This is a genomic window from Paraburkholderia sp. GAS38 (genome assembly GCF_050434965.1).
Lineage (GTDB): Bacteria > Pseudomonadota > Gammaproteobacteria > Burkholderiales > Burkholderiaceae > Paraburkholderia > Paraburkholderia phenazinium_A.
In genome coordinates this window covers 1-111956 of the sequence record NZ_JBNDJO010000008.1, presented here as the reverse complement: position 1 = coordinate 111956, position 111956 = coordinate 1, and the positions used below count along the sequence as shown (strand labels likewise).

Sequence of the window (111956 nt, the reverse complement as noted above, 5' to 3'; positions counted from 1 at the left end):
GGCATTCACGTCTATCCGCGTCTGGTGGCGGCCGAACATCATGCGGAGTTCGATTCGCAGCCGCGCAGCACGGGTACGGCGCGCCTCGATGCGCTCCTCGGCGGCGGGCTGATTCCGGGCACCAGCGCGCTGATGATCGGACCTTCGGGCGTCGGCAAGACCACCACGGTGGTGTCGTGCCTCCTGGCTGCGCTCAGGCGCGGCGAGCGCTGCATCTACTACCTGTTCGACGAGACGCTCAATACGCTGTTGCTGCGCTCGGTGAATCTCGGCATGGATCTGACGCCGCATATTGAAGCAGGACTGCTAACGGTGCGGCAGATCGATCCGGCGGAAATGTCGCCGGGCGAGTTCGCCAGCGACGTCCGGAATGCGGTCGAGAAGCGCGGCATGAAGTATGTCGCCATCGACAGCTTGAACGCCTACCTGCAGGCGATGCCCGGCGAACGCTATCTGCTGCTGCAAATGCACGAACTGCTGGGCTATCTGAACCAGCAGGGCGCCATCACGATGCTGGTGCTCGGTCAGCACGGCATCATCGGCGAAGTGCAGAACGATATTGACATCAGTTACCTGAGCGATGTCGTGGTGCTGTTCCGCTACTTCGAGCACGACGGCGAAGTGCTGACCGCGATTGCCACCGTCAAGAGCCGGGCAATCGCCCACGAGCGCTCGATTCGCCAGTTCCGCCTCGGCAACGACGGCGTGGAAGTGGGCGAAGCCTTGCGCGACTTCGAAGGTGTGCTAACCGGTTTGCCGTCGTACAGGGGCAGGACCGCGATGCTCTCTCCTGCGGAGGGTGTGATTGCCCGTGCAGGCTAATCGATCCATGGAGCGCCGCATTCTGGTCCTCGCGCCGTTCGGCCGCGATGCCGACGTGATTGCCGAAGTGCTCAACAAGGACGGCCGCGATTGCGAGCGCTGCGCCGATACGCACGCCTTGACCGCGGAGCTCAACAACGGGGCAGGCGCCGCGCTGATCACGGAAGAGGCGCTGGCGGCCGATCTGGCCGCACCGTTGTTCGGCTGGCTCGATGCCCAGCCCGCGTGGTCCGATTTCCCGATCATCCTGCTGGCGGGCGAGCGCGCCGCGCGGCGTTCGGCAAGCAGCCTCGAGGTACTCGAGCGGCTCGGCAACGTCGTCGTGCTCGAACGGCCGCTCAGTTCCGAAACGCTGCGCCGCGCTGTGATGTCGTCGCTGCGCGCGCGCATCCGCCAGTACGATTCGCGGCAACATCTGGACGTCTCGCGCCAGCATCTCGCGCAACGCATCGAGGCCCAGGAGGCGCTCGTGCAACTGAACGATTCGCTCGAAAGCCGGATCGCCGAGCGCACGCATGAACTCGCTTCCGCCAATGACCGCCTGATGAAAGAGATTCACGAGCGGGCCAAGGTTCAGGCGGTGCTGGTGCAGTCGCAAAAGATGGAGGCGCTCGGCCAGTTGACCGGCGGCATTGCGCACGACTTCAATAACCTGCTCAACGTCATCATGGTCAACGCGGAGCTGATTGCGCGCGTCAGCGACGACGACCGCGTGCGCACCATGGCCGCCACCGCCAAGCGCGCCACGGAGCGGGGCGCGAAACTGACCGGCCAGTTGCTGACCTTCTCGCGCACCAGCAACTTCGATCTGAAAGCGGTGGACGTGGTGGCGCTGCTGCAGGGCATGCGCGACATCATCACCGTCTCGCTCGGCTCGACCATCCAGTTCATCACGAACTTCGACGCCGAAGCGCTGTGGACCGAGGCGGACGCCAACCAGCTCGAGCTTGCCGTTCTCAATCTCGCCATCAATGCGCGCGACGCGATGCCCGGCGGCGGCACGCTCACGGTTCACGTCAGCCGGCGCATGGCGCCGGATCCCACGCTCGCCGACGGTCAATACGTGGTGGCCGAATTCAGCGATACCGGTTCGGGCATTCCCGCCGACGTGATCTCGCGCGTGTTCGATCCGTTCTTCACCACCAAGCCGATCGGCAAGGGCACCGGCCTCGGCTTGAGTCAGGTGTACGGCATCGCGCGCCAGGCAGGCGGCACGGCGCGCGTCGAAAGCGAAGAGGGGCACGGCACCACGGTGCGCCTGTGGTTGCCGATGCGCGAACCTGTCGCATCGGAGTCCGAATCGGTTTCGGCGGTTGAGCAGAAGGTCGAAGGCATCAAGCGGATTCTGGTCGTCGAGGACGACAACGAAGTACGCGGCATGCTGGTCGACTCGCTCAAGATGCTCGGCTACGTGGTGACCGAAGCGCACGACGGCAAGACGGGTCTGGGACGGCTCGTGGGTGACCGGCCCGATCTTTTGATGGTCGACTTCGCGATGCCGGGCATGAACGGCATCGACGTGATTGCCGCGGCGCGCGAGGTGCGAGATGACCTGCCGGTCATCCTCGCGACAGGTTACGCCGACGTCGATATTTCACGTCTCGCGGTGCGGCGTTGCAGCATTCTGCGCAAGCCGTTCCAGCTCGACGAACTGGCGCGAACGGTACGGCTGAGTCTGATCGGATAACGAGCATGGCGCGTCATTGGGGTTTCTACGCACGGCTCGCAAGTAGGGTACGGCAGCGCGGCTTGCGATGAATGCACCGTACACAGAAAACGCTTTGCCGCCGGCGTTCGGACGACTACTCTGTGGCTACCTGAGCGAATCGCCGCTCATGCATCGATGACCCACATTGGCCCGCTTAGGGTTTCTCGTTAAGGGGAGCGTTCATGGAGATTGAGACCCGTACTCTGGCGCGTGTGACGACCCGGCTCGTCCCGTTCCTGGTTGTCTGTTATTTCGTAGCGTATCTGGACCGCGTCAACGTGGGTTTTGCCGCGTTGCAAATGAACAAGGATCTTGGGCTTTCCGCGAGCGCATTCGGCTTCGGCGCCGGGATATTTTTCATTGCGTATTTTTTCTTCGAGGTGCCGTCCAATCTGCTGCTGGAAAAATTCGGCGCGCGGCGCTGGATTGCCCGGATCATGTTCACGTGGGGACTGCTCGCCGGCGCGATGGCGTTCATTCCCGACATCGCCAGATACACCGGCATGTCGGCCGCCCATGTGTTCTACACTTTGCGGGTGCTGCTGGGCATCGCCGAGGCCGGGTTTTTCCCAGGCATCATCTTCCTGCTGACGCTCTGGTTTCCCGCCATGTATCGCGCTCGCGTGGTCGGCTATTTCATGGCCGCCATTCCGCTTTCCACGGTGATCGGCGCACCGGTCTCCGGCGCCTTGCTCGGTTTGAACGGACTGGGCGGCATGGCGGGTTGGCAGTGGGTCTATCTGCTCGAGGCAGCGCCTGCATTGTTGTTGTCGATCGCGGTGCTGTTCTATCTCACCGACCAGCCCGCCCACGCCACCTGGCTGAAGACCGACGAGCGCGAATGGCTCGTGGGCCGGCTCGCCCAGGAGCGTGCCAAGCGTGAAGCTGTGCGCAACTTCAGCGTGCGCGAGGCCTTGTTCAATCCGCGCGTGCTGGCTATCGCACTGATCTATTTTGGTGCGAACGCAACCAACTACGGGTTGAGTTTTTTCTTGCCGCAGATCGTCAAGGCCTTTGGCCTCACCAATCTGCAGACCGGTTTCGTGACTTCACTGCCCTATGTCGTGGGCGTGATCAGCATGGTGATCTGGGGGCGGCATTCGGATCGCAAGCTCGAACGCAAGTGGCATGTGGCGATTGCGCTGCTGGTCGCAGCAGGTGGGATCGGCGCGGCGGCCGGGTTGGATAACCCTGTGTTGAAGATGGCGGCGCTGTCGATTGCGGGCTTCGGTATCTTCGGCTGTCTGCCGATTATCTGGACCTTGCCGGCGGCGTTCCTGTCCGGCGCGGCGGCCGCGTGCGGCATTGCGGTGGTGAATTCGCTCGGCAATCTGGCCGGGTTCTTCGGCCCCTACGCGATGGGCTGGATCAAGGATAGTACCGGCGGTTTCGGCGCCGGCCTGCTGTGTCTCTCCGGGGCCGGGCTGGTGGGTGTCGCCGCGGTGTTGCTGCTGCATCACGACACGGCGCTGGAGAACGCACCCGATACGGTCGCGGGGCCGGCGGTGGGGCCGGGGGGCGAGGTGGGGCACCACGTTTGAGCGATTCGCTTTGGCTCAAGGGTGAATGCGTTGCGGGCGCGAACTGGAACTCGCGCTCCGCACATAGGTCAGGAAGGTGTAAGCCGGCTGGCCGCTAACCTCGGTCCGTTCGATGCATTCGAAGTCCACCGGCAGTTCTGGAAACACGGCGTCGCCCGCCGGTTCCACGTCAACCTCGGTCAAGTAGATCGTGTCCGCATAGGGCAAGAACAGCCGGTAGATCTGTTCGCCGCCTGCGATAAAAATTGCCTCGCGCGCATCGTCCGTGATGAGCTGGATCGCTTCCTCCAGCGAGCGGCATGTAGCGACACGCTCGGCGGCGACCGCCTGCGTGCCGATCACCAGCACGTCGCGGTTGGGCAGTGGCCGACCGATCGACTCATACGTGCGCCGGCCCATCACCACCAGATGTCCTTCCGTGAGTTCGCGAAAGCGCCGCTGCTCGCCAGGCGCTTTCCACGGGATATCGTTGGACGCGCCGATCACCCGGTTCCTTGCCATCGCAGCCACCATGGCAATGCGCTTGCCGTTGAGCATTTCTCTTTCTCGCGGTTTGAGTAGGCTTTATTCTAGCGGTCCCACTGTCTACTTGATCCGCCTTCATGATCGATTCCTTACCTGTCGCCCTCGTCACGGGTTCGACCAGCGGCATTGGCGCAGCGATTGCGCGACGGCTTTCGCACGAAGGCTTCGCAGTGGTCGTGCATTCGCGCAGTTCGGTGGAAGCCGGCGAGGCGCTGGCCGCCGAACTGGCCTGCGCCACCTATGTGCAAGCCGACCTCGCGCACGATGCCGAGCGCGTGGCGCTGATCCAGCAAGCCGTCGCCGCATGGGGACGGCTCGATGTACTGGTCAACAATGCCGGCATCAGCCGCGTGATCCCGCATGCGGACCTCGGCGCGGCCACGTCCGAGGTGTGGCACGAACTGCATGAGCTGAACGTCGTCGCGCCGTTCCATCTGGTCGCGCAAGCGGCGCCTGCACTGCGCGAGGCCGCACGACGCGGCCGCCCTGGTTGCGTCGTCAACGTCAGCTCGCATGCCGGCGTGCGTCCCAAGGGCGCGTCGATTCCCTACGCCGCCAGCAAGGCGGCATTGAATCATGTCACCCGCTTGCTCGCGCTATCGCTGGCGCCGGATATCCGCGTCAACGCGGTCGCGCCAGGCCTCGTCGATACGCCGCTGACCGCCGAGTGGACCCAGGCCCAGACGCTTTGGCGCGAACGCTCGCCGATGCGCCGCGCGGCGAGCCCAGAAGACATTGCTCAGGCGGTGGCGCTGCTGGTGGCCTCGGACTACCTCACGGGCGAGATACTGCTCTCCGACGGTGGACTCAACCTGACCTGACCTTGCACAAGCGCTACGTGGTGGGCCCCCGTCACATACTGAACGAACGGAGTTTCGATGGGACATCGAATCGAACTGTTGACCGAACGCCTGCATCTGCGCCGCGCTAAAAAAGGCGATGCCGCGGTGCTGTTCGAGAACTACACGGGCAGCGAGACCTGCTCGCGCTTCCTGCAGCGCCGCGCCGATCCCGACGCCACGCGCACGCAGGCCATGTTGAAGAAGTGGTGTGACACCGCCTGGGATCTGGACGACGACGCCCCCTTCGCATGGGTGATCAGCACACGCGCGGCCGGTGAGGCGATCGGCATTTTTCTTGTTATCCCGCACGGCCACAAGACCGAAATTCACTATGGCGTCGCCGAGCGCTTCTGGGGGCAAGGACTGGTCGCCGAGGCGGGGTTGGCGGCGTTGTCCGCGCTGTGGCGCAACCCTGCCACGCAACGCATCTGGACGGTGTGCGATCCCGAGAACATCGGCTCAAGACGCGTGCTGGAAAAACTCGGCTTGCAGTGCGAAGGTACCTTGAAGAAGTGGCTGGTGCTTCCCGCGTTTGGCGACGAGGCAAGGGATTGCCTCGTGTTCTCCACGACATCCCGTCCCGCGGAATAAGCCGTGCGCATCGATGCCATTGACGGCGCCAGGCAAGACGCAACACGTCGCGAGCATCGCACTCGCGGCCAAACCTAACTGAGGAGAAAGACATGGCCATTCGCATCGTGCAGCTTGGAACGAAGCGAGCAGAAGGAGAGGGGCTGCGCATCGGCACAGTGCGGCGGCCGCCGCGCGGCGTGCCGAAGGCGGAGTTCGGCACGCGCGATTACTACGATGTCTGGCTGCCCAACCTCTCGCCGAGCGCGCAGTTGGTGACGCAAGCCAAACAAGCCGTCAGCCAGGCGGAGTGGGACCGGTTCGCGCGCAGCTTCCGCGCCGAGATGAACGAGAGCGACACCAGCAAGGTGCTGGATCTGCTCGCCGCCTTGTCGCAGGGTACGGATTTCTCGGTCGGCTGCTATTGCGAAGACGAAAGCCGTTGCCATCGCAGCGTTCTGCGCCAACTGCTCAGCGAGCGCGGTGCGCTGATCAAATGACGCGCGTTTGTCGCCGGCCAATGGGCAAGCCGATTTTGTAAGCGGAGCGCGTGTTATGCTTGACTGAGCCCCCGCAAGCTAAAACGAGGCGAGCTGGATGCGTGGCGGCAACGGGGCAGGAGTTTTCTCAAGCGCTCAATCGGTCGCGTCACGACTGAAGCGTGCACAGTCCGCGATCTCTTCATATGGATTATCGTCATCTGCAACAACGCAAGAGCCTGCATGGACGTATCGTGCAGGAACTCGGCATGGATATCGTCAGCGGCAAGGTTCAGCCAGGCCAGCGCCTGCCTGCCGAAACCGATCTGTGCGAACGCTATGGCGTGAGCCGCCCGGTGCTGCGCGAAGCGACGCGCGTACTGGTCGCGAAGGGGCTGGTGGTGTCGAAGCCGCGCGTGGGCAGCGTCGTGAAGCCACGCGAAGATTGGCACATGCTCGACCCCGACGTGCTGTACTGGACGCTCAGCAGCGTGCCGGAAGGCGAATTTTTCCGCTCGCTGCTGACGGTGCGCCGCGTGATCGAGCCTGCCGCGGCCGCGCTCGCCGCGACTGCGGCGACCAGCGAAGATCTGGCTCGCATCGCCTCCGCTTACGAGCGCATGGCACACGCGCCCACCGCCAGCGCACTGCTCGAGCCGGACCTCGAGTTTCATCGCGCCATCATGGCGGCCACGCACAACGATCTGCTCGCGCATATCGGCAATATGCTGTCCCTCGCGCTGTCGGAGTCGATCAAGCTGACGAGCCGTCATCCGGACACGCATGCGCTGTCTTTACCGCGTCACAAGGCCATCCTCACGGCGATCCAGAGTCGCGACGCGCTCGGTGCGCGCCAGGCTAGCCTCGTTCAGCTCGAAAACGCGAGCGCCGACGCCGAGAGCATTCTCGAAGTCGTGCGCAGTCATCCGGCCTGAGTTGAGCGGGCGGCGGCGCCTTCGCGAAGGTGCGCGCCAGTCAGTGCGAATGACGCGGCACCTCTGCGCCGCGGCAGCCCACCAGGAAGTCGAAATCGCAGCCCTGGTCCGCCTGCAACACGTGTTCGACATACAGATTGCGATAGCCGCTCGCATCGGCCGGCACCGCTTGCCGCGTCTGCTTCCATGCGGCGAGCCGTGCGGCCAGTTCGGCTTCGCTGATGTCCAGATGCAGTCGTCCGCCGTGGCAGTCCATCTCGATCCAGTCGCCGTCGCGGACCACCGCGAGCGGACCGCCGGCGCGTGCCTCGGGCGCGATGTGCAATACCACCGTGCCGTAAGCCGTGCCGCTCATGCGCGCATCGGACAGGCGCACCATATCCGTGACGCCTTGCGCCAGCAGTTTGGGCGGCAGCCCCATGTTGCCGACTTCGGCCATGCCGGGGTAACCCTTGGGACCGCAGTTCTTTAGCACGAGGATGGAGTTGGCTGTCACGTCGAGATCCGGGTCGGCGATGCGTGCCTTGTAGTCTTCGAAGCTTTCGAACACGACGGCGCGGCCGCGATGCTTGAGCAATTCAGGCGTCGATGCGGATGGCTTGAGCACCGCGCCGTTCGGCGCGAGATTGCCGCGCAGCACGCAGAGTCCGCCGTCGGCGACGAGCGGTTTGTCGAGCGGACGAATCACTTCGTCGTTAAAGAGCGGTGCGTCCTTGCAGTTGTCCCAGAGCGTGTTGCCGTTAGCGGTCAGTGCTGCGGGGTGCGGCAGCAGCGCGGCCTCGCCGAGGCGCCGGATGACGGCCGGCAAGCCGCCCGCGTAATAGAACTCTTCCATCAGGAAGCGGCCCGACGGCTGCAGATCGACCAGCGTGGGCGTGCCGCGGCCTATGCGCGTCCAGTCGTCGAGTTCGAGGTTCACGCCAATGCGTCCGGCGATCGCCTTGAGGTGGATCGCGGCATTCGTCGAGCCGCCGATTGCCGCGTTCACACGGATCGCGTTTTCGAAGGCCTCGCGCGTCAGCAGCTTCGACAGTCGCAGGTCTTCAAGCGTCATCTCGACGATGCGCATGCCCGACATATGCGCGAGGACGTAGCGGCGCGAGTCGACCGCGGGAATCGCTGCGTTGTGCGGCAGCGTGACGCCGAGCGCTTCGGCCATGCACGCCATCGTCGAGGCGGTGCCCATGGTGTTGCAAGTACCCGCGGAGCGCGACATGCCCGCTTCGGCAGACATGAATTCATGCAGCGAGATCTTGCCCGCCTTCACCTGCTCGCTGAGCTGCCAGACAACGGTGCCCGAGCCGATGTCGCGGCCTTGATGCTTGCCGTTGAGCATGGGGCCGCCGCTCACCGCGATGGCGGGTACGTCGCAGCTCGCCGCACCCATCAGAAGCGCCGGCGTCGTCTTGTCGCAACCGACGAGCAGGACCACCGCGTCGATCGGATTGCCGCGGATCGACTCCTCCACATCCATGCTCGCGAGATTGCGCGTGAACATGGCGGTGGGGCGCAGGTTCGATTCGCCGCTGGAAAACACCGGGAATTCGACGGGGAAGCCGCCCGCTTCGAACACCCCGCGCTTGACGTGCTCCGCGATCTTGCGGAAGTGCGCATTGCACGGCGTCAGCTCCGACCAGGTATTGCAGATGCCGATGATCGGCTTGCCCTGGAACTCGTGATCAGGAATGCCCTGATTCTTCATCCAGCTGCGGTACATGAAGCCGTTCTTGTCGGCGGTGCCGAACCATTGGGCCGAGCGTAGCGGGCGTTTGGCGTCCTTCATGGGGCTGTCTCCTTAGACTTTGACGATAGTAATACTATTCGCGCCAGGTGGAGCGCCGATATAGACAAGGGAGTGCGGCAGGTTCAAGCGCTCCGCCAGCGGGCCACCCGCGCTTCGTCACTTTGTTGCATTGCAAGACGGTGGATGGTGCGCGCGAAATGCTTACGACCTGTCATGTGTTCGCCACGCGGCGCGCCCAATCTGCAAGGTCAACTGAACAATCCCGCTGACTTCAAAGTCATAGCGCAAGAAATAGTCCGACTAGTTAAGGGTATACATCGATTATTCGGCGTAGGTGCCTGATATAGCATTTTTGGTGGATTGTCATGCGGAGGCGCGTGCATGTGAGCAGGCGCCTCCGTCGACGCGGTAATGCCCGGCAACGGCGCTTTCCCGGCCTGTGCCGTCATGAGCAGTGAGTTCGAACAACTGAGCGACGGGAGAGTGACATGGCCGAGGAACGGGAAGACAAGCAGGACGAAGGACGGGGTGAAGTGCAGGGCATGCGGCGCGGTTTGCTGCAAGGCGCGGGCCTCGCTGCGGCGATGGCCATGCTAGGCGGTGTATCGACGCCGGCATTCGCAGCCGATGCAGCGCCGTTCCCCTCGCACAAGAAGTGGAAGATCGTTTTCGTCAACCACGTGACGACCAATCCCTTCTTTGTGCCGACCCAATACGGTATTGAGGATGCCTGTGCATTGCTGGGCATGGATTACCAGTGGACGGGTTCCGCGAACGCCGACGTCGGCGAGATGGTCAATGCGCTGAACGCCGCGATTGCCGCCAAGGCCGATGCGATTGCCGTGCCGATCGTCGATCCCAAGGCGTTCGATGGGCCGATCCAGAAAGCGCTGGACGCCGGCATTCCGGTGTTCGCCTATAACGCCGATGCGCCGCGCGGCAGCAGCAACCCGCGGCTCGCGTACATCGGCCAGGACCTGTACCTGTCGGGCTATCAGATGGGCGAGCGCATTGTCAGTCTGGTCGACAGCGGGACCGTCGCACTCTTTATCGCCACGCCGGGGCAGCTCAACATCCAGCCGCGGCTGGACGGCGCGTCGGATGCGATCAAGAAGTCCGGCAAGAAGATCGATATCCAGACGATTGCTACGGGCGCTACCGTCAACGAAGAGCTCTCGAAGATCAAGTCGTTCTATCTCGGGCATCAGGATGTGAAAGGCATGTTCGCGGTCGACGCGGGCAGCACGCAAGGCGTGGCCGAGGTGATGAAGGAATCGAATCTGCCGGCCAAGGGTGTGCATGGCGGCGGCTTCGACTTGTTGCCGCGCACGGTTCAATTGATTCACGACGGCTTCCTCGACTTCACGATCGATCAGCAGCCCTACGTGCAAGGCTTTTATACCGTGGTGGAAGCGTTCACGTTCCTCGCCTCGGGTGGCCTGGTGGGACCGGCCAACGTCAACTCCGGCCTGAAGTTCGTCACCAAGGGCACGGTCGATCCGTACCTGAACACCGAAACGCGTTACGAAGGCAAGAGCACGAAGTCGCAGATCGTGCCGCGTAGCGGTGGGATCAAGTCGTAATGTCATCGGTGACGGATACGACGAAATCCAGCGATCGCGTCAGGCGCTGGCCTGGCGCGATCGGACGTTCCAGTGAGATTCGCATTCTGGCGGTCGCGCTGATTCTGGCCGCCTACTTCGAAATCGCCAATCACGATTTTCTGCTGACCAGCGCCAGCCTCGAAAACCTCTCGCAGTTCATCGCACCGGTGGCGATCATCGCGTGCGGCGAAATCATGCTGATGATCGGCGGCGAGATCGATCTCTCCGCCGGCATGGTGTTCGCGTTTGCGCCGTTCATCATGCACTTTGCGAACGAGGCGGGCGCGCCGACCTGGATCGCGCTGATCGCGGGCGTGGCGGCGGCGGGCGTGGTGGGGTTGATCAATGGCGCAGTGACGGTCTACCTGCGAATTCCCTCGTTCGTGACGACGCTTGGCACGCTGTTCTTCATCAACGGTCTCACGTTGACCATCTCGCGCGGCACTCCGGTATCCACGCCGGGGGACAATGCTTTCGCCGCCTTCATGGGCGCCTGGGGGTATAGCGAGATCATCTGGACCATCGCGATCGCCGTGGTCATGCACGTGCTGTTGCGGAACACGCGTTGGGGCCTGCATACGATCGCGTCCGGGGCGAATCCTTTGGGTTCGAGCGAAGCGGGTATCAACGTGAGGCGGCTGAAGCTCGGCAACTTCATCATCGCGGCGGTGCTGGCGGGCTTTACCGGAATTCTCGAAGGCTTTCGCATTACGTCGATCGATCCGCAAGCCGGCGGCAACCAGATCATGTTTCTCGCGGTGGCGGCAGCCGTGATCGGCGGGACGCCGCTCGCGGGCGGGTCGGGCACGATCATCGGCGGCCTGATCGGCGCAGCGGTGCTGGGCATTCTGAACGACGGCTTTACGTTGATCGGCATTAACGCGTTCACCTTCAACATGATTCTCGGCGCGGCGATTCTGGCGGCGATGATCTTCAACATCCACGTCGTGCGTCTCGCGCGCAAGTAAGGGAGAGTCGTGATGTCCGAGGTGGCGTATGCGCTGCGCGGCGAAGAGATCGTCAAACGCTTCGGTGCGGTGACCGCGCTCGATGGCGTGTCGTTGACGCTCAAGCAGGGAGAAATTCTCGGCGTGCTGGGCGATAACGGCGCGGGCAAATCGACGCTGATCAAGATCCTCACCGGCTTTCATCAGCAGACCAGCGGCAAGCTCTTTATAGGCGGCGAGGAGACGCTGCTGCGCTCGGTCGATCACGCGCGCTCGCTTGGCATCGAATGCGTCTATCAGGACCTGGCGCTGGCGAATTCGCTGAGCATCTATCACAACATGTTTTTGAACCGCGAGATCATTCATCCGGGTCCGTTCCGCCTGCTGAATAACCGGGCGATGCGCGCCCGTGCTGCGGAATGCCTCGAAGAGATCGGGGTGCGAGTGCCTTCGGTCGATCTGCCGGTCGAGCAGCTTTCTGGCGGGCAGCGCCAGGCGATTGCCGTGGCGCGCGCGGTCAATTCGAATGCGAAGATCCTGCTGCTCGACGAACCGTTGGCCGCCATGGGGGCGCGCGAAGCCGGCCTGATCATCGACCTGGTGCTGCGTCTGAAAGAGAAGGGCGGTTTGTCGATCGTCATGATCATGCACAACTACGCGCAGACGCTCGATATTGCGGATCGCGTCATGCTGATGCAGCGCGGCCGCGTCACCTATGAGAAGGAAGCGGCCAGCACATCGGTGGCGGAGTTGATGGATATCGTGCGGCGCGAATACCGGGCCATGCGTACGGCGGCGAACTGAGCGGCGAACCAGGTGATGAACCGCGCGGATCACGGGCAGCGGCAAGGTGGCCGCGCACGCAGTGCGCGCCACCGAATACGCTTCGGATTCCTGATATGGATCAGTTCTCTTTCACCGTATAGAACGCGGCGGTTTCATACGGAACCGTCACTACTTCCTTGCCGTTGAGCTCGGGCGTTGCCGCAATCAAGGCGCGTACCTGTGCGTCGATTTCCGCGCGTTCCGCCTCGGGCAACGCCGCGACAAAACTGGTCGAACGCACCCGCATGACGATCACGTCCTCAGGCGAGCCGGTATGGCCGTGCGAGAAATGTTGCTCGTGCAATGGCCCCAGACCGTCGAACGGAAACGCCTTTCTCCATGCCCCCGTGTAATAGCGCGGCGTGTCGCCTTCGACGCGGTTGACGATCTGATCGAGTTGCGCAACCCAGCCCACTCGCGCATCCCGCATGTTCCAGACGAGCCCGAGCTTGCCACCCGGCTTCAGCACACGATGAATCTCGGCGAGCGCGTTCGCCGTGGCGAACCAGTGGAAGGCCTGGGCGCAGACGACGGCGTCGACGGACGCGTCGGGCAGGGGAATGGCCTCGGCCGTGCCGGCGAGTGCCCGAACCTGCGGTAAGGCGGCGGACAGCTTGGCGCGCATCTGTGCGACCGGTTCGACGGCGATCACGCTTGCGCCGGTTGCCACGAGACGCGGCGTGAACTTGCCGGTGCCCGCGCCGAGATCGAGTGCCGTGCGCCCGGCCCGCAAACCCAGCGCATCGCGCAGCCAGTCGGCGACGCCAGGCGGATAGTCGGGCCGTCCTCGCACATAGTTGTCGGCGGTGGTGGTGTAGCCTTCAGCGGCCGCGTGGTGAATGGCGCGGGTGGGATCGCTCATGAGTGTTGCCCCTGCTTGGTGATGCATTGTGTTGGGTGTGCGCTGCTGTGACCCGACGACGCCAGGCCGGCCGTCGCCGAAGCCATCGTCAGGATAAACAGGAGTTTTGCGCTTTCGCCGGAACTTTGTTACCTTAGACGCTCGTTAGCTTGACCGGTGCATCTGCAACGCATGCCGGCACGCTGATAACCGATCCGTACGTTGACTATTTTTCTCCAGACCATGTGTCGTTTTAGCCGTCTCGACCGCAATAATAATATGTCGCCTTTGGGTGACAGGAGATTATTTGTCTGTTGAAAAATAAGCACCGTCAAGCCAAAGGCACTCATCAACTGAGTGCCTTTTTTTATTTCCGCACGCTTTTCATCAAGGCAGAAAACCATGAGGACGTTAGTCGAGGACGTGAAGCAGCACATCGGTGAAGTGGTCACCCTGTATCTGACGCTGGACGTGCTGCGGGATCAGAAGAATCTCCAGTTCCTGCTTGCGCACGACGCGACCGGCAAGCTTCAACTGGTCGTCGACAAGACCTCGGTCGCGGAGCATGCGCAAGTGGGACAACTGCTCGCGGGTTCGACCTTTGCAGTCACCGGCACGGTTGTCGCCGCCGCGCAGAGCAAGACGTTCGGTGTGGAGGTTCAGGTGCGATCCGTGGAGATCTTCTCCAAGGCGCAGCCGTATCCGGTCACCGAGGCGAGCGGCGTCGATCTTCGCTTCAACTATCGCGTCGTGGACCTGAAGGCGCCCAAATGGCAACTGATGCTGCGCTTGCGGAGCGCGTTTGAATTCGCGTGCCGCGAGTTCGCGTTGGGGCGAGGCTTTACGGAACTGCACACGCCGAAGCTGATGGGCAACGCCAGCGAAAGCGGCGCCCAGGTGTTTCGAGTGAGCTACTTCGACACGCAGGCCTTCCTTGCGCAGTCGCCGCAGTTCTACAAGCAGATGGGGATTGCTTCCGGGCTGGAGGGCGTCTTCGAGATCGGCCCCGTGTTTCGCGCGGAAGAGAGCCGGAGCAGCCGGCATTTGACCGAGTTCACCGGTCTCGACGTCGAATTCGCCTGGGTCTTCGAAACCGCACAGGTCATGGCATTCGAGGAGCAGATGCTGCGTTATGCCTTTGCCGGACTCGAAGCGTTTGCGGGAGAGGTCAAGGCGCTATTCGGTGTCGACTTGCCGCTCGACCCCAGCGTCAGACACTTGAGCCTGAACGAGGCCAAGGAGATTCTGTCGGCCCACGGCATGAGTCTCGGGCCGGCGCAAGACCTGCCGGACGAGGGCGAAAGCCTGCTGTACAAGGTGCTCGGTTGCGACCTGATCTTCGTGAGCGACTACCCGATCGGCAAGCGTCCCTTTTATCACGCATGGGATCGGGAACGGGGCGTGACGAAGAGCTTCGATCTGATCTTCAAGGGCATCGAGATCACGACCGGTGCGGTGCGTGAGCATCGTTACGATGCGCTGTGTCGGCAGGCAGTCGAGAAGGGCGTCGAACTGGACTCCATCACGCACTACCTCGACAACTTCCGCTACGGCTGTCCGCCGCACGGTGGATTCGGACTGGGTGTCGAGCGGGTGATCGCGAAGTTGCTGGGGCTTTCGAACGTGAAGGAGGCGGCGTTTGTCCCACGCGACCCGGACCGCCTCGTGCCTTGACCACGCGCCGAACGATAGGCCTCGCGTGGGGCATATCGTTCATTCGGCATGCGAAGGATCGGATCGAATGCTCGCTCAAACGGAGCCGGGCTATTGTGTCTGTACCGGCAACGTGTCCTTGAAGAACGCGAGCGCCTCTTCGACGGCCTGTGCATGAACGGCATCGCGGTCGACGCCGGGGCCGTCGTTACAGGTCGCGGGAAGGCGATCGCCCATGCCGGGCAAGCAGGTATCGAGGTAGGTCTCATGCCCGGCGCCCGGAACCATCTGAACCGTGGCATTGGGCAGCAAGCCGGCTATACGGTGGATGTTGGTTTGCACGGGGGCGATCTTGTCTTCCGTGCCGGCCATCAGCGACACGGGAATGTGAACGTCAATGAAGGAGTCTTGATTGAATGCCTCGCCCAATGCGGGAGCGATGGCGAACACCGCCTTGATGCGTTCGTCGCGATAGGACTCGCTCGAGCGCGCCATCGAGGCAGTCGTCTCCGCCGACAAATGGTCCGGTACACGCGGGCCACCTGGGAGACGCTTCATCTCCGGTGGGTGGCAGATCGCGTCGGCGGCGGACGAGGCGCAGAAGTCGAGGAAGTGCTTCTGATCGGTTCGCGCGCCTGCCAGCTCAAGCACCGTATAACCGCCGAGCGAGTAGCCCACTGCACCGATACGGCTCGTGTCGATATGGGCGCCGAGCGTCGGATCGGCGAGCACGCTATCGAGCACTTCACTGACGTCGGTGGCACGCTCCCACCAGAGGATGAAGCCGTCGATGGTCACCGGTTCCAGCGCGTTATTGCCCGGATGATTCACGCCGGCCACGATATAGCCGTGCGCGGCGAGCGCGGCGCCCAACCAGTCGAGACTGGCGGCGCTGCCGCCGGTTCCATGCGACAGCAGAAGCAGCGGGTAGGTTGCGTGTGCGGGCGAGAGCGGCGCGTCGACTGCGCGCGGATGTCCTTCAAACACGGCGTGACCGGGGTCGCCGATATCATGTGCCGTCTCTGGAACAGTGGGGTCGACCGGATACCAGATGTTGGTCACGAGCGCTTTGGTCTGCGCACCGCGCCAATCGCGCGCGATGGGCGGATGAATGACGCGCATGGCGGCGCCGACGTGATAGGGCGCCACGCTGTCGCCGTCCGCGGCCAGCGCCGCGCCTGCGTAACAGCTAGCCAGGACCGCAACCGCAACGAGGTAACGACGCAGCATACTCACTCCTTTCGAATGGGAATCATGAGGTCGGTGATGCATTCGTGTTGCCCGTCGGGGGCAGGCTGGTTCCGATAAAACTCGAGTGCGGGCCGGTCGTCGGGTTCGTAGCCGCTTTGCGGCAGCCAGCCGCCGAACAGTGCCGCAAACGTGGATCCGATCAACGCGTAGGGACCGACGAGCCGGTGGACCGCGTATAGCCCGCCTTCGACCCGCACCGCCTCAAGCGAACCCGTTGTTTCGACTGGCGCATCCAGAACGACGCCGGCGAGGTAGCGGAAATCGCCCCGTTCGTCCTCGGGATCCCCTGAAACGATGCCGATCTTGCCCTGGACCTGGGTGGACTTCATACCGGAACCGAGTGTCTGCCAGAGCGTCCTGAAGGTCTGGCTGATGGTGGCGGTGGGTCCGTTGTGGCGAAGGCACAGAACGTCGTGCGGCGCGAGTTCGACGAGTTCGACGAACGGCGCGGTGAGTTGTTTCTGGCGTGTCTGGAATGCGCTTGGACTGACACCGGTAAAGCCGCGAAACGCTCTTGAGAAGGCTTGTGGACTCTCGTAGCCCACATGGCCCGCGATCGTGGTGACCGAATCGCCTGCAACCGTCAGGCGATAGGCGGCCTGGGCGAGCCGTACGCGCTGCACGGTCTCGGCAATGCTTTCGCCCGTGATGGCGCGGTAGATGCGATGAAAGTGATACGGCGAGAGATGCGCGAGCGAGGCGAGGCTATCCACCGTATGTGGCGCACCTGGGTCTGCGAGAATCGCCTCGATGACACGGGCGATCCGTCGATGGTAGTCGCGTTCGGTATTGGCTTTCATGATGGCCGTAGCATAGTCCGTCCGCCGCGCGAGGGCGGTGCAGAGCTTGCTGATTTTCTACCATCATGAGTGTGTTCAGGTCAGGCGGTTTAGCGCCGTTCGAGCAGCGCCCGCTTACTGCATGGACCGTACCATCCCGCCGTTCCGCGCTCGGAGTTGTCCACATAATTTGTTTGTAAGGCTGTGGACAACTCGCGGGCAAACACCGCAAGTGGATGAAACGATTGAATTTGTGCAGTGCGCGCGGTTCTTCAGCCTGGACAGACGATATCGCGCTCGTGCGCGACGGGCTCGGCGCTGGGTGCGCTCAAGACCACAGGCGACGTGTAGCGGGGCAGCTCCATGAATAGCGTGACCCGGCGCACGATTTGCCAGAAGACCTTTTCGAACGAACGGGTGCGCTCTTCCAGTGTCATCCCTTCGGCGAGCGGATCGGCGAAATCCCATTGGACGAACAGCGGCTTGCCCGGGAACTCCGGCGCATGGTATTCGGCGACGCGTTCATCGAGCGCGACGATCAGGTCCATATGCGGCGCCCATTGACCCGTGAATTCGAGCCAGCTTTTGGGCGCGAGCAGGCCGAGGTCGGAGATGCCGGGACGCAGTTGCGCGATGGCAAGCGCATGAACCCGTGCGGCCGGATCGGAGCCCGCGCTGAAGACGTCGAAGCGGTGGCCCGCGAGCTCGCGCAAAAGCGCCTCCGCAATGATGCTGCGTGCTGAGTTCTCTCGACAGAGAAACAGCACCTTATATTTACTGGTCACGCTCTTGCCCCGTTGCCTGTATTTTCATTGTGACCGGGATTCTGCCGAGCCAGTCTTGCACTGCCGTGACAGTACAATGTCTGGGTGCCCGGATGCGCTTCTGACCGTCGTTCAATCGAAGCGTTGTCCCGCTCTTCCGATCTTGCAGCAAGTTCGAACGTCTTCCGCGAGCGCAGTGGTTGAAGCCACGGCGCGGACAACCTGAAACGTGTTTGGTGACCCCACCATGCCCGATACCACGGCAAAGCCAGCTCGTACGCCTGAGGCAATCGACAAGGACTTCACGGACCTGATGGCCTCGCGGCTACCCGTTACCGTAGCACGCGAAAAATTCGAACGGCTCTGGGACGAGACGAATTCTTTAGCCGCGCAACTGGTCGGCACCGAACGGGGCCGGCCGTACCTCACGCTGCTCAGGCGCATGCACGAAACCTTCGAAAACCATTATCGCGGCGCGCCGCAACGCAGTGTGCCGGGCGACCGGCTTCATTGATGCGCCTGCGCCTGTACGTGCGTTTGGGTTGGCGTTGCGGTGACTTTCCATCAAACGGCACAACGGCGTGCGCTTTCTCGGGAAGCAATCGCAAGGTTGGCTAGCGTCCCCTAGTTAGGGTATCGGCAAGCCTTGCGAGACCTTTAGCTGAAAACGGCGGGTTGTTGCGTGGCATGTTGTTCGCCGTCCGGAACGAAGACGTAGCCGCGGCCACGCACAGTCTGGATCAGTCGCGGCGTGGACGGATTGACCTCGAGTACTTGCCGCAAACGCCAGACCTGCACGTCGACGCCGCGATCGGTGCGATCGCCCTCCGGGCCGTACAGGAGTTCGATCAGGCGATCGCGGGTCAATGTGCGCATCGAATGATTGATGAAGACCTTGAGCAACGCGAATTCCGTTGCGGACAGGATCAGCGTGCGGTTGTCGACGCTTAGCGTGCGCGACTGGAAGTCCAGCTTGAAGCGGCCGAACGCGAACGGCTTGCGCTGTTCCGGTGCAGCGGGCGACGGCACCGCGCGCCGGCGCCGCAGAATGGCCTCGACGCGTGCGACCAGTTCGCGCGGATTGAACGGCTTGCTGATGTAGTCGTCCGCGCCCATTTCGAGCCCGATGATCCGGTCCACGTCGTCGGAGCGGCCGGTCAGCAGAATGACGGGAATGTCGTCGCCCGAGGTGCGCAAGCGCCCCAGCGCGGTGAGTCCGTCCACGCCCGGCATCAGGACGTCGAGGACGACCACGTCCGGACGCGCTTGTTCGAGCCGCTGTTGCAGCGTGCCTGCATCATGCAACGTCGAGACCTCGATGCCCTGGCGTCCCAGATAGTCGCACAGGAGCGTGCGTAGTTCCAGGTCGTCGTCAACGAGAAGGATTCGAGTAGTCATGGCTTCCAGATTCATGCGGAGAACAGGTTGCGAATGCAGACGGGCGAGCCGGCTGGATGTCGGCGAAATGCAAGCCTCGCCGACTCGTTGAGTCGCACGCGCGCCTTTGTTGCCTTTAACGTCATCGCAGAGCGGAATCCGTCGCTCGGGGAAGAATTTTTTTAACGAGGCGTCTCAGGGTCTTGGGAAGATTTCCTGACAAAACGCTTTCCCTTGCCTGTCTGGTTAGGTACGGGAAGGCTCTCGCGCTGGCCGCAAAGCTGCGGACGTCTGCCGCTTGATGGAAGATCGGGCAGTTGCACCGCCCGACGCGATGGCACTGCATGCGCCTTCAGGTCGTATCTTTGGACTCCGAACCGTTCTTCTCCAGGATGAAGTCCACAAAGGCGCGCAGCGGGCCGGGCATATGCGTGCGGCTGGGATAGTAGAGGAACGGTCCGCTGAACGATTGCCACCATGCTTCGAGCACCGGCACGAGTTGGCCGCTGTCGATTGCGGGCCGCAGAAACTCGTCGAACGAATAGATGATGCCGAGTCCGGCGATTGCCGCGCCCCGTTCCAGTTCGATCACCGAGGCGATTAGCGGTCCGTTCGCCTCGATTCGCACCACTTCAGCGCCGCGCCTGAATTCCCATGTTGCCAGCACACCGCTGTCGAAGCGGTGTCCGATGCATGCATGGTTCACCAGTTCGCTCGGATGCCGCGGCGTGCCGCGTGTCGCCAGGTATGACGGCGCGGCCGCGGCGACGAAGCGTTGTACGCGCGGGCCGATCGGCACGGCGATCATGTCCCGCTCGAGGCGCTCGTCGTAGCGGATACCGGCGTCGAAACCCGCCGCGAGGATATCGATGAAGGTGTCGTTACTGCCGATATCCACGGTGATGCCCGGATGCGCGGCGAGGAAGCGCGAGATGAGGGCAGGCAGGATCTCGCGTGCCGCAATCGACGGCACGTTCAGTCGCAGCGTGCCGGTGGGACTCTCGCGGAACAGGTTGACTGCGTCGAGCGCGGTGGCGATTTCGCCGAACGCGGGCGCAAGTCGTTCGTAAAGCCGTTGGCCGGCTTCGGTAGGCGTGACGCTGCGCGTCGTGCGGTTGAGCAGCCTGACGCCCAGTTGCTGTTCCAGCCGGCGAATCGCTTCGCTGAGCGACGAGGCGGAGACGCCGCGGGTCGAGGCGGCATGGCGGAACCCGCGCGCCTGCGTCACGGCGACGAAGGCTTTCAGGTCGGAGAGGTCGGGTTCCTGCATTGTTCGAGTTTCCGCACAGGCCATTCGAATTGGGAGGGATTATCGCACGCCGAAAATCGGCTGATACTTCGGGTCAAGCGCCGCCCATGTGGCGCACCTACCGAGGACTAGCATGAAGCAACTTCAACTGGGTAAGACTGGCCCGCAGAGTTCGGCGCTGGGGCTGGGCTGTATGGGCATGTCGGGCATGTATGGTCCGTCCGACCGCGCCGAGAGTATCGCCACGATTCACGCCGCGCTCGAAGCGGGCGTGACGCTGCTCGATACCGGCGATTTCTACGGCTCGGGTCACAACGAAATACTGATCGGCGAGGCGCTGAAAAGCGCGCCGCCGTCGCGGCGCGACTCGGCCATCATCAGCGTGAAATTCGGCGCGATGCGCGATCCCGCCGGTGGCTGGTCGCTCAACGATGCGCGTCCGGCGGCGGTGAAAAATTTTCTGGCGTATTCGTTGCAGCGCCTGGGCGTCGATCATATCGACATCTACCGTCCCGCGCGGCTGGATCCCAACGTACCGATCGAAGACACCGTAGGCGCGATCGCCGACATGATCAAGGCCGGCTATGTGCGGCACGTGGGCCTGTCCGAGATGGGCGCGGCAACGATCCGCCGTGCGGCAGCGGTGCATCCGGTGAGCGATCTGCAGATCGAATATTCGCTGATTTCGCGAGGCATCGAAGCGGAGATCTTGCCGACGTGCCGCGAGCTGGGGATTGGTGTGACGGCGTATGGCGTGTTGTCGCGCGGTTTGATCTCGGGGCACTGGACTAAAGAGTCTGCAGGGAAGGGCGACTTCCGTTCAGTGAGCCCGCGCTTTCAGGGCGAGAACGTCGACCACAATCTCGCGCTGGTCGAGGCGCTTCGCAAGGTGGCGCAAGCGAAGGGCGTGACGGTCGCACAGATCGCGATAGCTTGGGTCGCCGCGCAAGGCAGCGATATCGTGCCGCTGGTTGGCGCGCGCCGGCGCGACCGTTTGGTGGAGGCGCTGGGTGCGGCGGATGTGCAACTGAGCAAGGATGACCTCGCTGCGATTGCTGAGGCGGTGCCGGAGGGCGCTGCGGCGGGTGAGCGCTATGCGGCTGCGCAGATGGCGCATCTGGATAGCGAGAAGGGGAGTCACGGGCACGGTGCCTAGTTGCAGCCTCTTGCCACCGCGTCTGAATATGGACATAAGTATCACAACGTGATATAGTTCGTCCGTACCCCTTTCGACGGAATCCCGATGAAGACCCTAGCTCGCGGCCTGAAAAAGGCGGACTTTGAGCAGCTATCCGAGTTTCGCTATCAGATGCGCCGTTTTGAGCGCTTCTCCGAACAGGCCGCCCAGGGTGAAGGCATTACGCCGTTGCAGTATCTGTTGCTGCTGCACATCAAGGGTTATCCGGAGCGTGATTGGGCGACCGTCGGCGAGCTTGCCGAACGGCTTCAGGCGCAGCACCACGGTGTCGTCGCACTCGTGTCCCGCTGCGAGGCGCTCGATCTCGTCGAGCGCAGGATCAGCGAGACGGATCGCCGTCAGGTTGAGGTTCATCTGTTGAAGGCGGGCGAGCAGGTGCTCTCCCGCCTCGCTGAAATGCATCGTGCCGAATTGAAATCGCTCAAGGGCACCTTCAACGTTCCCCAGATCGGTGTGGATTGATCATGACGCACGACACTCACAAGCGTGACTTCTCGTCCAACGCGCGGCTTCCCGGGATTGCCGTGCTCGCAGCCGGAATCGGCGCACTCAGCACGCTTGCGGCGTTCGTGCTGCTCGGTCTGATTCACCTGTTCACCAATCTGTTTTTCTTCGGCATCCTGTCTTTCGCGGACCGGTCGCCGGCGCAGAACACGCTCGGCGCCTGGGTGATCCTGATGCCGGTCGCGGGCGGTCTGATCGTGGGACTCATGGCGCGCTACGGTTCGGAGAAAATCCGCGGACACGGCATTCCGGAAGCGATCGAAGCCATCCTGTTCGGCAAGAGCCGCATGTCGCCGAAAGTTGCGATCCTCAAACCGCTGTCGTCCGGCATCGTGATTGGCAGTGGCGGCCCGTTCGGCGCAGAAGGCCCGATCATCATGACCGGCGGTGCGCTGGGTTCGTTGATTGCGCAGTGCGTGAAGGTGACCTCGGCTGAGCGCAAGACGCTGCTGGTCGCCGGGGCGGCAGCGGGCATGACGGCCGTGTTCGGTACGCCCGTGGCCGCCGTGCTGCTGGCCGTGGAGTTGTTGCTCTTCGAATGGCGGCCGCGCAGTTTTCTGCCGGTCGCGTTGGCCTGCGCGGTCGCCGGTTTTGCGCGTGCGGCCTTCTTCGGCACAGGCCCGCTGTTTCCGCTCGAAACGGCGCCTCCCGATGCACTGTCGCTTGTCTCCTGCGTGATTGCCGGTCTGTTGAGCGGAGCGCTCGCTTCGGGGCTGTCGGCTGCGTTGTACAAGACGGAAGATCTGTTCGGCAAACTGCCGATTCACTGGATGTGGTGGCCCGCCATTGGCGGTCTTGTCGTTGGGATTGGCGGATTTATCGAGCCGCGTGCGCTCGGAGTGGGCTACGACGGCATTGGCGACCTGCTGCACCAGCACATCGTGTTGCAGATCGCCGTCGCCATCCTGGTTGTGAAGGCCATTATCTGGGTGGTTGCGCTGGGCTCCGGGACCTCGGGCGGGGTGCTTGCGCCGTTGCTCATGCTAGGGGCCGGGCTTGGAACCGTGCTGGGCCACGTGCTGCCCGGCGGCGAACCGGCGCTGTGGCCGCTTGTCTGCATGGCCGCAACGCTTGGCGCGACCCTCGGCGCGCCGCTCACGGCCATCGTCTTTGCTTTTGGACTGACGCACGATAGCAACGCCTTGTTGCCGCTGCTTGCCGCCACGCTGGTGGCGCATGGCTTCGCGACCGTCGTCATGCGGCGCTCCATCATGACGGAGAAGATCGCACGGCGTGGATATCACATTTACCGCGAGTACGGTGTCGATCCGCTCGAGCGTCACTACGTTAACGAGGTGATGTCGTCTTCTGTGGAGACCATCGACGCTGATCTGTCTGTGCGCGATGCGCTGGCGACTTTCTTTGGCGCTACGCAGACGCATCGTGCTTATCCGGCGGTGGCGGATGGGGCGGTGGCCGGTATGGTGGACCGCGCCGCGCTCGAACGGGTTCGTAACGATGAGGGCAGCCGGTTCTCCGGCGCGCGCATTGTGGATGTGTTGCGCGGCAGCGCGCCGGTGGTGGCGTTACCCGGGGAAACGTGCCGGTTGGTCGCCACCCGGCTGGCGGTCCATGGTCTCGAACGGCTGCCGGTCGTCGCGGACCGGGAGAGCTTGCGTCTGATCGGTATCGTCTCGCGTAGCGATCTGGTCAAGCCGTCTCTCGCGCACTTTGAAGACGAGCATAAGAAGGAGCGGTTTCGGCGCGTGTCGTTTGGTCGGAGTGCGAAGCGTTTTCCACCGGTGGGGCGGGTGGGGTGAGTGGCGGCGGCGATGATCGGCTGCTGCGCGGATCTTTCTGCCAAAAAGTCTATTTATAGACTTTTTGTGTCAAATGCTCCTCGACCACCCGCGGTGCAATCAGTTGCAACGGAAGCCTTTGCCAGACTGGGTGGTCGGTCGCACGGTACGCCTTGAAATCGTCCCGGAAGATGGCATCTGACTTACAACACCGAAACGGGTCGTGGATTTTGATAGCTAAAATTGGTGTAGAAATTTAGTGTCGAAAAGTGACGCGCTGCACACAAGGTCGACAAGGACGGTAGAATACTTGCAATTGTGACTAATTTGAGGCTCAACTTTCGAGCCGCAATGCCGTCAAACACGTAGCCTCAACACCCCCAAACCCACCACCGGAGAGTCACAGTGAATACCAAAGACACAAAGAAGTCCGTGTCGGGTTCCGCTCGTCCGATGATTGTTCCGAAGAATGTCGTCCGCGTCACCACCGAAGCGGATCGTCGCACGGTTATCGCAGCCGCTCGAGCAGTCATCAGCGAGCACCGAGACGTCATCAAAGCGCTCGCCAAGCGATAACTTGTGCTGGACGCGGCTTTCGTCCTTCAAATCCACGAAGAAATCTTACGGGAAGAACCCGGTCTGGGTGGATTCGCGGGTCCGGGATTCGCTGGACTCGAAAGTGCACTCGTACGAGTCGACAACTGGGCTCTCTATGCACATTTGAACGATGTGTTCGGGACGGCTGCGATGTACGCGGTGGCCATAGCTCGCGGCCATATCTTCAATGATGCCAATAAGCGCACCGCTCTTGTCGCTGCACTGACTTATCTGAAGCTGCAGGACATCACGGTGGAGCGCAACGCCCGACTCGAAGACGATATGGTTGCCGTCGCAGAAGGCGTCCTGGACGTTCAGGCGTTTGCCGACATTCTCGCCCTAATCGCTTTGGGAGATGATCCCTCATAGCCCTGCCCCGAGCGGGGCTTTTCATTGATCAGTCACGACCGCGGAACAGGGCCGGCCATTGCGAGAGCAAGCGCAACTGCAATGGTCGACGGGCGATACATGCGAGCCGCCAACTGGTGGGTACCCGGCGTGGCACAGACCGAAAACGACCGCGGCGTGGCATAAAGTCCAGTGGCACGACCTCGACACGGTCAAATATGGACCGCTGACTGGCTGCAATGCGCTCGGCGCACCGGAGCCGAGTCTCAAGGGTGCTCATCGGGATTGCGAGATACGTCGCGATGGCGCGCTTGTCGTGATCAAAGTGGCTGAATGTGCGGAGGTAGGCGACAGCCTCGGTAAATCGCTCGATCAAGCAGAGTTCGTGCACAGCCCGCTCTTCTGCCAATTCCAAGGCAACTTCCGGCTCATAGCTCTGCGGCCCTGCCAAGCTCGCTGCGACGCTGTTCGGAAGAAACTCCCCGTCATTGCCTGGTTGCTCATGATCGAGTTGCAATGCAAATCGCATTTTTCGGTTTGCGAACTTGCCGAACGTCTTTCGTAACTTCGATAGGATGGCTTGCTGAAAACCATCGTCCTCTGGCTCGAACTCGATGCCTTCCTCGTGTTGAATGTCGTGAGCCGCTATCCATGCTTCGGCTTTTAGATCATCAATCGAGTGCTCACCACGAGTGCCACGCGCAATGCGCCGCAACTGCTCGAGCATCGGAGTAATAAGTCGTGCGAAGAAAGCATTGTCTTTGTCGTGAGCCATCATCGAATGCTAAACCGAAACGTGGCGTCTGACGATGCAAGTCTTCCAATCGTTATTTCTGGGCTCGGTGTGATCGGCGGCACAGGCGATGACTGAGATCACCCTGCCGCGATAATTAGCCAGGAGAGAATCGGAGGTATGGTAGATGCGTAAAACCTTGATGAATGAGCTTGCAGACTCACATCAGCACAATATCGTACTGCTCCTGGCTCAGATTCGACTCCACCTGCAACGACACCGGCTTGCCGATAAAATCGATCAGCATAGCCAAATGCTGCGATTCTTCCTCGAGAAACAGATCGATCACCTGCTGCGAGGCCACCACCCGGAACTCGCGCGGATTGAACTGGCGCGACTCGCGCAGAATCTCGCGCAGCACGTCGTAGCACACCGTACGCGGCGTCTTCACCTGCCCCTTGCCCTGGCACACCGGGCAAGGCTCGCACAGCACGTGCGCGAGCGACTCGCGGGTGCGCTTGCGTGTCATCTCCACCAGCCCAAGCTGCGAGAAGCCATTGACGGTGACTCGCGTGCGATCGCGCGACAGCGCCTTCTTCAACTCGCCGAGCACCTGGTCGCGATGCTCGGTGTTCTCCATGTCGATGAAGTCGATGATGATCACGCCGCCCAGATTGCGCAGCCGCAATTGCCGCGCGATCGTATGCGCGGCTTCGAGGTTGGTCTTGAAGATCGTATCGTCGAAGTTGCGTGCGCCGACGTAGCCGCCGGTGTTCACGTCGATGGTCGTCATGGCTTCGGTCTGGTCGATCACGAGATAACCGCCCGACTTCAGATCGACGCGCCGCGACAAGGCTCGCTGAATTTCCGCTTCGATGTTGTACAGGTCGAAGAGCGGTCGTTCGCCCGTATAGTGATGCAGCTTCGACGACACCGCCGGCGTGAACTCCGCCGCGAAATCGGACAGCATCTGGAAGGTCTCGCGTGAGTCGACCTGGATGCGCGAAGTCTCGTCGTTGACGAAGTCGCGCAGCACGCGCTGGGCAAGATTCAGGTCCTGATACAGCAGGCTCGTGGGCGGCATGCGCTGGCCTTGCGAGAGGATCGTCGCCCACGTCTTGCGCAGATACGCCACGTCGCCGGCCAGCTCCTCGCTGGTGGCGTCCTCGGCAATCGTGCGCACGATGTAGCCGCCTTTCTCGTCAGCGGGCAGCACGGCAGTCAGACGCGCGCGAATCGCTTCGCGCTCGGCCTCGCTTTCGATCTTTTGCGAAATGCCGATGTGCGGTTCCTGCGGCAGATAGACCAGCGTGCGGCCGGCGATGCTGACCTGGGTGGACAGGCGCGCGCCCTTGGTGCCGATCGGATCCTTGACCACCTGGACCATCAGCGTCTGGCCTTCGAAGACGATCTTCTCAATCGGCTGATGCGCGACCTGATGCTGCGGCTCGCCCGCGATGCGCGGATGCCAGATGTCGGCCACGTGCAGAAACGCCGCGCGCTCGAGGCCGATATCGATGAAAGCGGATTGCATCCCGGGCAACACGCGAACCACTTTGCCGAGATAGACGTTGCCGACGCGTCCGCGCGACAGGGTGCGTTCAACGTGAAGTTCCTGGACGGCGCCTTGCTGGACCAGCGCGACGCGCGTTTCCTGCGGCGTGACATTGATCAGGATTTCTTCATTCATGGTGTTGTTCTAGAAGTCGATGCGCGCCGCACGCAGGAGTGCAGCGGTTTCAAAAAGAGGCAAACCCATGATACCTGAATAGGACCCCTCGATACGCTCGATAAACTCCGCCGCACGCCCTTGTACGCCGTAGGCGCCCGCCTTGCCGAACGGCTCGCCGCTTGCCACGTAGCGTCGCAGCGCGTCGGCTTGCACTGCAGCAAAACGCACGCGCGAGGCCGACAAAGCCGCGGGCAGCAGCGTGCCGTCGGCGTCGACGACGGCGAGCGCGGTCAGCACCTCATGCTCGCGTCCGGCGAGACGCGCGAGCATGGCCACGGCATCGTCGGCGTCGACGGGCTTGCCGAGAATCGCGTCGTCGATCGTGACGGTTGTGTCCGCAACGAGGATCGGCGCATGCGCATGGCCGCCGGCAACGCGGCGTGCGTGCGCGGCCACGGCCTTGGCCTGACATACGCGCACCACATAGTCGTGCGCCCGTTCGCCGGGCAACTCGGCTTCGAGCGCCTCGGCGTCTTCATCCGGGCGCGGCAGCAGCAGCTCGTAACGCACGCCTAACTGCTGCAGCAGTTCCTGACGGCGCGGACTTTGGGACGCAAGGTAGACGAACGGATGCAGCGCGGCAGCGGACGTAGCCATATAGGGTCTCAGTAAGGCGTGTTGCATGAAAGGAGGCGTGCGAACGATGCGCGCGAAAAACGCACATCAAGCGCACAGCAAGGGGCACATTGGGAAAATCGCGTGCGAGCGCAACGATCGCAGACACCGTCTACGCAAGACGCGAGACGCTGAACGGAACGCGTACCCGGGTGTCGGCAGGGTGCCTGCACACGTCGCAGGCGTTGCTGCATCCAGCGGCCGCTGGCGCTTGGCCTGACCTCAGCCTCACCCTCAGCCCGGCTCGGCCTTCAGCGTCGTCGTACGCTCACACGCGGTGATAGGGGTGATTTTGCGTGATGGTCCACGCGCGGTAAAGCTGTTCGGCGAGCAGCACGCGTACCATGGCGTGCGGCAGCGTCAGGCTGGAGACGCGCAGCAGCATGTCGGCACGCGCCTTGAGATCGGGATCGAGCCCGTCCGCGCCGCCGATCAGGAACGCGACGTCGCGTCCGTCCTGTTGCCAGCCGGGCAGCGCGGCGGCGAGCTGCATCGTGGTCCAGTCCTTGCCGCGTTCGTCGAGCGCGACGATGCGCGCGTTCTTCGGCAACGCGGCTTCGATCCTCTGCCGCTCCGCTGCCATCACGCTCTCCGCCGAGCGTCCCGAGGAACGCTGCTCGGGCTTGATCTCGCGCAGCTCGATACGCAGCTCGGGCGGCATGCGTTTCGCGTACTCGTCGAAGCCGGTGGCGATCCAGTCGGGCATCTTGTGGCCGACGGCGAGGATGTGCAGCTTCATGACGGATGAAATCGCGGATGGAATCGTGAGCGTTGAGTCGGCATTGCGTACGGCAAACCTGTCACCTGCGGATCGGCGCGCTTAACGACGCGCGGATCGACCCGCTTAACGACGGCGTGCCGGTGTCTTGCGTGCGGGCTTGGCGGCCGGTTCGTCGTCCTCTTCGTCTTCGTCGAGCGGCTCGCTGGCGCGGGCGCCGCCGAACGGGCTGGAGCTCGTCAGCTTGATGCGCACCGGCTTGTCGCCCCAGATTTCTTCGAGATTGTAGTACTGGCGCAGGGCCGGTTGCAGGATGTGCACCACGGCGTCGCCGCAATCCACCAGCACCCATTCGCCGACGTCTTCACCTTCCGTGCTGATGACCTCGCCGCCGTTCTCCTTGACCTTCTCGCGCACGCTGGAAGCGAGCGCCTTGGTCTGACGGTTGGAGGTGCCCGAGGCGACGATCACGCGGTCGAACAGTCCGGTCAGGTGGCTGGTGTTGAACACCTTGATGTCTTGCGCTTTCACGTCTTCGAGGGCGTCGACGATCGCGCGTTGCAGTTTTCGAATATCCATAGGGTTACCGGTGGTACAGATGATGTTGAAGAATATAGTCCCACACCGCGGTGGGGACATGGCTCGCGGCCTCGTTCTGTTGCTGGCCGCCGGCATGCTGGACAAGACGTTCGCGCAGATGCGCGCGGATGTCGGTGGCCGAAACGTCGTAGGCCAGCGTGGTATCGATCAGCAGATGACCACAGGGTGTTGCTTGCAATACGTCCGCGCTCGCCTGACGTGCGGCGATCTCGGCGGCGACGGCCGGCGGAATCGAGGCGAGCTCGAAGCCGGGGCGGGTCGACGCGCAGATATGCGCGAACTCGAACAGACGGCGCCAGTCGCGCCACGTATCGAGCCGTACCAGCTGGTCGGCGCCGATCAACATGGCCAGCGAAGCCTGCGGCCCTTCGCGTTCGCGCCAGCGCTGCAGCGTCTCGACCGTGTACGTGGGGCCGTCGTGTTCGATCTCGTCGGTGGCGACGCTCACCTTGACCCCCGGCAGCACCAGCGAACTGGCGGCGGCGCGGGTCATGGCGAGCCGGTCGGCCGCTGACGAGACGTCCGGTTTTTGCCATGGCTGGCCGGCTGGCAGCATCACCAGTTCGGTCAGTTGCAGCACCTCGGCGAACCGTTGCGCAAGCGCGAGGTGGCCGTCGTGGATCGGATCGAAGGTGCCGCCCAGAAGGCCAATCCGGCGGGGCAGGGCAGCGGGGTGAGCGTTCGGCTTCAGGTGAGAGTCCTTTGTCGTGACGGCGCGGGCGCGTCCGGGGGCTGGCGGTTGGCCCAACCCGTCAGACCCACTCGCGCGGCACGAGGAAGTCGCTGTAAAGGCGCGCTTCCGGCGTGCCGGGTTCCGGCTGCCAGTTGTAGCGCCAGTTCACCACAGGCGGCATCGACATCAGAATCGACTCAGTGCGTCCGCCGCTCTGCAGTCCAAACAGTGTGCCACGGTCGAACACCAGGTTGAACTCGACGTAACGGCCGCGCCGGTACGCCTGGAAATCGCGTTCAGTCTCACCGTACGGCAGATTGCGGCGTTTTTCGATGATCGGCAAGTACGCATTGAGGAACGCGTCGCCGACGCTCTTGACCATCGCGAACGACTGTTCGAAGCCGGGCTCCGAGAAATCGTCGAAGAAAACCCCGCCAATGCCGCGTGCTTCGTTGCGGTGCTTGAGGAAGAAATACTCGTCGCACCAGCGCTTGAAGCGCGGATACAGGTCGGCGCCATAAGGCGCCAGCGCGTCGCGGCAGACGCGGTGGAAATGCTGCGCGTCTTCCTCGAAGCCATAGTACGGCGTCAGATCCATGCCGCCGCCGAACCAGAACACCGGGGCTTCGCCCGCCTTGGTGGCAATCAGCAGCCGCACGTTCATATGCACGGTCGGACAGTACGGATTGTGCGGGTGCAGCACGAGCGACACGCCCATTGCCTCGAAACCGCGGCCGGCGAGCTGCGGGCGCGCGGCGCTAGCCGAACCCGGCAGCGCGTCGCCGGCGACGTCCGAAAAACCGATTCCCGAGCGCTCGAAGAACTGGCCGCCTTCCAGAATCCGCGTCGTGCCGCCGCCGCGCAGCTTCTCGCCGGGCGCGCGTTGCCATGCGTCGGTGGCGAACGGCGTGCCGTCGAACGCGCCGAGCGTCTCGGCGATGCGCGTCTGCAGGCCTTGCAGCCAGCTACGTACAGCCTGTACGTCGTAGTTCGAATCGGTCATGAATGCAAGGGTAGCGGGGCGGCGCGCCGGTCGCGCCGCGGGTTGATCGGTCTGGACTGCGCTTAGCTATGCTTGCGGTTCAGCGCGCGATAGCCGATGTCGTGGCGATACTGCATGCCGTCGAATGAGATCTGGTTGATGGTCTCATACGCCACCGACTGCGCGCTGCGCACCGAATCCGCCAACCCTACCACGCACAGGACGCGGCCGCCCGAGGTGGTCAGCTTGTCGTCGGCCAGCGTGGTGCCGGCATGGAACGTCACCGAATCGACGGTCTCGGCCGGAATATCGCTGATCCGGTCGCCCTTGCGTGGGCTGTCCGGATAGTTGTGCGCGGCCAGCACCACGCCTAGCGCGGTGCGGCGGTCCCATTCCAGTTCGACCGTGTCGAGCGTGCCGGCGATGGCCTGCTCCACCACCTTCGAGTAGTCGCCCTTCAGACGCGCCATGATCGGCTGCGTTTCGGGGTCGCCCATGCGGCAGTTGAACTCGAGCGTCTTCGGGTTGCCTTGCGCGTCGATCATCAGGCCCGCATACAGGAAGCCGGTGAAGCGGATGCCTTCCTTCTCCATGCCGTGCACGGTGGGCAGGATGATTTCGCGCATCACGCGGGCATGCAGTTGCGGCGTGACGATGGGCGCGGGCGAGTAGGCGCCCATGCCGCCCGTGTTCGGGCCCTGGTCGCCGTCGAGCAGCCGCTTGTGATCCTGGCTCGAGGCGAGCGGCAGCACGTGCTTGCCGTCCACCATCACGATGAAGCTCGCTTCTTCGCCGGCGAGGAATTCTTCGATCACGACGCGCGCGCCGGCGTCGCCCAGCTTGTTGTCCGACAGCATCATGTCGACCGCGGCGTGCGCTTCTTCGAGCGACTGCGCAACCACCACGCCCTTGCCGGCGGCGAGGCCGTCGGCCTTGATCACGATCGGCGCACCCTTGGTGTCGAGGTACGCGTGGGCGGCGGCGACGTCGGAGAAGGTTTCGTATTCCGCCGTGGGGATCGCATGACGTTTCATGAACGCCTTGGCGAAGTCTTTCGAGCTTTCGAGCTGCGCGGCTTCCTTCGTGGGTCCGAAAATCTTCAGGCCACGCGAGCGGAACAGATTGACGATGCCGGCGGCGAGCGGACCCTCCGGCCCGACCAGCGTGAAGGCGATCTGTTCCTTCTCGACGAAATCGGCGAGCGCAGCCGGCTCGGTGATGTCGACGTTGCGCAGACGCTCGTCCTGGGCGGTGCCGCCGTTGCCAGGAGCCACGTAGACGAGCTGGACCCGCGGCGATTGCGCGAGCTTCCATGCGAGCGCGTGTTCGCGACCGCCGGACCCGACGACGAGTAACTTCATGTGATTCCCCGAAGACTTAAAAACCATGAACGGCTGACGCGTTGGCGCGAGCCGTGGATATCCGCAAGGTTCGCCCAAGGCGAACAGCTAACCTGGAGTGCCGACCATAGAAAACGGTGGTCAGGCACCTGGTTTGCAAAAAAGGGTTTGCAAAAAAGCGATCGCAAAAGACGACACCCCAAACCTGTGCCATCCGCCGCGAACCGCCCGCGGGCGCCGCTGCCGGCGCCCGTGCGGGGCTTATTCGTCGGCGATTGCAGCGTTTGTATAGACTTCCTGCACGTCGTCCAGATTTTCGAGTGCGTCGAGCAGCTTCTGCATCTTCACCGCGTCGTCGCCGGTGAACTCCACTTCCGTCTGAGGTTTCATCGTCACCTCGGCCAGTTCCGCCTTGAAACCGGCGGCTTCCAGCGCGGTCTTCACCTTCGGGAAATCGTTCGGCGGGCAGAGCACTTCGATACTGCCGTCCTCGTTCGTCACCACGTCGTCGGCGCCGGCTTCGAGGGCGGCTTCCATCAGCTTGTCTTCGGCCGTGCCGGGCGCGAACAGGAACTGGCCGACGTGATCGAACATGAACGCCACCGAGCCGTCCGTGCCCATGTTGCCGCCGTTCTTCGAGAACGCGTGACGCACTTCCGCCACGGTGCGGATGCGGTTGTCCGTCATGGTGTCGACGATCACCGCCGCGCCGCCGATGCCGTAGCCTTCGTAGCGGATTTCTTCGTAGCTTGCGCCATCGACGCCGCCGACGCCACGCTGGATGGCACGGTTGACGTTGTCCTTCGGCATGTTGGCGTCATACGCCTTTTCGACGGCGAGCCGCAGACGCGGGTTCGAGTCGATGTCGCCCCCGCCCATGCGGGCGGCGACCTGAATTTCCTTGATGAGCCGCGTCCAGACCTTGCCGCGCTTGGCGTCTGCCGCTGCTTTCTTATGCTTGATGTTGGCCCATTTCGAATGACCCGCCATACCTTTCTCCATCGCGCGCGCCAGCGGGGCGCACGCATAGTGCCATTGTCGTTGCGATGTCGGGCGCTTGCGAAGGCGCGCCTCGATGTCAGACCGGTCCCACTCCCCGCAAAGGCGCGATGCGCCGGGCGATTGTGCAAGTTGGGCCGCTCGATGAGCGGATCCGAATTTTATCATGCCGCGGGGCTGCGGCAGTGGGGGACAGGTCGCTAAAAGACGGGAACCGGCATGTCAATGGGCGCACCGGGGCGGCGATCCGGCGTGTCCGTCGTTCAACTGCTTCTCGCCGGAGCCGGCGTGGCCTATTGAAAATATAAACATTTATGTTTATATTGACGGTGTGTTCACGGACACGGGGGTAAGGTGAAGCAAAGCGAGTTCAAACGTTGGCTCGCTGACCAGGGAGCGACTTTCGAGCAAGGCAGTAAGCATTTGAAGGTGTATCTGAACGGTCGGCAGACCACGCTGCCGAGGCATCCGTCTCACGAGATATCGGAGCCGCTTCGAAGAGCAATTCTCAAACAATTGAACTGCAACTGAAGGCAAGCCCCAACCGGGGCTTCCTCGCTACCCCGAGTTTTTCCCGTCAAGGGACCACGGAGAGTTATCTATGTTTCGCTATCCCGCCCGCATCGAAGCAGACGAAGCCGGATTTACGGTGTCGTTTCGCGACATTCCCGAGGCGTTGACGTCCGGCGCGACGCTCGAAGAAGCGCGCGACATGGCCGCCGACGCATTGGCCACGGCGATGGATTTTTACTTTGAAGACAAACGTCCGGTGCCGTTGCCGTCCAGAGCGCGGCGCGGCGAAGCGTTGGTCGAATTACCCGCCAGCCTTGCGGCCAAGGTGCTGCTGCTCAACGAGATGCTGGCTCAGAAAGTCTCGCCTTCCGAGTTGGCAAGGCGTCTGCACACGCGTCCGCAAGAGATTCAACGTGTTATCAACCTGGGTCACGTGACCAAGATCGACACAATTGCGTCCGCCCTGGCTGCGCTGGGCAAGCGCCTCGAGCTCTCGATCGTGCCTGCCTGAGCCAAGGGTAAAGGCCGGCGGGGGACGCTGCAGGACGGCATCGTGGGGCGGGCAGCATGGACTCGCTACCCGCCCGCTCCCACCTCAGTTCTTGGTCCCAAACAGCCGGTCGCCGGCGTCGCCGAGACCGGGAACGATATACGCATGCTCGTTCAGGTGCGAATCGAGCGACGCCACGTACAGTTTCACGTCCGCATGTGCGTCCTGGAACACCTGGACGCCCTCCGGCGCTGCCACCAAGGCGAGGAACATGATGCTTTCGCCCGGTACGCCGCGGCGCTTCAACACGTCCACCGCGTGCACGGCCGAATAGCCGGTCGCCACCATCGGGTCGCAGAGGATGAAGATCCGGTCTTCCAGATCCGGCAGCCGCACCAGGTACTCGACCGGCCGGTGGTCGTCCGCCCGGTACACGCCGATATGGCCGACGCGCGCCGACGGAATCAGCTCCAGCAGGCCGTCCGACATGCCGACGCCGGCCCGCAGCACCGGCACGATCGCCAGTTTCTTGCCGGCGATCACCGGCGCGTCGAGCTCGACGAGCGGGGTGGTGACGCGGCGCGTGGTCATCGGCAGGTTGCGGGTGATCTCATAGCCCATCAGCAGCGTGATCTCGCGCAGCAGTTCGCGGAACGTGCGCGTCGAGGTATCGCGGTCGCGCATGTGCGAGAGCTTGTGCTGGATCAGCGGGTGATCGAGGATGAAAAGGTTCGGGAAACGGCTGTCCTGTGTCATGGCGAGGGCGCTAGCGGCGGCAAGAGGAATCGGTCGGCGGCCGGAATCACCGGAAGAACCGGCGGGCGGGCGCGCCACGGCTGCAAGTTTACCGAAAGTGCCGCCCGAAGATACCGGAGATTGTGGTGCGTGCGGCGGCAGTCGGGCACCGATTCTTCTAGAATCGGGGGAAACGGCCCGCGCAGGCGGGCATTCGCCATCACAGGAGGAGCAGGATATGGACATGGGAATCGCAGGACGTACCGCGCTGGTGTGCGCGGCTAGCAAGGGCCTGGGGCGCGGTTGCGCCGAAGCGCTTGCCGCCGAGGGTGTGAATCTGGTGATCCTCGCCCGTACGGTCGAGACGCTCGAGGCAACCGCCGCCGAAATCCGCGCGCAAAGCGGCGTCGAGGTCAAGACGGTCGCCTGCGACATCACCACGCCGGAAGGCCGCGCGGCGGCGCTGGCCGCCTGTCCGCAGCCGGACATCCTCGTCAACAACGCGGGCGGGCCGCCGCCAGGCGACTTCCGCAAGTTCACCCACGACGACTGGATCCGCGCCCTCGAAGCCAACATGCTGACGCCGATCGAACTGATCCGTGCCACCATCGATCACATGAGCGCGCGCGGTTTCGGCCGGATCGTCAATATCACGAGCTCCTCGGTGAAGGCGCCGATCGACGTGCTGGGCCTGTCCAACGGCGCGCGCTCCGGGCTGACCGGCTTCGTGGCGGGCGTGGCGCGCAAGGTGGCGCGTGAGGGCGTGACGATCAACAACCTGCTGCCAGGCCTGTTCGATACGGATCGCATCGCCACCACCTTCGACGCCCAGGCCAAGGCGCAACACATCTCCGTCGACGAAGCACGCAAGCAGCGCATGGCGACGATTCCGGCGGGCCGCTTCGGCACGCGCGAGGAATTCGGCCGGGCGTGTGCGTTCCTGTGCAGCGTGCATGCGGGCTATATCACCGGGCAGAACTGGCTGCTCGACGGCGGCGCCTATCCGGGCACGTTCTGAGCGGGCGTCGTTGCATCACCCGTCGCGTCACCATAACCACAACAACACAACCGGTACTGGAGTTCTTAACGTCATGACCACCCGCATCGCGCTGATCGCGCACGATCACAAGAAAGACGCCATCGTCGAACTCGCCGGCGAATATGTCGAAACGCTGCGGCGTTGCGACATCGTCGCCACCGGCACGACCGGCGCGCGGATTGCCGACGCGCACGGGCTGACCGTCGAGAGAATGCTGTCGGGCCCGCACGGCGGCGACCTGCAGATCGGCTCGCAACTCGCGGAAGGGCACGTCGATATGGTGATCTTCCTGCGCGACCCGATGACGCCGCAGCCGCACGAACCGGACATCAACGCGCTGGTGCGCGCGTGCGACGTGCATAACGTGCCGTGCGCCACCAATATTTCGACCGCACGGATGATTCTCGACGTGCTCACCTTGCGGCTCGCGGAGAAGGTCTGACAGTCAAACTACGCGAACCACCTAGCCAGCAATCCAGCAATCGCAAGTCACTTACATGAGACCGGAGACATGATGGTCAAGGCAATTCGTTTCGATAAGGCAGGCGGCCCCGAAGTCATGAAGTGGGTCGACGTCGAAGTGGGCGAGCCGGGCAACGGCGAGGTCCGCATCCGGCAGCACGCGGTCGGTCTCAACTACATCGACGTATATTTCCGCACGGGTCTCTATCCGCTGCCGTTGCCGGGCGGTCTCGGCATGGAAGCGGCCGGCGAGGTCACGGTGGTGGGCCCCGGCGTCACGGACCTGAAGGTGGGCGATCGCGTCGCGTATGTGGCGCGCCCGCCTGGCGCTTACACCCAGGAGCGCGTATTGCCGGCGCTTCAGGTGGTCAAGCTGCCGGATGCGCTGAGCTACGAGCAGGCCGCTTCGGTGATGCTGCAGGGCTTGACCGCGCAGTACCTGCTGCGCCGGACCTGGCCGGTGAAGGCGGGCGACACGATCCTGATCCAGGCGGCCGCGGGCGGTGTCGGTTTGCTCGTGTGCCAATGGGCCAAGGCGCTGGGAGCGACGGTGATCGGCACGGTCGGTTCGGACGAGAAGGCGGAGATCGCGCGAGCGCACGGTTGCGACCATGCGATCGTCTACACGCGCGAGAATTTCACCAGGCGCGTGCGCGAGATCACGAACGGCGCGGGCGTGCCGGTGGTCTACGATTCGATCGGCAAGGACACGTTTACGGCCTCGCTGGATTGCCTCGCGCCGCTCGGCATGTTCATCAGCTTCGGCAACGCATCGGGTCCGCTGCCGCCGATCGATTCCTCCGAATTCGCTGGACGCGGTTCGCTCTTCTTCACGCGGCCCACCTTGTTTACGTACATCGGCAAGCGCAGCGACTATGAAGCGATGTCGGCGGAGCTGTTCGGCGTACTGGTGTCGGGCAAGGTCAAGACCAGCGTCAACCAGCGCTACCCCTTGTCCGAAGTCGCGAAGGCGCATCTCGAACTCGAAAGCCGCCGCACCACCGGTTCGACGGTGCTGTTGCCGTAGCCGCCGTCTTTTCCCGCAACACCCGCCCCCACGGGCCTCAGGCCGTTCTGCATCGCGCAGAACGGCCTGTTTCGTTTACACGTTTTTTACACCGCCTCTGCCATCTTTGACCAGGCCTTTACGCGGATCGGCATAACGTTCTACCCATCCAAAGTCCGCTACTGGAGAACACAAATGGATGTGCTGTACGTCGGGGGGATGGTGCTTTTTGCGGCGCTGACCTTTGCTTTGATTGCCGGCTGCGAGAAGTTGATGCAGTTCCGGCGTGGCCAGGGAGCACGCTCATGACCTGGATCCTGTGGTTATCGGGAGCAGCCACTGCGCTGCTGTTCGCCTACCTCGTCTATGCGCTGCTGCGCGCGGAGGACATTGAATGAACTCCAACAATGTCCTGCAAATCGTCATTTACCTGGTCGTGCTGCTCGCGGGCGCAGTGCCCGTCGGCCGCTATCTGACCAATGTGATGGATGGCTCGTCTCGCGTGGTGCGCTTCGGTGCCCCGCTCGAACGCTTGCTGTACCGCATCGCAGGGGTCGACTCGTCGACGGAAATGAACTGGAAGCACTACGCCATCGCCGCGGTCGCCTTCAACGTGCTCGGCGTGCTGTTCCTGTATCTCCTGTTGCGTATCCAGGGCTGGCTGCCGGGCAACCCGCAGGCTTTCGGTCCGATGTCGGTCGACAGCGCCTTCAATACGGCCGTCAGCTTCGTCACCAACACGAACTGGCAGGACTACACGCCTGAGCAGACCGCCGGCTATCTGACGCAGATGCTCGGTCTGACGGTGCAGAACTTCCTGTCCGCCGCCACCGGCATTGTGGTGGTGATCGCGCTGATCCGCGGCTTTGCCCGCCACACGGCGCAGACCATCGGCAACTTCTGGGTCGACCTGACCCGTGTGACGCTGTACGTGCTGCTGCCGATGTCGGTGATCGTCGCCGGCTTGCTGATGAGCCAGGGCGTGATCCAGAACTTCAAGGCGTATCAGGACGTGCCGACCCTGCAGACCACCACCTACGCCGCACCGAAGCTCGATGCGCAAGGCAACCCGGTGAAGGATGCGAAGGGTAACGCGGTGACGGTCGACACCAAGGTGACGACGCAGACCATCGCGATGGGCCCGGTGGCGTCGCAGGAAGCGATCAAGATGCTCGGCACCAACGGTGGCGGCTTCTTCAACGCGAACTCGGCACACCCGTACGAAAACCCGACGCCGTTCAGCAACTTCCTGCAGATCTTCTCGATGCTGATCATCCCGGCCGCGCTGTGCCTGGTGTTCGGTCGGGTGATCGCGGACCGCAAGCAGGGCATCGCCGTACTGGCCGTGATGACGATTGCCTTCGCCGCTTGCGTGGTGGGCGAGGTCAGCGCCGAGCAGGCAGGTAACCCGGCCTTCACCGCGCTGCACGTCGACCAGTCCGCTAACGACCTGCAGTCGGGCGGCAACATGGAAGGCAAGGAAACGCGCTTCGGTATCGCGCAGTCGGGCATCTTCACGATCGCCACGACGGCGGCCTCGTGCGGTGCAGTCGACAACACGCACGACTCGTTGACGCCGCTCGGCGGCCTCTACCCGATGCTGCTGATCCAGTTGGGCGAAGTGATCTTCGGCGGGGTGGGCTCCGGTATGTACGGCATGCTCGTGTTCGCCATTCTCGCCGTGTTCGTGGCAGGCCTGATGATCGGTCGTACACCTGAATATGTCGGCAAGAAGATCGAAGCGTATGAGATGAAGATGGTGTCGATCGTCGTGCTGCTCACGCCGCTGCTGGTGCTCGTGGGTACCTCGATCGCGGTGCTGACGGATGCCGGTAAGGCGGGTATCGCCAACCCCGGCCCGCACGGCTTCTCGGAAATTCTCTACGCGTTCAGCTCGGCGGGGAACAACAACGGCAGCGCGTTTGCCGGCCTGACGGTGAGCACGCCGTTCTACAACTGGTTGACCGCGATTGCGATGTGGTTTGGCCGCTTCGGCTCGCTGATTCCGGTGCTGGCGATTGCCGGCTCGCTGGCGGCCAAGAAACGCCTGGCTGTCACCGGTGGCACGCTGCCCACGCATGGTCCGCTGTTTGTCGTGCTGCTGCTTGGCACCGTGCTGCTCGTCGGCGCACTGACTTACGTGCCTGCGCTCGCTCTCGGCCCCGGCGTCGAACATCTGATGATGATCGCCGGCCATTGATACCTGGTCAATGAGACGGGCACTTCGGGAAAAAGAGGATTCAATGACTGAACATAATGCAACGCGGTCCATGTTCGATCCGGCGCTAGTGCGTCCGGCGATCGTGGACTCATTCAAGAAACTTACGCCACGCACGCAGTTCCGTAACCCGGTGATGTTCTGCGTGTACGTCGGCAGCATCCTGACGACGATCCTCTGGATCGCCGCGCTGGGCGGCCAGGCCGAAGCGCCTGCGGGGTTCATCCTCGCCGTGTCGCTGTGGCTGTGGTTCACGGTGCTGTTCGCCAACTTCGCGGAAGCGCTCGCCGAAGGCCGTTCGAAGGCCCAGGCCGCGTCGCTGCGCAGCGCGAAGAAAGACGTGATGGCCAAGAAGCTCAACGAGCCGCATCCGAAGGCGCCGATCCGCATCACGACGGCCTCCGATCTGCGCAAGGGCGACGTCGTGCTGGTGGAAACCGGCGACGTGATCCCCGCTGACGGCGAAGTGATCGAAGGTGTCGCGTCGGTGGACGAGTCGGCGATTACCGGCGAATCCGCACCGGTGATCCGCGAATCGGGCGGCGACTTCTCGTCGGTGACGGGCGGCACGCGCGTGCTGTCGGACTGGATCGTCGTGCGTGTCACGGCGAATCCGGGCGAGGCCTTCCTCGACCGCATGATTGCGATGGTCGAAGGCGCGAAGCGTCAAAAGACGCCGAACGAAATCGCCCTGACGATTCTGCTGGTCGCGCTGACGATCGTGATGCTGCTCGCAACCGCGACGCTGCTGCCGTTCTCGATCTTCTCCGTGGAAGCCGCCAAGGCTGGCCAGGTGGTAAGCGTCACCGCGCTGGTGGCACTGCTGGTGTGTCTGATTCCGACCACCATCGGCGGCCTGCTGTCCGCGATTGGCGTGGCCGGTATGAGCCGCATGATGCAGGCCAACGTGATCGCCACGTCGGGCCGTGCCGTGGAAGCTGCAGGCGACGTCGACGTGCTGCTGCTCGACAAGACCGGCACGATCACGCTTGGCAACCGTCAGGCTTCGACCTTCGTGCCGGCGCCGGGCGTGACCGAAGAAATGCTCGCCGATGCGGCACAACTGTCGTCGCTGTCGGACGAAACGCCGGAAGGCCGCAGTATCGTGGTGCTCGCCAAGCAGCGCTTCAACATCCGCGCTCGCGACATGGCGTCCTTGCATGCCGTGTTCCTCGCCTTCACCGCGCAAACGCGGATGAGCGGTGTGGACCTTCCGGGCCGCGAAATCCGCAAGGGTGCAGCCGATGCCGTCAAGAACTACGTCGAGGCGAACGGCGGCCGTTATCCGGCTGAAGTGAACAACGCCGTCGCCGAAGTGGCGCGCCGCGGCAGCACGCCGCTGGTGGTGGCCGAGAAGGGCGAGCAGGGTGCCCGCGTGCTCGGCGTGATCGAGCTCAAGGACATCGTCAAGGGCGGCATCAAGGAGCGCTTTGCCGAACTGCGCAAGATGGGTATCAAGACCATCATGGTGACGGGCGACAACCGTCTTACCGCTGCCGCGATTGCGGCTGAAGCAGGCGTGGACGACTTCCTCGCGGAAGCCACCCCGGAAGCCAAGCTGACGACGATCCGTGCGCACCAGGCCGAAGGCAAGCTGGTGGCGATGACCGGCGACGGTACCAACGACGCTCCCGCGCTGGCGCAAGCCGACGTGGCCGTGGCGATGAATACCGGCACGCAGGCGGCGAAGGAAGCCGGCAACATGGTCGACCTCGACTCGAACCCGACCAAGCTGATCGAGATCGTTGAAATCGGCAAGCAGATGCTGATGACGCGCGGCTCGCTGACGACGTTCTCGATCGCCAACGACGTCTCCAAGTACTTCGCCATCATCCCGGCGGCGTTTGCGAGTACCTATCCGGCGCTGAACAAGCTGAACGTGATGCATCTGGCCACGCCGACTTCGGCGATCATGTCGGCGGTGATCTTCAACGCGCTGATTATCATCGCGCTGATTCCGCTGGCGCTGAAGGGCGTGAAGTACCGGCCGCTCGGCGCTTCGATTCTGCTGCGCCGCAATCTGCTGGTGTATGGCCTTGGCGGGATCATCGTGCCGTTTATCGGCATCAAGCTGATCGACATGGTGCTGGCCGCGTTTGGCTGGGTTTAACAGGCTGCGGCCGGCGGCGTTGGCTGCCGGCTGCGTCTAAAAGGATTGCCAATCATGAAACTTTTTCGTCCGCTTATCGTGATCTTTGTCGTGCTGTCGGCGATCACGGGACTCGCTTACCCGGCTGTGATGACGGCCATCGGCCAGACAGCGTTCCACGATCAGGCCAATGGCAGCATGATCGAACAGAACGGCAAGGTGGTCGGCTCGAAGCTGATCGGCCAGCAGTTCGATGCGCCGCAGTACTTCTGGGGCCGTCTGTCGGCCATCAGCCCGAAACCGTACGATCCGACCAGCTCGGGCGGCTCGAACCTCGGGCCGACCAACCCGGCGCTGTCGGACGAGGTCAAAGGCCGTCTCGACGCGTTGAAGGCAGCGGGCACCGACATGTCGAAGCCGGTGCCGATCGACCTCGTGACGTCCTCGGGTAGCGGCCTCGATCCGGAAATCAGCCCGGCTGCGGCGGCTTACCAGGTCGCCCGCGTCGCCGCGGCGCGCAAGATGTCGCCGAACGACGTGCAGGCGCTGGTCGAGCGCTACACGACCGGCCGCCAGTTCGGTGTGCTGGGTGAAGCACGCGTCAACGTGCTGCAACTGAATCTCGCACTCGACGCCGCGCATCAAGGCTAAGTCGCAGGGATGCCAAGGACGGCGCCCGCTGTGGCGCCGTCTTTGCGTTTGGTGGCCGCCATTTGCGGCGCAGCCGCTGCCGTGCCACCATGTACCGGATGCGGCCCTCGTGAACCCACGGCCCCTGGTACCGAACAGAACCATAAACAGAAAGCATGAACCGACCCGATCCAGACGAGTTGCTCGACAAGCTGCAACGCGACGAAGAAAAACGCCAGCGGGGCAAGCTGAAGGTATTCTTCGGCGCGTCGGCCGGGGTGGGCAAGACGTATGCAATGTTGCAGGCCGCCAAACGGCGCGGTGACGACGGTGTGGATGTGGTGGTCGGCATCGCCGAGACGCACGGCCGCGGCGAAACGGCGGCGCTGCTCGAAGGCCTCGAGGTGCTGCCGCTCGCGCATATCGAATACCGCGGCCGCAAGCTCGCCGAGTTCGATCTCGACGCGGCGCTCGCGCGCAAGCCGCAACTGATCCTCGTCGACGAACTCGCGCATTCGAATGTGCAGGGCGCGCGCCATCTGAAGCGCTGGCAGGACGTGTACGAACTGCTCGACGCGGGCATCGACGTCTACACGACGGTCAACGTTCAGCACCTCGAAAGTCTCAACGACGTGGTCGGGCAGATCACCGGCATCCGCGTGTGGGAGACGGTGCCCGACCGTGTGTTCGATCGCGCCGATGAAGTCACGCTGGTCGACTTGCCGGCCGAGGAACTGCTCGACCGCATGCGCGACGGCAAGGTCTACATGGCGCAGCAGGCCGAGCGCGCCGTGCGCAACTTCTTCCGCAAGGGCAACCTGATCGCGCTGCGCGAGCTGGCGCTGCGCCGCACGGCGGATCGCGTCGATGCGCAGATGCGCGAGTATCGCGCCGACCGTTCGATCCAGCGCATTTGGCAAGCGCGCGAGCGGTTGCTGGTCTGCGTGGGTCCAGGCCCGGAGGCGCCGCTTCTGGTGCGCGCAGCGGCGCGGCTCGCGGCGGCCCTGAAGGCCGACTGGCTCGCGGTGTATGTCGAGACGCCGAAGCTGCAACGCCTGCCGGACGCGCGCCGCGAGCGCACGCTGAACGCCTTGAAACTCGCCGCCGAACTCGGCGCGGAAACGGCCACGCTGGCGGGTACGGACGCCGTCGCGGCGCTGATCGGCTATGCGCGGGTGCGCAACGTCTCCAAGCTGGTGGCGGGCGCCTCGCCGCGCACCGGCCTCGCGCGCTGGCTGCGCCGGCCGCTGGGCGACCGCATCGCGGAGCGCGCGGGCGACCTCGACCTCACCTTGATTCGGGCCTCCTCGGAGCGCGACGGCGTGGAGCGCCGCACGACGCTCGACGAGGGCGTGAACGCGTGGCGCGAGGCACTGCAGGCCGCGCGCGAACGCCGCTCGCCGCCGGGTGCGTATGGCTGGGCGCTGACGATCTGCATCGGCATCACAGTGGTCGCCAGCCAGTTGTTCGCCCATATCGATCTGACCAACCTCGTCATGCTGTACCTGCTCGGGGTGATTTTCACCGCGGTGCGGCTGGGGCGCGGGCCGGGGGTGGTGCAGTCCTTCGTGAGCGTGGCGGCGTTCGATTACTTCTTCGTGCCGCCGCGCATGTCGTTCTCCGTGTCCGACACGCAGTACCTGTTGACCTTCTTCAGCATGCTGCTGACCTCGCTGGTGATCAGCCATCTGACGTCGAGCCTGCGCCGTGAAGCGAGCGTCGCGCGCCGCCGTGAACAACGCACCGGCGCGATGTACGCCATGGCGCGCGAGCTGGCCGCGGCGCTGACGATGGAGCAGATCGTCGGCATCGGCAGCCGGCATGTGAGCGAAGTGTTCGGCGCGCGCGTGGCGATCCTGCTGCCGGACAGCGCGGACCAGGTGAAACAGAAGATCGAAGACCCCGATGCCGCGGTGACCCTCGAAGGCGCGGCGCTCGATATCGACGTGGGCCAGTGGGTGTACGACCAGCAAAAGCCGGCCGGCCACGGCACCGACACGCTGCCCGCCGCCGCCGCGCTGTATCTGCCGCTGAAGGCGCCGATGCGCACCCGCGGCGTGCTGGCGGTGGTGATGCGCGACCAGAGCGAACTCGCCGTGCCGGAGCAGCAGCGCATGCTCGACGCGTTCGCCGCGCAGATTGCGCTCGCCGTGGAACGCGTGCACTACGTCGACATCGCTCGCGATGCGCTCGTCAACATGGAATCGGAGCGCTTGCGCAATTCGCTGCTGTCGGCCATTTCGCACGACCTGCGCACACCGCTCACGACGATCGTCGGCTTTTCGTCGATGCTCGCCCAGACCCGCGAAGGGCAGGCGGTCAAGCAACCCGGCGACGATCTCGTGGAAGCGATCCACGAAGAGGCGCTGCGCATGACCGGCATCGTCACCAACCTGCTCGACATGGCGCGCCTGCAGGCCGGCGGCTTGCAACTGAATCGCCAATGGTCGCTGCTCGAAGAGACGGTCGGCGCGGCGTTGCGCGCGTGCAGGCGCGTGCTTGCCCGGCATCCGGTGCAGGTGAAGCTGCCGGCCGATCTGCCGTTGTTGCAGCTCGACGCGGTGCTGATGGAGCGGCTGTTCTCGAACCTGTTCGAGAACGCCGCCAAGTACACGCCGGCCGACACGCCGCTCGTGATCGGCGCGGAAGAGATCGACGAGGACGGCAAGCCGGTGGTGCGCGTGACCGTGGACGATACCGGCCCGGGACTGCCGGTCGGCATGGAAGCGCGGGTGTTCGAGAAATTCACCCGCGGCGAGAAAGAATCGGCCAAGCCCGGCATCGGTCTGGGTCTGGCGATTTGCCGTGCGATTGTCGACGCCCATGGCGGTACCATAGGCGCGGTCAACCGGATAGACCGCGATGGGCACATCGAGGGCGCGCGCTTCTGGTTCACCTTGCCGGTCGAAACGCCGCCGCCCGCGCCGGAAGCGCTCGAGGACGAATCGGAGCTCGACGAGGGCGGTGAACGCTCGCCTGAGTTGTCTCCTCAACTGACCCCTGCGTTACCCTCGGAGCCGTCGCCGCACTTGACCCCTGAGCTGTCCCCCGAGTCTTACCCTAAGCAGACTTCGAAGCCCACCCATGAGTGACCCGAGCATTACCGTCGTCCTGATCGAAGACGAAAAACAGATTCGCCGCTTTGTGCGCGCCTCGCTGGAAGGCGAGGGCATCGTCGTCCACGACGCCGAGACCGGCAAGCAGGGGCTTGTCGAAGCCGCGACCCGCAAACCCGACCTCGTGATCGTCGATCTGGGCCTGCCCGACACCGACGGTCTCGACGTGATCCGCGAACTGCGCGGCTGGAGCGACCTGCCGGTGATCGTGCTGTCGGCGCGCACCCAGGAGGCCGAAAAGGTGGCCGCGCTCGACGCCGGCGCCGACGATTACCTGACCAAGCCGTTTGGCGTCTCCGAATTGCTGGCGCGGATCCGCGCTCATATGCGCCGACGCAATCAGGGCGGCGCCAACGAATCGCCGCAGGTGCATTTCGGCGCGGTGACGGTCGATCTGGCGTTGCGCCAGGTGACGCGCGAGGGCGCGGCGATCCATCTGACGCCGATCGAATACCGTCTGCTCGCCACCCTCGTGCGGCACGCCGGCCGCGTGCTGACGCACCGCCAGTTGCTGCGCGACGTGTGGGGGCCCTCGCATGTGGAAAGCCATCACTACCTGCGCATCTACATGGCGCATTTGCGGCAGAAGCTGGAGCGCGATCCGGCGCAGCCCGAGCATATCGTGACGGAGACGGGGGTCGGCTACCGGCTGGTCGGGGCGGTCTGAGCCGCCTCGAGGTCAATTTTGATATAATTACAGTTCGTAAGGACGACCTTACGCATTCGCATCGAACGGGGACGGCCCCATCTCAACAATGGAGTCGTCTCATGTCCTGGATTCTTCTGCTGATTGCCGGTTTGCTCGAAGTCGCGTGGGCAGCCGGTCTCAAGACCTCCGAAGGCTTCACCCGGCTGTGGCCCTCGGTATTCACGGTGGTGACGGCGCTCGGCAGCTTCGTGCTGCTCGCCATGGCGATGCGCCAGTTGCCGCTCGGCACCGCGTATGCCGTGTGGACCGGCATCGGCGCTGTGGGCGCGTTTATTTTTGGCATCGTCATAATGGGCGAAGCGCTGACGGCGGCCCGGGTGGCGAGCGCGGCGCTGATCGTGGTCGGCTTGATCGGGCTCAAACTCTCCTCCGGCCATTGACGTTGCGGGCAACCGATCCGCAACGGTCCGACGCCATTTGAGCCTCAAAATTGCACTCCGCTCTGCGGCCTGCGAATTAACGTGGCTATAATGAAGTCGATCTCAATTTGAACGTGTCCCGCGTCCGGCTTGGCGCGGGTCTGGCGGCTTCGGTGTAGGGGGCGTCCTCTGCAGAACGAAGCGCCCGGCACGCGCAGCGCGCCTGGAGGCGGCCATGCTTGAACCCCTTTCGCTCGCAGCGGGCCTGTCCTGGGGCAGTGGCCTGCGCCTCTATCTCACGGTGCTGCTAGCCGGCGTGTTCGCGCGCCTCGGCCTTGTCCACCTGCCCGATACCTTGTCCGCGCTGGCTTCGCCATGGGTGATCGGGGTGGCGGCGCTCCTCACGCTCACCGAGTTTCTGGCCGACAAGATCCCTGCTTTCGATTCGCTCTGGGACGCCATTCACACCTTTATCCGCATTCCGGCCGGCGCCGTGCTGGCTGCCGGCGCGCTCGGCCATGCCGATCCGGCCCTCCTGACCGTGGCCGCGCTGGCGGGCGGCACCCTGGCCGGCACCGCGCATCTGGCGAAGGCCGGCACGCGCGCGCTGATCAATCTGTCTCCTGAGCCCGTGTCCAATGTCGTGACCTCGATCGCCGAGGACGGGCTCGTGTTCGGCGGCCTGTTGCTGGCGCTGTTCGTGCCGGTGCTGTTCCTGGTGCTGATGATCGGCTTTCTGATGCTGGCGGCGTGGGCCTTGCCGCGTCTGTGGCGCGGCGTGCAGGGCGGCTTTCGCGGCATGGCGACCCATATGGTGTCGCGTCTTGCCAGGAGTCGGCACGATTGAGCGATTCGGCACGGGCTTCATCGGCGTCGGCTGCTCGAGCCGCGCATAAGGCGCCGGGGCGTCGTTTTAGCGGGGCCGATCTGTTGCGCCAGTCGGTGCGGATGGCGGCCCGCGACTGGCGTGCCGGCGAGCTGACGATGCTGCTGCTCGCGCTGGTGCTGGCCGTGGCGGCGCTGTCGAGCGTCGGTTTCCTTGCCGATCGCCTGCATCAAGGGCTTGAGCGCGATGCGCGGCGCATGATCGGCGCCGACTTCATCGTGCGGGCCGATCACCCCGTCGATCCCCAGTTCAGCAACGAGGCCAAGGCACTTGGCCTGCAGATGGCGACCACCGCCATTTTCCCCAGCATGATCAGTTCGACGAGCGCCGAGCCGGTGTCGCGGCTCGCGGCGCTCAAGGCCGTGTCGGCGGCGTATCCGCTGCGCGGCGCACTGCGCATCGCGACGGCGCCAGGCGCGCCCGACCAACCGGCGCAGGGGATTCCGGCGCCCGGCACGGTGTGGGTCGATCAGGCGCTGCTCGACGCGCTGAAACTCCATGTCGGCGATCCGGTGAAGGTCGGCAGCCGCACGTTCAAGGTCGGCGCCATCATCACGCGCGAACTGGATCGCGGCTTTGGCTTCGTCAATTTTTCACCGCGTCTGATGCTGCGCGAGGACGAAGTCGCGTCCACCGGCCTGATTGTGTTCGGCAGCCGCGTCACTTACCGCTTGCTGGTGGCGGGTCCGCGCACGCCGGTCGAGAAGTTCGCCGCGTTTGCTCACGCCCGTGTCGACGACGGCAAGATGCGCGGCGTCGCGCTCGAATCGCTGAAGGACGGCCAGCCGCAGGTCCGCGAAACGCTCGATCGCGCGGGTCATTTTCTGACTCTCGTATCGTTGCTGACGGCGATGCTGGCGGCGGTGGCGATCGCCATGGCCGCGCACCGCTACATGCGCCGCCATCTCGACGGCTGCGCGGCGATGCGTTGTCTCGGCGTCAGCCAGCGCACACTGCGCTCGCTGTTCCTGCTGGAGTTTCTTGGGCTGGGCCTGCTCGGCGGGGTGGTCGGCGTGCTGCTCGGCTATGCGGGGCATCTGGCCTTGCTGAGCTGGCTCGGCAGCCTGATCGACGTGGTGCTGCCGTATCCCACCGCATGGCCCGCGCTCGAAGGCATCGCCGCCGGTCTCGTGCTGCTGCTCGGTTTTGCGTTGCCGCCGCTGTTGCCGCTGACCCAGGTGCCACCGGTGCGCGTGCTGCGCCGCGAGTGGGGCGAGGAAGCGCGCACCGCCTGGGCCGCGTATGCGCTGGGGATCGTGCTGTTCGCTGCGTTGCTGATCGTGGCGGCGGGCGAGGTGAAGCTGGGCGGCATCGTCGCCGGCGGTTTTGCCGCCGGCTTGCTGGTGTTCGCCGCGATTGCCCGGCTTGCGCTGTGGGGCGCCGCGCGCGTCGTGCGTAGCGAGCGCTTCAATGTGGGCATTGGCTGGCGCTACGCGCTGGCCTCGCTCGAACGGCGCAGCAGCGCCAGCGCGTTGCAGATCACGGCGCTGGGGATCGGCCTGATGTGCCTGCTGCTGATTGCGATGACGCGCAACGACCTCGTGGACGGCTGGCGCAAATCGACGCCGCCCGACGCGCCGAACCAGTTCATCATCGACATCCAGCCCGATCAGCGCGCGGGCGTCACGCAGTACCTCACGAGCCACGGCGTGCCCGACGCCGTGCTCTCGCCGATGGTGCGCGGACGCCTGATTTCGATCAACGGCAAGCCGGTCAATCCGGACCAGTTCAAGAGCGACGACGCCAAGCGCCTCGTCGACCGCGAATTCAACCTGTCGTACACGACGAGCCTGCCCGACGACAACCGGATCGTCGCCGGCGACTGGTACGGCGAAACGAAGCAGCCGCAGATTTCCATCGAAGAAGGACTGGCGAAAACGATCCACGTGAAGACGGGCGACACGCTGCGCTTCGACGTGACCGGCCTGCAGATCGACGCGCCGGTGACGAGCGTGCGCAAGCTCGACTGGGGTTCGTTCAAGGTCAACTTCTTTGTGCTGATGCCGCCTGCCGCGCTGCAGGATTTCCCGGCGAGCTTCATCACGAGTTTCCATTTGCCGGCCGAGAAAAGCGCGACGATCGACGGCCTGATTGCCGCCTATCCGAGCCTGACAGTGATCGATGTCGGTCCGATTCTCGCGCAGATGCAACGCATGCTGGAGCAGGTGATCGGCGCGGTGCAGTTCCTGTTCGCCTTCACGCTGGCGGCGGGCGTGCTGGTGCTGTACGCGGCGCTCGCCGGCACGCGTGACGAGCGTATGCGAGAATCCGCGCTGCTGCGCGCGCTCGGCGCGTCGCACCAGCAGGTGCGCGCGGTGCAGGTCGCGGAGTTCGTGGCCGTGGGCGCTCTCGCCGGGCTGATGGCCGCGGTCGGGGCCCAGGTGGTGGGCTGGCAACTCGCCACGCGGGTGTTCTTCTTCTATCTGAACTTCGACCCGTGGCTGCTGCCTGCCGGCATCGTGGCCGGCATTGCCTGCGCGGGACTGGGCGGCTGGATCAGCCTGCGCCACGTGCTGTCGCGGCCGGCGTTGCAGTCGTTGCGCGACGCGTGAACTGAGCGGTCGTTCCCCTCTTTGATTCCTTTCCATTTTGCAGATTGCAGTTGACCGTATGACCGATCCAAACGACGAAGCGCCGGCCCAACCGACGGCCTTCGAACTGGTGGGCGGCGAGGCGCGCGTGCGCGAACTCATCGACCGTTTTTATGACCTGATGGACCTCGAGCCCGAATTCGCGGGCATCCGCGCGCTGCATCCGCCGACCCTCGAAGGCTCGCGGGACAAATTCTTCTGGTTCCTGTGCGGCTGGCTGGGCGGCCCGGACCATTACATCAGCCGCTTCGGCCATCCGCGTCTGCGTGCGCGGCATTTGCCGTTTACGATTGCTTCGAGCGAGCGCGACCAGTGGCTGCGCTGCATGGCGTGGGCGATGGAAGACGTCGGGCTGTCCGAGTCGCTGCGCGAACGGCTGCTGCATTCGTTCTTCGAAACGGCCGACTGGATGCGCAACCGGCCGGGTTGAAGGCGTCAACTGGCCCGGTGCTGCGGCCGATACGGTGACGCCGGCCGTCTGCTGGATTGGCCGTTCGGCCAGCTTCCTGGCGGCGGTGCGGGTCGGCATAATGAGCCTCTACAGCACTGGATAGAGGCCCTCACGATGACCACGCGCGCACTGTTTCGCGACGACGCTTACCTGACGCACTGCGAAGCCACGATTACCGCTATTGACGAGCAGGGCGTCCATCTCGATCAGACCGTGTTCTATCCGCTCGGCGGCGGCCAGGCGGGCGATGCCGGCGTGCTGACCCTGGCCGACGGCACCCGCCTTGAGATTGCGGACACCCGTAAGGCCAAATTCGAAGGCGCGACCCCCGACGACGCGGTGCATTTGCCCGCACCCGGACAGGAGACGCTGCTGGCGCGTCTTGCGCCCGGCACGCGCGTCACGGCGGAGATCGACTGGGCGCGCCGCTACCGTCATATGCGCCTGCACACGGCGAGCCACCTGATGTGCGCGGTGCTGCCGTATGCGGTCGACGGCTGCAGCATCACCAGCGACTACGCGCGTCTCGACTTCGCGACGGTGGAGCCGATCGAGCGCGAACTGGTCGACGCGCGGCTTGCGGAGCTGGTCGGCGGCGCGCACGGCGTCGTCACCGAATGGATCACGAACGAGCAGATGGCCGAGCGTCCCGAACTCGTGCGCACGATGAGCGTGAAACCGCCGATGGGCCTCGGCCGCGTGCGTCTGCTGCGGATTGAAGGCGTCGATTTGCAGCCGTGCGGCGGCACGCACGTGCGCAACACGCGGGAAATCGGCGCGGTTCGCGTCGGCAAGCTCGAGAAGAAGAGTGCGCGCACGCGGCGGCTGGTGCTTGAGTTCGCATGAGCGCTACGGCCGGACCGTCCGGTTCTCCCGACTATGACGCCGCGGCAGATTACGCCGCGCTCGCCGAACCTGCGCGAGCGGTACTCGACTGCTGGTTCGGCGAGCCGGATTCTGCGACCTTCGGACGGGACAGAAAGCTCTGGTTTGCGCGCGACGCGGCGTTTGACGCCCTGTTGCGCGAACGCTTCGGCGTGTGGCTCGAAGCGGCAGGGCAGGGGGCGCTGGATGGGTGGGCGCAGACGCCACTCGGCGCGTTGGCGCTGGTGATCCTGCTCGATCAGTTCTCGCGCAACATTCATCGCGGCACGGCGCACGCATTTGCGACCGACGGCCATGCGCTGAGGATTGCCAGGCAAATGGTGGCAAACGGCTTCGATCAGCGCTTACCCGGCCTGTTTCATCGAGCCTTCGCGTATCTGCCGTTCGAACACGACGAATCGCTCGCCAGCCAGCATGAAGCGTTGCGGTTGTTCAAACCGTTCGAAGCGCAGCCGGGTGGCGCGAGTTATTACCGCTCGGCGCTCCGGCATGCGGCGATTATCGAGCGCTTTGGGCGGTTTCCGCATCGCAATGCGCTGCTTGGGCGAACGTCTACTGAGGAAGAAGTGGTGTTCCTGCGCAAGCCGGGTTCGTCGTTCTGAGGGTGTGTGGCGCTTTAGCGCGCCGGTGCGAAATGCAGAGCGCCTGGGGCGCTCACGCCGCCTACGGCTGCATGGCGCCACGAGGTCCGGATGAAGCGCAGCGGTACCTTAGCGACCGCCGGCCACATCAAGCAACGCCCCAGTCACATACGACGCGGCATCGCTCAGCAGCCAGACAATGGTCTCAGCGACTTCATCAGCGCTACCCGGTCGCCCCAGCGGCGTCTGCGAACCGAGCACCGCAGCGCGGTCGGGACGGCCGCCGCTTGCGTGGATCTCAGTGTCGATCAACCCGGGCCGTACCGCATTCACGCGCACGCCCTGCGGGCCGAGTTCCTTGGCGAGACCAATGGTCAGCGTGTCGACGGCGCCTTTCGAACCGGCGTAGTCGACATACTCGTTCGGCGAGCCGAGGCGCGCGGCCGCCGACGACACATTGACGATCGCGCCACCATCGCCGCCGCGGTCTTTCGACATCCGGCGGGCGGCTTCGCGGGCGCACAGATAGGCGCCCAGCACGTTGACGTCGAACACGCGCTGCAGACGTGCCAGATCCATATCGGCGAGCGGCATCCCAGCGGCCACAATGCCCGCGTTGTTCACCAGCGCATCGAGCCGGCCAAACGCCTTGACGACCGCGTCGAACATGCCGATCACGTCCGCTTCGTTCGCAACGTCGCCTTTGATTACGCGCGCATGACCGCCTGCGCGGCCGACTTCAGCCGCGGTTTCCTGCGCGGCGGCTTCGTTGTGCGCGTAGTTCACGCCGACCGACCAGCCGCGTGCGCCCAGCAAACGCGCCGTCGCGCGGCCGATGCCGCGGCTCGCGCCCGTGATCAGAACGACTTTCGTCATGGCTGCCTCGTCATGCCGTTCAAACCGCTTCGCGGTTATCGGCCCACTTGTCTTGCTGCGGCGGCTGGTAAGCCTTGAGTCTTGCGATCAAGCTTGCGGGATCGGCATCGACCTGCAGGATGTCGAAGTAGGTCTGGCGCATGAAGCCTTCCTCGACCGTATGGGCGAGCATCGCAATCAGCGGATCGTAGTAGCCGTCGATATTGAGCAGCGCCACCGGCTTCTGGTGATAACCGAGCTGCGCCCACGTATAGACCTCGAACAGCTCCTCGAAGGTGCCGGCGCCGCCCGGCATCGCGACGAACGCGTCCGAGAGATCCGCCATCATCTTCTTGCGCTGATGCATGTCGGGCACCACGTGCAATTCGGTCAGGCCGTTATGGCCGACTTCCTTGTTGACGAGCAGCTCGGGAATCACGCCGATGGCACGGCCGCCGGCCGCCATCACGGCGTCGGCGATCGCGCCCATCAGGCCGACCTTGCCGCCGCCGTAGACGAGGGCGATGCCGGCCTCGACCAGCGCCTGCCCGAAGCCGCGAGCGGCTTCGGCATAAATGGGCTTGGCCCCGTAGGAGGAGCCGCAGTACACGCACACCGACTTCATGTTCAGACGTCCTTCGGTTCGTTACGCGGCGCAGCGCCTTCCTTGGGCGGCAGGTAGTCGTAGAACTCGCGCTTGGGCAGCTTGCCGGAGATCAGGTCGTCGAACAGTTCCCGCGAGCGGCCACGCAGGTACGGCGCCATCAGCGAGACGATCTGCACGCTGACCTGATGCAGTTCGGCGCGGATCGCTTCCTGCTCGTTGTACTTGCGCGGATTCATGACGAACTGGTACGACAGCCAGTAGGTGCCGATCACGCCCACGTTGGTGGCGATCACGTGCAGTTCGTCCGGCGTCGCCACCATTTCGCCGTCCGCGACGAGTTGCTCGCAGAACTGGCTGGCAAAGCGCACCTTGTGGCTGATGATCTGCTTGAAGTGCGTCTCGAGCGTGCGATTGCGCGCCAGCAGATCGTTCAGGTCGCGATACAGGAAACGGTACCGCCACGTGAAATCGACCATGTACTGCAGGTAGGACCACATTTCGTCGATCGTCGCGCGATGATCGTCCGGGAAACGCAGACGCTTTTCGATCTCCTGCTCGAACTGGCTGAAGATGCTGTTGATGATGTCGTCTTTGTTGCGGAAGTGGTAGTACAGATTGCCCGGACTGATTTCCATTTCCTCGGCGATCGTCGTCGTCGTGACGTTCGGTTCGCCGATTTCGTTGAAAAGCTTCAACGACAGTTCGAGAATCCGTTCGCGGGTGCGGCGGGGAGGTTTGGCTTCCATGTCGTCCGGCCCTGGTAACGCCGGGCTGGCCGCGCGGCTGCGTGCCGCTGCTGCGTGATCCACCCTGGCGGTTAGTATTTTTGAGAGACTATCGGACGATTATAAACCGACCGTTCTCATACCCAGGCCCGATTCAGGGTTTTCACGCCGCGACGGCGTGCAACTGTTCCGTCAGGCGGCCAGGACGGCTACAGCCAGCCTCTGACCCAATGCAGCACCAGCGGGCCGACGATCAGCCCCCACGTCATCAGGCACATCCCCAGGGCGACCATCACTGCCGCGCTGCCGAGATCCTTGGCGCGCCGCGACAATTCATGGCGTTCGAGCGAGATACGGTCGATCGCCGCTTCCACGCTCGAATTCAGCAGTTCGACGATCAACACCAGCAGCACCGAGCCGAGCAGCAGCACGCGGCTGACCGGATCGACCGGCACGATCACGCCGCAGGGCACGAGGATGGCCGCGAGCGTCAACTCCTGGCGAAACGCGCTTTCTTCGCGAATCGCGACCTGAAAGCCCGCCAGCGAATTTTTCAGCGCGTGCCAGGCGCGCGTGATGCCGCGATTGCCCTTGTAGGGATTGAACGGCAGCGGCGCGAGGGGGTCGTCGGGGCCGAGCGGCTCATGGGCGTCGGCGTGCGAGTCGGCGGCCGCACGGTGGCGCGAAGCCGGCACGGCTTGCGGCTGCCGTGCTTGCCCGGTATGCACGACCGGCGCCGGCGACGCCAGGCCGTCCGACGTACCGGCTGCCGGCTGTGCTGCACCGGATTCGTGCACGTCGTCGAACGGCTCGACGCTGCTGGCGTCCGTTTCGACCGAACGCAGCGCGCCGTGCGGTGCGCGTCGAACGCTGGAAGTTCTTGCTCGCATGGGCGGCTTGGCGGGACGCGTCACGCGGCCGCGCTTTCCTCGCTGAAGGTGGGCCGCGGCAGCGGCTTCAGATGGGCGGCGAACTGCTCGGAGGCGGCCGTCCACGAGAAGCGCTCGGCCCACGCGCGAGCGTGGTTGCGGTCGATTTTCAGCGCTTCGAGGCAGGCTTCGCGCAGGTCTTCGTGCATGGCGCCGGCGCCGCCGTCACCCAGCACGTCGATCGGTCCGGTGACCGGGTAGGCGGCGACCGGCGTGCCGCAGGCGAGCGCCTCGAGCAGCACGAGGCCGAAGGTGTCGGTGCGGCTCGGGAACACGAATACGTCAGCGGCGGCGTACACCTTGGCCAGTTCCGCTTGCGTCAGCACGCCCAGATAGTTCGCCTGCGGATAGCGCGACTTCAGCTCGGCGAGCGCCGGGCCTTCGCCGGCGACCCACTTGGAGCCGGGCAGGTCCAGCTTGAGAAAGGCTTCGACGTTCTTCTCCACCGCCACGCGTCCGACGTAGAGGAAGATGGGCCGCGCCGTGTTGAGCACCTTGGAGTCCATCTGGTGGAAGATATCAAGGTCGACGCCGCGCGTCCACAGCACCACATTCGTGAAGCCGAACTTCTCGAGATCGGTCTTGACGACCGGCGTCGGCGCCATCACGGCGAGCGAGGCCTTGTGGAACCAGTGCAGGAATTTGTAGGTGGCGGCGAGCGGAATGCCGAAGCGCGCCTGCACGTATTCCGGAAAGCGCGTGTGATAGGCGGTCGTGAACGGCAGCTTGTGCTTGATCGCGTAAGCGCGCGCGGCCATGCCGAGCGGGCCTTCGGTGGCGATGTGCAGCGCGTCCGGCGCGAAGCCGTCGATGCGCTCGTGCAGCTTGCGCTTCGGGAACAGCGACAGGCGGATCTCAGGGTAGGTCGGGCACGGAATCGTCTTGAATTCGAGCGGCGTCAACAGGTCGACACGGTGGCCAAGCGCGGTGAGTTCGCGGGTCGTGTTCTTCAGCGTGCGGACCACGCCGTTGACCTGCGGCTCCCATGCATCGGTGACGATCATGATCTTCATCGGTTTTGGCCCAATAGAAGTTAAAAGGGATGACGCGGGTATTCAATGACCGATCAGCGGCCACCAGGCGATTGTCAGGCGGTGGTCGCCCGGGCCTTTTGCGCGCTGACTTCAGGCGAGCGCATCACGGTCCAGTAGATCACCTTGAGTTCACCTTCGAAGGTTTCGACGAGCGCCGACAGGCTTTCGACCCAGTCGCCGTCGTTGCAGTACAGCACGCCGTCGATATCGCGAATCTCGGCTTTGTGGATGTGGCCGCAGACCACGCCGTCGCAACCGCGGCGGCGGGCTTCGTCGGTCATCACGCGTTCGAACGAGGAGATGAAATTCACCGCGTTCTTCACCTGATGCTTGAGGTACTGCGACAGCGACCAGTACTGGAAGCCGAGGCGGCTGCGGATCCGGTTGAACCAGCGGTTCAGCACGAGAATCAGCGTGTAGAGGCTGTCGCCGAGGTAGGCGAGCCACTTGGCATGCTGGATCACGCCGTCGAACAGGTCGCCGTGCACGATCCACAGGCGCTTGCCGGCGAGCGTGGTGTGGAAGGCCTCGCCGCGAACGTGGATGTCGCCGAAGGCGAGATCGCAGAACTGGCGCGCCGCTTCGTCGTGATTGCCGGGGATGTAGACGACCTGGGTGCCCTTGCGGGCCTTGCGCAGGATCTTCTGCACCACGTCGTTGTGCGCCTGAGGCCAGTACCAGCCCTTCTTCAACTGCCAGCCGTCGATGATGTCGCCGACCAGGTACAGATACTCCGAGTCGTTGTGGCGCAGGAAGTCGAGCAGGTACGGCGCCTGGCAGCCGCTCGAGCCGAGGTGGATGTCGGACAGCCAGATCGTGCGGTAGCGATGCGGCTCCTCGTGATCGTCGTCGTGACGGCCGGGTTGCGGGTCCGAGGAGAGCGGCGGCAGGGGCAGCGGCAGGCCGGCGCCGAAGGAGGCGGAGTCCGGCCGGAAAGCGACGGGGTCGACGCTCGGGCCAGTCTGGCGGAACAAGGAAGTCGCGGACGTGTTGGGGTCCATGGCTCACGCGTCGAGTTGCAGTGCCCGTATTGCGCCATCCGCACATGACTGTGCCGTGACAGTCACGAGAAGTTCTTATTACGGGGAGGGGGCGTGAGGACGCGTGACGGCGCCGGCGGGAGCCGGGTCAACGCGGCATGTCGTGCGGGAAGCGAAGCGGGAACGCTCCGCCACGTGGGGCGTTTCAGCCGGCTACGGCGATGATCCGGGTGCCGGCCAGCCGGTCGTGCAGGAACTGCCGGTTGGCGTCCAGTCGGCCTGTCGCGGCCCACAGCACGAACCAGGCGGCGGCAATCAGGAGCGTGTGCGGCACCGAAAGTCCAAGCAGCGGATGCAGCGCGAGCGGCGGCAGAAACCACAGCCACGCCAGCACGTAGCGCGCAATTGCGCGCGGCGTGGAGAGCGGCGTGCCGTTTGCGGCGACCACGCGCAGCCGCCAGGTTTTCATGGGCAGGGTCTGGCCACTGTGGGTCCAGAACCACACAAAATACAGGCCGACCACGAAACCGATCCATGCGGCCAGCAGATTGTGGTGGGTCAACCCATTGCGCTGCTGCGTCAGCGTGCTGAACAGGTAGCCGGCAAGGAACACCACGCCGAACAGGATCACGCCTTCGTAGAGCATCGTCGCCAGCCGGCGGCGTATCGACGGCGTGGCAGGCAGTGCATTAGCGGGAGGTTGGGGTGTGGCGAGCGGATCGGGCACGTTGGGCGCGGTGGGCACGTTCATGGGGACGGTGGGCCGGGCGCGCCGGGCTCAGGAGCCGTTGTAGATCGATTCGGTTGCCGGCGGCGCGGCCGGTGTCGGCGTGGCGGGTGCAATGCTGCCGGAGGAGGGTGTCGCCGGCCCGCCCGGCAGCGCGGCGCCGGTGCCCGACGCGTTGGCCGTGGTGACCGCGCCGCTGGCTGCGCGCTCGCGCCCACTGACGAGACGTTCGATATCCTTCAGCTCGGTTCTGCCGGACGGCGGCGCGCTGACGACCGTGGGCCGGTGCTTGCGCTCGCTCGCGGCCAGCTTCTCTTTCTGCTCTTCCGGTAGCTGCTGATAGGCTTTCCAGGCCTTCTGGCGCGCTTCGCGCGGCAGTTCCTTCGAGACCTGGTAATTCTCGCGGGCGACCCGGCGCTGATCCGGCGTCAGGCGGACCCATTCGGTCATGCGGTCGTGCAGGCCCTTTTGCTGTTCAGTCGTCAACTTCGAGTAACGTGAGGCGATCTTGATCCATTTTCGCTTACGTTCGTCGCTGAAGGTATCCCAGACGCCGGCAAACGGCGCGAGCGCGATGTGCTCCGCGTCAGTGAGGTGCGACCAGGAGAGGGGGCTGGTGCTGGGCAGGCCCGGCAGTTCGACGCCGAGCGCCGGCACGGCGGCCTTGGCAGGCGCGCCGCCGGCAGGGACCGCAACGGACGAGGCGCTCGGGTAGAAGCGCGGATACGTCGCGGCAAACGACACGAGGGCCGCGATTGCGCATCCGAAAACAACGGCGAGGCCGCGCTTGTAACTCACCCGAAGAGCCTCCCGCTCAATGCGCGCGCGAAAGATACGCGTTGAAGCCGTGATCGAGATATGCGTTGAGCGGCAGATCGTCGCTCAGCATGGCGGCGTCAATATCGGCGAGTTCGGCGGTGCGTTGCTGGTCTTCCCAGTAGGCGATCGCCACCAGGCTGATCACCAGCGCGGCCAGCGGCCAGGCGAGCGCAAAGCGGCGCAGCGGCGAACGGCGGCGGTGCGGGACCTCGGCTTGCGGCATGCCGGACAGCGCCCCGGCGGCGCCGGCAAAGGCCGGCACGAACACGGGCGCAGTCACCGGCTCGGGTTTTTTGCGGGCCAGCGCGGCGCGGCGTGCCACGGCGAGCCGGTCGACGGTGGCGGGAGAAAGACTGGCGGCATTTTCGTCGAGCGCGCGGCGGACTTGCCTCGCGAACTCGAGTTCTTTCGTATCGAGAGAGGAGCTCATAGCGTGATTCCTTTGGCCTTGAGCGCTTGCGCCAGCGTATGAGTGGCTCGCGAGCAGTGCGTCTTCACACTGCCTTCGGAGCAGCCCATTGCGGCAGCAGTCTCGGCGACATCCATATCTTCCCAATAACGCATGAGAAACGCCTCCCGTTGACGTGCCGGTAATTTTTGGATCTCGTCGTCAATCAACTGTAAGACTTGTTCGCGCTCCAGCTTCTGCTCGCTACTCTCGGCGCCTACCGAGCCTTCTTGTGCCTCGAATGTCTCCAAAGGGTCGAATTCGTCGTCGTCGGCGTTGCCGAGCGAGGAGAACAGACTAACCCAGGTATTGCGTACTTTCTGCCGACGAAAATAGTCGTGCATCGCATTCTGCAGAATACGCTGAAACAGCAGCGGCAGTTCGGCTGCTGGACGGTCGCCATATTTTTCGGCGAGCTTGATCATCGCGTCCTGCACGATGTCGAGCGAGGCGTCGTCGTCCCGCACGGCGTAGACCGTCTGCTTGAACGCGCGCCTTTCGACGCCCGCCAGAAAATCGGCGAGTTCCTTGTCTGATGCCATCCGTTGGGGGTCGGCGCAGCGAGCGTGCGCGTAATCGATCGAAATTGTCGTAAAACTGGCGGATGCTAACAAACTTTCGCCTCGCTGGGGAAAAACACGATGCCGCATCGATACTTAAGACAACTTTTCTCAGGGTTGGGTGGGGTTGTTGCGGATGGCGCGGAAATATTTTCTTGACCGTCGAGCCGACAGCAGATATCTTCGACGGTTCGCAACATAAGTGACTTGTCTCATTTGAGGTGTGGCCCAAGAAGCTCACCTGTCAAAGTGGACGCGCCGCTTGAACCCGAGCCACAAGCCCGGCAGAGAGCACCCGATCAATTTTTTGCCGAAAATTCGAAAGGTGAATGAATGAATATGCCCAGCGCGGAATTCTCCACGTCGGATACGACTTCCCATCGCGAAACTGACTCTATCGGCGCCACCGTGCTCATGCGCGCATTGGCAGACGAAGACGTCGAGTTTGTGTGGGGCTATCCCGGCGGCTCGGTACTCTACATCTACGACGAGCTGTACAAGCAGGACAAATTCCAGCACATCCTCGTGCGCCACGAACAAGCCGCAGTCCATGCCGCTGACGCCTATGCGCGCTCAACGGGCAAGGTCGGCGTGTGTCTCGTGACCTCCGGCCCCGGCGTCACCAATGCGGTGACCGGCATCGCCACCGCCTACATGGATTCGATTCCTCTGGTGGTGATCAGCGGCCAGGTGCCGACGGCCGCCATCGGCCAGGATGCGTTCCAGGAGTGCGATACGGTCGGCATCACGCGTCCCTGCGTGAAGCACAACTTCCTCGTGAAGGACGTGCGCGACCTCGCCGCTACCGTTAAAAAAGCGTTCTACATCGCCCGTACCGGCCGGCCCGGCCCAGTGCTGATCGACATTCCGAAAGACGTGTCGAAGACGCCTTGCCAGTACGAACCGCTGAAGAGCGTTTCGCTGCGTTCGTATAACCCGGTCACGAAGGGTCACTCCGGCCAGATCCGCAAGGCTGTGTCCTTGCTGCTCGGCGCGAAGCGTCCGTATATCTACACCGGCGGCGGCATCATCCTCGCAGATGCGGCGCGCGAGCTGAACCAGTTCGCCGATCTGCTCGGCTACCCCGTCACGAATACGCTGATGGGGCTGGGCGGCTATCGCGCGAGCGACAGGAAATTCCTCGGCATGCTCGGCATGCACGGTACGTACGAAGCCAACATGGCCATGCAGCACTGCGACGTGCTGATCGCCATCGGTGCGCGCTTTGACGACCGCGTGATCGGCGACCCGGCGCATTTCTCGTCGGTGCCGCGCAAGATCATCCACATCGACATCGATCCTTCCTCCATTTCCAAGCGCGTCAAGGTCGACATTCCGATCGTCGGCGACGTCAAGGAAGTGCTGAAGGAGCTGATCGAGCAGTTGCAGACGGCCGAGCATGGCCCGGACACCGCGGCGCTCGCCGACTGGTGGAAGGACATCGAAGCCTGGCGCGCCAAAGACTGCCTGAAGTTCGACCGCAAGAGCGACATCATCAAGCCGCAGTACGTGGTGGAAAAGGCGTATGAACTGACCGACGGCAATGCCTTCGTGTGTTCGGACGTCGGCCAGCACCAGATGTGGGCGGCGCAGTTCTATCGCTTCAACAAGCCGCGCCGCTGGATCAACTCCGGCGGTCTCGGCACGATGGGCTTCGGCCTGCCGGCGGCGATGGGCGTGAAGATGGCGCACCCGGACGACGACGTGCTCTGCATCACGGGCGAAGGCTCGATCCAGATGTGCATCCAGGAGCTCTCGACCTGCAAGCAGTACGAAACGCCGATCAAGATCATTTCGCTGAACAACCGCTATCTGGGCATGGTGCGCCAGTGGCAGCAGATCGAATACAGCAAGCGCTATTCGCATTCGTACATGGATGCGCTGCCGGATTTCGTGAAGCTCGCCGAGGCTTACGGCCACGTCGGCATGCGCATCGAGAAGACGGCGGATGTCGAGCCGGCGCTGAAAGAAGCGCTGCGCCTGAAGGATCGCACGGTGTTTCTCGACTTTCAGACCGATCCGACCGAAAACGTCTGGCCGATGGTTCAGGCCGGCAAGGGCATCACGGAGATGCTGCTCGGTTCGGAAGATCTATAACGACGGTTCTGCGTTGGCTTCGTCATGCGCGCTTTCAAAAAAAGCGTAGGCGGACGAAGCGGCGCCAGCCGGCTCGCATACATCACACATCTGGAAGAAGCGAAACATGAGACACATTATTTCCGTCCTGCTGGAAAACGAACCGGGCGCGCTCTCGCGCGTGGTCGGTCTGTTCTCCGCTCGCGGGTACAACATTGAAACCTTGACGGTGGCCCCGACCGAAGACCATTCGCTGTCGCGCATGACCATCGTTTCCATTGGCTCGGACGACGTGATCGAACAGATCACGAAGCATTTGAACCGCCTGATCGAGGTGGTGAAAGTGGTCGACCTTACCGAGGGCGCCCATATCGAGCGCGAGCTGATGTTGATCAAGGTAAGGGCGGTCGGCAAGGAGCGTGAGGAAATGAAACGGATGTCGGATATCTTCCGCGGCCGCATCATCGACGTCACCGAAAAGACCTATACGATCGAACTGACCGGCGCGAGCGACAAGCTCGATGCCTTCATTGAAGGGCTCGACGCCACCGCGATTCTCGAAACGGTCCGCACGGGCAGCTCGGGGATCGGCCGCGGCGAACGCATTCTGAAGGTTTGACGCCATCGATCGAGGCCGGGCAGTGCCTGCACCCACCCGGCCATGCAACACCCACGCATTATTTGAATTTCACCGATTTCATTGAATTTAGCCAAGGAACAGACATGAAAGTTTTCTACGACAAGGACGCCGACCTCTCCCTCATCAAGGGCAAGCAAGTCACCATCATCGGCTATGGCTCGCAAGGCCATGCTCACGCGCTGAACCTGAAGGAAAGCGGCGTGAACGTGACGGTCGGCCTGCGTAAGGGTGGCGCTTCGTGGAGCAAGGCTGAGAACGCCGGCCTGCAAGTCAAGGAAGTGGCTGAAGCCGTGAAGGGCGCAGACGTCGTCATGATGCTGCTGCCGGACGAGCAGATCGCCGAAGTCTATGCCAAGGAAGTGCACGCCAACGCCAAGCAAGGCGCGGCTCTCGCCTTCGCGCACGGCTTCAACGTGCACTACGGCCAGGTCATTCCGCGTGCCGACCTCGACGTCATCATGATCGCGCCGAAGGCGCCGGGCCACACGGTGCGCGGCACCTACTCGCAAGGTGGCGGCGTGCCCCACCTGATCGCCGTTGCGCAAGACAAGTCGGGCGCAGCGCGTGACATCGCCCTGTCGTACGCGGCAGCGAACGGCGGCGGCCGTGCCGGCATCATCGAAACCAACTTCCGCGAAGAAACCGAAACCGACCTGTTCGGCGAACAAGCCGTGCTGTGCGGCGGTACGGTCGACCTGATCAAGGCCGGCTTCGAAACGCTGGTGGAAGCGGGCTACGCGCCGGAAATGGCGTACTTCGAGTGCCTGCACGAACTGAAGCTGATCGTCGACCTGATCTATGAAGGCGGCATCGCCAACATGAACTACTCGATCTCGAACAACGCCGAATACGGCGAGTACGTGACGGGTCCGAAGATCGTGACGGCCGAAACGAAGAAGGCGATGAAGCAGGTGCTGACCGACATCCAGACCGGCGAGTACGCCAAGAGCTTCATCATCGAAAACAAGGCTGGTGCACCGACGCTGCAGTCGCGCCGCCGCCTGACGGCTGAACACCAGATCGAAACGGTCGGTGCGAAGCTGCGCGCGATGATGCCGTGGATCGCCAAGAACAAGCTGGTCGACCAGTCGAAGAACTAAGCGGGTTGCGTCGCTTTTGACCGTCGCGGCGCTTCGGCGCAGGCGCCGGTAATGCAAAAAGCCGCCCAAGGGTGCTGAACCCTGGGCGGCTTTTGCTATCCTACGGTTTTACAAAAATACAGAAGCTCATCCATCCATGAATTACCCTCATCCGATCATCGCGCGCGAAGGCTGGCCGTTTATCGCCATCGCGGCCGTCGTTGCGTTGTTGATCCATGCCTTCGCGGGGTTCGGCTTTGCATGGCCGTTCTGGCTGCTGCTTATCTTCGTCGTGCAGTTCTTCCGCGATCCGGCGCGTCCCATCCCCACCCAGCCCAATGCCGTGCTGTGCCCGGCCGACGGCCGCATCGTCGCCGTCGAAACCACGCACGACCCGTACGCCAACCGTGAAGCGCTGAAAATCAGCGTGTTCATGAACGTGTTCAACGTCCACTCGCAACGTTCGCCGGTGGATGGCGCGATTTCGAAGGTCGAATATTTCCCGGGCGCGTACCTGAACGCCGCCGTGGACAAGGCTTCGCTCGAAAACGAACGCAACGCGCTGGTGATCGAAACGGCCAGCGGCCATACCGTGACCTCGGTGCAGATCGCCGGTCTGATCGCGCGCCGCATTCTTTGCTACGTGCGTTCGGGCGAGCCGCTCACGCGCGGCCAGCGTTATGGCTTTATTCGCTTCGGCTCGCGCGTCGACGTGTATCTGCCGGTGGGCAGCCGTCCGCGCGTGTCGATCGGCGAGAAGGTTTCGGCGTCGTCGACCATTCTGGCTGAACTCGAACTATAAAGCGGCACAAGGGAGGTTGTTCCGATGGCCGCATTCAAGCGTCGTCCCCGTAACACCGCTGCAGCGCAGCCGCGGCCGTTTCGCCGCAACAAGCCGATGGTGCAGGAAGCGGGGCCGATCGACAGCCGCCGCGCTGCGCGCCAGCAGTTTCTGAGAAAGCGCGGCATTTATCTGCTGCCCAACGCGTTCACCACCGCCGCGCTCTTCTGCGGCTTCTTCGCGGTGGTGCAGGCCATGAACGTGCGCTTCGAGGTCGCCGCGATTGCGATTTTCGTCGCCATGGTGCTCGACGGCATGGACGGCCGCGTCGCGCGTATGACGCATACCCAAAGCGCGTTCGGCGAGCAGTTCGACAGTCTTTCTGACATGGTGTCGTTCGGTGTGGCGCCGGCGCTCGTCATGTACGAATGGGTGCTGAAGGACCTCGGCCGCTGGGGCTGGCTTGCCGCGTTCGTCTATTGCTCCGGGGCGGCGCTGCGCCTTGCGCGCTTCAATACCAACATCGGCGTGGTCGACAAGCGCTTCTTCCAGGGCATGCCGAGCCCGGCGGCGGCTGCGCTGATCGCCGGTTTCGTGTGGCTCGCCACCGACAACCGTGTGCCCGTCAAGCTCGTCTGGCTGCCGTGGGTGGCGTTCGTGCTGACCATCTATGCCGGCGTGACCATGGTGTCGAACGCTCCGTTCTACAGCGGCAAGGCGCTCGACGTGCGGCATCGCGTGCCGTTCGGCGTGATCCTGCTGGTGGTGGTGGCGTTCGTGCTGGTGTCGTCCGATCCGCCGTTGATGCTGTTCGGCCTGTTCGTCCTCTATGGCCTGTCGGGCTATGTGTTCTGGGGCTACCAGGCGCTGCGGGGCAGGGCCAATCCGGCCCGCTCGGTGCAGCGCGAGCGCTGAGCAGCTTCGCCTCGACCGTTTTGCGTGGTTCAAACGGCAGCCTGCGAGCTGCCGTTTTTCATGCTGCGCCGAGTGAAATGCTCCGTTTGGGAACCTGCTGGAAACCTGTGCGGCGGCTTACTCAGCGCCGGGCGCAGAGCCAATTGCGGGATTTTCCGAATGCCGCTATAGTCGGCGGATGGTGACTTTCCAGTGCCCCTTCCAGCCTCTTCAAGCCGGCGCGCCGCTATGCGTGCCAGCACTAGCGCGCCTAACGCGCTGATCGTTTCCGCCCTCCGTCTGCCTCGTTCGTTGTTTGGCGTCGCCTGCGGTGGCGCAAACACCCGAATTCCGTTTTTCGATCCCCGTATTTGACCGAATCCTCCCAGGAGACCCGAGATGGCAGACAAACTGATTATTTTCGACACGACGTTGCGCGATGGCGAGCAATCGCCCGGCGCGTCGATGACGAAGGAAGAGAAAATCCGCATTGCCAAACAATTGGAGCGGATGAAGGTGGACATCATCGAAGCCGGCTTTGCGGCCAGCTCGAACGGCGACTTCGACGCGATCCACACCATCGCCTCGATGATCAAGGACAGCACGGTCTGTTCGCTCGCCCGCGCCAACGACAAGGACATCCAGCGCGCCGCCGACGCGCTGAAGCCGGCCGACCACTTCCGCATCCACACGTTCATTGCAACGTCGCCGTTGCACATGGAAAAGAAGTTGCGCATGACGCCTGACCAGGTGTTCGAGCAGGCGAAGCTTGCCGTGCGCTTCGCGCGCAAGTTCACCAACGACGTGGAATTCTCGCCGGAAGACGGCAGCCGCTCGGACATGGATTTCCTGTGCCGCGTGCTGGAAGCGGTGATCGCCGAAGGCGCGACCACCATCAACATCGCGGATACGGTCGGCTACGGCGTGCCGGAACTGTACGGCCAGCTCGTCAAGACGCTGCGCGAACGGATTCCGAATTCGGACAAAGCGGTGTTCTCCGTGCACTGCCATAACGACCTCGGCATGGCAGTGGCGAATTCGCTCGCCGGCGTGCAGATTGGCGGCGCGCGTCAGGTGGAGTGCACGATCAACGGTCTCGGCGAGCGCGCGGGCAATACCTCGCTCGAAGAAATCGTGATGGCCGTGAAGACTCGCAAGGACTACTTCGGCCTCGATCTCGGCATCGACACCACGCAGATCGTGCCGGCCTCGAAGCTCGTCTCGCAGATCACCGGTTTCGTGGTGCAGCCGAACAAGGCGGTAGTCGGCGCGAACGCGTTTGCGCACGCCTCGGGCATCCATCAGGACGGCGTGCTGAAGGCGCGCGACACCTACGAAATCATGCGCGCCGAAGATGTGGGCTGGAGCGCCAACAAGATCGTGCTCGGCAAGCTCTCGGGCCGCAATGCGTTCAAGCAGCGCCTGCAGGAACTTGGCGTGTCGCTGGAAAGCGAAGCGGAGTTGAACACGGCGTTTGCCCGCTTCAAGGAACTGGCCGATCGCAAGTCGGAAATTTTCGACGAAGACATCATCGCGATCGTCACCGAAGAGTCCGCGGAAGCGCAGCAAAAGGAGCACTACCAGTTCCTGTCGCTCGCGCAGCACTCGGAAACGGGCGAACAGCCGCATGCCCGCGTGGTGTTCACGGTCGAAGGCAAGGAAGTGACCGGCGAAGCGCGCGGCAATGGCCCAGTGGATGCCACGCTGAACGCGATCGAAACGGAAGTGGGCAGCGGCTCCGAACTGCTGCTGTACTCGGTGAACGCGATTACCACCGGCACCCAGGCACAGGGCGAAGTGACCGTGCGGCTGTCGAAGAGCGGGCGCATCGTCAACGGCGTGGGCACCGATCCGGATATCGTCGCGGCCTCCGCGAAGGCGTATATCTCGGCGCTCAACAAACTGTATTCGAACGTGGAAAAGGTCAATCCGCAGCGTTCGGAAGGCGTGTAAGCCGGCGGCGCGACCCGCGCCGCGGCCCACAAAAAAGGCCCTCGCCACACCATGGCGAGGGCCTTGTCACATCTGGCCTGAACGTGCGCGATGTGCGCGCCGCGTCTAGATCTAGAAGAAGTTGCGGCGGTCCGGATCGTGCAGCGGATCAGGCGTTTTCTGGGTGGTGCGCAGCACGCCCTGATCGTCGAAATAGAAGCTGTACATCATGTACCAGACGTTGTCTTCCAGGTAGCGATAGGTCCAGACCTCGCGCTTCATCAGCGGGAAGTAGGAGGTCTCCACCGGACGGCCGAAATTGACCAGCACATCGCTCTTGGTCCACGTGCCGATTTGCGCCTTGTAGAACTCGTTGGGCTGCAGCACCTGGCGCACGTTGAGGATCTTGCCGGCGCCGTCGATATCGGCTGCCGTGGTGGTTTCGCCCATGGGCTGGGTGGGCCACATCAGACGTTTGCCGCCGTTGGGCAGATCGTAGACTTCGCGCGGGGTGCCGAGCTTCGCGACGATGGTGGACTCGTCCTCGCCCTGCTGGAACTGCTGCCACGGCTGTACGCAGCCCGCGAGCAGCAGCGCGCCGAGGCCGGCGAGCGCGGTGCGCCGCAGATTCCCGCGCCGCCGTGCCGAGGCAACGCTCGAGGCGAACGCGGATGTGAGGCGGGTGAACATGACTTCCTCCGATGGCGTTTGATGGTGGTTTTTATCATCGAGACGCAATATTTTGACACGCGGGGCGGCAAAAGATTGTGCAACCACGGTTAACTTAACGCTGCGGGCCGCTTGCTTATTCCGCGTCGTGCGTCCTATGATCCGCGCTTCAGACGATTCAGAGGAGCTGCGCATGGCGGCGAAGTGGGGGCGCGTCGTGGCGGCGGCGCTGGCGGCGATGGTGATGACGGCGGCCTATGCCGCGGGCGAGACGGGTGCGCTGTCGTCGAGTGCGGCGCCGGGCGGCAAGCCGATCCAGCTCGCGCTGATCGAGGGCATGTCGGGTCCGTTCGCGAACGCAGGCGCGGCGGTGGAGCGCAATCTGCGCTTCGGTGTGGAAGCGGTGAATGCGCATGGTGGCGTCAAGCTGGCCGACGGCGCACATCCGCTCGAACTCGTCGTGCTGGACAGCAAGGGCAGCCCCGAAGAGGCGCTGCTGCAACTGCGGGCGGCGGCGGACCGCCATATCGGCTACGTCCTGCAGGGCAATAGCTCGGCTGTGGCGGCGGCGCTGATCGGCGCGATCGACAGGCAGAACTCCCGCGAGCCGGACAACCGCGAGCTGTTCCTCAACTATTCCGCGGACGATCCCGCGCTCACCAATGCCGCGTGCAGCTTCTGGCACTTCCGCTTCGACGCGCACGCGGGCATGCGCATGGACGCGCTGGCCGATGTGATCCAGCACGATCCGTCGGTCAGGAAGGTGTATCTGCTGAATCAGGACTACAGCTTCGGTCACGACGTTAGTGCGCTTGCGCGCTCGGCGCTGGCGGCGAAGCGTCCGGACATTGCGATTGTCGGCGACGAGTTTCATCCCATTGGCCGCGTGAAGGATTTCGCACCCTACATCGCGAAGATCCGCGCCAGCGGCGCGGATGCGGTGGTGACGGGCAACTGGGGCAACGATCTGACGCTGCTGGTCAAGGCCGCGCGCGAGCAGGGCCTCGACACCAAGTTCTACACGTTCTACGGCAATAGCCTCGGTGCGCCGGCCGCACTCGGCGACGCCGGCGTCAAGCGCGTGATCGCGGTGGCCGACTGGCACCCGAACGCGGGCGGCGCCGCCTCGGACGCCTGGTACAAGGCGTTCCGCGCCCGCTACCCGGCCGCCCAGGACGACTACCCGGTGCTGCGCATGGAACTGATGGTCGAAATGCTCGCCGCGGCCATGAACAAGGCCGGCAGCGCCGAGCCGGAGGCGGTTGCGAAGGCGCTGGAGGGGATGAAGTTCGACAACGGCTTCCACCCGTCGTGGATGCGCGCCGAGGATCATCAAATGATCCAGCCCCTTTACGTGATGGAGATGGACAAGGCCGGGACGCCGGGCGTGCGCTTCGACAACGAGGGTTCCGGCTACGGCTTTCGCACGGTGCTGGCGCTGCCGCCCGAGCGCACTGTCGCGCCGACCACCTGTCGCATGACGCGGCCCTGACGTACAGGCTGTGCTACAATACGCCCCTCGTTGTAACCCACGGCACGGCCTTTCTTCCGTGACCGCCTGTCTAGTACTTAAGGAAATCGATATGACCGCAGTTGAAACAAGCAAGAAGTCCGACGTCGTTGCGCAATTTGCACGCGCTGCTAACGACACCGGCTCCCCCGAAGTTCAGGTCGCTCTGCTGACGACCCGTATCAACGAACTGACCGTTCACTTCAAGGCCCACACGAAAGATCACCACAGCCGCCGCGGTCTGCTGCGCATGGTGAGCCGTCGTCGTAAGCTGCTCGACTACCTGAAGGGTAAGGACGCGGACCGTTACCGCGCACTGATCGAGAAGCTGGGTCTGCGTAAGTAATTGGGCGCGCAGTAAGGCGCTCTCAGCAAGATGCCTGTGTCAGTTTCACTGATACAGGCATTTTGTTTTTGAACGGTGCGCTTCATGTGAGGTGCGCCGATGGTTGTCCGCAGTAGCGTGACGGTTCATGCAGCGGGCAACACCCAACACAGCCGGGCTTCAGGGCAGAGCTTTGTGTCATTCCAGCGGTTCGCGCGGCAGCGCGGTTCTCTGGAATGGCATAAATAACACTCCTCTTCCCATGGGGCACGGTCCTGGCGTTGCCGCGCCGCTTCTGGTCCGCGCGGCATAACGATGGAGTGAAAAAATGACTATGTTCAATAAAATCGTCAAAGAATTTAAGTGGGGCCAACATAACGTTCGCCTCGAAACGGGCGAAGTCGCCCGTCAGGCAAGCGGTGCTGTGATTGTCGACGTCGAAGATACCGTCGTGCTGGCTACCGTGGTCGGCGCCAAGACCGCCAAGCCGGGTCAGGATTTCTTCCCGCTGACCGTCGACTACCTCGAAAAGACCTACGCTGCCGGCAAGATCCCTGGCGGCTTCTTCCGTCGCGAAGGCCGTCCGTCGGAAGGCGAAACGCTGATCTCGCGCCTGATCGACCGTCCGCTGCGCCCGCTGTTCCCGGAAGGCTTCTACAACGAAGTGCAGGTCGTGATCCACGTCCTGTCGCTGAACCCGGAAATCCCCGCCGACATCCCCGCGCTGATCGGCGCGTCGGCGGCGCTCGCCGTGTCCGGCCTGCCGTTCAACGGCCCGGTCGGGGCAGCACGCGTGGCCTACATCAACAACGAATACGTGTTGAACCCGACGCGTCCGCAAATGAAGGAATCGGCGCTTGACCTGATCGTCGCCGGTACGGAGCGCGCGGTGCTGATGGTGGAATCGGAAGCGCAACAACTGACCGAAGAAGTGATGCTCGGCGCAGTGGTGTTCGGTCACGAGCAAATGCAGATCGCGATCGACGCGATCCATGAGCTCGTGCGCGAAGGCGGCAAGCCGGAATGGGACTGGAAGCCGGCCGCCAAGAACGAGCCGCTGATCGCCCGCGTGACGGAACTGGCGCAAGCCGACCTGCTCGCCGCGTACCAGATCCGCGACAAGCAAGCCCGTTCGACCAAGCTGAAGGAAGTCTACGCAGCGACGTCGGCGAAGCTGGAAGAAGAAGCCGCTGCCGCCGGCACGGTTGCAGCAGACAAGGCGACGGTCGGCAACGTGCTGTTCGACATCGAAGCGAAGATCGTCCGTACGCAGATCCTCGACGGCGAACCGCGTATCGACGGCCGCGACACGCGCACCGTGCGCCCGATCGAAATCCGTACCGGCGTGCTGCCGCGTACGCACGGCTCGGCACTGTTCACGCGCGGCGAAACGCAAGCGCTGGTCGTCGCCACGCTGGGCACCAAGGGCGACGAGCAGAACATCGACGCGCTCGAAGGCGAGTACCGCGAGCGCTTCATGCTCCACTACAACATGCCGCCGTTCGCGACCGGCGAAACCGGCCGCGTCGGTTCGCCGAAGCGCCGTGAAATCGGTCACGGCCGTCTGGCCAAGCGCGCACTGGCAGCTTGCCTGCCGAGCGCCGACGAATTCGGCTACTCGATTCGTGTCGTGTCGGAAATCACCGAATCGAACGGTTCGTCGTCGATGGCTTCGGTGTGCGGCGGCTGCCTCGCACTGATGGACGCCGGCGTGCCGATGAAGGCGCACGTCGCCGGTATCGCCATGGGCCTGATCCTCGAAGGCAACAAGTTTGCCGTCCTGACCGACATCCTCGGCGACGAAGATCACCTCGGCGACATGGACTTCAAGGTGGCGGGTACCGAGCAAGGCGTGACCGCGCTGCAGATGGACATCAAGATTCAGGGCATCACCAAGGAAATCATGCAGGTCGCTCTCGCGCAAGCGAAGGAAGGCCGTATGCACATCCTCGGCAAGATGACCTCGGCTGTGTCGGGCGCGAACACGCAACTGTCGGAATTCGCACCGCGCATGATCACCATCAAGATCAATCCGGAAAAGATCCGCGACGTGATCGGCAAGGGTGGCTCGGTGATCCGCGCGCTGACCGAAGAAACCGGCACGACGATCGATATTTCGGACGACGGCATCGTCACCATCGCCAGCACCAGCAGCGAAGGCATGGCCGAAGCGAAGAAGCGTATCGAGAACATCACGCTGGAAGTCGAAGTGGGCCAGGTCTACGAAGGCACCGTGCTCAAGCTGCTCGATTTCGGCGCGATCGTGAACATCCTGCCGGGCAAGGATGGTCTGCTGCACATCTCCGAGATCGCCAACGAGCGCATCAAGGACATCAACGACTACCTGAAGGATGGCCAGCAGGTGAAGGTCAAGGTCATCCAGACGGACGAGAAGGGCCGCGTGCGTTTGTCGGCGAAGGCGTTGCTGAACGACGGCGCGTCGGGCGCACCGCAAAGCGAACCGACTCCGCAGTAATGCAGTAAGGTAGGGAACGGCCGGCAGCGTGAAGGCGCGCCGGCCGTTTTTCATGCAGGGTGGATCGCACTGCCAACCGGGCCAAAGCCAGGTTTGCAGTCCAATCCAAACCTTGGAGGTGACGCAGATGAAAGCGATCGAAATTACCGAATTCGGTGCGCCGGACGTCTTGAAGCTCGCGGAGCGGCCCACGCCGCAGCCGAAAGCGGGTGAAGTGCTGATCAAGGTGGCGGCCTCGGGCGTGAATCGTCCGGACGTGTTCCAGCGCAAGGGCGGCTACGCACCGCCGCCGGGCGCGTCGGATCTGCCGGGGCTGGAAGTGGCGGGGGAGATCGTCGGCGGGACGATCGACGAGAAGCACAACCCGTTCGGATTGAAAATCGGCGATCGCGTCTGCGCATTGCTGGCAGGCGGCGGTTACGCCGAATATGCTGCCGCGCCGCTCGCGCAGTGTCTGCCGGTGCCCAAGGGGCTCTCGGATATCGAAGCGGCTTCGTTGCCGGAAACCTTCTTTACCGTCTGGAGCAACGTGTTCGAGCGCGCGCAACTGGGCGCGGGCGAGGGCGGCCCCAACGAAACCTTGCTGGTGCAGGGCGGCTCGAGCGGCATTGGCGTGACGGCCATCCAGATCGCCCATGCCCTGGGTTTTCGCGTGTTTGCCACGGCGGGGTCCGACGACAAGTGCCGCGCTTGCGAACAGTTGGGCGCCGAGCGTGCGATCAACTATAAAACTGAAGACTTCGTCGAAGTCCTCAAGTCGCTGACGAACGATCGCGGTGTCGACGTGATTCTCGACATGGTGGCGGGCAACTACGTGCCGCGCGAGTTGACCGCGCTGGCCGACGGTGGCCGGATCGTACTGATCGCGACGTTGGGCGGCGCGAAAGCGGAGCTGAACCTGCACGAGATCCTGCGCCGTCGTCTGACGATAACCGGTTCGACCTTGCGTCCGCGGCCCGTCGAATTCAAGGCGAAGATCGCGGCGCAGCTCAAGGCCCGGGTGTGGCCGCACCTCGAGGACGGCCGGATCAAGCCGGTGATCTACAAGGTGTTCCCGGCTGCGCAAGCCGCCGAAGCGCACGCGCTGATGGAAAGCAGCACGCATGTGGGCAAGATCATGCTGGATTGGGCCGGCTTGACACACCCGGTTTGACCCGATCCGCCTGGTCACAGTAAAATTGCGTGTTTTGCGTGCGCTGCATGATTCCGAAAGGTGGGCAGCCGGGTTGCAAATGAGGCTGCACATTCTGCGCAAACCGCACCTGCCTGCCACTGCAGGACGAAACGACAAGACGAGACGATGTCGAAACAACGAGCGAAGCTGGTAGTCGGTAACTGGAAGATGCACGGGCGGCTGGCCGGCAACACGGCTCTGCTCCAGGCCGTCGCGCAGGGCGCCGGAGCGCTGCCGGACGACGTCCGGGTTGGGGTCTGTGTACCGTGCCCGTATCTCGCGCAGGCGCAGGCGCTGCTGGACGGCAGTCGCGTCGTGTGGGGCGTGCAGGACGTCTCGGCCTACACCGAGGGCGCCTACACGGGCGAAGTAGCCGCGCCGATGGCCGTTGACTTCGGTGCGTCGCTGGCCATCGTCGGGCACTCGGAGCGCCGGGCTTATCACCGCGAGAGTGCGGAGCTGGTGGCCGTCAAGACGCAGCGTGTGCTCGAAGCGGGGTTGACGCCTATTGTCTGTGTCGGCGAAACGCTCGAAGAGCGCGAGGCAGGCAAGACCGAGCAGGTGGTCGGTGTGCAGCTGGACGAGGTGCTGGCGAAGTTGTCGTCCGAAGAGGCGGCGCGCATTGTCGTCGCGTATGAGCCTGTTTGGGCGATCGGCACCGGCAAGAGCGCCACGGCGCAACAGGCCCAGCAGGTTCACGCGTTCCTGCGTGCGCGTCTCGTTGCGAAGGGTGCGCCTGACGTAGCACTGTTGTATGGCGGTAGCGTGAAGCCGGAGAATGCGGAAGAGTTGTTCCGTCAGCCGGATATCGACGGTGGCCTGATTGGCGGCGCGTCGTTGAAGGACCAGGATTTCCTGGCAATCTGCAAGGCGGCCGGCGCGGTGAGCGTCACGCAGTAAGCAGGTTGCCCGGGTGAGGAAGACCCATTGCGTGCGGTGCGCCTTGTGCCGCGCGATTAAATAAAGACTCAGGTGAGTGTGATGCTGGTTTTGAAAACATTGATTATCGTCGTTCAGTTGTTGTCGGCGCTTGGGGTCATCGGCCTCGTGTTGCTGCAGCACGGTAAGGGCGCCGACATGGGTGCTGCTTTCGGCAGCGGCGCATCGGGCAGTCTGTTCGGTGCGACGGGTTCGGCTAACTTCCTTTCGCGTACCACCGCGGTGCTTGCAGCGGTCTTTTTTATCAGCACGCTGACCCTCACGTACCTCGGCTCATATCACGCCAAGCCTTCTGCAGGCTTGCTTGGCGCGGTAGCGACCGCTCCGGTTGCAGCGTCGTCCGCAGCCGTGCCGGCTGGCGCATCGGGTGCGGCGCCGGCAGTGGCCGCATCGACGCCGGGCCAGGACGTGCCGAAATAAATTTTCGGGAAAAGTGGCCGTGGTGCGTTGAACAAACTGTTTGAACCAGTTACAATCTAAGTCTTGAAGCGATTCGCGGGTTTTACAAGTTGATTTCCCGGATTGCAGTAGTGCCGACGTGGTGAAATTGGTAGACACGCTATCTTGAGGGGGTAGTGGCGAAAGCTGTGCGAGTTCGAGTCTCGCCGTCGGCACCAATGTTATCTAAATGCCAGCCGCTTGCTTCGCTTCGGCTGGCATTTTCGCTTCTGGCTGGTGTTTGCGTTAAAGTTGCAGCGTCAAGCGCGCCGAAGTAATTTCGTGCCGGGTGATCTAGTCCCTGGCGGCACTCAGAACCAACCGATTGAGGATAGTCTTGAACCTCGCAGCCTATTACCCCGTCTTGTTGTTCCTCCTGGTGGGCACTGGTTTAGGCGTAGCACTGGTCAGTATTGGCAAGATCCTCGGTCCGAACAGGCCCGATACCGAGAAGAACGCACCATACGAGTGCGGCTTCGAAGCATTCGAAGATGCGCGCATGAAATTCGATGTGCGCTACTATCTCGTCGCCATTCTCTTCATCATTTTCGATCTTGAAACCGCGTTCCTGTTCCCGTGGGGCGTAGCCCTGCGCGACATCGGCTGGCCCGGCTTCATGGCAATGATGATTTTCCTGCTCGAGTTCCTGTTGGGCTTCGCCTACATCTGGAAGAAGGGCGGGCTGGACTGGGAATGATGGATTAATCGCCGGTTTGCGTGGGTGGCGAGTGCTAGCCGCCCCGTCTGGAGTGGAAAGCAAATGAGTATCGAAGGGGTCTTGAAGGAAGGGTTTGTCACCACCACGGCTGACAAGCTGATCAACTGGACGCGCACCGGCTCCCTGTGGCCGATGACGTTCGGTCTTGCGTGTTGCGCGGTCGAGATGATGCATGCGGGCGCCGCCCGTTATGACCTTGACCGTTTCGGCGTGGTGTTTCGTCCGAGTCCGCGTCAGTCGGACGTGATGATCGTCGCCGGCACGCTGTGCAACAAGATGGCGCCCGCTCTGCGCAAGGTCTACGACCAGATGGCCGAACCGCGCTGGGTGATCTCGATGGGTTCGTGCGCGAACGGCGGCGGCTACTATCACTATTCGTATTCAGTGGTACGTGGTTGCGATCGGATCGTGCCGGTCGACGTCTATGTGCCGGGTTGTCCGCCCACTGCAGAAGCGCTGGTCTACGGCGTGATCCAGCTACAGGCGAAGATCCGTCGCACCAACACCATCGCACGTCAATAAGGCCAGAGCCACCCCCACAATATGGCAAGCAAACTCGAGACCCTGAAAGCGAACCTCGAGGCGGCCTTTGGCGGCCGCCTGCTGAGCATCACCGAAGCAATCGGCGAGCTCACAATCGTCGTGAGTGCAAGAGAATATCAAGATATTGCGACGCGCCTCCGCGACGATTTGTCGCTGCGCTTCGAGCAGCTGGTTGACCTGTGCGGCGTCGACTACCAGACCTACGGCGACGGCGCTTACGACGGTCCGCGTTTTGCCGCCGTGTTGCATCTGCTGTCGGTGGCGAACAACTGGCGTCTGCGTGTGCGCGTATTCGCGCAGGACGACGACGTGCCGCTGATCCCGTCCGTGGTCGACATCTGGAATTCGGCCAACTGGTACGAGCGCGAAGCATTCGACCTGTTCGGCATCGTCTTCGAAGGTCACCCGGACCTGCGCCGTATTCTGACCGACTACGGCTTCATCGGTCACCCGTTCCGCAAGGATTTCCCTGTCTCCGGCTACGTTGAAATGCGTTACGACCCGGAAGAGAAGCGCGTCGTCTATCAGCCTGTGACGATCGAGCCGCGGGAAATCACGCCGCGCGTGATCCGCGAGGATCGCTATGGCGGTCTGAAACACTAAGGGAACGCCATGGCAGAGATCAAAAACTACACGCTTAACTTCGGCCCGCAGCACCCGGCCGCGCACGGTGTGCTGCGCCTTGTGCTCGAACTCGACGGCGAAGTGATCCAGCGCGCCGACCCGCATATCGGCCTCCTGCACCGCGCCACCGAAAAGCTCGCGGAAACCAAGACGTTCATCCAGTCCGTGCCGTACATGGACCGCCTCGACTATGTGTCGATGATGGTCAACGAGCACGGCTACGTGATGGCCATCGAAAAGCTGCTCGGCATCGACGTGCCGGTGCGTGCCAAGTACATCCGCGTGCTGTTCGACGAAATCACGCGTGTGCTGAACCACCTGATGTGGATCGGCTCGCACGCGCTCGACGTTGGCGCCATGGCGGTGTTTCTGTATGCGTTCCGCGAGCGCGAAGACCTGATGGACGTGTACGAAGCGGTGTCCGGCGCCCGGATGCACGCGGCTTACTATCGTCCGGGCGGTGTGTATCGCGATCTGCCGGAAGCCATGCCGCAGTACAAGGCATCGAAGATTCGCAACGCGAAGGCGCTGTCGAAGATGAACGAGACCCGCCAGGGTTCGTTGCTCGACTTCATTGACGACTTCTTCACCCGCTTCCCGCATTGTGTCGACGAATACGAAACGCTCCTCACCGACAACCGGATCTGGAAGCAGCGTCTGGTCGGTATTGGCGTGGTGAGCCCGGAGCGTGCGTTGCAGTTGGGCATGACCGGCGCGATGCTGCGCGGCTCGGGCGTCGAGTGGGATCTGCGCAAGAAGCAGCCGTATGAAGTGTATGACAAGCTGGACTTCGACATTCCGGTGGGCGTGAACGGCGATTGTTACGACCGCTACCTGGTTCGCGTCGAAGAAATGCGTCAATCAACTCGGATTGCGAAACAATGCATTGAGTGGTTGCGCAACAATCCGGGCCCCGTAATGATCGACAATCATAAGATTGCGCCGCCGTCGCGCGTCGGCATGAAGTCGAACATGGAAGAGCTGATTCACCATTTCAAGCTCTTCACGGAAGGCTTCCACGTGCCGGAAGGCGAAGCATACGCGGCAGTCGAACATCCGAAGGGCGAGTTCGGCATCTATCTGATCTCGGACGGCGCGAACAAGCCGTACCGTCTGAAGATTCGCGCGCCGGGTTATGCGCATCTGGCCGCGCTCGACGAAATGGCGCGCGGTCACATGATTGCGGATGCCGTGACGATTATCGGCACACAGGACATCGTGTTCGGCGAAATCGATCGTTAAGAGCGGTTTTCATCGTGGCGCGCGCGTCGCAGCCGTAGCGTGCGCGTGTCAAGCAAAGGAACGCCGGGTCTGTCGCAACATGCAGCGCGCGACGGGTTTTCGTTCGGTAGGAATTGAAAGAGTCGTGTCTGAAAATGATCTCAGCTGAAGGCCTGAAAGAAATCGATCGTGCGATCGCGAAGTATCCCGCCGGTCAGCAACAGTCCGCCGTCATGGCGGCGTTGGCCGTTGCTCAGGAAGAGCATGGCTGGCTGTCGCCCGAACTGATGCAGTTCGTCGCGGACTATCTCGGCATGCCCGCAGTCGCCGTGCAGGAGGTTGCGACCTTCTACACGATGTACGAGACGTCGCCGGTCGGCAAGCACAAGATCACGCTCTGCACGAACCTGCCGTGCCAGCTCGGTCCGGACGGCGGCTCGGAAAGCGCGGCCGAATACCTGAAGCAGAAGCTCGGCATCGACTTCGGCGAAACCACCGCGGACGGCAAGTTCACCTTGAAAGAAGGTGAGTGCATGGGTTCGTGCGGCGATGCGCCGGTGATGCTGGTGAACAACCATCGCATGTGCAGCTTCATGAGCCGCGCGAAGATCGACCAGCTGCTCGAGGAGCTCTCGAAATGACGTCACTTCACGATCGTCACATCAAACCGCTGATTCTCGCCGGCCTGAACGGCGACAACTGGCATCTCGAAGACTACGTGTCGCGCGGCGGTTACGCCCAGCTGCGCCGTATTCTGGAAGAGAAGATTCCGCCCGAGCAGGTGATTGCCGACGTCAAGGCGTCGGGCCTGCGTGGCCGTGGGGGCGCAGGCTTCCCGACCGGTCTGAAGTGGAGCTTCATGCCGCGTCAGTTCCCGGGGCAAAAGTATCTCGTCTGCAATTCGGACGAAGGCGAGCCGGGCACGTTCAAGGATCGCGACATCCTGCGCTATAACCCGCATGCGCTGATCGAAGGCATGGCTATCGGCGCGTACGCGATGGGCATCACCGTGGGCTACAACTATATCCACGGCGAGATTTTCGCGGAGTACCGCCGCTTCGAAGAGGCGCTGGAAGAAGCGCGCCGCGCCGGTTTCCTCGGCGACAACATCATGGGCTCGGGCTTCTCGTTCCAGCTCCATGCGCACCACGGTTACGGCGCCTATATCTGCGGCGAAGAAACCGCGCTGCTCGAGTCGCTGGAAGGCAAGAAGGGCCAGCCGCGCTTCAAGCCGCCGTTCCCGGCGAGCTTCGGCGTGTACGGCAAGCCGACCACGATCAACAACACCGAAACATTCGCAGCCGTGCCGTTCCTGCTGACGGTCGGTCCGCAGACTTACCTGGAACTGGGTAAGCCGAACAACGGCGGCACGAAGATTTTCTCGGTGTCGGGCGACGTCGAACGTCCGGGCAACTATGAAGTTCCGCTCGGCACGCCGTTCGCGACGCTGCTGGATCTCGCCGGCGGCATGCGCGGCGGCAAGAAGATCAAGGCCGTGATTCCTGGCGGCTCGTCCGCGCCGGTGATTCCGGGCGAGATGATGATGCATACGGACATGGACTACGACTCGATCGCCAAGGCGGGATCGATGCTCGGTTCGGGCGCGGTGATCGTGATGGACGAGACCCGCTGCATGGTCCGTTCGCTGCTGCGTCTGTCGTACTTCTATTACGAAGAGTCCTGCGGTCAGTGCACGCCTTGCCGCGAAGGCACGGGCTGGCTGTATCGCGTCGTGCATCGTATCGAGCACGGCCTCGGCCGCAAGGAAGATCTGGACCTGCTGAATTCCGTGGCCGGCAACATCATGGGCCGCACGATTTGCGCGCTCGGCGATGCAGCGGCCATGCCGGTGCGCGGCATGCTCAAGCACTACTGGGACGAGTTCGAATATCACGTCGAGCACAAGCACTGCCTCGTGGGCGGTCATGCCGGCGCAGCGCATGCTTCGGAAACGGTGGCGGCTTAAACAAACAGCGAACGACGGGTCGGCAACAAGCGGCCCATCCACCAGAAGCGTCAACCGCGGGGTTCTTCGCTGTGTGGCGATGAACGGGCGAACGATTGAGCGGTAACAGGTTAAGGAAGATTGACCATCATGGTTGAACTTGAAATAGACGGCAAGAAAGTAGAGGTGCCTGAAGGCAGCATGGTGATCCAGGCTGCGCATAAGGTCGACACGTACATTCCTCACTTCTGCTATCACAAGAAGCTGTCGATTGCGGCCAACTGCCGGATGTGCCTGGTCGACGTCGAAAAGATGCCGAAGGCCGTGCCCGCCTGTGCCACGCCGGTGTCGGCGGGCATGATCGTGCGCACCAAGTCCGACAAGGCCGTGCAGGGTCAGCAAGCCGTGATGGAATTCCTGCTGATCAACCACCCGCTCGACTGCCCGATCTGCGACCAGGGCGGCGAATGCCAGTTGCAGGATCTGGCGGTGGGCTACGGCAAGTCGTCCTCGCGCTATAGCGAAGAGAAGCGCGTGGTGTTCCACAAGAACGTCGGCCCGCTGATCTCGATGGAAGAAATGACGCGTTGCATTCACTGCACGCGTTGCGTCCGCTTCGGCCAGGAAATTGCCGGCGTGATGGAGCTGGGCATGCTGGGCCGCGGCGAGCATTCGGAAATCACCTCGTTCGTCGGCAAGACGGTCGACTCCGAACTGTCGGGCAACATGATCGATCTGTGCCCGGTCGGCGCGCTCACCAGCAAGCCGTTCCGCTACAGCGCCCGCACGTGGGAACTGTCGCGCCGCAAGTCGGTGAGCCCGCACGATTCCGTCGGCGCAAATCTGGTGGTGCAGGTCAAGAACAACCGCGTGATGCGCGTGCTGCCGTTCGAGAACGAAGCCATCAACGAATGCTGGATCTCGGACAAGGACCGCTTCTCGTACGAAGGCCTGAACAGCCCGGAACGCCTCACGCAGCCGATGCTGAAGCAAGGCGGCAAGTGGGTCGAAACCGACTGGCAGACGGCGCTCGACTACGTCGTGAAGGGCCTGAAGGGCATCAAGGACGACCATGGCGCAGACGCGCTGGCCGCTCTCGGCAGCGCCCACAGCACCGTCGAAGAACTGTTCCTGCTGAAGCAACTCGCGCAAGCAGTCGGCACGCCTAACGTCGACTTCCGCCTGCGTCAGGCGGATTTCTCGGCACCGGTCAACGGTACGCCTTGGCTTGGCGCGAAGGTTGCCGACCTGTCGAACGTCGACGCGGCGTTCATCATCGGCTCGGACCTGCGCCGCGATCACCCGCTGCTGGCCGCGCGTCTGCGCCAGGCCGCCAAGGGCGGCGCGCAACTGACGCTCGTGCAAGCCACCAACGACAACGCGCTGATCCCGGAAGCAAAACGCGTGGTGGCCGCGCCGTCCGCATGGCTCGGCGAACTCGCCGGTGTCGCCGCTGCGGTCTCCGAAGCGCGCGGTGCGGCTTTGCCGGAAGTCTTCGCCGGCACACAGCCGAGCGATGCGCACAAGCAAGTGGCAGCGTCGCTCGCAGCGGGCGAACTGCGCCTCGTGCTGCTCGGCAACGCCGCAGTGCGTCACCCGGACTTTGCCCGTATTCACGCCGCGGCCCAATGGATCGCGGACACCACCGGCGCCACGCTCGGCTTCCTCACGGAAGCGGCGAACACGGTGGGCGCTCACCTCGCCGGCGCGCTGCCGGGCGCAGGCGGTCTGAACGCTCGCGAAGTGTTCGAACAGCCGCGCAAGGGTTACGTGCTGCTCAACGTCGAACCGGAGTTCGACACGGCCAACCCGGCGCAAGCCCTGGCCGCGTTGAACCAGGCTGAAATGGTGGTGGTGCTGTCGCCGTTCCAGACCGGCGCCGAATACGCCGACGTGCTGCTGCCGATCGCGCCGTTCACGGAAACGGCCGGCACCTTCGTCAGCGCGGAAGGCACGGTGCAGACCTTCAACGGCGTAGTGCGTCCGCTGGGCGACACGCGTCCGGCATGGAAGGTGTTGCGCGTGCTGGGCAGCCTGCTCGGCCTGCCGGGCTTCGAATTCGATACTTCGGAAGAAGTGCGCAAGGCCGCGCTCGGCGACGGCGACCTGAGCGCGCGTCTGTCGAACAAGACCGGCGTCGCAGTGGCACGCGGTACGGCAGCCAAAGCGGCCGACGGCGCGTTCGAGCGCATTGCCGATGTGCCGATCTACCACGCCGACCCGCTGGTGCGCCGCGCGGAATCGCTGCATCTGACGGCGGCTGCACGGGTGGCGAACACCGTCGGTCTGCCGGCTGCGCTGTTCGACAAGCTGGGTCTGAAAGACGGCGACGCGGTGCGCGTGCGCCAGGGTGAGCGCTCGGTCCAGTTGCCGGCCGTGCGCGATGCAAATCTTGCGGAGACAGTCGTCCGCGTATCGGCGGCCACGCCTGCCGGTGCAGCGCTGGGCAGCCTGTTCGGTGAACTGCTGGTGGAGAAGGCGTAAATGTTCGAATCGATCAACTCGGGCGGCACTCAACTTCTCGGTGCGGCATGGCCCACGGTGTGGGCACTGGTGCGCATCCTGGTGGTAGCCGTCGTGATCCTGCTGTGCGTGGCTTACCTGATCCTCTGGGAACGTAAGCTGATCGGCTGGATGCACGTGCGTCTCGGTCCGAACCGCGTCGGTCCTGCCGGTTTGCTGCAGCCGATCGCCGACGTGCTCAAGCTCCTGCTCAAGGAAGTGATTCAACCGGCGCAAGCCAGCCGCTGGATCTACCTGATCGCGCCGATCATGGTGGTGGTGCCGGCCTTCGCGGTCTGGGCGGTGATTCCGTTCCAGGCGGGCGCGGTGCTCGGCGACATCAACGCGGGCCTGCTGTACGCCATGGCGATTTCGTCGATCGGCGTGTATGGCGTGATTCTGGCCGGCTGGGCGTCGAACTCGAAGTACGCGTTCCTCGGCGCCATGCGCGCCGCGGCGCAGATGGTCTCGTACGAAATCTCGATGGGCTTCGCGCTCGTCGTGGTGCTGATGACCTCGGGCAGCCTGAACCTGTCGGATATCGTGACCTCGCAAGAGCGCGGCATCTTCGCCGGCTATGGCCTGACCTTCCTGTCGTGGAACTGGTTGCCGCTGCTGCCGATGTTCGTGGTGTACTTCATCTCGGGCATCGCCGAAACGAACCGCCACCCGTTCGACGTGGTGGAAGGGGAGTCGGAAATCGTCGCGGGTCACATGATCGATTACTCGGGTATGGCGTTCGCGCTGTTCTTCCTCGCCGAGTACATCAACATGATCGTGATCTCGGCGCTCGCCTCCACGCTGTTCCTCGGCGGCTGGAGCGCACCGTTCGGCTTCCTGTCGTTTATTCCGGGCATTTTCTGGCTCGTGCTGAAAGTGTTCTTGTTGTTGTCGGTGTTCATCTGGGCGCGTGCCACGTTCCCGCGCTACCGCTATGACCAGATCATGCGTCTGGGCTGGAAGGTGTTTATTCCGGTCAGCGTGGTGTGGCTGGTGGTGGTCGGCTTCTGGATCATGTCGCCGTTGAACATCTGGAAATAAAGGGCGGATGAACCTATGACCGCAATCCAAAACTTCTTCAAGACCTTCTTCCTGACGGAGTTGCTCAAGGGCCTCGCGCTGACCGGACGGTATACGTTCCAGCGCAAGATCACGGTGCAGTTTCCGGAAGAGAAGACCCCGATTTCGCCGCGTTTCCGCGGCCTGCACGCGCTGCGCCGCTATGAAAACGGCGAAGAGCGCTGCATTGCCTGCAAGCTGTGCGAAGCCGTGTGCCCGGCACTGGCCATCACGATCGAATCCGAAACGCGCGCGGACAACACCCGTCGCACGACGCGTTACGACATCGATCTGACCAAGTGCATCTTCTGCGGTTTCTGCGAAGAAAGCTGCCCCGTCGATTCGATCGTCGAGACGCACATTCTCGAATATCACGGCGAAAAGCGCGGCGACCTGTATTTCACGAAGGAAATGCTGCTGGCCGTGGGCGATCGCTACGAAACGGAGATCGCTGCAAACAAGGCAGCGGATGCGCCGTATCGTTGAGACGCGGGTTGAAGCGCTTTTGTTTGACGCATCACGTTGTACCGGCCTGCAGTCAGGCCGTAGGCTGCTGCTTCACCGCTGTAGCGTGGCACGCTTGTGCCAAAGAACAATGCCTGACGATGGCCTAACGATGAACCGGTAATCATGGAATTCACGACCGTACTGTTCTACATCTTTGCTCTGCTGCTGGTGGTGTCAGGGCTGAAGGTGATCACCTCCCGAAACCCGGTGGCGTCCGCGCTGTTCCTGGTGCTCGCGTTCTTCAACGCGGCCGCCATCTGGATGCTGCTGCAGGCCGAGTTCCTCGCGATCCTGCTGGTGCTGGTCTACGTCGGCGCGGTGATGGTGCTGTTCCTGTTCGTGGTGATGATGCTGGACATCAACATCGACGTGCTGCGACGCGACTTCAAACGCTTCGTGCCGATGGCCACGATCGTCGGCGCGATCATCGTGATCGAAACCGCGCTGATCCTGTGGCACGGCTTCGGCGCGACGCTCACGCCGCTGCGCGACACCACGGTGGCGACGGGTAGTGCCATGGCGGGCTGGTCGAATACGCGCGTGATCGGTAAAGTGATCTACACGGACTACATCTTCGCCTTCGAAGTGGCGGGTCTGGTGCTGCTGGTGGCGATCATCGCCGCCATCGCGCTGACCACGCGCCACGCGAAGGACAGCAAGCGCCAGAACGTGAGCGATCAGGTGAAAGTGCGCGCGCAAGACCGCGTGCGCGTTGTGAAGATGCCTTCGGAAAAGACCGCGGCTACGATCGCGGCGGAAGAAGCAGCAGCGGTTGCTGCAGCAGCGGCCGCCGCCGCTGCGGATCCGGCCACTGCTAAAAATAGCTGAGAGGAGACAGGAGAGAAATTATGCTGACCCTTGCTCATTACCTTGTGCTCGGCGCGATCCTGTTTGCGATCAGCGTTGTGGGCATTTTCCTGAACCGCCGCAACGTCATCATTATCCTGATGGCGATCGAGCTGATGCTGCTGGCGGTGAACACCAATTTCGTCGCGTTCTCGCATTATCTCGGCGACGTCCATGGCCAGATCTTCGTCTTCTTCGTGCTGACGGTTGCAGCAGCGGAAGCGGCAATCGGGCTGGCGATTCTGGTGACCCTGTTCCGTAGTCTCGACACGATCAATGTCGAGGATCTCGATCAGCTCAAAGGTTAATGGGGCAAGACATGTCAAGCACACTCAACGAAAACCTGTTGCTGGCGGTACCGCTTGCACCGCTGGCCGGCTCTCTGATTGCCGGGCTGTTCGGCAAGGCGGTCGGGCGCGCAGGCGCCCATACGGTCACGATCCTCGGCGTCGCGATTTCCTTCATTCTTTCGGCCATCGTCTTCTTCGACGTGATGAACGGCGCGAGCTTCAACGCGACGATCTACGAATGGATGTCGGTCGGCAAGCTGAAATTCGAAATCGGCTTCCTCGTCGACTCGCTCACGGCCATGATGATGTGCGTCGTGACCTTCGTGTCGCTGATGGTGCACATCTACACGATCGGCTACATGGCCGACGACGACGGCTACCAGCGCTTCTTCTCGTACATCGCGCTGTTCACGTTCTCGATGCTGATGCTCGTGATGAGCAACAACCTGCTGCAGCTGTTCTTCGGCTGGGAAGCGGTGGGTCTGGTGTCGTACCTGCTGATCGGCTTCTACTTCACTCGCGAAAGCGCGATCTACGCGAACATGAAGGCGTTCATCGTGAACCGCGTGGGCGACTTCGGCTTCCTGCTCGGTATCGGCCTGCTGCTGGCGTTTGCCGGCTCGCTGAACTACGGCGACGTGTTCGCGAAGAGCCACGAGCTCGCCGCGCTGAACTTCCCGGGTACCAGCTGGGGCCTGCTGACGGTGGCCTGTATTTGCCTCTTTATCGGCGCCATGGGTAAGTCGGCGCAGTTCCCGCTGCACGTCTGGTTGCCGGATTCGATGGAAGGCCCGACGCCGATCTCCGCACTGATCCACGCGGCCACCATGGTGACGGCCGGTATCTTCATGGTCACGCGCATGTCGCCGCTGTTCGAACTGTCGGATACGGCGTTGTCGTTCGTGACCATCATCGGCGCGATTACCGCGCTGTTTATGGGTTTCCTCGGGATTGTCCAGAACGACATCAAGCGGGTGGTGGCGTATTCCACGCTGTCGCAGCTCGGTTACATGACGGTGGCGCTGGGCGTGTCGGCTTATCCGGTCGCTATGTTCCACCTGATGACGCACGCGTTCTTCAAGGCGCTGCTGTTCCTCGGCGCGGGTTCGGTGATCATCGGCATGCACCACGATCAGGACATGCGCAACATGGGCGGCCTGCGCAAGTACATGCCGATCACGTGGATCACGTCGCTGATCGGTTCGCTGGCGCTGATCGGTACGCCGTTCTTCTCGGGCTTCTACTCGAAAGACTCGATCATCGACGCAGTGAAGCTGTCGCACCTGCCGGGTTCGGGTTTCGCGTACTTCGCGGTGGTGGCGAGCGTGTTCGTCACGGCGCTGTACTCGTTCCGCATGTACTTCCTGGTGTTCCACGGCGAGGAACGCTTCCGCAAGCCGAAGCATCCGGAATCGCCGATGGCGATCGAAGCCGCGGCGCAAGCCGCGCACGGTCACGCGCACGACGACCATGGTCACGGCCACGATGCGCACGGTCATGACGATCACGGCCACGCTCACGAGCCGCATGAAAGCCCGTGGGTGGTGTGGCTGCCGCTGGTGCTGCTGGCGATTCCGTCGGTCGTCATCGGTGCGATCGCGGTCGGCCCGCTGCTGTTCGGCGACTTCTTCGCGCATGGTGTGGTGTTCGACAAGGTGATCTACATCGGTGCGAACCACCCGGCCGTGTCCGAAATGGCCGAAGAATTCCAGGGTTGGGCGCTGATGGGCCTGCACTCGGTGTCGGGCGTGCCGGTCTGGCTGGCGCTGGCTGGTGTCGTCGTCTCGTGGTTCCTGTACCTGAAGCGTCCGGACCTGCCGCCGGTGATCCGCCGTGCGTTCGGCCCGATCTACACGCTGCTGGACAACAAGTACTACCTCGACAAGATCAACGAGGTCGTGTTCGCACGCGGTGCGGTCGCGATCGGCCGCGGTCTGTGGAAGGAAGGCGACGTGGTGGTCATCGACGGGATCGTCAATGGCAGCGCGCGCTTTATCGGCTGGTTTGCCGGCGTGATCCGCTTCCTCCAGTCGGGCTACATCTACCACTACGCGTTTGCCATGATCATCGGCATGCTGGGGCTCCTGACCCTGTTTGTAACGCTTGGCGGCAAATAAGAGAAGGCGAGGGGACACCACACAATGCACACGTATCCGATTTTAAGTATCGCGATCTGGCTGCCGGTTCTGTTCGGCCTCCTGGTCCTTGCTATCGGTTCTGACAAGAATCCGGGTCCGGCGCGCTGGCTGGCGCTGGTTGGTTCGGTTCTCAGCTTCATCGTCACGATTCCGCTGTTCACCAGCTTCGACTCGAGCACGGCGGATCTGCAGTTTGTTGAAAATGTGCGTTGGATTGAGCGCTTCAATATCTCGTATCACCTCGGGGTCGACGGCATCTCGATGTGGTTCGTGGTGTTGACGGCGCTGATCACGGTGATCGTGGTGATTGCCGGATGGCAGGTCATTACGAAGAACGTGGCCCAGTATTTCGCCTCTTTCCTGATCCTCTCCGGCATCATGGTCGGCGTGTTCAGCGCAGCGGACGGGATGCTGTTTTACGTGTTCTTCGAAGCGACGCTGATCCCGATGTACATCATCATCGGCGTATGGGGTGGACCGAACCGCGTGTACGCGGCGTTCAAGTTCTTCCTGTACACGCTGATGGGTTCGCTGCTGATGCTGGTCGCGCTGCTCTATCTGTACACGCAGACGGGCTCCTTCGACCTGGCGGTCTGGCAGACCACGAAGATCGGCATGACGCCGCAGGTGTTGCTCTTTATAGCGTTCTTCCTCGCGTTCGCGGTGAAGGTGCCGATGTGGCCGGTCCACACCTGGTTGCCTGACGCCCACGTGGAAGCGCCGACCGGCGGCTCGGTGGTGCTGGCGGCGATCATGCTGAAGCTCGGTGCGTACGGTTTCCTGCGCTTCTCGCTGCCGGTCACGCCGGACGCGAGCCATTTCCTGGCGCCGGTCGTCATCACGCTGTCGCTGATCGCTGTCATCTATATCGGTCTGGTTGCGATGGTGCAGGCCGACATGAAGAAGCTGGTCGCGTATTCGTCGATCGCGCACATGGGTTTTGTGACGCTCGGCTTCTTCATCTTCAACCAGCTCGGCGCGGAAGGTGCGATCGTGCAGATGATCTCGCACGGTTTCGTTTCGGGCGCCATGTTCCTGTGTATCGGCGTGCTGTACGACCGTATGCACTCGCGCCAGATCGCCGATTACGGCGGCGTCGTCAACACGATGCCGAAGTTCGCGGCGCTGGTGATGCTGTTTGCGATGGCCAACTGCGGCCTGCCGGGTACCTCCGGGTTCGTCGGCGAATTTATGGTGATTCTGGCTGCGGTCCAGTACAACTTCTGGATTGCAGGCGGCGCCGCGGTCACGCTGATTCTTGGCGCGGCCTACACGCTGTGGATGTACAAGCGCGTGTATTTTGGCGCGGTAGCAAACGACCACGTGAAGAAACTGCTCGACATCAACAATCGCGAGTTCTTCATGCTGATCGTGCTGGCCGCATTGACGTTGTTCATGGGCCTGTATCCGAAGCCCTTTACCGATGTGATGCACGTATCCGTGGAAAACCTCCTCTCCCACGTTGCGCAATCGAAACTGCCGTTGCCACAGTAACGCAGAGCGGAGGAATTAAAAGACCATGCAAAACGCACCTATGACTGCCCTGGCGCCCGACGCCCTGTTGATGCTCGCTGTGGTTGTGGCGTGGCTCAACGACACGTTCCTCGGCCAGGCTGGTCGACGCACCACGTATCTGATCGCGCTGCTCTCGACGCTGGTTGCCGGCGTCTGGTTCGCCGTGAACGCGTTCGACCCGCAAGCGCATTACTTCTTCGGGCACATGTACGTGGTCGACGCCTTCGGCAGCATGATGAAGGCGGTGGTGTCGCTCGGTTACGCCGTGTCGATTGTCTACTCGCGCAAGTATCTGGAAGATCGCGACCTGTTCCGCGGCGACTTCTTTTTGCTCGGGATGTTCTCGCTGCTCGGCCAGCTGGTGATGATTTCCGGCAACAACTTCCTGACGCTGTACCTCGGCCTGGAACTGATGTCGCTGTCGCTGTATGCGGTGATCGCACTGCGTCGCGATGTCGCCCAGTCGAACGAAGCCGCCATGAAGTACTACGTGCTGGGTGCACTGGCGTCCGGTTTCCTGCTGTACGGCATTTCGATGCTCTACGGCGCAACCGGCTCGCTGGACCTGAACGAAGTGTTCAAGGCCGTGGCCTCGGGTCGTATCAACGACGTCGTGCTGCTGTTCGGCGTGATCTTCATCGTCGCGGGCGTGGCCTTCAAGATGGGCGCGGTGCCGTTCCACATGTGGGTGCCTGACGTGTACCAGGGCGCGCCGACCGCGATGACGCTGCTTACGGGCGGCGGCCCGAAGGTTGCGGCGTTCGCATGGGGCCTGCGCTTCCTCGTGATGGGCTTGCTGCCGCTGGCGGTCGACTGGCAGGAGATGCTGGTGATCTTCGCGGCGCTGTCGCTGATCGTCGGCAACATCACCGGTATCGTGCAACGCAACGTCAAGCGGATGCTCGCTTACTCGGCGATCTCCAACATGGGTTTCGTGCTGCTCGGTCTGGTCTCCGGCGTGGTTGACGGCAAGACCAGCATGGCGGCGAGCGCCTACGGTTCGGCCATGTTCTACAGCATCGTCTATCTGATCACGACGCTCGGCACGTTCGGCATCGTCATGCTGCTGGCCCGCCGCGATTTCGAAGCCGAGACGCTCGACGACTTCAAGGGCCTGAATCAACGCAGCCCGGTGTTTGCGTTCGTCATGATGATCATGATGTTCTCGCTCGCAGGCGTTCCGCCGGCGGTCGGTTTCTACGCCAAGCTCGCGGTGCTGCAAGCCACCATGAACGCCGGTCTCACGTGGCTGGCCGTGCTGGCGGTGATCACCTCGCTGTTCGGCGCGTTCTACTACCTGCGTATCGTCAAGCTGATGTACTTCGACGAACCGCTCGACACCAATCCGATCAAGGCGGACGTGTGCAACCGTGCGCTGCTGGCGTTCAACGGCGTGGCCGTGCTGGTGCTCGGCCTGGTGCCGGGACATCTGTTGACGGCTTGCCTGCAGGCAATCACCCATACGCTCACGCTCTGATGTCCGCTGCTGGCTGGTTTATTGTGTTGTTGGCGCTAGCTGGCGCCAACCTGCCGTTCCTGAATCAACGCCTCTTCGCCGTCATGCCGCTCAAGGCGGTGAAGAAGAGCGTCTGGCTGCGGATCGCCGAGCTGATTGCGCTGTATTTCGTGGTGGGCGCATTCGGCTTCATGCTTGAGGCTCGCGCGGGTAACCGCTTCGAGCAAGGTTGGCAGTTCTACGCGATCACCTTCAGTCTGTTTCTGGTGTTCGCGTTTCCGGGTTTCACCTTCCAGTATCTCGTCAAACGGCGCTGACGGCTCGAGCCGTCGCGCACCACGCTGTCCTGAGGTTGCACATGGCTGAACTTCCCGATCACGACGCGGCGCTCACCGAGACCTGCCTCGAAAGCAAAACGCTCCACCAGGGCCCGTTCCTGACGCTCAAGTGCGATACCGTGCGCCTGCCGGACGGCAAGAGCGCGACGCGCGAGTACGTCAAGCATCCGGGCGCCGTGATGGTGATCCCGCTGTTCGACGACGGCCGCGTGTTGCTCGAATGCCAGTACCGCTATCCGATCGGCAAGGTGATGTACGAGTATCCGGCCGGCAAGCTCGATGCGAACGAAGACCCGCTCGTCTGCGCGAAGCGCGAACTGCACGAAGAGACCGGTTATACGGCGCGCGAATACGTCTACCTGACGCGTATCCATCCGATCATTTCCTACTCGACCGAATTCATCGACATCTACCTCGCGCGCGGCCTGACCGCCGGCGAGCGCAAGCTCGACGAAGGCGAGTTCCTCGAACTGTTCACGGCAACCGTTCCCGAGGTGTCGGAGTGGGTGCGCACCGGCAAGATCTCTGACGTGAAGACCATCATCGGCACATTCTGGCTGGAGAAGGTGTTGTCCGGTACGTGGCCGAGCGCCGAGCCCGAACCGAGCTGATACGGCTCAATGCGTGGCACAGTGCATAGATAGCGTGCCACCTCATGACAACGAACCCGCAACGGCAGCCCATTCGGCTGCCGTTGTCGTTGATAGGGATGTCTTGGCCTCAACGAGGCGCTTCGCGGCCCGGTGGGGCTCTTTATGACGCTTCGGCGGGTATCGGCGCGCCGGGTTAGAATCGCGCACGCACGCTCGATTGTTCCTGGTCACGGAAATGTGCCCATGCGCGTGCCAAAGTCGCCCCTAAGCAAAATTACGAACGACCGTTCACAAATTTCCATTTTGCGCTAAACTCATACGCAAGCCCTGATTCCACATGAAGGTCCTCGATTTACAGTGCCCGCACGGCCATCGGTTCGAAGGCTGGTTCGCTTCCGCCGAAGAATTTGAGTCGCAGTTGTCCCGCAAGCTGGTCGAATGTCCGGTTTGCAGCGCGACCGAAGTGAGCCGTTTGCCGTCGGCGCCCCGGCTGAATCTGTCCGGCGCGACCGAGGCGCAAGCCCCTGCGGGCGCCGGTGAGATGCAGGCGCGCGTCATGCGCGCGCTGCGCGAGGTACTGGAAAAGACTGAGAACGTGGGTGACCGCTTCGCCGAGGAAGCACGGCGCATTCACTACAACGAAGCGCCTGCACGCAACATTCGCGGTGTCACCACACCCGAAGATGCGAAAGCCTTGGTCGAAGAAGGCATTGAAGTGATGCCGTTGCCGATCCCGGCCGCTCTGAAGGAACCGCTGCAATAGCGCAGCGGCTCACTGGCGGCGGGGCAGCCGCGGCCAGGAGACACTGCGCATGAATCTGGATTATTCCCCCGCTGACGACGCGTTCCGCGCCGATATCCGCGCCTGGCTCGAAGCGAATTTGCCTCGCGAGCTGAGCGACAAAGTCCTCAATCACAAACGTCTGAATCGCGAAGACTTCGCGAACTGGCACAAGCTGCTCGGCAAGCGCGGCTGGTCGGTGATCGCCTGGCCCACCGAATACGGCGGCCCGGGCTGGAACGCCACGCAACGGCACATCTGGGACGAAGAATGCGCGCGCGTCGGTGCGCCTTCGGTGTTGCCGTTCGGCGTGTCGATGGTCGCACCCGTGCTGATGAAATACGGCAACGAAGCGCAGAAACGCCACTACTTGCCGCGCATTCTGGACGGCACGGACTGGTGGTGCCAAGGCTATTCGGAACCGGGCTCGGGCTCGGATCTGGCATCGCTGCGCACGCGCGCCGAGCGGGTGGGCGATCACTACGTCGTCAACGGCCAGAAGACCTGGACGACGCTCGGCCAGTACGCCGACATGATGTTCTGTCTCGTGCGTACCGACAGCGGTGCGAAAAAGCAGGAGGGTATCTCGTTCCTGCTGATCGACATGAAGACGCCGGGCATCACCGTGCGCCCAATCATCACGCTCGACGAAGATCACGAAGTCAACGAAGTGTTCTTCGAGGACGTGAAGGTGCCGGTGGAGAATCGGGTCGGCGAGGAAAATCGCGGCTGGACTTACGCCAAATATCTGCTCGGCCACGAACGTACGGGTATTGCGCGCGTCGGGCAGTCGAAGCGCGAACTCGTGTTCCTGAAGCGCCTTGCGCTCGAACAGAAAAAGCACGGCAAGCCCTTGCTGCACGACCCGGTTTTCGCCGCGAAGGTCGCGAGCCTCGAAATCGAATTGATGGCGCTTGAAGTGACGGTGCAGCGCGTGGTGGCCAACGAGACGGGCGGACGCGGGCCGGGACCGGAAGCGTCGATGCTGAAGATCAAGGGCACCGAAGTTCAGCAAGGCTTGACCGAACTGATGGTCGAAGCGATTGGTCCGATGGCGGCACCGTTCGACGTGCCGTTCCTCGAAGGCGAACGCGCCCACAGCATTGCAGGCGACGATGACGCCGCGCCGCTGGCCGCGTACTACTTCAACTTCCGCAAGACGTCGATCTACGGCGGCTCGAACGAAATTCAAAAGAACATCATCGCGCAGATGATTCTCGGACTCTGAGGAGCGGCGCATGGACTTCACTTTTACCGACGAACAACAGCAATTCGCCGACGCACTGCGCCGTTACCTGGACAAGAGCTACGGTTTCGAGGCGCGGCAGACCATCGTGTATTCGGACGCGGGGGTATCGGCTACTCACTGGGCGGCGTTTGCCGAGCTTGGCTTGACCGCGTTGCCGGTCCCGGAAGAGCAGGGCGGTTTTAACGGCAGCCCGATCGACATGCTGGTGGTGATGCAGGAACTGGGCCGCGCGCTGGTGGTTGAGCCTTACTGGGCGACGGCGGTGGGCATCGAGGCTTTGCGTATTGCAGGCGCGGCTGGCACGGCAGACTCGGGCCATGCCGAAGACGCAGCCTTGCTCGAACGCGCGGCGCAAGGCGAGATCAAGCTCGCGGTCGCGTTTCATGAGCCGCATGCCCGTTACGATCTGTTCTCCGTAGAAACCACGGCGACGCAGCAAGGTGAGCATTACGCGCTGAGCGGCAAGAAATCGGTGGTGTTGCATGGGGCGCAGGCCGATCACTGGATCGTGCCGGCACGTTTGAACGGCGAGATCGCCTTGTTTATCGTGGCGCGCGACGCAGCGGGCACGCAGGTCACGGATTACCGCACAATCGACGGCCAACGCGCCGCTTCGCTCTCGTTTGGCGCGACGGCCGCGCGGCTTCTCGGCGGTCAGCATGCCGGTGCGGCAGCGCTCGAGCAGATCGCCGATTACGGCACCGTGCTGTTGTGCGCCGAAGCCGTCGGCGCGCTCGACGCGTTGAATCGCGCCACCGCCGAGTACACGAAGACACGTCAGCAGTTCGGTCAACCCATCGCCCGTTTTCAGGCCTTGCAGCACCGCATGGTCGAGATGCTGATTCACGCGGAACAGGCACGTTCGCTGACGTATCTGGCCGCGGTGCGCTACGCTAGCGCCAATGCGAACGAACGGCGCCACGCTGTCTCGGCCGCGAAGGTGCGGGTGGGCCAGGCCGCGCGTTTCGTCGGTCAGCAGGCCGTGCAGTTGCACGGCGGCATGGGCGTGACGAACGAAGTGGCGGCGGCGCATCTGTTCAAGCGTCTCGCGATCATCGAGACGACGCTGGGCGATGTCGATCATCATCTCGAGCGCTTTGCCGCGCTGCCCGCTTTTGCTACCGCCGAAGTCTGATCGTACGGCTGCCACGAACCAGTGAGGTGTCACGATGGGATTGAGTTTCGAAGATATGGAAGTCGGTTCGGTCACGGAATGCGGCGAGCATACGTTCACGCATGACGAGATCGTCGAGTTTGCCGAGCGGTTCGATCCACAGCCGTTTCATGTGGACGACGCCGCGGCGGCTGCTTCGCCGTTCGGCGGCCTGATCGCGAGCGGCTGGCATACCTGTTCGGTGTTGATGGGACTGCTGGTGCGCCACTCGCTGGCGGGGTCGACTTCAATGGGCTCGCCCGGTATCGACGAAATCCGCTGGCTCAAGCCGGTGCGGGTCGGCGACACGATCCGGCTGATGAACTCGATTCTCGACAAGCGTCTGTCGTCGAGCAAGCCGGACCGCGGCATCGTCTCAACCGAATGGGCGGGCATCAACCAGCACGGCGAGACGGTCATCATCGTGCGCTCGAAGGTGCTGTTCGGCTTGCGTCATCCGGGAGCGGCAGCGTGAAGCGCGATGGGGTAGAGCTCGACGCTCCGGCGCTGCGTTCGCTGGTGGGCGGCGAGCCGCTCATCAGCGAATGGCTGACGGTCGATCAGGCAAGCGTGAACGGCTTTGCCGCAGCCACGGGCGATCATCAGTGGATCCACGTCGATCCCGAACGGGCGCGGCGCGAGTCGCCGTTTGGCGGCCCGATAGCGCATGGTTTTCTGACCTTATCGCTGATTCCCGCTTTGCTCGGAAAGACGGTGGCGCTCAAGCAGCGGATGGGCGTGAACTACGGTCTGAACCGCGTGCGCTTCACCGCGCCGGTGCCGGTCGATTCACAGGTGCGCGGGCGTTTCGCCGTGGCGAGCGTGGACGATGTGGATGATGCCGGCGTGCAGGTGGTGTGGAACGTGACGCTGGAACGGCAGGGCAGTGAGCGGCCGGTGTGCGTGGCGGAATTCATCACACGGCATTACTTCTAGCCGCTCACGGGACACGCGCTAGCTTTGTAGCTGCACCGTATCCGCTTGGCAGCGGCACAACAACAGCGGCCGATGATGAACAAAATGCGTGGACGGCTTCCAGGCCGCCCACGCATTTTTTCTGGTGCGAACCTCAACGGTGCGACCGGCAGCGCTGCAAACGTCGGTGCCTGGCGCACTGCGTCGCACCGATCGGCCACCTCAACGCCGCATCACGAGCGCGTAATCGGCGTCTCGACTCGCTCAGCCGCGCCGGCATCCATATACCGCGCCAGTTCGAGCTTGGCGATGGCGTTACGATGCACTTCATCCGGACCATCGGCAAAACGCAGCGTGCGTGCCGACGTGTAGGCATAGGCCAGAGGGAAGTCTTCACTGATGCCGGCCGCACCATGCGCCTGCATCGCCCAGTCGATCACCTGACAGGCCATATTCGGCGCGACCACCTTGATCATGGCGATCTCGCCACGCGCGCCCTTGTTGCCCACGGTGTCCATCATGTACGCGGTCTTGAGCGTCAGCAGCCGCGCCTGTTCGATCATGCAGCGCGCCTCGGCGATACGTTCCTGCGTGACGCCTTGCGCCGCCACCGGCTTGCCGAACGCGACGCGCTGCAGCGTGCGTTTTGCCATCAACTCAAGCGCGCGTTCCGCCAGCCCGATCAGTCGCATGCAGTGATGAATCCGGCCCGGCCCAAGCCGCCCTTGGGCGATCTCAAAGCCGCGGCCTTCGCCGAGCAGCATGTTTGAGGCCGGCACACGGACGTTTTCGAGCGTGATTTCCATGTGGCCGTGCGGCGCGTCGTCGTAGCCGAATACGGTCAGCGGGCGGTGCACGGTGACGCCGGCGGCGTCGGCGGGCACAAGAATCATCGATTGCTGCTGATGGCGCGGTGCGTCGGGATCGGTCTTGCCCATCACGATGTAGACCTTGCAACGCGGATCGCCCGCGCCCGACGACCACCACTTGTGGCCGTTGATCACGTAATCGTCGCCAACGCGCTCGATGCGTGTCTGGATATTGGTCGCATCCGATGACGCCACTTCCGGCTCGGTCATCAGGAAGGCAGAACGGATCTGTCCTTGCAGGAGCGGCTCGAGCCACTCGCGCTTGTTCTCCGGACTGCCGTAGCGTTCGATGGTCTCCATGTTACCGGTGTCGGGCGCGTTGCAATTGAACACCTCCGGCGCCCAGGGTACGCGTCCCATGATCTCGCACAGCGGCGCGTATTCGAGGTTCGTCAGGCCGGCGCCGCGTTCGGAGTCCGGCAGGAACAGATTCCACAAGCCGGCGTCGCGCGCCTGCTGCTTGAGTTGCTCGATCAGTTCGGTCGGCACCCAGGCATTTCCATTGGCGCGGTTGCACGCAACCTCGTCCGCGAAAGCGCGTTCGTTCGGATAAATGTGTTCGTCGAAGAAGGCGAGCAGTTTCTCGCGCAGTGCCTGAACCTTCGGGGTGTAATCGAAATTCATCTAAAACCTCGCGAATGACGGGGGTGTCGGTTAACGCACTTTCTGCGCATAGCGCCAGGCGAGTTCCGCCATGGGCTTGGCGCGCCGGCCGGCGTCGAGCGCTTGCGCGCTTGCCGCGGTGCCGTCGACGACGCGTTTCATGATGCCTTGCAGGATCGCGGCAATCCGGAACATGTTGTACGCCAGGTAGAAGTTCCAGTCGCCGTGGATTTCGAAGCCGGTGCGCTCGCAATAGCGTTTGACGTATTGCCCTTCATCCGGGATGCCGAGCGCGGCCCAGTCGAGTCCCGCAATGCCGCGGAACTGCGCCGGGTCGACGTGCCAGGCCATGCAGTGATAGGCGAAGTCGGCGAGCGGATCGCCGAGCGTCGACAGTTCCCAGTCGAGTACGGCGAGCACGCGCGGCTCGTGCGGATGGAAGATCAGGTTGTCGAGCCGGTAGTCGCCATGCACGATCGAGACGCGCTCGCCGGTTTCGTCCGGCATGTGCTGCGGCAGCCATTCGATCAGGCGATGCATCGCCTCGATATGCTCGGTTTCGGAGGCGAGATACTGCTTGCTCCAGCGGCCGATCTGCCGCGCGAAGTAGTTGCCGGGCTTGCCGTAGTCGGTCAGTCCGATGCTGGCGACATCCACGCTATGCAGCGCCGCGATTACGCGGTTCATCTCGTCGTAGATCGCCGTGCGCTCAGCGGGTGTCATGCCGGGCAGCGACTGATCCCACAACACGCGTCCTTCGACGAACTCCATCACATAGAACGCACGGCCGATCACGCTTTCGTCCTCGCACAGCGCGAGCATCTGCGCGACCGGCACGTCGGTGCCGGCGAGGGCGTGCATCACGCGATACTCGCGCTCGATCGCATGCGCGGACGGCAGCAGTTTCGCCGTCGGCCCCGGTTTCGCGCGCATCACATAGGTACGTGACGGCGTGATCAGCTTGAAGGTGGGATTCGACTGGCCGCCGGCGAACTGCTCGATCGTGAGCGGCCCGGCGAAACCTTCGACGCGCCGCGCCAGCCAGGCGCCGAGCGCGTCGCTGTCGAAGCGTTGCCGCTCGGTGACCGGGCGCGTGCCTTCGAATGCGGAGTAGTCTGGCTTCTGTTCAGGTTCGCCTGTCTTCGTGGCTTCGCCCATTGTCTCCTCCAGTTCAGTGTTGGCTACGCCTGGTGTTTGTATTGAATGAATTGGGCGTAGAGCATTTCCATCGTCGTATTCCGCACGTCGCGATGCAACGGCGACGGCGGCGAGTAGTTGAGCGTACGCAGCACCCAGTCGCGCGGCGCGGCGCCGACGTCCAGTGCGTTGATACAGCCGGTAGCCTGCGACAGATGGCCGAAGAACGTGCGGCCGCCTGCCGTGATGGCGTGCGAGAGGATGGCGCGATTCACGCCGCCATGCAGGACTAGCAAAACGGTGTCCCACGAGTCGTCGGCGCGCAATGCCGCGACGGCGGGCAGCACACGGTCGAACAGTTCGCCGATCGTCTCGCCGCCGAGAAAGCGCGTGCTTTCCGGGACCACACCGTCGAATACGCTCAGGAACGCAGCCTCGATATCGGCGGCGGGGATGTTGCTCAGCTTGCCGCCGCGAATTTCCTGCAGCGCCGGTTCGATCTCGAGCTCGATATGCTGATGCGTCTCGGCCAGCACGCGCTGCGCGGTTTCGACCGTGCGCGGCAGGCCGCTCACGATCACGCGGTCGAAGCGGATCTGCTGCAGCGCGAACACGTGCCCGGCGGCGCTGGCCTGTTCGCGGCCGTCGGCGTTCAGCGGCACCGTTTCCGGATCGATGGCGCGGCCGGTGGCGTCGAAGTACGTCACGTCGCCATGCCGCATCAGGTAGATGCGGCGGCGCTTCGGCAGTTGGAATTCAGGCATGGCGGACTCGCTCGCTGGGACTCATTTGTATTTCGGGGCGCGCTTTTCGAGGAACGCGGTGATCCCTTCCAACGCGTCGCCGTGATGCAGCGAAGCGACGAAGTTGTCGCGCTCGGCCACCAGATGATCGGCGAGTGGCTGCGTGCCGGCGGCGGCGATCAGCGTCTTGATGCGGGCGGTGGCGTTCGGCGAGATCTTGCCGAGTTCTTCCGCCCAGGCGAGCGCAGCATCGCGCACCGCGCCCGGTTTCGCGAGACGGTTCACTACGCCGAGTTCGTGCAGACGTGTAGCGCCGATCGGTTTGCCTTCCAGCAGGACTTCGGTGGCGAGCTGGCGGGGCAGGGCCTGTGCGAGGAACCATGAACCGCCGCCATCCGGCGTGAGACCGACGCGTGCATACGACATGACGAACTTCGCGTCGTCGGCCGCGACCAGCAGGTCGCAGGCGAGCGCCAGCGAAAAGCCGGCGCCGGCCGCCGCGCCTTCGACGGCGGCAATCACCGGTTTCGACGACGAACGCAGCGCGGCGATCCATTCGCCGAGCATGTCGATGCTTTGCGCCTGCACGGAGGGATCTTTCGCGCGGTTCTCGAGCAAACGGTTGAGGTTGCCGCCCGCGCAGAAAAACTGGTCCGCGCCGGTGAGCATGATGACGCGGATGGACGGGTCGCGCTCGGCGCTGTCGAGCGCTTCGATGCCCGCCGCGTACATGTCCGGATGCAAGGCGTTGCGCGCACCGGGATTCGAGAGCGTGAGGACGAGCGTCGATTCGCTTTCGGCCGGGCGTGAGGTGAGCAGTTCGGCGCTCATGACTGACGCTCCGTTTGTGCGTCGACTGCATCGGCGGCGTCGCCCTGCGTGAGCGACAAACCCAGTTGCGCACGCCGCGCCAACCACGGCGACGGACGGTAGCGCGGGTCGCCCAGCACGCTGAACATATTGCGCAGGATCGTGAGCAGCGTTTTGGCGCCGAGTGCGTCGCCGAGCGCCAGTGGGCCGCGCGGATAACCGAGGCCCAGCGTCACGGCGAGGTCGATGTCCTCAGGTGTCGCGATCTGCTTCTGTGCGATCTCGCAGCCGATATTGACGATCGTCGCCACCACGCGTTGCGCCACGAAGCCGGTCGAATCGCGGATCACGGTGACGGGGACGCCGTCGGCGGCAAACAGCGCGTGCGCGCTGTCGCGTGCGGCGCGGGTCGTGGCCGGCGTCGTCATCAGCGTGCGACGTTTCGCGGCGATGAGCGGGAACAGCGCATCAACGGCAACGACGCGGCGCGCATCGAGCGCTTCGTCGACCGCGGCGGTGGTCGCGTCGTGGCCGAACGGCGTCACGATGATGAGCGAGTCCGCTGCGGGCGTGTTGTCTTCGTCGAGCGCCACGCCGGCCTTGGCGACGAGTTGCAGCACGGCCTCGCGTGCTTCGGGGTAGCGCTTGCTGACCCACACGCGCTTGGGCAACCCGGTGGGCGCGGGCGCTTCCTCGGGCACCTGCTGCTTGCCGTCGTCATAGCGGTAAAAGCCTTCGTCTGTCTTGCGTCCGAGCAGGCCGCCCGCGAGGCGCGTGCCGGTAATCGGCGACGGCGTGAAGCGCGGCTCTTCGTAGAACTGGTGATAGATCGATTCCATCACCGGATGCGAAACGTCGAGCGCGGTCAGGTCGAGCAGTTCGAACGGCCCTAGCCGAAAGCCGGCCTGCTCGCGCATGATGCGGTCGATCTCGACAAAGCTGGCGACACCTTCACCCGCCACGCGCAGGCCCTCGGTGTTCATGCCGCGGCCGGCGTGATTGACGATGAAGCCCGGCATGTCCTTCGCGCGCACCGGCGTGTGGCCCATGCGGCGCGCGAGTTCCATCAGCGCGTCGCCGGCGGCGGGATCGCTGCGCAGGCCGTCGATCACTTCGACGACTTTCATCAGCGGCACGGGGTTGAAGAAGTGATAGCCGACCACGCGCGAGGGGTCCGTGCAGCCTGCGGCAATCGCCGTGATCGACAGCGACGACGTATTCGACGCCAGGATGCAACGGCCACTGACGACCGTCTCCAGCTCGCGAAAGAGCGCGCGCTTCACGTCGAGCTTTTCGACGATCGCTTCGATCACCAGGTCGCAATCCGCGAGGTCGCCGACCGCTTGCGCACCGCTCACGAGGGCGAGCGCGGCAAGCGAGCGCGATTGTTCGAGCTTGCCTTTGGCGGTGAGCTTGGCGAAGGTGTCCGCGAGGTAGTCGCGCGCCGCACCGACTGCCGCCGGATTGGTGTCGTACAGACGTACCGTCAGGCCCGCCAGCGCCGCGATCTGCGCAATGCCGCGTCCCATTGCGCCTGTTCCAACAATGCCGATAGTCTCGATGCTGTAATTGCGAGAGGTCATTGGGTTGCTCGACTCCATGGTTATTTTAGAATAGCACGATCGTGCAATTTACTGGATGATTGATTCAAAGGCCGCCAGCGCGATTCCGTTGAGCGGCGCCGACCACCCATCAGAAGGAGACGCCTCATGATCAAACTGTGCGGCTTTGCGCTGTCCAACTACTACAACAAGGTCAAGTTCGTGCTGCTCGAACACGGCATTCCGTTCGAGGAAGTGTTCGTGATGACGAGTCAGGAGGAATCGCTGCTCGCGCACTCGCCGCTCGGCAAGGTGCCGTACATCCACACCGAACACGGCGACCTGTGCGAGTCGCAGGCGATCGTCGAATACCTGCACGCGCGCTTTCCCGAGAAGGGCATCTTTCCCGCTGATCCGTGGGAAGCCGCGAAAGAGCGCGAACTGATCACCTTCGTCGACCTGCATCTGGAACTGGTGGTGCGCGATCTGTACAAGGAAGCCTTCTTCGGCGGCACGGTGACCGACGCCACCAAAGGGCGCGTCGAAAAGCTGCTGACGCGTCATATTGCCGGCTTCAGGCGGCTCGCGAAGTTCGACCCGTATCTGCGCGGCGCCCACTTCGGGGCGGCGGATATGGCGGCATTCGTGAGCCTGCCGCTCGTCGGCATGACGACGCAGATCATCTACGGGCGCGACTTTCTGCTCGATGCGGGCGTGGACTGGAAGGGCTATGTGAAGGTCGTGGGCGAGCGGCCGGCGGCGCAGCGCGTGACGGCGGACCGCAAGGCGTATATCGCGGCGACCAGCAAGCCTTGAGACGCCGCCCAGGCCCCAACCGCTCGCATAGCTTGAACGGTCGACGCAGCGCGGCGGCGCCTCCGCACGCGCCGCAGCCCCATGCGATGGCGCAGAACATTGACTCGTTCGCGGCATCGCGGGCGTCATCCTAGAGGCGCGCCAGCCGGTCGAGCGCGGTGGCGAGGGTGCTCTCCTGCTTGGCGAAGCAGAAGCGCACCACGCCCGATTCATGCGACTCGTGATAGAACGCCGAGACGGGAATGGCCGCGACGCCGATCTCCCCCGTCAGCCATTGCGCGAACTCTGCTTCCGGCAGATCGCTGATGGCTGAATAGTCGACGCACTGAAAGTACGTGCCGGTGCAGGGCAACAGCTTGAAGCGGGTGTTCGCCAGGCCGGAACGGAAAAAATCGCGCTTCTTCTGATAGAACGCGGGCAGGTCCAGATAGGGCGCCGGGTCGCGCATGTACTCGGCGAGGCCGACCTGCATGGGCGTGTTCACCGTGAACACGTTGAACTGGTGGACCTTGCGGAATTCGGCGGTGAGGGCCGCGGGCGCGGCGACATAGCCCACCTTCCAGCCGGTCACGTGATACGTCTTGCCGAAACTCGACACCACGAAGCTGCGCTGCGCAAGTTCCGGATAGCGGGCCATGCTCTCGTGCGGCGCGCCGTCGTACACCATGTGCTCGTACACTTCGTCAGACAAAATCAGCACGTTGGTGCCGCGCACGATGTCCTCGAGCTTGCGCATGTCCTCGGCGCGCCAGACCGTGCCGGTCGGGTTGTGCGGCGTGTTGATCAGCAGCAGGCGGGTCTTCGGCGTGATCGCGGCGGCGAGCTTGTCGAACGGTATTTGGTAGTCGGGCGCGTCCAGCGTGACGAACACCGGCTTGCCGCCCGCGAGTTCGATGGACGGCAGATAACTGTCGTAGGTCGGCTCGACCACGATCACTTCATCGCCCGGGTGCACCGTGCACAGAATCGCCGTCAGCAGCGCCTGGGTGGCGCCTGCTGTGACCGTGATCTCCCTGTTCGCGTCATAGCGGCGGCCGTAGAGATTCGCGATCTTGTCGGAGATGGCCTGGCGCAGCGGCGCGGCGCCCGCCATCGGCGGGTACTGGTTGTGACCGTCGCGCATGGCGTTGGCCACCGCATCGACGATACGCGGATCACAACCGAAGTCCGGGAAGCCCTGGCCCAGGTTCACGGCGCCTTTTTCCGCGGCGAGCGCGCTCATCACGGTGAAAATGGTGGTGCCGACGTTCGGCAGACGGGACGGAAACGACGGAATCATCGGCGTGTCGTGCGGTGCATTCATGGCGCTGTCGGTGCTTGGACGGTGGTCTGGGATACGGGGCGAAGTTCGATTGTAGGGAATTGGGCCGCGGCGTGTGCGTCAGGCCGGCGCGGGCTCGTCGGCCGGCAGCGCGCAGGCGGTGACGAACGGTGCCGGCTGGGCGATCTGGAAGCCGAAATCGCGGGCAATGCGGCGCGCGAGTTTCAGCACCGCGCGGTCCTTCGAGACCAGCCAGTCGGCCTTCACGGCATGCGCGAGCTCGAGGAATTTCTGGTCGTCGCGGTCCTTGCACTTCGGCAACGGCCGAGCTTCTTCAGCGGCGGTGGCGGTCGACGCGGGCGCCGGCTCGACGAGGTGCGCGAGGCGCGCCACGGTGGCGAGCGCCGCGGTTTTATCGATCTCGCGCCTCGCAAACTGCGGGTAATCGAGTACGTAGGTCAGTTCCGCGAGACAGCGGGCGTCGATCAACGCCTCGAGCGCGCCGCTTTCGAGGGCGGCGCGGATAGGGCGCGTGTGCGGATCGTCGAACACGAGGATGTCGATCCAGACGTTCGAATCGAGGACCACGCGCAGTGCGCGTGCGGCAGGGGAGGCGGGCATTCGTTACAATCTGGCTTTCGTCATTAACGCCAGGCACGGCGTGCCTGCAAGCCTCTATGATAATCGTTCTGTCGCCGGCGAAATCGCTCGACTACGAAACCCCTCCGCACGTCAAAAAGCACACGATCCCCGATTTTGTCGACGACGCTGCCGAATTGATCGGTGGATTGCGCCGTTTGTCGCCGCAGCAGATCGGCACGCTCATGAGCATTTCCGATCCGCTCGCACAGCTCAACTTCCAGCGCTACGCCGAGTGGTCGCCGAAGTTCGATACCGTCAATGCGAAGCAGGCGGTGCTCGCGTTCAACGGCGACGTCTATGAAGGCTTCGACGCGAAGAGCCTGTCGTCGGCGGATCTGGACTTCGCGCAAAAGCACGTGCGCGTGCTGTCGGGGCTGTATGGACTGCTGCGCCCGCTCGATCTGCTGCAGCCGTACCGGCTCGAGATGGGGACGCGCTTTGCCAACGCCCGCGGCAAGGACCTGTACGCGTTCTGGGGCGAGCGCATCACGCAGGCGCTGAACACGCAGTTGAAGAAGAACACGGGCGCGGCGCGGGTGCTGGTCAATTGCGCGTCGGGGGAATACTTCAAGTCGGTGAAGCCCAAGCTGCTGGACGCGCCGGTGATCACGCCGGTATTCGAAGACTGGAAGGGCGGCCGCTACAAGATCATCAGCTTCCACGCGAAGCGGGCCCGCGGCCTGATGGCGCGCTTCGCGGTCGAGAACCGCCTCGACGCGCCGGAGCAGTTGCAGGGCTTCGATGCCGAAGGCTATGCGTTCGACGCCGAGGCATCGAACGATTCGACTTACGTATTCCGCCGCCGCATCGCCGAGTAAGCTTCACGCCGCGCGCTGCACCGACTGCAACGGGCCACTACGCCGGGAAAAGATCATGACACTATCCATTACGAGCAACTTCGACGCGGGCGCAATCGAAGTCCTGTCCTGCGAGCAGGCCGATAACATCCGGCTGCGCGTGCGTCGCGACAGTCACGCCGACTTTGCGCAGTGGTTCTACTTTCGCCTCTCCGGTGCGCAGGGCGAGCGCTGCGTGATGACCTTCGAGAATGCCGCCGACTGCGCTTTTGCCGAAGGCTGGCGCGACTATCAGGCGGCGGCGAGCTACGACCGCGTGAACTGGTTCCGCGTGCCGACCTCGTACGACGGCCGCGTGCTGACCATCGACCATACGCCCGACTTCGACCGGATCTACTACGCGTACTTCGAGCCGTACGGTGAAGAGCGCCACTCGGAGTTTCTCGGCGCCGTGCAGCAAATGCCGCAAGTGACGCTGACCGAACTCGGCCTGAGCGTCGAAGGCCGGCCGATGTCCTTGCTCACGCTCGGCACGCCGCAAAACGGCGACAAGCCGAAGAAGAAGATCTGGATCATCGCGCGCCAGCACCCGGGCGAGACGATGGCCGAATGGTTCGTCGAAGGCATGGTCAAGCGTCTGGCCGGCTGGGGCGATTGGGCGGGCGATCCGGTGGCGCGCAAGCTCTACGATCACGCCGTGTTCCATATCGTGCCGAACATGAATCCCGACGGCAGCGTGCATGGCAATCTGCGCACCAATGCTGCCGGTGCGAATCTGAACCGCGAGTGGATGGAGCCGGACGCGGCGCGCAGTCCCGAAGTGCTGGTGGTGCGCGACGCCATTCATGCAACCGGTTGCGATCTGTTCTTCGACATCCACGGCGATGAGGCGCTGCCTTATGTGTTCGTGGCGGGCTCGGAGATGCTGCCGGGCTTCACCGAGCGCCAGGGCGAGGAGCAGCGGGCCTTTATCGAAGCGTTCAAGCATGCGAGCCCGGACTTCCAGGACAAGTACGGCTACGCGGCGAGCAAGTACCGTGAAGATGCGCTGAAGCTCGCGTCGAAGTACATCGGCAATCAGTTCGGGTGCCTGTCGTTGACGCTGGAGATGCCGTTCAAGGACAACGCGAACCTGCCGGACGAGCGGGTGGGCTGGAACGGCGAGCGGAGTGCATCGCTCGGGGCGGCGATGCTCCAGGCGATTCTGCGTCACGTCGAGACGTTCGCTTAAGGCGAGAGTGGGGCGCGCGGCGAATGCTTGCTGTTAGTGCTGGTCGTGCCCGGATTCGTCGCAACAAAAAAGCGAGGCATGCGCGTTGAGCGCATGCCTCGCTTAGTTTTTGGGCCGGGTGCTGCAACGGCGCGTGCCGCGGCGCTATGGCGTCATTGCGTTTTCTTCGCCGACGTTTTCTTGCCGCTCGATTTGCTGCCTGATTTGCTCGAAGCGGTTTGCTTCGAATTCTTGCCGGACGATTTCTTCGTCGACGACTTGTTGCCGGTCGAGTGCTTGCCCTTGCCACCTTTGTGCTTGCCGGACGGCTTCGACACGCTCGGTCGGGCCGGCGGCACAGGATCGTTCCAGCTGAACGCCAGCATCTGGGTGCCCACGTAGCCGCAGCGGAATTTCAGATCGGCCGGGTCGCTATCGCCGTTCTGGCGGATGCCGAGGCCTTCCACCGTGACGATGTTGTCGACCTTGACGCGCTGCTTGCCCTCGTCGAACGAATCGTTCCATGGCGTGACCGACGCATGGGCGCTATCGAATGAGCTTGGCGGGAATTCGACGTGGTCGAAAGCGCTGGAGGTGCTGGCGACAAAATTGCCATGCGCCGCGCAATCCGCGACGAGCGGATCGGCGTGCAGGTCATTGACGAATTTATTGACGAGTTCGTTGTGCTGTTCGAGCTGATCGGCGAATGCGGGAGCGGAGCATATGAGCGAGACACTCGCTGCACATGCTGCTAACCGGCCGACCACCCGCAGCAATCGGCGCGGTACGTTAGTGCAATCCATCAAGTTCGGTAGGCGCTATTGAGACATCAGGCACGTAAGATGCCTGACGACTGGAAGGAGTTCAATCCTGACACAAATTTTTTGCCTTGTCGTGGTACGCGGTCTCGAATCGAGCATGCGCGACGGCGGCTGATTGTCGCTGATTGCCGCGCTGCAGGGAGCAGATTGCGATGCGTCGTAGCTCGCGCATCGAAGCGCTGAAGCACTCGGTCAGGCCGGATGCGCTTCAGATGCGTGGACCGCCGAGCCGGTAGCGGCGCACATCGTACGTGGTAACCCACGCAGGCCGGTAGACGGCGATCAGCGCCGTGGACATCCCGGTGAACCAGGCTTCGCCGGTCGCGAGCAGAAAGACGCTGAACGCGTAGCCGACGGGCACCACGGTCATTGAGCCGCCGGAGATCGCGATGTGGGTGCCCACCGCGGCGCCGGCTGTCAACGCGACCGCAATGGCGGGCGATACGAAGCCCTGGCCAAAGATGAACATGAACAGGTTGCGCGGCAGCCAGGCAATGCAGGCGCGTTGCAGCAATGCCGAGATGCCTACCGGCAACGCACCGTAGATGATGAACGTGAGCGCGATGCCTTGCCAGGGCGCATCGAAGACGACCGCCGCGAGCCCGGTGACTGCGGCCATGGCAACGAGCGCCAGGGCCCAGTCGAACAGCGTAACGACCAGGGTTGCACCGAGCAGATGCATCACGGTGCCGTCGTCGAGCCACGCGTTGCTGGCCCACAGTACCGACACGGCAACGATGATGGCAAGCCAGACATGTTGAAGCGTCGCGTCTTGCAGTCGTTTGAAAGGATTTTTCCACAGCGCGAGCGCGAGCAGCAGCGCGGTGGCAATCCAGCCACCGACAGCGACCCATAGCGGAAGCGGTGTATAGAGGAAACCCATACATCTCATATTACTCGTTGGACGGAAAAAGGTGTGAGCGGATTCCATGCCAGCTACGACGAAAGGGCGGATTTCATGCCGGAGGTCAAGCACCGTTGGCAGGCGGCTCGGCGTGCCTCGGGTGGGTCGGCCCGCTCAGCTCGATTCTTCGGAACCCGGATCGCCAAATGGAACGGTGGGTTCGGCCGCCATCGGCAAGGTGTCCGTGGCGTCGTTCGCAGGCAATGGGTACTTGAACGTCGCCGGGTTGCGAGCGCGCAACGGGATGACCCCCGGCTGGCCCATGACCGGCCGCGGAGTGCTGTCGTGGTCGCTGCGCAGCACTTCGAGCTGGGCCGATAGCCAGCCGTTGTAGAGCGCCACGGCAGCTGCCCGGTTGGGCGCGCCGAGTTGCTGGAAGATGCTGGCCAGATGGATCTTGACGGTGCCCTCGCTGATGCCGAGCGTGCGGGCAATCATCTTGTTGGTGCTGCCCATGTGGACACACCGCATGATCTGCTCCTGGCGCGGCGAGAGACCGCTCGCGAGCCGCGTGCGCCGAGGCGGCGGTTTGTTGGCTACGACGTCGGGTTGGCGAGGCGCGGGTTCGGGCTGCGGCGGTGGCGGCAGTGCCAGCGCGCCCGCCGGGACATAGTGGCCGCCGAGCAGCACGATCTCGAGCGCCCGCACGATCAGGCGCGGATCGGTGTCGCGCAGCACCACTCCGAGCACGCCCTTATCCAGCAGATTGCGCACGCATTTGGGCGAGGTATCGTCGGTCAGCACGGCCACCCGCAGGCTGGGATGTTCGAGCAGCAGCCGACGGATCTCCATAGTGGACATCCAGTCCTGCCAGTCGATGACCAGCAGATCGGGCAGTTGCCGACGCAATGCGCGATCGACCTGGCGCCAGTCCTGGGCTTCGTTAAAACGCGCCTGACGGTCGATTTGCCGCAACAACGCCTTGAGTCCGTCGCGTCGTTCCGCGTCGGAGTTGAGAACCGAAAAACGCATGCCATGCCTCCAGATGAATCGGTCGTGGTGGCACGATGCTCGCGAGCGGCAAATGAAGCCGCTTGCATTGCGATGAGCCACCAGCCTAATGATGACAAATTCCTTGCGTCTTGACGGCCTGGCCGGAAGGCATAGGATGAGTGACATGGTTGGCGTCGCCGGAAAAGAAAACGGCCCAATCGGCATATGCCGATTGGGCCGTTTCGTTCTTCTGGCTAGCCGGCTCGCGCCGCCCCGCTTGAGGGTGGCGGACGGCAGCGGCTTTCGTCAGTGGAAGTGCGGTTGCGCGGGTTCGGCGTCTTCCGGCATTTCGGCATGCACGATTTCACCGAGCGGGTCGGCATACAGCGGCACCCCGCAGTCATCGCAATATTCGGGTTCGAAGCGGCCCGCATGACGGCGGATGTCCGTCACGCCGGTTTCCTTCAGCAGTGCGACGATTTCTTCGAGCGGGCCGTTGGAGGTGGGCTCTTCTTGCGGTTCCTCGTCGATGCCCGATTCGCCGTTTTCGCGGCCGTACAACGGCCAGACGACGCCATAGATCACATCGTTGCTGCCGCGGCGCGTGAAGCCGACGCGATATTCGTCGATCCGGCGCTCGCCGAAGCCGGCGACCACGGCGCGCAGATCGGCCGGCGCTGCGCTGATGGTATCGAACAGATAGCGCACGGCGGTGCGCACCGTGTGCGGACGCACGCGTTCGTCGGCGTCGCGGCAAGCCGAGTAGTAGGCATCCGGCAGCAGGCACTCGAATTCGCAGCCGGGCAACGCCAGAGACAGATTGGCGCCGCCTTGCGTGGCCCACTGTTCGAGGCATTGGCCGCGCTCGATGCGATTGCCGTGTTCCTCTTCCTGCCAGCGGAACACCGGCGCGCCGACGGGCGCTGCGACCACGGCCAGCAGGAAGCGCGGATCGGCCAGAATCGGCGAGGTCTCCGGCAATTCGCCGAAGTTGATCTTGGCGGCGGCGGTGCCGAGCGCCGCTTGCGCCAGCTGCTGGGCGATGCGCCACGTTTCGACGTGGTGGCGCGGCAACTGGTCGATGCTGTACAGGAACGGCGCCATCGCGACACGGGTTCCGGCGGCGAGCACGTGCGCCTGCAGATGCGCACGCAGCGCATCCGCCGCGTCGCTCTTCAGCGGGCCCGAGGGGATTGCGTAGCGGGTCCAGGCCAGCACGGGCGCGGCGATCAGCAAGGCTTCATGCGGCACGCCCTCGTGCTCGACGATGAACGATTCGCTATGCGTTTCGGCCATGTCGGCGAGCGCCCCGTAGGCGTCCGGATGATTCTGCTGAAGATGGTCGAGCGCGGCATCCAGCGTTGTCTGGTTGGCGTTGCGGACGATCTTGGCTAGCAGCGTATCGAGCTTCGCTTCCCAGAAGCGGTCTTCGGTGCGGCTGCCCGACGCGAATAGCGCGAGCGAAAGACCGACGAGCTTGTCGGCATCGGGGGGGAGACGTTTGGCGATTCGCGAGCGCATAAATCCAGGAGTGGGGTGCACAGAACCGTATATTCTAGTCTTTTCTGTGCCGTCCTATCATTTACGCGTAATGCAGGATGAATCAGGCCGCGCGAGAGAGCGTGCGGGCGTGGTCGAAGGGGAGCCTTGAATGCACACATCGCGTTCACTGAACGGGTTGACCTGAGCCACGTAGTTGACACAAGGTAAGGGCCGTCGCGCGACGGACTCTTATACTGACGGCGTTCGGCGTCGCGCCGATGAGCGTGCGCCGTAGCGTCGCCGTGGTCTGACACAACGAGGGAGATTCATAGTGAAATCGGACCAACTGATCGAGCGGCTCGCCGCCGTGTTCGCATTGATTGTGCTGGTGGGCGGTTCGTTGCTGGTGCTGGCGCCGTTTACGACGGCGCTGCTGTGGGGCGCCATTCTTAGCTACAGCTCATGGGGTTTGTACCGCAAGCTGACCGCGGTGGTGGGCGGGCGGCGTAAGCTTGCGGCGCTGCTGATCGTACTGATTATTCTGATCGTGGTTCTCGGACCGTTCGTTTATGCGGGATTCGCGTTCGGTGCCCACGTGCACGAGATCGTTGCACTGGTGCAAAAGCTTTTCGAAGATGGGTTGCCCGACCTGCCGGACTGGGTTGTCCGCATACCGCTCGTCGGTCCCAATATCGAGGCTTTCTGGGCGCATTTGACCAGCGGCAATTCCGAGTTGATCGCGCAGTTGCGAACCCTTGCGGCGCCTGCCGGCAAGTGGATTCTGGCTGCCGCCATTGCGGTGACGCATGGTTTAGGACTGCTCGCGCTCAGTATTGTGCTGGCGTTCTTTTTCTACACCGGCGGCGAGGGGGCCGCGGCCTGGTTGAATGCGGGGATGCGCCGAGTCGCCGGTGAACGCGCCGATTACCTGTTGGCGCTGGCGGGCAACACCGTGCGCGGCGTCGTCTACGGCATTCTGGGTACGGCGCTGGTGCAGGGTGTGCTCGCGGGTTTCGGCTGCTGGATCGCCGGGGTGCCGGCCCCAGCGTTGCTTGGATTGGCAACGTTCTTCCTGTCGGTTATCCCTGGCGGGCCGGTGATTGTCTGGCTGCCTGCTGCAATCTGGCTCTACCACGGCGGTGCGACGGGCTGGGCGATTTTCCTCGTGATCTGGGGCGTGGTTGCGGTGGGTATGTCGGACAACGTCATCAAGCCGATCCTGATCGGCAAAAGCAGCGATATGCCGTTGATTCTGGTGATGCTGGGCATTCTTGGCGGCGCGTTTGCGTTCGGCTTCCTGGGCGTGTTTATTGGACCGACGCTGCTGGCCGTGGCCTACACCGTATTGCACGACTGGACGATCGGTTCGTCTGCGGCTCGGACCTTGGCGCCGGAGTCCGGGCCGGCACCGATTGACGAGACGCGGCCGGTTCAAAAGGCCCCTTGAAATAAATTTCCGATAGAGCTTGCCAGGCCCGGGTGGGGTCGCTAGAATCTCGTTCTTTCGCGTTCCGGACACCGGAGCGCGGGGACGGGAGAGCCAGCAGTGGCAAGGCTTTCGGCGGGGTGGGCAGGTTCAGGAAGTTAAAAAAACCTGTTGACGCTGTAGCGAAAGTTCTTCATAATCTCGTTTCTCTGCTGCTGATGCAGCGACGCAGAACGAAGCGGTGCCGGGTGGTTGAAGTGCGGTGCCGGTTTGGTAGTGGATGCGGACTCGATCTTTAAAAATTAACAGCCGATAAGTGTGGGCGCTTGATGGCGACGCGAGCCGGATTTTTCGGAATCTGGCATGAAGCGAAAGTATCAAGTCTCACACAGTATTAGAGGAAGGTTAGCCTGTTGAGAAACAGGCGTAATCATCGTCAGTACGTTGAGTGAGCGACCGGGTTCGAAAGAGCCCGAAAACAGTAACAGGAATTGAACTGAAGAGTTTGATCCTGGCTCAGATTGAACGCTGGCGGCATGCCTTACACATGCAAGTCGAACGGCAGCACGGGAGCAATCCTGGTGGCGAGTGGCGAACGGGTGAGTAATACATCGGAACGTGTCCTGTAGTGGGGGATAGCCCGGCGAAAGCCGGATTAATACCGCATACGCTCTACGGAGGAAAGGGGGGGATCTTAGGACCTCTCGCTACAGGGGCGGCCGATGGCAGATTAGCTAGTTGGTGGGGTAAAGGCCTACCAAGGCGACGATCTGTAGCTGGTCTGAGAGGACGACCAGCCACACTGGGACTGAGACACGGCCCAGACTCCTACGGGAGGCAGCAGTGGGGAATTTTGGACAATGGGGGCAACCCTGATCCAGCAATGCCGCGTGTGTGAAGAAGGCCTTCGGGTTGTAAAGCACTTTTGTCCGGAAAGAAATCATCCTGGTTAATACC

112 protein-coding genes, 1 tRNA gene and 1 rRNA gene (1 of these 114 running past the window's edge) are annotated in these 111956 nt (G+C 63.3%); 74 read left to right on the top strand and 40 right to left on the bottom strand.

Translation table 11 applies throughout. The features are described from left to right. From P3T42_RS20040 to P3T42_RS20030, 3 genes are all read left to right on the top strand, one after another. Positions 1 to 822, top strand: the 3' portion of a protein-coding gene (locus tag P3T42_RS20040; RefSeq protein ID WP_074301939.1) for an ATPase domain-containing protein. The gene continues 693 nt to the left of window position 1, outside the view; the window shows 822 of its 1515 coding nt (coding positions 694-1515); its start codon lies beyond the left edge, outside the window; it ends in the stop codon at positions 820 to 822. Positions 823 to 829: 7 nt separating this feature from the next. Beyond that, the gene (locus P3T42_RS20035; RefSeq protein ID WP_429307026.1) at positions 830 to 2509 is read left to right on the top strand and encodes an ATP-binding protein; all 1680 of its coding nucleotides are present in this window, start codon (positions 830 to 832) and stop codon (positions 2507 to 2509) included. 203 nt (positions 2510 to 2712) lie between these two features. After that, positions 2713 to 4071, top strand: a complete 1359-nt coding sequence (locus tag P3T42_RS20030) for an MFS transporter (protein WP_429307025.1) — start codon at positions 2713 to 2715, stop codon at positions 4069 to 4071. A 15-nt stretch (positions 4072 to 4086) separates the two neighbouring features. Here the strand turns inward: P3T42_RS20030 and P3T42_RS20025 are convergent, their stop codons facing one another. After that, positions 4087 to 4608: a dihydrofolate reductase gene (locus P3T42_RS20025; protein ID WP_429307024.1), complete on the bottom strand. Its 522-nt coding sequence runs from the start codon at positions 4606 to 4608 to the stop codon at positions 4087 to 4089. A 65-nt stretch (positions 4609 to 4673) separates the two neighbouring features. Between P3T42_RS20025 and P3T42_RS20020 the strand changes: the two genes are divergently transcribed. The 4 genes from P3T42_RS20020 to P3T42_RS20005 all read left to right on the top strand — a co-directional run bounded on the left by P3T42_RS20020 (position 4674) and on the right by P3T42_RS20005 (position 7422). Beyond that, entirely contained in the window at positions 4674 to 5417 is a 744-nt protein-coding gene (locus P3T42_RS20020) for an SDR family NAD(P)-dependent oxidoreductase (RefSeq protein WP_429307023.1), read from the top strand. A 78-nt stretch (positions 5418 to 5495) separates the two neighbouring features. Then, a complete protein-coding gene (locus P3T42_RS20015) occupies positions 5496 to 6029 on the top strand; it encodes a GNAT family N-acetyltransferase (RefSeq protein WP_429307022.1) in 534 nt (177 codons plus the stop codon). 92 nt (positions 6030 to 6121) lie between these two features. Further along, the gene (locus tag P3T42_RS20010; RefSeq protein ID WP_429307021.1) at positions 6122 to 6508 is read left to right on the top strand and encodes a DUF488 domain-containing protein; all 387 of its coding nucleotides are present in this window, start codon (positions 6122 to 6124) and stop codon (positions 6506 to 6508) included. A 185-nt stretch (positions 6509 to 6693) separates the two neighbouring features. Beyond that, entirely contained in the window at positions 6694 to 7422 is a 729-nt protein-coding gene (locus P3T42_RS20005) for a FadR/GntR family transcriptional regulator (protein ID WP_074301932.1), read from the top strand. Between the two features lie 40 nt (positions 7423 to 7462). Here the strand turns inward: P3T42_RS20005 and P3T42_RS20000 are convergent, their stop codons facing one another. Further along, positions 7463 to 9205 carry an IlvD/Edd family dehydratase gene (locus tag P3T42_RS20000; RefSeq protein ID WP_429307020.1) on the bottom strand — a complete coding sequence of 581 codons (1743 nt, stop codon included), beginning with the start codon at positions 9203 to 9205 and terminating at the stop codon, positions 7463 to 7465. A gap of 449 nt (positions 9206 to 9654) precedes the next feature. Between P3T42_RS20000 and P3T42_RS19995 the strand changes: the two genes are divergently transcribed. Genes P3T42_RS19995 through P3T42_RS19985 form a run of 3 tightly spaced genes read left to right on the top strand, consistent with a single transcriptional unit; the run spans position 9655 to position 12521 of the window. Then, the gene (locus tag P3T42_RS19995; RefSeq protein ID WP_429307019.1) at positions 9655 to 10749 is read left to right on the top strand and encodes a sugar ABC transporter substrate-binding protein; all 1095 of its coding nucleotides are present in this window, start codon (positions 9655 to 9657) and stop codon (positions 10747 to 10749) included. Then, entirely contained in the window at positions 10749 to 11738 is a 990-nt protein-coding gene (locus tag P3T42_RS19990; RefSeq protein ID WP_074301929.1) for an ABC transporter permease, read from the top strand. The genes P3T42_RS19995 and P3T42_RS19990 overlap by 1 nt, the downstream gene beginning before the upstream one ends. Before the next feature lie 12 nt (positions 11739 to 11750). Further along, positions 11751 to 12521: an ATP-binding cassette domain-containing protein gene (locus P3T42_RS19985; protein ID WP_074301928.1), complete on the top strand. Its 771-nt coding sequence runs from the start codon at positions 11751 to 11753 to the stop codon at positions 12519 to 12521. Between the two features lie 100 nt (positions 12522 to 12621). Here the strand turns inward: P3T42_RS19985 and P3T42_RS19980 are convergent, their stop codons facing one another. Further along, positions 12622 to 13404, bottom strand: coding sequence for a class I SAM-dependent methyltransferase (locus tag P3T42_RS19980; protein ID WP_429307018.1), 783 nt, complete (start codon positions 13402 to 13404; stop codon positions 12622 to 12624). Between the two features lie 381 nt (positions 13405 to 13785). On the opposite strand from P3T42_RS19980, the gene aspS reads away from it, so the two are divergent. Next, entirely contained in the window at positions 13786 to 15057 is a 1272-nt protein-coding gene (gene aspS / locus P3T42_RS19975) for an aspartate--tRNA(Asn) ligase (protein ID WP_429307017.1), read from the top strand. Between the two features lie 90 nt (positions 15058 to 15147). Here aspS and P3T42_RS19970 read toward each other — a convergent pair whose 3' ends face one another. The 3 genes from P3T42_RS19970 to P3T42_RS19960 form a co-directional block, all read right to left on the bottom strand. Then, positions 15148 to 16266 carry an alpha/beta hydrolase family protein gene (locus tag P3T42_RS19970; protein ID WP_429307016.1) on the bottom strand — a complete coding sequence of 373 codons (1119 nt, stop codon included), beginning with the start codon at positions 16264 to 16266 and terminating at the stop codon, positions 15148 to 15150. A 2-nt stretch (positions 16267 to 16268) separates the two neighbouring features. Beyond that, positions 16269 to 17087 carry an AraC family transcriptional regulator gene (locus tag P3T42_RS19965; RefSeq protein WP_429307015.1) on the bottom strand — a complete coding sequence of 273 codons (819 nt, stop codon included), beginning with the start codon at positions 17085 to 17087 and terminating at the stop codon, positions 16269 to 16271. Between the two features lie 251 nt (positions 17088 to 17338). Beyond that, the gene (locus tag P3T42_RS19960; protein WP_429307014.1) at positions 17339 to 17851 is read right to left on the bottom strand and encodes an arsenate reductase ArsC; all 513 of its coding nucleotides are present in this window, start codon (positions 17849 to 17851) and stop codon (positions 17339 to 17341) included. 226 nt (positions 17852 to 18077) lie between these two features. Here P3T42_RS19960 and P3T42_RS19955 point away from each other — a divergent pair, with 226 nt between their 5' ends. Further along, the gene (locus tag P3T42_RS19955; RefSeq protein WP_074301922.1) at positions 18078 to 18344 is read left to right on the top strand and encodes a hypothetical protein; all 267 of its coding nucleotides are present in this window, start codon (positions 18078 to 18080) and stop codon (positions 18342 to 18344) included. 143 nt (positions 18345 to 18487) lie between these two features. Here the strand turns inward: P3T42_RS19955 and P3T42_RS19950 are convergent, their stop codons facing one another. Together P3T42_RS19950 and P3T42_RS19945 are read right to left on the bottom strand one after the other, a co-directional pair. Then, the gene (locus P3T42_RS19950) at positions 18488 to 19228 is read right to left on the bottom strand and encodes a response regulator (protein WP_429307013.1); all 741 of its coding nucleotides are present in this window, start codon (positions 19226 to 19228) and stop codon (positions 18488 to 18490) included. Between the two features lie 331 nt (positions 19229 to 19559). After that, positions 19560 to 20477: a LysR family transcriptional regulator gene (locus tag P3T42_RS19945; protein ID WP_429307012.1), complete on the bottom strand. Its 918-nt coding sequence runs from the start codon at positions 20475 to 20477 to the stop codon at positions 19560 to 19562. Positions 20478 to 20589: 112 nt separating this feature from the next. Between P3T42_RS19945 and P3T42_RS19940 the strand changes: the two genes are divergently transcribed. The 5 genes from P3T42_RS19940 (at position 20590) to P3T42_RS19920 (ending at position 24863) form a co-directional block, all read left to right on the top strand. Then, a complete protein-coding gene (locus P3T42_RS19940; protein ID WP_074301920.1) occupies positions 20590 to 21612 on the top strand; it encodes an aldo/keto reductase in 1023 nt (340 codons plus the stop codon). 87 nt (positions 21613 to 21699) lie between these two features. Further along, positions 21700 to 22116: a MarR family winged helix-turn-helix transcriptional regulator gene (locus tag P3T42_RS19935; protein ID WP_074301919.1), complete on the top strand. Its 417-nt coding sequence runs from the start codon at positions 21700 to 21702 to the stop codon at positions 22114 to 22116. A 2-nt stretch (positions 22117 to 22118) separates the two neighbouring features. Next, entirely contained in the window at positions 22119 to 23918 is a 1800-nt protein-coding gene (locus tag P3T42_RS19930) for a chloride channel protein (RefSeq protein ID WP_429307011.1), read from the top strand. 384 nt (positions 23919 to 24302) lie between these two features. Then, a complete protein-coding gene (locus tag P3T42_RS19925; RefSeq protein ID WP_181919995.1) occupies positions 24303 to 24473 on the top strand; it encodes a hypothetical protein in 171 nt (56 codons plus the stop codon). Positions 24474 to 24476: 3 nt separating this feature from the next. Beyond that, entirely contained in the window at positions 24477 to 24863 is a 387-nt protein-coding gene (locus P3T42_RS19920; RefSeq protein ID WP_074301917.1) for a type II toxin-antitoxin system death-on-curing family toxin, read from the top strand. Positions 24864 to 24891: 28 nt separating this feature from the next. On the opposite strand, the gene P3T42_RS19915 is transcribed toward P3T42_RS19920, so the two are convergent. The 9 genes from P3T42_RS19915 to P3T42_RS19875 all read right to left on the bottom strand — a co-directional run bounded on the left by P3T42_RS19915 (position 24892) and on the right by P3T42_RS19875 (position 33225). Continuing rightward, positions 24892 to 25620 (bottom strand): hypothetical protein, encoded by a 729-nt coding sequence (locus tag P3T42_RS19915; protein WP_429307010.1) that lies wholly within the window; start codon positions 25618 to 25620, stop codon positions 24892 to 24894. Positions 25621 to 25795: 175 nt separating this feature from the next. Further along, positions 25796 to 27265 (bottom strand): ribonuclease G, encoded by a 1470-nt coding sequence (gene rng / locus P3T42_RS19910; protein ID WP_074301916.1) that lies wholly within the window; start codon positions 27263 to 27265, stop codon positions 25796 to 25798. Between the two features lie 9 nt (positions 27266 to 27274). Beyond that, positions 27275 to 27904, bottom strand: a complete 630-nt coding sequence (locus P3T42_RS19905; protein ID WP_429307009.1) for a Maf family protein — start codon at positions 27902 to 27904, stop codon at positions 27275 to 27277. A gap of 286 nt (positions 27905 to 28190) precedes the next feature. Then, entirely contained in the window at positions 28191 to 28661 is a 471-nt protein-coding gene (gene rlmH, locus P3T42_RS19900; RefSeq protein WP_429307008.1) for a 23S rRNA (pseudouridine(1915)-N(3))-methyltransferase RlmH, read from the bottom strand. A 105-nt stretch (positions 28662 to 28766) separates the two neighbouring features. Beyond that, positions 28767 to 29219: a ribosome silencing factor gene (gene rsfS, locus P3T42_RS19895; protein ID WP_074301913.1), complete on the bottom strand. Its 453-nt coding sequence runs from the start codon at positions 29217 to 29219 to the stop codon at positions 28767 to 28769. Between the two features lie 4 nt (positions 29220 to 29223). Next, positions 29224 to 29931 carry a nicotinate-nucleotide adenylyltransferase gene (locus P3T42_RS19890; RefSeq protein WP_429307118.1) on the bottom strand — a complete coding sequence of 236 codons (708 nt, stop codon included), beginning with the start codon at positions 29929 to 29931 and terminating at the stop codon, positions 29224 to 29226. Between the two features lie 61 nt (positions 29932 to 29992). Continuing rightward, the gene (gene hemF / locus P3T42_RS19885) at positions 29993 to 30916 is read right to left on the bottom strand and encodes an oxygen-dependent coproporphyrinogen oxidase (protein ID WP_429307007.1); all 924 of its coding nucleotides are present in this window, start codon (positions 30914 to 30916) and stop codon (positions 29993 to 29995) included. Between the two features lie 62 nt (positions 30917 to 30978). Then, entirely contained in the window at positions 30979 to 32256 is a 1278-nt protein-coding gene (gene purD, locus P3T42_RS19880) for a phosphoribosylamine--glycine ligase (RefSeq protein WP_074301910.1), read from the bottom strand. Between the two features lie 240 nt (positions 32257 to 32496). Then, positions 32497 to 33225 carry a YebC/PmpR family DNA-binding transcriptional regulator gene (locus P3T42_RS19875; protein WP_074301909.1) on the bottom strand — a complete coding sequence of 243 codons (729 nt, stop codon included), beginning with the start codon at positions 33223 to 33225 and terminating at the stop codon, positions 32497 to 32499. Between the two features lie 363 nt (positions 33226 to 33588). On the opposite strand from P3T42_RS19875, the gene P3T42_RS19870 reads away from it, so the two are divergent. After that, the gene (locus P3T42_RS19870; RefSeq protein WP_074301908.1) at positions 33589 to 33765 is read left to right on the top strand and encodes a type II toxin-antitoxin system HicA family toxin; all 177 of its coding nucleotides are present in this window, start codon (positions 33589 to 33591) and stop codon (positions 33763 to 33765) included. 70 nt (positions 33766 to 33835) lie between these two features. Beyond that, the gene (locus P3T42_RS19865; RefSeq protein ID WP_074301907.1) at positions 33836 to 34258 is read left to right on the top strand and encodes a type II toxin-antitoxin system HicB family antitoxin; all 423 of its coding nucleotides are present in this window, start codon (positions 33836 to 33838) and stop codon (positions 34256 to 34258) included. A gap of 84 nt (positions 34259 to 34342) precedes the next feature. Here the strand turns inward: P3T42_RS19865 and upp are convergent, their stop codons facing one another. Beyond that, positions 34343 to 34993 (bottom strand): uracil phosphoribosyltransferase, encoded by a 651-nt coding sequence (gene upp / locus P3T42_RS19860; protein WP_074301906.1) that lies wholly within the window; start codon positions 34991 to 34993, stop codon positions 34343 to 34345. A 217-nt stretch (positions 34994 to 35210) separates the two neighbouring features. Here upp and P3T42_RS19855 point away from each other — a divergent pair, with 217 nt between their 5' ends. The 16 genes from P3T42_RS19855 to P3T42_RS19780 all read left to right on the top strand — a co-directional run bounded on the left by P3T42_RS19855 (position 35211) and on the right by P3T42_RS19780 (position 52015). Beyond that, positions 35211 to 35990, top strand: coding sequence for an SDR family oxidoreductase (locus P3T42_RS19855; RefSeq protein ID WP_429307006.1), 780 nt, complete (start codon positions 35211 to 35213; stop codon positions 35988 to 35990). A 73-nt stretch (positions 35991 to 36063) separates the two neighbouring features. Continuing rightward, entirely contained in the window at positions 36064 to 36453 is a 390-nt protein-coding gene (locus P3T42_RS19850) for a methylglyoxal synthase (protein WP_429307005.1), read from the top strand. Positions 36454 to 36525: 72 nt separating this feature from the next. After that, positions 36526 to 37500 carry a quinone oxidoreductase family protein gene (locus P3T42_RS19845; protein WP_429307117.1) on the top strand — a complete coding sequence of 325 codons (975 nt, stop codon included), beginning with the start codon at positions 36526 to 36528 and terminating at the stop codon, positions 37498 to 37500. 174 nt (positions 37501 to 37674) lie between these two features. Further along, positions 37675 to 37788: a hypothetical protein gene (locus P3T42_RS19840; protein ID WP_063495261.1), complete on the top strand. Its 114-nt coding sequence runs from the start codon at positions 37675 to 37677 to the stop codon at positions 37786 to 37788. Next, a complete protein-coding gene (kdpF, locus tag P3T42_RS19835; RefSeq protein ID WP_063495262.1) occupies positions 37785 to 37877 on the top strand; it encodes a K(+)-transporting ATPase subunit F in 93 nt (30 codons plus the stop codon). The genes P3T42_RS19840 and kdpF overlap by 4 nt, the downstream gene beginning before the upstream one ends. Continuing rightward, the gene (gene kdpA / locus P3T42_RS19830) at positions 37874 to 39679 is read left to right on the top strand and encodes a potassium-transporting ATPase subunit KdpA (protein WP_429307004.1); all 1806 of its coding nucleotides are present in this window, start codon (positions 37874 to 37876) and stop codon (positions 39677 to 39679) included. The genes kdpF and kdpA overlap by 4 nt, the downstream gene beginning before the upstream one ends. Positions 39680 to 39722: 43 nt before the next feature. After that, entirely contained in the window at positions 39723 to 41807 is a 2085-nt protein-coding gene (gene kdpB, locus P3T42_RS19825) for a potassium-transporting ATPase subunit KdpB (protein ID WP_429307003.1), read from the top strand. A gap of 51 nt (positions 41808 to 41858) precedes the next feature. Continuing rightward, a complete protein-coding gene (kdpC, locus tag P3T42_RS19820) occupies positions 41859 to 42437 on the top strand; it encodes a potassium-transporting ATPase subunit KdpC (protein WP_143788591.1) in 579 nt (192 codons plus the stop codon). Between the two features lie 155 nt (positions 42438 to 42592). Beyond that, the gene (locus P3T42_RS19815) at positions 42593 to 45508 is read left to right on the top strand and encodes a DUF4118 domain-containing protein (RefSeq protein WP_429307002.1); all 2916 of its coding nucleotides are present in this window, start codon (positions 42593 to 42595) and stop codon (positions 45506 to 45508) included. Next, the gene (gene kdpE / locus P3T42_RS19810; protein WP_074301898.1) at positions 45501 to 46199 is read left to right on the top strand and encodes a two-component system response regulator KdpE; all 699 of its coding nucleotides are present in this window, start codon (positions 45501 to 45503) and stop codon (positions 46197 to 46199) included. Before P3T42_RS19815 ends, kdpE begins: the two co-directional genes overlap by 8 nt. Positions 46200 to 46300: 101 nt before the next feature. Further along, entirely contained in the window at positions 46301 to 46621 is a 321-nt protein-coding gene (gene sugE / locus P3T42_RS19805; RefSeq protein WP_074301897.1) for a quaternary ammonium compound efflux SMR transporter SugE, read from the top strand. Positions 46622 to 46835: 214 nt separating this feature from the next. Then, complete coding sequence (locus P3T42_RS19800; protein WP_074301896.1) at positions 46836 to 47447, top strand: DUF4126 domain-containing protein; 612 nt, start codon at positions 46836 to 46838, stop codon at positions 47445 to 47447. A 101-nt stretch (positions 47448 to 47548) separates the two neighbouring features. Then, the gene (locus tag P3T42_RS19795) at positions 47549 to 50038 is read left to right on the top strand and encodes an ABC transporter permease (RefSeq protein ID WP_429307116.1); all 2490 of its coding nucleotides are present in this window, start codon (positions 47549 to 47551) and stop codon (positions 50036 to 50038) included. A 58-nt stretch (positions 50039 to 50096) separates the two neighbouring features. Beyond that, positions 50097 to 50507, top strand: coding sequence for a group II truncated hemoglobin (locus P3T42_RS19790; RefSeq protein WP_429307001.1), 411 nt, complete (start codon positions 50097 to 50099; stop codon positions 50505 to 50507). A 135-nt stretch (positions 50508 to 50642) separates the two neighbouring features. Next, positions 50643 to 51374 carry an alanyl-tRNA editing protein gene (locus P3T42_RS19785; RefSeq protein ID WP_429307000.1) on the top strand — a complete coding sequence of 244 codons (732 nt, stop codon included), beginning with the start codon at positions 50643 to 50645 and terminating at the stop codon, positions 51372 to 51374. After that, positions 51371 to 52015, top strand: a complete 645-nt coding sequence (locus tag P3T42_RS19780) for a DUF924 family protein (RefSeq protein ID WP_429306999.1) — start codon at positions 51371 to 51373, stop codon at positions 52013 to 52015. Before P3T42_RS19785 ends, P3T42_RS19780 begins: the two co-directional genes overlap by 4 nt. Positions 52016 to 52123: 108 nt before the next feature. Here P3T42_RS19780 and P3T42_RS19775 read toward each other — a convergent pair whose 3' ends face one another. The 10 genes from P3T42_RS19775 to P3T42_RS19730 all read right to left on the bottom strand — a co-directional run bounded on the left by P3T42_RS19775 (position 52124) and on the right by P3T42_RS19730 (position 59660). Beyond that, the gene (locus tag P3T42_RS19775; RefSeq protein WP_074301892.1) at positions 52124 to 52870 is read right to left on the bottom strand and encodes an SDR family oxidoreductase; all 747 of its coding nucleotides are present in this window, start codon (positions 52868 to 52870) and stop codon (positions 52124 to 52126) included. A gap of 19 nt (positions 52871 to 52889) precedes the next feature. Continuing rightward, on the bottom strand, positions 52890 to 53474 hold the full coding sequence (locus P3T42_RS19770; RefSeq protein WP_429306998.1) for a TIGR00730 family Rossman fold protein: 585 nt from the start codon (positions 53472 to 53474) through the stop codon (positions 52890 to 52892). Positions 53475 to 53476: 2 nt separating this feature from the next. Beyond that, on the bottom strand, positions 53477 to 54202 hold the full coding sequence (locus P3T42_RS19765) for a TetR/AcrR family transcriptional regulator (RefSeq protein WP_074301890.1): 726 nt from the start codon (positions 54200 to 54202) through the stop codon (positions 53477 to 53479). Between the two features lie 188 nt (positions 54203 to 54390). Continuing rightward, positions 54391 to 55071, bottom strand: coding sequence for a diacylglycerol kinase (locus P3T42_RS19760; protein ID WP_429306997.1), 681 nt, complete (start codon positions 55069 to 55071; stop codon positions 54391 to 54393). Positions 55072 to 55091: 20 nt separating this feature from the next. Further along, the gene (locus P3T42_RS19755; protein WP_074301889.1) at positions 55092 to 56123 is read right to left on the bottom strand and encodes a glycosyltransferase family 4 protein; all 1032 of its coding nucleotides are present in this window, start codon (positions 56121 to 56123) and stop codon (positions 55092 to 55094) included. Between the two features lie 74 nt (positions 56124 to 56197). Beyond that, complete coding sequence (locus P3T42_RS19750; protein ID WP_074301888.1) at positions 56198 to 57145, bottom strand: UDP-2,3-diacylglucosamine diphosphatase; 948 nt, start codon at positions 57143 to 57145, stop codon at positions 56198 to 56200. Positions 57146 to 57329: 184 nt separating this feature from the next. Further along, positions 57330 to 57875: an RDD family protein gene (locus tag P3T42_RS19745; protein WP_074301887.1), complete on the bottom strand. Its 546-nt coding sequence runs from the start codon at positions 57873 to 57875 to the stop codon at positions 57330 to 57332. 27 nt (positions 57876 to 57902) lie between these two features. After that, the gene (locus P3T42_RS19740) at positions 57903 to 58649 is read right to left on the bottom strand and encodes a DUF3106 domain-containing protein (RefSeq protein WP_429306996.1); all 747 of its coding nucleotides are present in this window, start codon (positions 58647 to 58649) and stop codon (positions 57903 to 57905) included. A gap of 16 nt (positions 58650 to 58665) precedes the next feature. After that, positions 58666 to 59100, bottom strand: coding sequence for a DUF3619 family protein (locus P3T42_RS19735; protein WP_074301885.1), 435 nt, complete (start codon positions 59098 to 59100; stop codon positions 58666 to 58668). Continuing rightward, complete coding sequence (locus tag P3T42_RS19730) at positions 59097 to 59660, bottom strand: RNA polymerase sigma factor (protein WP_074301884.1); 564 nt, start codon at positions 59658 to 59660, stop codon at positions 59097 to 59099. The genes P3T42_RS19735 and P3T42_RS19730 overlap by 4 nt, the downstream gene beginning before the upstream one ends. Before the next feature lie 351 nt (positions 59661 to 60011). On the opposite strand from P3T42_RS19730, the gene P3T42_RS19725 reads away from it, so the two are divergent. From P3T42_RS19725 to P3T42_RS19700, 6 genes are all read left to right on the top strand, one after another. Continuing rightward, complete coding sequence (locus P3T42_RS19725; RefSeq protein WP_074301883.1) at positions 60012 to 61775, top strand: acetolactate synthase 3 catalytic subunit; 1764 nt, start codon at positions 60012 to 60014, stop codon at positions 61773 to 61775. Between the two features lie 106 nt (positions 61776 to 61881). After that, complete coding sequence (ilvN, locus tag P3T42_RS19720) at positions 61882 to 62373, top strand: acetolactate synthase small subunit (RefSeq protein ID WP_074301882.1); 492 nt, start codon at positions 61882 to 61884, stop codon at positions 62371 to 62373. Positions 62374 to 62477: 104 nt separating this feature from the next. Further along, positions 62478 to 63494, top strand: a complete 1017-nt coding sequence (ilvC, locus tag P3T42_RS19715; protein WP_429306995.1) for a ketol-acid reductoisomerase — start codon at positions 62478 to 62480, stop codon at positions 63492 to 63494. A gap of 136 nt (positions 63495 to 63630) precedes the next feature. Beyond that, positions 63631 to 64275 carry a phosphatidylserine decarboxylase gene (locus P3T42_RS19710; RefSeq protein ID WP_074301880.1) on the top strand — a complete coding sequence of 215 codons (645 nt, stop codon included), beginning with the start codon at positions 63631 to 63633 and terminating at the stop codon, positions 64273 to 64275. A gap of 24 nt (positions 64276 to 64299) precedes the next feature. Then, entirely contained in the window at positions 64300 to 65169 is an 870-nt protein-coding gene (gene pssA / locus P3T42_RS19705; protein WP_074301879.1) for a CDP-diacylglycerol--serine O-phosphatidyltransferase, read from the top strand. Between the two features lie 378 nt (positions 65170 to 65547). Further along, complete coding sequence (locus tag P3T42_RS19700; RefSeq protein ID WP_074301878.1) at positions 65548 to 67101, top strand: 2-isopropylmalate synthase; 1554 nt, start codon at positions 65548 to 65550, stop codon at positions 67099 to 67101. Positions 67102 to 67212: 111 nt separating this feature from the next. Here the strand turns inward: P3T42_RS19700 and P3T42_RS19695 are convergent, their stop codons facing one another. Continuing rightward, the gene (locus tag P3T42_RS19695; RefSeq protein ID WP_074301877.1) at positions 67213 to 67770 is read right to left on the bottom strand and encodes a hypothetical protein; all 558 of its coding nucleotides are present in this window, start codon (positions 67768 to 67770) and stop codon (positions 67213 to 67215) included. Between the two features lie 172 nt (positions 67771 to 67942). On the opposite strand from P3T42_RS19695, the gene P3T42_RS19690 reads away from it, so the two are divergent. The 28 genes from P3T42_RS19690 to P3T42_RS19555 all read left to right on the top strand — a co-directional run bounded on the left by P3T42_RS19690 (position 67943) and on the right by P3T42_RS19555 (position 95025). Further along, the gene (locus P3T42_RS19690) at positions 67943 to 69241 is read left to right on the top strand and encodes a branched-chain amino acid ABC transporter substrate-binding protein (RefSeq protein WP_429306994.1); all 1299 of its coding nucleotides are present in this window, start codon (positions 67943 to 67945) and stop codon (positions 69239 to 69241) included. A gap of 91 nt (positions 69242 to 69332) precedes the next feature. Then, entirely contained in the window at positions 69333 to 69605 is a 273-nt protein-coding gene (gene rpsO / locus P3T42_RS19685; RefSeq protein WP_074301875.1) for a 30S ribosomal protein S15, read from the top strand. Between the two features lie 307 nt (positions 69606 to 69912). Next, positions 69913 to 72060, top strand: a complete 2148-nt coding sequence (gene pnp / locus P3T42_RS19680) for a polyribonucleotide nucleotidyltransferase (RefSeq protein WP_171991766.1) — start codon at positions 69913 to 69915, stop codon at positions 72058 to 72060. 127 nt (positions 72061 to 72187) lie between these two features. Continuing rightward, complete coding sequence (locus tag P3T42_RS19675) at positions 72188 to 73213, top strand: NAD(P)H-quinone oxidoreductase (RefSeq protein WP_429306993.1); 1026 nt, start codon at positions 72188 to 72190, stop codon at positions 73211 to 73213. Between the two features lie 147 nt (positions 73214 to 73360). Next, positions 73361 to 74134: a triose-phosphate isomerase gene (gene tpiA / locus P3T42_RS19670; protein ID WP_074301872.1), complete on the top strand. Its 774-nt coding sequence runs from the start codon at positions 73361 to 73363 to the stop codon at positions 74132 to 74134. A gap of 81 nt (positions 74135 to 74215) precedes the next feature. Continuing rightward, positions 74216 to 74593: a preprotein translocase subunit SecG gene (secG, locus tag P3T42_RS19665; RefSeq protein ID WP_074301871.1), complete on the top strand. Its 378-nt coding sequence runs from the start codon at positions 74216 to 74218 to the stop codon at positions 74591 to 74593. Between the two features lie 112 nt (positions 74594 to 74705). Then, positions 74706 to 74790: transfer RNA gene (locus tag P3T42_RS19660), tRNA-Leu, on the top strand. Between the two features lie 158 nt (positions 74791 to 74948). Then, positions 74949 to 75308: an NADH-quinone oxidoreductase subunit A gene (locus tag P3T42_RS19655; RefSeq protein WP_074265311.1), complete on the top strand. Its 360-nt coding sequence runs from the start codon at positions 74949 to 74951 to the stop codon at positions 75306 to 75308. 63 nt (positions 75309 to 75371) lie between these two features. Then, a complete protein-coding gene (locus P3T42_RS19650; RefSeq protein ID WP_006052903.1) occupies positions 75372 to 75851 on the top strand; it encodes a NuoB/complex I 20 kDa subunit family protein in 480 nt (159 codons plus the stop codon). Positions 75852 to 75872: 21 nt separating this feature from the next. Further along, the gene (locus P3T42_RS19645; protein WP_074301870.1) at positions 75873 to 76475 is read left to right on the top strand and encodes an NADH-quinone oxidoreductase subunit C; all 603 of its coding nucleotides are present in this window, start codon (positions 75873 to 75875) and stop codon (positions 76473 to 76475) included. Between the two features lie 9 nt (positions 76476 to 76484). After that, positions 76485 to 77738, top strand: a complete 1254-nt coding sequence (locus tag P3T42_RS19640; protein WP_429306992.1) for an NADH-quinone oxidoreductase subunit D — start codon at positions 76485 to 76487, stop codon at positions 77736 to 77738. Positions 77739 to 77872: 134 nt separating this feature from the next. Beyond that, a complete protein-coding gene (gene nuoE / locus P3T42_RS19635) occupies positions 77873 to 78358 on the top strand; it encodes an NADH-quinone oxidoreductase subunit NuoE (protein WP_074301868.1) in 486 nt (161 codons plus the stop codon). Next, positions 78355 to 79683: an NADH-quinone oxidoreductase subunit NuoF gene (nuoF, locus tag P3T42_RS19630; protein ID WP_074301867.1), complete on the top strand. Its 1329-nt coding sequence runs from the start codon at positions 78355 to 78357 to the stop codon at positions 79681 to 79683. The genes nuoE and nuoF overlap by 4 nt, the downstream gene beginning before the upstream one ends. 129 nt (positions 79684 to 79812) lie before the next feature. After that, a complete protein-coding gene (nuoG, locus tag P3T42_RS19625) occupies positions 79813 to 82146 on the top strand; it encodes an NADH-quinone oxidoreductase subunit NuoG (protein ID WP_429306991.1) in 2334 nt (777 codons plus the stop codon). Then, the gene (gene nuoH, locus P3T42_RS19620) at positions 82147 to 83205 is read left to right on the top strand and encodes an NADH-quinone oxidoreductase subunit NuoH (RefSeq protein WP_074301865.1); all 1059 of its coding nucleotides are present in this window, start codon (positions 82147 to 82149) and stop codon (positions 83203 to 83205) included. 15 nt (positions 83206 to 83220) lie between these two features. After that, complete coding sequence (gene nuoI, locus P3T42_RS19615) at positions 83221 to 83709, top strand: NADH-quinone oxidoreductase subunit NuoI (RefSeq protein ID WP_074301864.1); 489 nt, start codon at positions 83221 to 83223, stop codon at positions 83707 to 83709. A gap of 144 nt (positions 83710 to 83853) precedes the next feature. Next, entirely contained in the window at positions 83854 to 84558 is a 705-nt protein-coding gene (locus P3T42_RS19610; RefSeq protein WP_429306990.1) for an NADH-quinone oxidoreductase subunit J, read from the top strand. A 20-nt stretch (positions 84559 to 84578) separates the two neighbouring features. Next, positions 84579 to 84884: an NADH-quinone oxidoreductase subunit NuoK gene (gene nuoK / locus P3T42_RS19605; RefSeq protein ID WP_013339863.1), complete on the top strand. Its 306-nt coding sequence runs from the start codon at positions 84579 to 84581 to the stop codon at positions 84882 to 84884. Positions 84885 to 84895: 11 nt separating this feature from the next. Next, on the top strand, positions 84896 to 86983 hold the full coding sequence (gene nuoL / locus P3T42_RS19600; protein ID WP_074302702.1) for an NADH-quinone oxidoreductase subunit L: 2088 nt from the start codon (positions 84896 to 84898) through the stop codon (positions 86981 to 86983). A gap of 24 nt (positions 86984 to 87007) precedes the next feature. Continuing rightward, positions 87008 to 88498, top strand: a complete 1491-nt coding sequence (locus P3T42_RS19595) for an NADH-quinone oxidoreductase subunit M (RefSeq protein ID WP_074301862.1) — start codon at positions 87008 to 87010, stop codon at positions 88496 to 88498. 25 nt (positions 88499 to 88523) lie between these two features. Next, the gene (gene nuoN / locus P3T42_RS19590) at positions 88524 to 89996 is read left to right on the top strand and encodes an NADH-quinone oxidoreductase subunit NuoN (RefSeq protein WP_074301861.1); all 1473 of its coding nucleotides are present in this window, start codon (positions 88524 to 88526) and stop codon (positions 89994 to 89996) included. Continuing rightward, entirely contained in the window at positions 89996 to 90292 is a 297-nt protein-coding gene (locus tag P3T42_RS19585; RefSeq protein WP_074301860.1) for a DUF2818 family protein, read from the top strand. The genes nuoN and P3T42_RS19585 overlap by 1 nt, the downstream gene beginning before the upstream one ends. Positions 90293 to 90333: 41 nt before the next feature. Next, positions 90334 to 90924 (top strand): NUDIX domain-containing protein, encoded by a 591-nt coding sequence (locus tag P3T42_RS19580; protein WP_074301859.1) that lies wholly within the window; start codon positions 90334 to 90336, stop codon positions 90922 to 90924. A 319-nt stretch (positions 90925 to 91243) separates the two neighbouring features. Then, positions 91244 to 91669, top strand: a complete 426-nt coding sequence (locus tag P3T42_RS19575) for a DUF1178 family protein (protein ID WP_074301858.1) — start codon at positions 91244 to 91246, stop codon at positions 91667 to 91669. 49 nt (positions 91670 to 91718) lie between these two features. Continuing rightward, on the top strand, positions 91719 to 92915 hold the full coding sequence (locus tag P3T42_RS19570) for an acyl-CoA dehydrogenase family protein (RefSeq protein ID WP_429306989.1): 1197 nt from the start codon (positions 91719 to 91721) through the stop codon (positions 92913 to 92915). 10 nt (positions 92916 to 92925) lie between these two features. Continuing rightward, positions 92926 to 94071, top strand: a complete 1146-nt coding sequence (locus tag P3T42_RS19565; protein ID WP_429306988.1) for an acyl-CoA dehydrogenase family protein — start codon at positions 92926 to 92928, stop codon at positions 94069 to 94071. A gap of 34 nt (positions 94072 to 94105) precedes the next feature. Continuing rightward, a complete protein-coding gene (locus P3T42_RS19560) occupies positions 94106 to 94564 on the top strand; it encodes a MaoC family dehydratase (RefSeq protein ID WP_074301855.1) in 459 nt (152 codons plus the stop codon). Next, positions 94561 to 95025 carry a MaoC family dehydratase gene (locus P3T42_RS19555; protein WP_074301854.1) on the top strand — a complete coding sequence of 155 codons (465 nt, stop codon included), beginning with the start codon at positions 94561 to 94563 and terminating at the stop codon, positions 95023 to 95025. Before P3T42_RS19560 ends, P3T42_RS19555 begins: the two co-directional genes overlap by 4 nt. A 212-nt stretch (positions 95026 to 95237) precedes the next feature. Here the strand turns inward: P3T42_RS19555 and P3T42_RS19550 are convergent, their stop codons facing one another. From P3T42_RS19550 to P3T42_RS19530, 5 genes are read right to left on the bottom strand one after another with little or no spacing between them, the layout of a single operon-like run. Next, positions 95238 to 96497: an acyl-CoA dehydrogenase family protein gene (locus tag P3T42_RS19550; RefSeq protein ID WP_429306987.1), complete on the bottom strand. Its 1260-nt coding sequence runs from the start codon at positions 96495 to 96497 to the stop codon at positions 95238 to 95240. A gap of 30 nt (positions 96498 to 96527) precedes the next feature. Then, the gene (locus tag P3T42_RS19545; RefSeq protein ID WP_074301852.1) at positions 96528 to 97634 is read right to left on the bottom strand and encodes a phosphotransferase; all 1107 of its coding nucleotides are present in this window, start codon (positions 97632 to 97634) and stop codon (positions 96528 to 96530) included. Between the two features lie 23 nt (positions 97635 to 97657). Continuing rightward, positions 97658 to 98377 carry a histidine phosphatase family protein gene (locus P3T42_RS19540; RefSeq protein ID WP_429306986.1) on the bottom strand — a complete coding sequence of 240 codons (720 nt, stop codon included), beginning with the start codon at positions 98375 to 98377 and terminating at the stop codon, positions 97658 to 97660. Between the two features lie 21 nt (positions 98378 to 98398). Beyond that, on the bottom strand, positions 98399 to 99187 hold the full coding sequence (locus P3T42_RS19535; RefSeq protein ID WP_429306985.1) for an oxepin-CoA hydrolase, alternative type: 789 nt from the start codon (positions 99185 to 99187) through the stop codon (positions 98399 to 98401). Continuing rightward, on the bottom strand, positions 99184 to 100749 hold the full coding sequence (locus P3T42_RS19530) for a 3-hydroxyacyl-CoA dehydrogenase (protein ID WP_429306984.1): 1566 nt from the start codon (positions 100747 to 100749) through the stop codon (positions 99184 to 99186). The genes P3T42_RS19535 and P3T42_RS19530 overlap by 4 nt, the downstream gene beginning before the upstream one ends. A 126-nt stretch (positions 100750 to 100875) precedes the next feature. Between P3T42_RS19530 and P3T42_RS19525 the strand changes: the two genes are divergently transcribed. Then, on the top strand, positions 100876 to 101523 hold the full coding sequence (locus P3T42_RS19525; RefSeq protein ID WP_074301848.1) for a glutathione S-transferase family protein: 648 nt from the start codon (positions 100876 to 100878) through the stop codon (positions 101521 to 101523). Positions 101524 to 101653: 130 nt separating this feature from the next. On the opposite strand, the gene P3T42_RS19520 is transcribed toward P3T42_RS19525, so the two are convergent. Beyond that, entirely contained in the window at positions 101654 to 102826 is a 1173-nt protein-coding gene (locus P3T42_RS19520) for a pyridoxal phosphate-dependent aminotransferase (protein ID WP_429306983.1), read from the bottom strand. Between the two features lie 78 nt (positions 102827 to 102904). After that, positions 102905 to 103405 (bottom strand): putative toxin-antitoxin system toxin component, PIN family, encoded by a 501-nt coding sequence (locus P3T42_RS19515; RefSeq protein ID WP_429306982.1) that lies wholly within the window; start codon positions 103403 to 103405, stop codon positions 102905 to 102907. A gap of 56 nt (positions 103406 to 103461) precedes the next feature. On the opposite strand from P3T42_RS19515, the gene yaaA reads away from it, so the two are divergent. Together yaaA and P3T42_RS19505 are read left to right on the top strand one after the other, a co-directional pair. Then, the gene (gene yaaA, locus P3T42_RS19510; RefSeq protein WP_074301845.1) at positions 103462 to 104244 is read left to right on the top strand and encodes a peroxide stress protein YaaA; all 783 of its coding nucleotides are present in this window, start codon (positions 103462 to 103464) and stop codon (positions 104242 to 104244) included. Positions 104245 to 104299: 55 nt separating this feature from the next. Then, positions 104300 to 105454: a M14 family metallopeptidase gene (locus P3T42_RS19505; RefSeq protein ID WP_429306981.1), complete on the top strand. Its 1155-nt coding sequence runs from the start codon at positions 104300 to 104302 to the stop codon at positions 105452 to 105454. A gap of 152 nt (positions 105455 to 105606) precedes the next feature. On the opposite strand, the gene P3T42_RS19500 is transcribed toward P3T42_RS19505, so the two are convergent. The 4 genes from P3T42_RS19500 to P3T42_RS19485 form a co-directional block, all read right to left on the bottom strand. Next, the gene (locus tag P3T42_RS19500; RefSeq protein WP_429306980.1) at positions 105607 to 106236 is read right to left on the bottom strand and encodes a BspC domain-containing protein; all 630 of its coding nucleotides are present in this window, start codon (positions 106234 to 106236) and stop codon (positions 105607 to 105609) included. Between the two features lie 226 nt (positions 106237 to 106462). Beyond that, on the bottom strand, positions 106463 to 107137 hold the full coding sequence (locus P3T42_RS19495; RefSeq protein ID WP_074301842.1) for an energy-coupling factor ABC transporter permease: 675 nt from the start codon (positions 107135 to 107137) through the stop codon (positions 106463 to 106465). Between the two features lie 135 nt (positions 107138 to 107272). Next, complete coding sequence (locus tag P3T42_RS19490; protein WP_074301841.1) at positions 107273 to 108130, bottom strand: response regulator transcription factor; 858 nt, start codon at positions 108128 to 108130, stop codon at positions 107273 to 107275. A gap of 267 nt (positions 108131 to 108397) precedes the next feature. After that, positions 108398 to 109612 (bottom strand): DUF2863 family protein, encoded by a 1215-nt coding sequence (locus P3T42_RS19485; RefSeq protein WP_074301840.1) that lies wholly within the window; start codon positions 109610 to 109612, stop codon positions 108398 to 108400. 292 nt (positions 109613 to 109904) lie between these two features. On the opposite strand from P3T42_RS19485, the gene P3T42_RS19480 reads away from it, so the two are divergent. Next, the gene (locus P3T42_RS19480) at positions 109905 to 111020 is read left to right on the top strand and encodes an AI-2E family transporter (protein ID WP_429306979.1); all 1116 of its coding nucleotides are present in this window, start codon (positions 109905 to 109907) and stop codon (positions 111018 to 111020) included. A 472-nt stretch (positions 111021 to 111492) separates the two neighbouring features. Further along, positions 111493 to 111956 (top strand): 16S ribosomal RNA (locus tag P3T42_RS19475); the annotation flags it as partial.

Excerpts from the sequence above, each read along its gene's own strand:
- P3T42_RS20035 (WP_429307026.1), top strand. The coding sequence starts at position 830 with ATGGAGCGCCGCATTCTGGTCCTCGCGCCGTTCGGCCGCGATGCCGAC.
- P3T42_RS20030 (WP_429307025.1), top strand. The coding sequence starts at position 2,713 with ATGGAGATTGAGACCCGTACTCTGGCGCGTGTGACGACCCGGCTCGTC.
- P3T42_RS20025 (WP_429307024.1), bottom strand. The coding sequence starts at position 4,608 with ATGCTCAACGGCAAGCGCATTGCCATGGTGGCTGCGATGGCAAGGAAC.
- P3T42_RS20020 (WP_429307023.1), top strand. The coding sequence starts at position 4,674 with ATGATCGATTCCTTACCTGTCGCCCTCGTCACGGGTTCGACCAGCGGC.
- P3T42_RS20010 (WP_429307021.1), top strand. The coding sequence starts at position 6,122 with ATGGCCATTCGCATCGTGCAGCTTGGAACGAAGCGAGCAGAAGGAGAG.
- P3T42_RS20005 (WP_074301932.1), top strand. The coding sequence starts at position 6,694 with ATGGATTATCGTCATCTGCAACAACGCAAGAGCCTGCATGGACGTATC.
- P3T42_RS20000 (WP_429307020.1), bottom strand. The coding sequence starts at position 9,205 with ATGAAGGACGCCAAACGCCCGCTACGCTCGGCCCAATGGTTCGGCACC.
- P3T42_RS19995 (WP_429307019.1), top strand. The coding sequence starts at position 9,655 with ATGGCCGAGGAACGGGAAGACAAGCAGGACGAAGGACGGGGTGAAGTG.
- P3T42_RS19990 (WP_074301929.1), top strand. The coding sequence starts at position 10,749 with ATGTCATCGGTGACGGATACGACGAAATCCAGCGATCGCGTCAGGCGC.
- P3T42_RS19985 (WP_074301928.1), top strand. The coding sequence starts at position 11,751 with ATGTCCGAGGTGGCGTATGCGCTGCGCGGCGAAGAGATCGTCAAACGC.
- P3T42_RS19980 (WP_429307018.1), bottom strand. The coding sequence starts at position 13,404 with ATGAGCGATCCCACCCGCGCCATTCACCACGCGGCCGCTGAAGGCTAC.
- aspS (WP_429307017.1), top strand. The coding sequence starts at position 13,786 with ATGAGGACGTTAGTCGAGGACGTGAAGCAGCACATCGGTGAAGTGGTC.
- P3T42_RS19970 (WP_429307016.1), bottom strand. The coding sequence starts at position 16,266 with ATGCTGCGTCGTTACCTCGTTGCGGTTGCGGTCCTGGCTAGCTGTTAC.
- P3T42_RS19965 (WP_429307015.1), bottom strand. The coding sequence starts at position 17,087 with ATGAAAGCCAATACCGAACGCGACTACCATCGACGGATCGCCCGTGTC.
- P3T42_RS19955 (WP_074301922.1), top strand. The coding sequence starts at position 18,078 with ATGCCCGATACCACGGCAAAGCCAGCTCGTACGCCTGAGGCAATCGAC.
- P3T42_RS19950 (WP_429307013.1), bottom strand. The coding sequence starts at position 19,228 with ATGACTACTCGAATCCTTCTCGTTGACGACGACCTGGAACTACGCACG.
- P3T42_RS19945 (WP_429307012.1), bottom strand. The coding sequence starts at position 20,477 with ATGCAGGAACCCGACCTCTCCGACCTGAAAGCCTTCGTCGCCGTGACG.
- P3T42_RS19940 (WP_074301920.1), top strand. The coding sequence starts at position 20,590 with ATGAAGCAACTTCAACTGGGTAAGACTGGCCCGCAGAGTTCGGCGCTG.
- P3T42_RS19935 (WP_074301919.1), top strand. The coding sequence starts at position 21,700 with ATGAAGACCCTAGCTCGCGGCCTGAAAAAGGCGGACTTTGAGCAGCTA.
- P3T42_RS19930 (WP_429307011.1), top strand. The coding sequence starts at position 22,119 with ATGACGCACGACACTCACAAGCGTGACTTCTCGTCCAACGCGCGGCTT.
- P3T42_RS19915 (WP_429307010.1), bottom strand. The coding sequence starts at position 25,620 with ATGATGGCTCACGACAAAGACAATGCTTTCTTCGCACGACTTATTACT.
- rng (WP_074301916.1), bottom strand. The coding sequence starts at position 27,265 with ATGAATGAAGAAATCCTGATCAATGTCACGCCGCAGGAAACGCGCGTC.
- P3T42_RS19905 (WP_429307009.1), bottom strand. The coding sequence starts at position 27,904 with ATGGCTACGTCCGCTGCCGCGCTGCATCCGTTCGTCTACCTTGCGTCC.
- rlmH (WP_429307008.1), bottom strand. The coding sequence starts at position 28,661 with ATGAAGCTGCACATCCTCGCCGTCGGCCACAAGATGCCCGACTGGATC.
- rsfS (WP_074301913.1), bottom strand. The coding sequence starts at position 29,219 with ATGGATATTCGAAAACTGCAACGCGCGATCGTCGACGCCCTCGAAGAC.
- hemF (WP_429307007.1), bottom strand. The coding sequence starts at position 30,916 with ATGACCGATTCGAACTACGACGTACAGGCTGTACGTAGCTGGCTGCAA.
- purD (WP_074301910.1), bottom strand. The coding sequence starts at position 32,256 with ATGAAGTTACTCGTCGTCGGGTCCGGCGGTCGCGAACACGCGCTCGCA.
- P3T42_RS19875 (WP_074301909.1), bottom strand. The coding sequence starts at position 33,225 with ATGGCGGGTCATTCGAAATGGGCCAACATCAAGCATAAGAAAGCAGCG.
- P3T42_RS19865 (WP_074301907.1), top strand. The coding sequence starts at position 33,836 with ATGTTTCGCTATCCCGCCCGCATCGAAGCAGACGAAGCCGGATTTACG.
- upp (WP_074301906.1), bottom strand. The coding sequence starts at position 34,993 with ATGACACAGGACAGCCGTTTCCCGAACCTTTTCATCCTCGATCACCCG.
- P3T42_RS19855 (WP_429307006.1), top strand. The coding sequence starts at position 35,211 with ATGGACATGGGAATCGCAGGACGTACCGCGCTGGTGTGCGCGGCTAGC.
- P3T42_RS19850 (WP_429307005.1), top strand. The coding sequence starts at position 36,064 with ATGACCACCCGCATCGCGCTGATCGCGCACGATCACAAGAAAGACGCC.
- P3T42_RS19845 (WP_429307117.1), top strand. The coding sequence starts at position 36,526 with ATGGTCAAGGCAATTCGTTTCGATAAGGCAGGCGGCCCCGAAGTCATG.
- P3T42_RS19840 (WP_063495261.1), top strand. The coding sequence starts at position 37,675 with ATGGATGTGCTGTACGTCGGGGGGATGGTGCTTTTTGCGGCGCTGACC.
- kdpF (WP_063495262.1), top strand. The coding sequence starts at position 37,785 with ATGACCTGGATCCTGTGGTTATCGGGAGCAGCCACTGCGCTGCTGTTC.
- kdpA (WP_429307004.1), top strand. The coding sequence starts at position 37,874 with ATGAACTCCAACAATGTCCTGCAAATCGTCATTTACCTGGTCGTGCTG.
- kdpB (WP_429307003.1), top strand. The coding sequence starts at position 39,723 with ATGACTGAACATAATGCAACGCGGTCCATGTTCGATCCGGCGCTAGTG.
- P3T42_RS19815 (WP_429307002.1), top strand. The coding sequence starts at position 42,593 with ATGAACCGACCCGATCCAGACGAGTTGCTCGACAAGCTGCAACGCGAC.
- kdpE (WP_074301898.1), top strand. The coding sequence starts at position 45,501 with ATGAGTGACCCGAGCATTACCGTCGTCCTGATCGAAGACGAAAAACAG.
- sugE (WP_074301897.1), top strand. The coding sequence starts at position 46,301 with ATGTCCTGGATTCTTCTGCTGATTGCCGGTTTGCTCGAAGTCGCGTGG.
- P3T42_RS19800 (WP_074301896.1), top strand. The coding sequence starts at position 46,836 with ATGCTTGAACCCCTTTCGCTCGCAGCGGGCCTGTCCTGGGGCAGTGGC.
- P3T42_RS19795 (WP_429307116.1), top strand. The coding sequence starts at position 47,549 with ATGGCGGCCCGCGACTGGCGTGCCGGCGAGCTGACGATGCTGCTGCTC.
- P3T42_RS19790 (WP_429307001.1), top strand. The coding sequence starts at position 50,097 with ATGACCGATCCAAACGACGAAGCGCCGGCCCAACCGACGGCCTTCGAA.
- P3T42_RS19785 (WP_429307000.1), top strand. The coding sequence starts at position 50,643 with ATGACCACGCGCGCACTGTTTCGCGACGACGCTTACCTGACGCACTGC.
- P3T42_RS19780 (WP_429306999.1), top strand. The coding sequence starts at position 51,371 with ATGAGCGCTACGGCCGGACCGTCCGGTTCTCCCGACTATGACGCCGCG.
- P3T42_RS19775 (WP_074301892.1), bottom strand. The coding sequence starts at position 52,870 with ATGACGAAAGTCGTTCTGATCACGGGCGCGAGCCGCGGCATCGGCCGC.
- P3T42_RS19770 (WP_429306998.1), bottom strand. The coding sequence starts at position 53,474 with ATGAAGTCGGTGTGCGTGTACTGCGGCTCCTCCTACGGGGCCAAGCCC.
- P3T42_RS19765 (WP_074301890.1), bottom strand. The coding sequence starts at position 54,202 with ATGGAAGCCAAACCTCCCCGCCGCACCCGCGAACGGATTCTCGAACTG.
- P3T42_RS19760 (WP_429306997.1), bottom strand. The coding sequence starts at position 55,071 with ATGCGAGCAAGAACTTCCAGCGTTCGACGCGCACCGCACGGCGCGCTG.
- P3T42_RS19755 (WP_074301889.1), bottom strand. The coding sequence starts at position 56,123 with ATGAAGATCATGATCGTCACCGATGCATGGGAGCCGCAGGTCAACGGC.
- P3T42_RS19750 (WP_074301888.1), bottom strand. The coding sequence starts at position 57,145 with ATGGACCCCAACACGTCCGCGACTTCCTTGTTCCGCCAGACTGGCCCG.
- P3T42_RS19745 (WP_074301887.1), bottom strand. The coding sequence starts at position 57,875 with ATGAACGTGCCCACCGCGCCCAACGTGCCCGATCCGCTCGCCACACCC.
- P3T42_RS19735 (WP_074301885.1), bottom strand. The coding sequence starts at position 59,100 with ATGAGCTCCTCTCTCGATACGAAAGAACTCGAGTTCGCGAGGCAAGTC.
- P3T42_RS19730 (WP_074301884.1), bottom strand. The coding sequence starts at position 59,660 with ATGGCATCAGACAAGGAACTCGCCGATTTTCTGGCGGGCGTCGAAAGG.
- P3T42_RS19725 (WP_074301883.1), top strand. The coding sequence starts at position 60,012 with ATGAATATGCCCAGCGCGGAATTCTCCACGTCGGATACGACTTCCCAT.
- ilvN (WP_074301882.1), top strand. The coding sequence starts at position 61,882 with ATGAGACACATTATTTCCGTCCTGCTGGAAAACGAACCGGGCGCGCTC.
- ilvC (WP_429306995.1), top strand. The coding sequence starts at position 62,478 with ATGAAAGTTTTCTACGACAAGGACGCCGACCTCTCCCTCATCAAGGGC.
- P3T42_RS19710 (WP_074301880.1), top strand. The coding sequence starts at position 63,631 with ATGAATTACCCTCATCCGATCATCGCGCGCGAAGGCTGGCCGTTTATC.
- pssA (WP_074301879.1), top strand. The coding sequence starts at position 64,300 with ATGGCCGCATTCAAGCGTCGTCCCCGTAACACCGCTGCAGCGCAGCCG.
- P3T42_RS19700 (WP_074301878.1), top strand. The coding sequence starts at position 65,548 with ATGGCAGACAAACTGATTATTTTCGACACGACGTTGCGCGATGGCGAG.
- P3T42_RS19695 (WP_074301877.1), bottom strand. The coding sequence starts at position 67,770 with ATGTTCACCCGCCTCACATCCGCGTTCGCCTCGAGCGTTGCCTCGGCA.
- P3T42_RS19690 (WP_429306994.1), top strand. The coding sequence starts at position 67,943 with ATGGCGGCGAAGTGGGGGCGCGTCGTGGCGGCGGCGCTGGCGGCGATG.
- rpsO (WP_074301875.1), top strand. The coding sequence starts at position 69,333 with ATGACCGCAGTTGAAACAAGCAAGAAGTCCGACGTCGTTGCGCAATTT.
- pnp (WP_171991766.1), top strand. The coding sequence starts at position 69,913 with ATGACTATGTTCAATAAAATCGTCAAAGAATTTAAGTGGGGCCAACAT.
- P3T42_RS19675 (WP_429306993.1), top strand. The coding sequence starts at position 72,188 with ATGAAAGCGATCGAAATTACCGAATTCGGTGCGCCGGACGTCTTGAAG.
- tpiA (WP_074301872.1), top strand. The coding sequence starts at position 73,361 with ATGTCGAAACAACGAGCGAAGCTGGTAGTCGGTAACTGGAAGATGCAC.
- secG (WP_074301871.1), top strand. The coding sequence starts at position 74,216 with ATGCTGGTTTTGAAAACATTGATTATCGTCGTTCAGTTGTTGTCGGCG.
- P3T42_RS19650 (WP_006052903.1), top strand. The coding sequence starts at position 75,372 with ATGAGTATCGAAGGGGTCTTGAAGGAAGGGTTTGTCACCACCACGGCT.
- P3T42_RS19645 (WP_074301870.1), top strand. The coding sequence starts at position 75,873 with ATGGCAAGCAAACTCGAGACCCTGAAAGCGAACCTCGAGGCGGCCTTT.
- P3T42_RS19640 (WP_429306992.1), top strand. The coding sequence starts at position 76,485 with ATGGCAGAGATCAAAAACTACACGCTTAACTTCGGCCCGCAGCACCCG.
- nuoE (WP_074301868.1), top strand. The coding sequence starts at position 77,873 with ATGATCTCAGCTGAAGGCCTGAAAGAAATCGATCGTGCGATCGCGAAG.
- nuoF (WP_074301867.1), top strand. The coding sequence starts at position 78,355 with ATGACGTCACTTCACGATCGTCACATCAAACCGCTGATTCTCGCCGGC.
- nuoG (WP_429306991.1), top strand. The coding sequence starts at position 79,813 with ATGGTTGAACTTGAAATAGACGGCAAGAAAGTAGAGGTGCCTGAAGGC.
- nuoH (WP_074301865.1), top strand. The coding sequence starts at position 82,147 with ATGTTCGAATCGATCAACTCGGGCGGCACTCAACTTCTCGGTGCGGCA.
- nuoI (WP_074301864.1), top strand. The coding sequence starts at position 83,221 with ATGACCGCAATCCAAAACTTCTTCAAGACCTTCTTCCTGACGGAGTTG.
- P3T42_RS19610 (WP_429306990.1), top strand. The coding sequence starts at position 83,854 with ATGGAATTCACGACCGTACTGTTCTACATCTTTGCTCTGCTGCTGGTG.
- nuoK (WP_013339863.1), top strand. The coding sequence starts at position 84,579 with ATGCTGACCCTTGCTCATTACCTTGTGCTCGGCGCGATCCTGTTTGCG.
- nuoL (WP_074302702.1), top strand. The coding sequence starts at position 84,896 with ATGTCAAGCACACTCAACGAAAACCTGTTGCTGGCGGTACCGCTTGCA.
- P3T42_RS19595 (WP_074301862.1), top strand. The coding sequence starts at position 87,008 with ATGCACACGTATCCGATTTTAAGTATCGCGATCTGGCTGCCGGTTCTG.
- nuoN (WP_074301861.1), top strand. The coding sequence starts at position 88,524 with ATGCAAAACGCACCTATGACTGCCCTGGCGCCCGACGCCCTGTTGATG.
- P3T42_RS19585 (WP_074301860.1), top strand. The coding sequence starts at position 89,996 with ATGTCCGCTGCTGGCTGGTTTATTGTGTTGTTGGCGCTAGCTGGCGCC.
- P3T42_RS19580 (WP_074301859.1), top strand. The coding sequence starts at position 90,334 with ATGGCTGAACTTCCCGATCACGACGCGGCGCTCACCGAGACCTGCCTC.
- P3T42_RS19575 (WP_074301858.1), top strand. The coding sequence starts at position 91,244 with ATGAAGGTCCTCGATTTACAGTGCCCGCACGGCCATCGGTTCGAAGGC.
- P3T42_RS19570 (WP_429306989.1), top strand. The coding sequence starts at position 91,719 with ATGAATCTGGATTATTCCCCCGCTGACGACGCGTTCCGCGCCGATATC.
- P3T42_RS19565 (WP_429306988.1), top strand. The coding sequence starts at position 92,926 with ATGGACTTCACTTTTACCGACGAACAACAGCAATTCGCCGACGCACTG.
- P3T42_RS19560 (WP_074301855.1), top strand. The coding sequence starts at position 94,106 with ATGGGATTGAGTTTCGAAGATATGGAAGTCGGTTCGGTCACGGAATGC.
- P3T42_RS19550 (WP_429306987.1), bottom strand. The coding sequence starts at position 96,497 with ATGAATTTCGATTACACCCCGAAGGTTCAGGCACTGCGCGAGAAACTG.
- P3T42_RS19545 (WP_074301852.1), bottom strand. The coding sequence starts at position 97,634 with ATGGGCGAAGCCACGAAGACAGGCGAACCTGAACAGAAGCCAGACTAC.
- P3T42_RS19540 (WP_429306986.1), bottom strand. The coding sequence starts at position 98,377 with ATGCCTGAATTCCAACTGCCGAAGCGCCGCCGCATCTACCTGATGCGG.
- P3T42_RS19535 (WP_429306985.1), bottom strand. The coding sequence starts at position 99,187 with ATGAGCGCCGAACTGCTCACCTCACGCCCGGCCGAAAGCGAATCGACG.
- P3T42_RS19530 (WP_429306984.1), bottom strand. The coding sequence starts at position 100,749 with ATGACCTCTCGCAATTACAGCATCGAGACTATCGGCATTGTTGGAACA.
- P3T42_RS19525 (WP_074301848.1), top strand. The coding sequence starts at position 100,876 with ATGATCAAACTGTGCGGCTTTGCGCTGTCCAACTACTACAACAAGGTC.
- P3T42_RS19520 (WP_429306983.1), bottom strand. The coding sequence starts at position 102,826 with ATGAATGCACCGCACGACACGCCGATGATTCCGTCGTTTCCGTCCCGT.
- P3T42_RS19515 (WP_429306982.1), bottom strand. The coding sequence starts at position 103,405 with ATGCCCGCCTCCCCTGCCGCACGCGCACTGCGCGTGGTCCTCGATTCG.
- yaaA (WP_074301845.1), top strand. The coding sequence starts at position 103,462 with ATGATAATCGTTCTGTCGCCGGCGAAATCGCTCGACTACGAAACCCCT.
- P3T42_RS19505 (WP_429306981.1), top strand. The coding sequence starts at position 104,300 with ATGACACTATCCATTACGAGCAACTTCGACGCGGGCGCAATCGAAGTC.
- P3T42_RS19500 (WP_429306980.1), bottom strand. The coding sequence starts at position 106,236 with ATGGATTGCACTAACGTACCGCGCCGATTGCTGCGGGTGGTCGGCCGG.
- P3T42_RS19495 (WP_074301842.1), bottom strand. The coding sequence starts at position 107,137 with ATGGGTTTCCTCTATACACCGCTTCCGCTATGGGTCGCTGTCGGTGGC.
- P3T42_RS19490 (WP_074301841.1), bottom strand. The coding sequence starts at position 108,130 with ATGCGTTTTTCGGTTCTCAACTCCGACGCGGAACGACGCGACGGACTC.
- P3T42_RS19485 (WP_074301840.1), bottom strand. The coding sequence starts at position 109,612 with ATGCGCTCGCGAATCGCCAAACGTCTCCCCCCCGATGCCGACAAGCTC.